The 113,840-nt window shown below is 49.4% G+C and carries 117 protein-coding genes and 1 tRNA gene (2 of these 118 cut by a window edge); 44 read left to right on the top strand and 74 right to left on the bottom strand.

The annotated features are described in order from the left end of the window. Positions 1-1,436 carry the 5' portion of an ATP-dependent zinc metalloprotease FtsH gene (gene ftsH / locus AC812_RS14165; protein WP_061917712.1) on the bottom strand. Its footprint begins 424 nt before the window's first position, so only the first 1,436 of its 1,860 coding nucleotides appear in the window; the start codon lies at positions 1,434-1,436; the stop codon falls past the left edge of the window. A gap of 199 nt (positions 1,437-1,635) precedes the next feature. Here ftsH and AC812_RS14160 point away from each other — a divergent pair, with 199 nt between their 5' ends. After that, positions 1,636-2,550, top strand: a complete 915-nt coding sequence (locus AC812_RS14160; protein ID WP_061917709.1) for a hypothetical protein — start codon at positions 1,636-1,638, stop codon at positions 2,548-2,550. On the opposite strand, the gene AC812_RS14155 is transcribed toward AC812_RS14160, so the two are convergent. The 11 genes from AC812_RS14155 to AC812_RS17270 form a co-directional block, all read right to left on the bottom strand. Next, on the bottom strand, positions 2,551-3,807 hold the full coding sequence (locus AC812_RS14155) for a DinB family protein (RefSeq protein ID WP_061917706.1): 1,257 nt from the start codon (positions 3,805-3,807) through the stop codon (positions 2,551-2,553). Between the two features lie 312 nt (positions 3,808-4,119). Beyond that, on the bottom strand, positions 4,120-4,680 hold the full coding sequence (gene efp / locus AC812_RS14150) for an elongation factor P (protein ID WP_061917703.1): 561 nt from the start codon (positions 4,678-4,680) through the stop codon (positions 4,120-4,122). Between the two features lie 124 nt (positions 4,681-4,804). Beyond that, positions 4,805-5,377, bottom strand: a complete 573-nt coding sequence (hpf, locus tag AC812_RS14145; RefSeq protein ID WP_061917700.1) for a ribosome hibernation-promoting factor, HPF/YfiA family — start codon at positions 5,375-5,377, stop codon at positions 4,805-4,807. A gap of 67 nt (positions 5,378-5,444) precedes the next feature. Continuing rightward, positions 5,445-6,182, bottom strand: coding sequence for a ComF family protein (locus tag AC812_RS14140; RefSeq protein ID WP_061917696.1), 738 nt, complete (start codon positions 6,180-6,182; stop codon positions 5,445-5,447). A 64-nt stretch (positions 6,183-6,246) separates the two neighbouring features. Further along, positions 6,247-7,197, bottom strand: a complete 951-nt coding sequence (locus AC812_RS14135; protein WP_061917691.1) for a type II secretion system F family protein — start codon at positions 7,195-7,197, stop codon at positions 6,247-6,249. A 21-nt stretch (positions 7,198-7,218) separates the two neighbouring features. Further along, positions 7,219-8,190 (bottom strand): type II secretion system F family protein, encoded by a 972-nt coding sequence (locus AC812_RS14130; protein ID WP_061917688.1) that lies wholly within the window; start codon positions 8,188-8,190, stop codon positions 7,219-7,221. A gap of 48 nt (positions 8,191-8,238) precedes the next feature. Further along, positions 8,239-9,642: a TadA family conjugal transfer-associated ATPase gene (locus AC812_RS14125; protein ID WP_061917685.1), complete on the bottom strand. Its 1,404-nt coding sequence runs from the start codon at positions 9,640-9,642 to the stop codon at positions 8,239-8,241. A gap of 24 nt (positions 9,643-9,666) precedes the next feature. After that, positions 9,667-10,905, bottom strand: a complete 1,239-nt coding sequence (locus tag AC812_RS14120; RefSeq protein WP_061917683.1) for a CpaE/TadZ family protein — start codon at positions 10,903-10,905, stop codon at positions 9,667-9,669. 42 nt (positions 10,906-10,947) lie between these two features. Further along, positions 10,948-12,042 (bottom strand): SAF domain-containing protein, encoded by a 1,095-nt coding sequence (locus tag AC812_RS14115; RefSeq protein WP_061917680.1) that lies wholly within the window; start codon positions 12,040-12,042, stop codon positions 10,948-10,950. 266 nt (positions 12,043-12,308) lie between these two features. Next, positions 12,309-12,455: a Flp family type IVb pilin gene (locus AC812_RS14110; protein WP_061917677.1), complete on the bottom strand. Its 147-nt coding sequence runs from the start codon at positions 12,453-12,455 to the stop codon at positions 12,309-12,311. 189 nt (positions 12,456-12,644) lie between these two features. Beyond that, positions 12,645-12,791 (bottom strand): Flp family type IVb pilin, encoded by a 147-nt coding sequence (locus AC812_RS17270; RefSeq protein WP_082149125.1) that lies wholly within the window; start codon positions 12,789-12,791, stop codon positions 12,645-12,647. Positions 12,792-13,051: 260 nt separating this feature from the next. Here AC812_RS17270 and AC812_RS14100 point away from each other — a divergent pair, with 260 nt between their 5' ends. The 4 genes from AC812_RS14100 (at position 13,052) to sucD (ending at position 16,812) form a co-directional block, all read left to right on the top strand. After that, positions 13,052-13,588, top strand: a complete 537-nt coding sequence (locus tag AC812_RS14100; protein WP_061917672.1) for a hypothetical protein — start codon at positions 13,052-13,054, stop codon at positions 13,586-13,588. Between the two features lie 36 nt (positions 13,589-13,624). After that, on the top strand, positions 13,625-14,674 hold the full coding sequence (locus tag AC812_RS14095; RefSeq protein WP_061917669.1) for an SPFH domain-containing protein: 1,050 nt from the start codon (positions 13,625-13,627) through the stop codon (positions 14,672-14,674). Positions 14,675-14,806: 132 nt separating this feature from the next. Then, positions 14,807-15,946 carry an ADP-forming succinate--CoA ligase subunit beta gene (gene sucC, locus AC812_RS14090; RefSeq protein ID WP_061917666.1) on the top strand — a complete coding sequence of 380 codons (1,140 nt, stop codon included), beginning with the start codon at positions 14,807-14,809 and terminating at the stop codon, positions 15,944-15,946. Continuing rightward, complete coding sequence (gene sucD / locus AC812_RS14085; RefSeq protein WP_061917663.1) at positions 15,946-16,812, top strand: succinate--CoA ligase subunit alpha; 867 nt, start codon at positions 15,946-15,948, stop codon at positions 16,810-16,812. Before sucC ends, sucD begins: the two co-directional genes overlap by 1 nt. Positions 16,813-16,888: 76 nt before the next feature. On the opposite strand, the gene acpP is transcribed toward sucD, so the two are convergent. Further along, positions 16,889-17,125 (bottom strand): acyl carrier protein, encoded by a 237-nt coding sequence (gene acpP, locus AC812_RS14080; RefSeq protein WP_061917660.1) that lies wholly within the window; start codon positions 17,123-17,125, stop codon positions 16,889-16,891. Positions 17,126-17,239: 114 nt separating this feature from the next. Between acpP and corA the strand changes: the two genes are divergently transcribed. Further along, positions 17,240-18,214: a magnesium/cobalt transporter CorA gene (corA, locus tag AC812_RS14075; RefSeq protein ID WP_061917656.1), complete on the top strand. Its 975-nt coding sequence runs from the start codon at positions 17,240-17,242 to the stop codon at positions 18,212-18,214. A gap of 71 nt (positions 18,215-18,285) precedes the next feature. Next, positions 18,286-19,038, top strand: a complete 753-nt coding sequence (locus AC812_RS14070) for a hypothetical protein (RefSeq protein ID WP_061917654.1) — start codon at positions 18,286-18,288, stop codon at positions 19,036-19,038. Here the strand turns inward: AC812_RS14070 and AC812_RS14065 are convergent. Beyond that, positions 19,035-20,249, bottom strand: a complete 1,215-nt coding sequence (locus AC812_RS14065) for a hypothetical protein (RefSeq protein ID WP_061917651.1) — start codon at positions 20,247-20,249, stop codon at positions 19,035-19,037. The two genes, AC812_RS14070 and AC812_RS14065, sit on opposite strands and share 4 nt — an antisense overlap. Before the next feature lie 78 nt (positions 20,250-20,327). Here AC812_RS14065 and AC812_RS14060 point away from each other — a divergent pair, with 78 nt between their 5' ends. Then, entirely contained in the window at positions 20,328-21,161 is an 834-nt protein-coding gene (locus AC812_RS14060) for a DegV family protein (RefSeq protein ID WP_061917648.1), read from the top strand. 59 nt (positions 21,162-21,220) lie between these two features. On the opposite strand, the gene AC812_RS14055 is transcribed toward AC812_RS14060, so the two are convergent. Continuing rightward, on the bottom strand, positions 21,221-22,399 hold the full coding sequence (locus AC812_RS14055; RefSeq protein WP_061917646.1) for an aminotransferase class I/II-fold pyridoxal phosphate-dependent enzyme: 1,179 nt from the start codon (positions 22,397-22,399) through the stop codon (positions 21,221-21,223). Between the two features lie 225 nt (positions 22,400-22,624). Here AC812_RS14055 and AC812_RS14050 point away from each other — a divergent pair, with 225 nt between their 5' ends. Further along, on the top strand, positions 22,625-23,524 hold the full coding sequence (locus AC812_RS14050) for an ROK family protein (protein WP_061917643.1): 900 nt from the start codon (positions 22,625-22,627) through the stop codon (positions 23,522-23,524). A gap of 17 nt (positions 23,525-23,541) precedes the next feature. Next, positions 23,542-24,549 (top strand): hypothetical protein, encoded by a 1,008-nt coding sequence (locus AC812_RS14045; protein ID WP_061917640.1) that lies wholly within the window; start codon positions 23,542-23,544, stop codon positions 24,547-24,549. On the opposite strand, the gene AC812_RS14040 is transcribed toward AC812_RS14045, so the two are convergent. The 6 genes from AC812_RS14040 to AC812_RS14015 form a co-directional block, all read right to left on the bottom strand. Beyond that, positions 24,541-27,321 (bottom strand): bifunctional transaldolase/phosoglucose isomerase, encoded by a 2,781-nt coding sequence (locus AC812_RS14040; protein WP_061917637.1) that lies wholly within the window; start codon positions 27,319-27,321, stop codon positions 24,541-24,543. The genes AC812_RS14045 and AC812_RS14040 overlap by 9 nt on opposite strands. A gap of 11 nt (positions 27,322-27,332) precedes the next feature. Beyond that, positions 27,333-27,779 carry a ribose 5-phosphate isomerase B gene (rpiB, locus tag AC812_RS14035; protein ID WP_061917634.1) on the bottom strand — a complete coding sequence of 149 codons (447 nt, stop codon included), beginning with the start codon at positions 27,777-27,779 and terminating at the stop codon, positions 27,333-27,335. A 12-nt stretch (positions 27,780-27,791) separates the two neighbouring features. Then, the gene (gene tkt / locus AC812_RS14030; protein ID WP_061917631.1) at positions 27,792-29,813 is read right to left on the bottom strand and encodes a transketolase; all 2,022 of its coding nucleotides are present in this window, start codon (positions 29,811-29,813) and stop codon (positions 27,792-27,794) included. A 172-nt stretch (positions 29,814-29,985) separates the two neighbouring features. Continuing rightward, positions 29,986-32,427 (bottom strand): heavy metal translocating P-type ATPase, encoded by a 2,442-nt coding sequence (locus AC812_RS14025; protein ID WP_061917628.1) that lies wholly within the window; start codon positions 32,425-32,427, stop codon positions 29,986-29,988. Position 32,428: 1 nt separating this feature from the next. Further along, a complete protein-coding gene (locus AC812_RS14020; protein WP_061917625.1) occupies positions 32,429-32,635 on the bottom strand; it encodes a heavy-metal-associated domain-containing protein in 207 nt (68 codons plus the stop codon). A gap of 25 nt (positions 32,636-32,660) precedes the next feature. Further along, on the bottom strand, positions 32,661-32,930 hold the full coding sequence (locus AC812_RS14015; RefSeq protein ID WP_272897785.1) for a metal-sensitive transcriptional regulator: 270 nt from the start codon (positions 32,928-32,930) through the stop codon (positions 32,661-32,663). Positions 32,931-33,078: 148 nt separating this feature from the next. On the opposite strand from AC812_RS14015, the gene AC812_RS14010 reads away from it, so the two are divergent. Genes AC812_RS14010 through folK form a run of 4 tightly spaced genes read left to right on the top strand, consistent with a single transcriptional unit; the run spans position 33,079 to position 35,950 of the window. Further along, complete coding sequence (locus AC812_RS14010; protein ID WP_169787316.1) at positions 33,079-33,606, top strand: peroxiredoxin family protein; 528 nt, start codon at positions 33,079-33,081, stop codon at positions 33,604-33,606. Between the two features lie 24 nt (positions 33,607-33,630). Beyond that, positions 33,631-34,377: a prolipoprotein diacylglyceryl transferase gene (locus tag AC812_RS14005; protein ID WP_061917620.1), complete on the top strand. Its 747-nt coding sequence runs from the start codon at positions 33,631-33,633 to the stop codon at positions 34,375-34,377. Next, entirely contained in the window at positions 34,374-35,096 is a 723-nt protein-coding gene (locus tag AC812_RS14000) for an SDR family oxidoreductase (RefSeq protein WP_061917617.1), read from the top strand. Before AC812_RS14005 ends, AC812_RS14000 begins: the two co-directional genes overlap by 4 nt. An 11-nt stretch (positions 35,097-35,107) precedes the next feature. Next, positions 35,108-35,950, top strand: coding sequence for a 2-amino-4-hydroxy-6-hydroxymethyldihydropteridine diphosphokinase (gene folK / locus AC812_RS17265; RefSeq protein WP_082149123.1), 843 nt, complete (start codon positions 35,108-35,110; stop codon positions 35,948-35,950). Here folK and folE read toward each other — a convergent pair. The 3 genes from folE to fni form a co-directional block, all read right to left on the bottom strand. Then, a complete protein-coding gene (folE, locus tag AC812_RS13990) occupies positions 35,947-36,594 on the bottom strand; it encodes a GTP cyclohydrolase I FolE (RefSeq protein WP_061917614.1) in 648 nt (215 codons plus the stop codon). The genes folK and folE overlap by 4 nt on opposite strands. Before the next feature lie 67 nt (positions 36,595-36,661). Beyond that, positions 36,662-37,690, bottom strand: a complete 1,029-nt coding sequence (locus tag AC812_RS13985) for a polyprenyl synthetase family protein (RefSeq protein WP_061917611.1) — start codon at positions 37,688-37,690, stop codon at positions 36,662-36,664. Then, positions 37,687-38,718 (bottom strand): type 2 isopentenyl-diphosphate Delta-isomerase, encoded by a 1,032-nt coding sequence (gene fni / locus AC812_RS13980; RefSeq protein ID WP_061917608.1) that lies wholly within the window; start codon positions 38,716-38,718, stop codon positions 37,687-37,689. Before fni ends, AC812_RS13985 begins: the two co-directional genes overlap by 4 nt. Positions 38,719-38,926: 208 nt before the next feature. Here fni and AC812_RS13975 point away from each other — a divergent pair, with 208 nt between their 5' ends. After that, positions 38,927-39,292 (top strand): SCP2 sterol-binding domain-containing protein, encoded by a 366-nt coding sequence (locus tag AC812_RS13975; RefSeq protein ID WP_061917605.1) that lies wholly within the window; start codon positions 38,927-38,929, stop codon positions 39,290-39,292. Here the strand turns inward: AC812_RS13975 and AC812_RS13970 are convergent. Both AC812_RS13970 and AC812_RS13965 read right to left on the bottom strand, forming a co-directional pair. Beyond that, positions 39,289-39,645 carry a metal-sulfur cluster assembly factor gene (locus AC812_RS13970; protein WP_061917602.1) on the bottom strand — a complete coding sequence of 119 codons (357 nt, stop codon included), beginning with the start codon at positions 39,643-39,645 and terminating at the stop codon, positions 39,289-39,291. The two genes, AC812_RS13975 and AC812_RS13970, sit on opposite strands and share 4 nt — an antisense overlap. Then, positions 39,638-40,279 (bottom strand): helix-turn-helix transcriptional regulator, encoded by a 642-nt coding sequence (locus tag AC812_RS13965; protein WP_061917599.1) that lies wholly within the window; start codon positions 40,277-40,279, stop codon positions 39,638-39,640. Before AC812_RS13965 ends, AC812_RS13970 begins: the two co-directional genes overlap by 8 nt. A gap of 228 nt (positions 40,280-40,507) precedes the next feature. Here AC812_RS13965 and sufC point away from each other — a divergent pair, with 228 nt between their 5' ends. From sufC to AC812_RS13930, 7 genes are all read left to right on the top strand, one after another. Beyond that, on the top strand, positions 40,508-41,287 hold the full coding sequence (sufC, locus tag AC812_RS13960; protein ID WP_061917596.1) for a Fe-S cluster assembly ATPase SufC: 780 nt from the start codon (positions 40,508-40,510) through the stop codon (positions 41,285-41,287). 41 nt (positions 41,288-41,328) lie between these two features. Next, positions 41,329-42,741, top strand: a complete 1,413-nt coding sequence (gene sufB, locus AC812_RS13955; protein WP_061917593.1) for a Fe-S cluster assembly protein SufB — start codon at positions 41,329-41,331, stop codon at positions 42,739-42,741. A gap of 51 nt (positions 42,742-42,792) precedes the next feature. Then, a complete protein-coding gene (sufD, locus tag AC812_RS13950) occupies positions 42,793-44,151 on the top strand; it encodes a Fe-S cluster assembly protein SufD (protein WP_061917590.1) in 1,359 nt (452 codons plus the stop codon). Between the two features lie 143 nt (positions 44,152-44,294). Next, positions 44,295-44,588, top strand: a complete 294-nt coding sequence (locus AC812_RS13945; protein WP_061917587.1) for a hypothetical protein — start codon at positions 44,295-44,297, stop codon at positions 44,586-44,588. 33 nt (positions 44,589-44,621) lie between these two features. Next, positions 44,622-45,866 carry a cysteine desulfurase gene (locus tag AC812_RS13940; RefSeq protein ID WP_061917584.1) on the top strand — a complete coding sequence of 415 codons (1,245 nt, stop codon included), beginning with the start codon at positions 44,622-44,624 and terminating at the stop codon, positions 45,864-45,866. Between the two features lie 13 nt (positions 45,867-45,879). After that, positions 45,880-46,278 carry an iron-sulfur cluster assembly scaffold protein gene (locus AC812_RS13935; protein WP_061917581.1) on the top strand — a complete coding sequence of 133 codons (399 nt, stop codon included), beginning with the start codon at positions 45,880-45,882 and terminating at the stop codon, positions 46,276-46,278. 6 nt (positions 46,279-46,284) lie between these two features. Then, positions 46,285-46,623 (top strand): Rieske (2Fe-2S) protein, encoded by a 339-nt coding sequence (locus AC812_RS13930; protein ID WP_061917578.1) that lies wholly within the window; start codon positions 46,285-46,287, stop codon positions 46,621-46,623. Positions 46,624-46,681: 58 nt separating this feature from the next. On the opposite strand, the gene AC812_RS13925 is transcribed toward AC812_RS13930, so the two are convergent. Both AC812_RS13925 and AC812_RS13920 read right to left on the bottom strand, forming a co-directional pair. Further along, positions 46,682-47,344, bottom strand: a complete 663-nt coding sequence (locus AC812_RS13925; protein ID WP_061917574.1) for a PIG-L deacetylase family protein — start codon at positions 47,342-47,344, stop codon at positions 46,682-46,684. Positions 47,345-47,347: 3 nt separating this feature from the next. Then, complete coding sequence (locus tag AC812_RS13920; protein WP_061917571.1) at positions 47,348-48,148, bottom strand: class I SAM-dependent methyltransferase; 801 nt, start codon at positions 48,146-48,148, stop codon at positions 47,348-47,350. A gap of 86 nt (positions 48,149-48,234) precedes the next feature. Here AC812_RS13920 and AC812_RS13915 point away from each other — a divergent pair, with 86 nt between their 5' ends. Next, positions 48,235-49,191 (top strand): hypothetical protein, encoded by a 957-nt coding sequence (locus tag AC812_RS13915; RefSeq protein WP_061917569.1) that lies wholly within the window; start codon positions 48,235-48,237, stop codon positions 49,189-49,191. 6 nt (positions 49,192-49,197) lie between these two features. Next, entirely contained in the window at positions 49,198-50,703 is a 1,506-nt protein-coding gene (locus tag AC812_RS13910) for a serine hydrolase (protein ID WP_061917566.1), read from the top strand. A 5-nt stretch (positions 50,704-50,708) separates the two neighbouring features. Here AC812_RS13910 and hypE read toward each other — a convergent pair whose 3' ends face one another. The 23 genes from hypE to AC812_RS13795 all read right to left on the bottom strand — a co-directional run bounded on the left by hypE (position 50,709) and on the right by AC812_RS13795 (position 73,650). Further along, positions 50,709-51,749 (bottom strand): hydrogenase expression/formation protein HypE, encoded by a 1,041-nt coding sequence (gene hypE / locus AC812_RS13905; protein WP_061917945.1) that lies wholly within the window; start codon positions 51,747-51,749, stop codon positions 50,709-50,711. 29 nt (positions 51,750-51,778) lie between these two features. Next, positions 51,779-52,891: a hydrogenase formation protein HypD gene (gene hypD / locus AC812_RS13900; RefSeq protein ID WP_082149121.1), complete on the bottom strand. Its 1,113-nt coding sequence runs from the start codon at positions 52,889-52,891 to the stop codon at positions 51,779-51,781. An 11-nt stretch (positions 52,892-52,902) separates the two neighbouring features. Beyond that, a complete protein-coding gene (locus AC812_RS13895) occupies positions 52,903-53,160 on the bottom strand; it encodes a HypC/HybG/HupF family hydrogenase formation chaperone (protein WP_061917563.1) in 258 nt (85 codons plus the stop codon). A gap of 1 nt (position 53,161) precedes the next feature. Continuing rightward, positions 53,162-55,474, bottom strand: a complete 2,313-nt coding sequence (hypF, locus tag AC812_RS13890) for a carbamoyltransferase HypF (RefSeq protein ID WP_061917560.1) — start codon at positions 55,472-55,474, stop codon at positions 53,162-53,164. After that, positions 55,471-56,142 (bottom strand): hydrogenase nickel incorporation protein HypB, encoded by a 672-nt coding sequence (gene hypB, locus AC812_RS13885; RefSeq protein ID WP_061917557.1) that lies wholly within the window; start codon positions 56,140-56,142, stop codon positions 55,471-55,473. Before hypB ends, hypF begins: the two co-directional genes overlap by 4 nt. Then, positions 56,139-56,498, bottom strand: coding sequence for a hydrogenase maturation nickel metallochaperone HypA (gene hypA / locus AC812_RS13880; RefSeq protein WP_061917554.1), 360 nt, complete (start codon positions 56,496-56,498; stop codon positions 56,139-56,141). Before hypA ends, hypB begins: the two co-directional genes overlap by 4 nt. Before the next feature lie 56 nt (positions 56,499-56,554). Further along, a complete protein-coding gene (locus AC812_RS13875) occupies positions 56,555-57,106 on the bottom strand; it encodes a cyclic nucleotide-binding domain-containing protein (protein WP_061917551.1) in 552 nt (183 codons plus the stop codon). Between the two features lie 58 nt (positions 57,107-57,164). After that, positions 57,165-57,710, bottom strand: coding sequence for a hydrogenase maturation protease (locus AC812_RS13870; protein ID WP_061917548.1), 546 nt, complete (start codon positions 57,708-57,710; stop codon positions 57,165-57,167). Position 57,711: 1 nt separating this feature from the next. Further along, the gene (locus AC812_RS13865; protein ID WP_061917545.1) at positions 57,712-59,136 is read right to left on the bottom strand and encodes a Ni/Fe hydrogenase subunit alpha; all 1,425 of its coding nucleotides are present in this window, start codon (positions 59,134-59,136) and stop codon (positions 57,712-57,714) included. Between the two features lie 15 nt (positions 59,137-59,151). Continuing rightward, positions 59,152-59,694: an NADH-quinone oxidoreductase subunit B family protein gene (locus tag AC812_RS13860; protein WP_061917542.1), complete on the bottom strand. Its 543-nt coding sequence runs from the start codon at positions 59,692-59,694 to the stop codon at positions 59,152-59,154. Between the two features lie 36 nt (positions 59,695-59,730). Further along, on the bottom strand, positions 59,731-61,689 hold the full coding sequence (locus tag AC812_RS13855; protein WP_061917539.1) for a molybdopterin-dependent oxidoreductase: 1,959 nt from the start codon (positions 61,687-61,689) through the stop codon (positions 59,731-59,733). A gap of 83 nt (positions 61,690-61,772) precedes the next feature. Beyond that, positions 61,773-64,538 carry a formate dehydrogenase subunit alpha gene (fdhF, locus tag AC812_RS13850; protein ID WP_061917536.1) on the bottom strand — a complete coding sequence of 922 codons (2,766 nt, stop codon included), beginning with the start codon at positions 64,536-64,538 and terminating at the stop codon, positions 61,773-61,775. Between the two features lie 30 nt (positions 64,539-64,568). Beyond that, complete coding sequence (gene focA / locus AC812_RS13845) at positions 64,569-65,447, bottom strand: formate transporter FocA (protein WP_061917534.1); 879 nt, start codon at positions 65,445-65,447, stop codon at positions 64,569-64,571. A 27-nt stretch (positions 65,448-65,474) separates the two neighbouring features. Next, positions 65,475-67,115: an NADH-quinone oxidoreductase subunit NuoF gene (gene nuoF, locus AC812_RS13840; protein WP_061917531.1), complete on the bottom strand. Its 1,641-nt coding sequence runs from the start codon at positions 67,113-67,115 to the stop codon at positions 65,475-65,477. Between the two features lie 12 nt (positions 67,116-67,127). Further along, on the bottom strand, positions 67,128-67,607 hold the full coding sequence (nuoE, locus tag AC812_RS13835; RefSeq protein ID WP_061917528.1) for an NADH-quinone oxidoreductase subunit NuoE: 480 nt from the start codon (positions 67,605-67,607) through the stop codon (positions 67,128-67,130). Positions 67,608-67,655: 48 nt separating this feature from the next. Then, entirely contained in the window at positions 67,656-69,437 is a 1,782-nt protein-coding gene (nuoF, locus tag AC812_RS13830; RefSeq protein WP_061917525.1) for an NADH-quinone oxidoreductase subunit NuoF, read from the bottom strand. Positions 69,438-69,483: 46 nt separating this feature from the next. Further along, positions 69,484-69,852 carry a (2Fe-2S) ferredoxin domain-containing protein gene (locus tag AC812_RS13825; RefSeq protein ID WP_061917522.1) on the bottom strand — a complete coding sequence of 123 codons (369 nt, stop codon included), beginning with the start codon at positions 69,850-69,852 and terminating at the stop codon, positions 69,484-69,486. Between the two features lie 42 nt (positions 69,853-69,894). Then, positions 69,895-70,449, bottom strand: coding sequence for an ATP-binding protein (locus AC812_RS13820; protein ID WP_061917519.1), 555 nt, complete (start codon positions 70,447-70,449; stop codon positions 69,895-69,897). Next, the gene (locus AC812_RS13815; RefSeq protein ID WP_061917517.1) at positions 70,446-70,961 is read right to left on the bottom strand and encodes an NADH-quinone oxidoreductase subunit NuoE family protein; all 516 of its coding nucleotides are present in this window, start codon (positions 70,959-70,961) and stop codon (positions 70,446-70,448) included. Before AC812_RS13815 ends, AC812_RS13820 begins: the two co-directional genes overlap by 4 nt. Positions 70,962-71,103: 142 nt before the next feature. After that, the gene (locus AC812_RS13810; RefSeq protein WP_061917514.1) at positions 71,104-71,865 is read right to left on the bottom strand and encodes a PHP domain-containing protein; all 762 of its coding nucleotides are present in this window, start codon (positions 71,863-71,865) and stop codon (positions 71,104-71,106) included. Between the two features lie 43 nt (positions 71,866-71,908). Then, the gene (locus AC812_RS13805) at positions 71,909-72,247 is read right to left on the bottom strand and encodes a DRTGG domain-containing protein (protein ID WP_061917511.1); all 339 of its coding nucleotides are present in this window, start codon (positions 72,245-72,247) and stop codon (positions 71,909-71,911) included. Next, positions 72,244-73,254, bottom strand: a complete 1,011-nt coding sequence (locus tag AC812_RS13800; protein ID WP_061917509.1) for a CBS domain-containing protein — start codon at positions 73,252-73,254, stop codon at positions 72,244-72,246. The genes AC812_RS13805 and AC812_RS13800 overlap by 4 nt, the downstream gene beginning before the upstream one ends. Positions 73,255-73,272: 18 nt before the next feature. Beyond that, complete coding sequence (locus AC812_RS13795; RefSeq protein ID WP_061917505.1) at positions 73,273-73,650, bottom strand: DRTGG domain-containing protein; 378 nt, start codon at positions 73,648-73,650, stop codon at positions 73,273-73,275. 217 nt (positions 73,651-73,867) lie between these two features. Between AC812_RS13795 and hisS the strand changes: the two genes are divergently transcribed. From hisS to AC812_RS13730, 12 genes are all read left to right on the top strand, one after another. Then, complete coding sequence (gene hisS, locus AC812_RS13790) at positions 73,868-75,139, top strand: histidine--tRNA ligase (protein WP_061917502.1); 1,272 nt, start codon at positions 73,868-73,870, stop codon at positions 75,137-75,139. A 36-nt stretch (positions 75,140-75,175) separates the two neighbouring features. Beyond that, a tRNA-His gene (locus AC812_RS13785) sits at positions 75,176-75,247 on the top strand. 51 nt (positions 75,248-75,298) lie between these two features. Next, a complete protein-coding gene (locus AC812_RS13780; RefSeq protein WP_061917500.1) occupies positions 75,299-75,556 on the top strand; it encodes a hypothetical protein in 258 nt (85 codons plus the stop codon). Positions 75,557-75,561: 5 nt separating this feature from the next. Beyond that, a complete protein-coding gene (locus tag AC812_RS13775; RefSeq protein ID WP_061917497.1) occupies positions 75,562-75,957 on the top strand; it encodes a MerR family transcriptional regulator in 396 nt (131 codons plus the stop codon). A gap of 337 nt (positions 75,958-76,294) precedes the next feature. Next, positions 76,295-76,555 (top strand): hypothetical protein, encoded by a 261-nt coding sequence (locus AC812_RS13765; protein WP_145962575.1) that lies wholly within the window; start codon positions 76,295-76,297, stop codon positions 76,553-76,555. Positions 76,556-76,557: 2 nt separating this feature from the next. Next, positions 76,558-76,773 carry a hypothetical protein gene (locus AC812_RS13760; RefSeq protein WP_061917486.1) on the top strand — a complete coding sequence of 72 codons (216 nt, stop codon included), beginning with the start codon at positions 76,558-76,560 and terminating at the stop codon, positions 76,771-76,773. Continuing rightward, positions 76,770-77,228 carry a hypothetical protein gene (locus tag AC812_RS13755; RefSeq protein ID WP_061917483.1) on the top strand — a complete coding sequence of 153 codons (459 nt, stop codon included), beginning with the start codon at positions 76,770-76,772 and terminating at the stop codon, positions 77,226-77,228. The genes AC812_RS13760 and AC812_RS13755 overlap by 4 nt, the downstream gene beginning before the upstream one ends. Then, positions 77,225-77,455, top strand: a complete 231-nt coding sequence (locus AC812_RS13750) for a hypothetical protein (RefSeq protein WP_061917480.1) — start codon at positions 77,225-77,227, stop codon at positions 77,453-77,455. Before AC812_RS13755 ends, AC812_RS13750 begins: the two co-directional genes overlap by 4 nt. An 8-nt stretch (positions 77,456-77,463) precedes the next feature. After that, complete coding sequence (locus tag AC812_RS13745) at positions 77,464-78,219, top strand: ParA family protein (protein WP_061917476.1); 756 nt, start codon at positions 77,464-77,466, stop codon at positions 78,217-78,219. Then, positions 78,216-78,578, top strand: coding sequence for a hypothetical protein (locus AC812_RS13740; protein ID WP_061917473.1), 363 nt, complete (start codon positions 78,216-78,218; stop codon positions 78,576-78,578). The genes AC812_RS13745 and AC812_RS13740 overlap by 4 nt, the downstream gene beginning before the upstream one ends. 154 nt (positions 78,579-78,732) lie before the next feature. Next, positions 78,733-79,641, top strand: coding sequence for a hypothetical protein (locus tag AC812_RS13735; protein ID WP_061917470.1), 909 nt, complete (start codon positions 78,733-78,735; stop codon positions 79,639-79,641). An 11-nt stretch (positions 79,642-79,652) separates the two neighbouring features. Beyond that, positions 79,653-79,994 carry a hypothetical protein gene (locus AC812_RS13730; RefSeq protein WP_062158942.1) on the top strand — a complete coding sequence of 114 codons (342 nt, stop codon included), beginning with the start codon at positions 79,653-79,655 and terminating at the stop codon, positions 79,992-79,994. A gap of 70 nt (positions 79,995-80,064) precedes the next feature. Here AC812_RS13730 and AC812_RS13725 read toward each other — a convergent pair whose 3' ends face one another. The 6 genes from AC812_RS13725 to AC812_RS13700 form a co-directional block, all read right to left on the bottom strand. Continuing rightward, on the bottom strand, positions 80,065-80,388 hold the full coding sequence (locus AC812_RS13725) for a hypothetical protein (protein ID WP_061917464.1): 324 nt from the start codon (positions 80,386-80,388) through the stop codon (positions 80,065-80,067). After that, positions 80,385-80,798, bottom strand: coding sequence for a hypothetical protein (locus AC812_RS13720; RefSeq protein ID WP_061917461.1), 414 nt, complete (start codon positions 80,796-80,798; stop codon positions 80,385-80,387). Before AC812_RS13720 ends, AC812_RS13725 begins: the two co-directional genes overlap by 4 nt. A 51-nt stretch (positions 80,799-80,849) precedes the next feature. Next, entirely contained in the window at positions 80,850-81,179 is a 330-nt protein-coding gene (locus tag AC812_RS13715) for a hypothetical protein (protein ID WP_061917457.1), read from the bottom strand. A gap of 53 nt (positions 81,180-81,232) precedes the next feature. Next, positions 81,233-81,427: a hypothetical protein gene (locus tag AC812_RS13710; RefSeq protein ID WP_062158940.1), complete on the bottom strand. Its 195-nt coding sequence runs from the start codon at positions 81,425-81,427 to the stop codon at positions 81,233-81,235. 206 nt (positions 81,428-81,633) lie between these two features. Continuing rightward, complete coding sequence (locus AC812_RS13705) at positions 81,634-82,218, bottom strand: hypothetical protein (RefSeq protein WP_061917451.1); 585 nt, start codon at positions 82,216-82,218, stop codon at positions 81,634-81,636. 12 nt (positions 82,219-82,230) lie between these two features. Next, positions 82,231-82,527 (bottom strand): hypothetical protein, encoded by a 297-nt coding sequence (locus tag AC812_RS13700; RefSeq protein ID WP_061917448.1) that lies wholly within the window; start codon positions 82,525-82,527, stop codon positions 82,231-82,233. Between the two features lie 512 nt (positions 82,528-83,039). Between AC812_RS13700 and AC812_RS13695 the strand changes: the two genes are divergently transcribed. Both AC812_RS13695 and AC812_RS18315 read left to right on the top strand, forming a co-directional pair. Beyond that, complete coding sequence (locus tag AC812_RS13695; protein ID WP_061917445.1) at positions 83,040-83,555, top strand: nucleotidyltransferase family protein; 516 nt, start codon at positions 83,040-83,042, stop codon at positions 83,553-83,555. A gap of 276 nt (positions 83,556-83,831) precedes the next feature. Continuing rightward, positions 83,832-83,960: a hypothetical protein gene (locus AC812_RS18315; RefSeq protein WP_272897784.1), complete on the top strand. Its 129-nt coding sequence runs from the start codon at positions 83,832-83,834 to the stop codon at positions 83,958-83,960. Positions 83,961-84,197: 237 nt separating this feature from the next. Here AC812_RS18315 and AC812_RS17705 read toward each other — a convergent pair whose 3' ends face one another. Beyond that, complete coding sequence (locus tag AC812_RS17705) at positions 84,198-84,533, bottom strand: hypothetical protein (RefSeq protein WP_145962574.1); 336 nt, start codon at positions 84,531-84,533, stop codon at positions 84,198-84,200. Between the two features lie 62 nt (positions 84,534-84,595). Here AC812_RS17705 and AC812_RS13680 point away from each other — a divergent pair, with 62 nt between their 5' ends. From AC812_RS13680 to AC812_RS13670, 3 genes are read left to right on the top strand one after another with little or no spacing between them, the layout of a single operon-like run. Beyond that, the gene (locus AC812_RS13680; RefSeq protein WP_061917437.1) at positions 84,596-86,050 is read left to right on the top strand and encodes a glycosyltransferase family 39 protein; all 1,455 of its coding nucleotides are present in this window, start codon (positions 84,596-84,598) and stop codon (positions 86,048-86,050) included. Next, positions 86,034-87,842, top strand: coding sequence for an FtsK/SpoIIIE domain-containing protein (locus AC812_RS13675; RefSeq protein ID WP_061917434.1), 1,809 nt, complete (start codon positions 86,034-86,036; stop codon positions 87,840-87,842). Before AC812_RS13680 ends, AC812_RS13675 begins: the two co-directional genes overlap by 17 nt. After that, positions 87,820-88,410, top strand: a complete 591-nt coding sequence (locus tag AC812_RS13670; protein WP_061917433.1) for a hypothetical protein — start codon at positions 87,820-87,822, stop codon at positions 88,408-88,410. The genes AC812_RS13675 and AC812_RS13670 overlap by 23 nt, the downstream gene beginning before the upstream one ends. 125 nt (positions 88,411-88,535) lie before the next feature. Here the strand turns inward: AC812_RS13670 and AC812_RS17700 are convergent, their stop codons facing one another. The 7 genes from AC812_RS17700 to AC812_RS13655 form a co-directional block, all read right to left on the bottom strand. Continuing rightward, a complete protein-coding gene (locus AC812_RS17700) occupies positions 88,536-89,072 on the bottom strand; it encodes a hypothetical protein (RefSeq protein ID WP_145962573.1) in 537 nt (178 codons plus the stop codon). A 55-nt stretch (positions 89,073-89,127) separates the two neighbouring features. Further along, positions 89,128-90,441 (bottom strand): hypothetical protein, encoded by a 1,314-nt coding sequence (locus AC812_RS13665; RefSeq protein ID WP_145962572.1) that lies wholly within the window; start codon positions 90,439-90,441, stop codon positions 89,128-89,130. Next, the gene (locus AC812_RS13660; RefSeq protein ID WP_145962571.1) at positions 90,354-93,218 is read right to left on the bottom strand and encodes a hypothetical protein; all 2,865 of its coding nucleotides are present in this window, start codon (positions 93,216-93,218) and stop codon (positions 90,354-90,356) included. The genes AC812_RS13665 and AC812_RS13660 overlap by 88 nt, the downstream gene beginning before the upstream one ends. A 91-nt stretch (positions 93,219-93,309) precedes the next feature. After that, entirely contained in the window at positions 93,310-93,468 is a 159-nt protein-coding gene (locus tag AC812_RS17695) for a hypothetical protein (RefSeq protein WP_157235482.1), read from the bottom strand. 227 nt (positions 93,469-93,695) lie between these two features. Next, positions 93,696-93,833 (bottom strand): hypothetical protein, encoded by a 138-nt coding sequence (locus AC812_RS17690; RefSeq protein WP_157235479.1) that lies wholly within the window; start codon positions 93,831-93,833, stop codon positions 93,696-93,698. A 28-nt stretch (positions 93,834-93,861) separates the two neighbouring features. Next, complete coding sequence (locus AC812_RS18025) at positions 93,862-94,539, bottom strand: hypothetical protein (protein WP_201797718.1); 678 nt, start codon at positions 94,537-94,539, stop codon at positions 93,862-93,864. Beyond that, positions 94,536-94,727, bottom strand: a complete 192-nt coding sequence (locus AC812_RS13655; RefSeq protein ID WP_061917424.1) for a hypothetical protein — start codon at positions 94,725-94,727, stop codon at positions 94,536-94,538. The genes AC812_RS18025 and AC812_RS13655 overlap by 4 nt, the downstream gene beginning before the upstream one ends. 265 nt (positions 94,728-94,992) lie before the next feature. Here AC812_RS13655 and AC812_RS13650 point away from each other — a divergent pair, with 265 nt between their 5' ends. Continuing rightward, the gene (locus tag AC812_RS13650; RefSeq protein ID WP_061917420.1) at positions 94,993-95,844 is read left to right on the top strand and encodes a tyrosine-type recombinase/integrase; all 852 of its coding nucleotides are present in this window, start codon (positions 94,993-94,995) and stop codon (positions 95,842-95,844) included. Between the two features lie 494 nt (positions 95,845-96,338). Here AC812_RS13650 and AC812_RS13640 read toward each other — a convergent pair whose 3' ends face one another. From AC812_RS13640 to AC812_RS13615, 6 genes are all read right to left on the bottom strand, one after another. Then, positions 96,339-97,355, bottom strand: coding sequence for an ABC transporter ATP-binding protein (locus AC812_RS13640; RefSeq protein WP_061917414.1), 1,017 nt, complete (start codon positions 97,353-97,355; stop codon positions 96,339-96,341). An 18-nt stretch (positions 97,356-97,373) separates the two neighbouring features. After that, the gene (locus tag AC812_RS13635) at positions 97,374-98,399 is read right to left on the bottom strand and encodes an ABC transporter ATP-binding protein (RefSeq protein WP_061917413.1); all 1,026 of its coding nucleotides are present in this window, start codon (positions 98,397-98,399) and stop codon (positions 97,374-97,376) included. Positions 98,400-98,418: 19 nt separating this feature from the next. Continuing rightward, complete coding sequence (locus AC812_RS13630) at positions 98,419-99,357, bottom strand: ABC transporter permease (protein ID WP_082149119.1); 939 nt, start codon at positions 99,355-99,357, stop codon at positions 98,419-98,421. Between the two features lie 20 nt (positions 99,358-99,377). Next, positions 99,378-100,457 (bottom strand): ABC transporter permease, encoded by a 1,080-nt coding sequence (locus tag AC812_RS13625; RefSeq protein ID WP_061917408.1) that lies wholly within the window; start codon positions 100,455-100,457, stop codon positions 99,378-99,380. A 144-nt stretch (positions 100,458-100,601) separates the two neighbouring features. Further along, entirely contained in the window at positions 100,602-102,332 is a 1,731-nt protein-coding gene (locus tag AC812_RS13620; RefSeq protein ID WP_061917405.1) for an ABC transporter substrate-binding protein, read from the bottom strand. A gap of 177 nt (positions 102,333-102,509) precedes the next feature. Continuing rightward, positions 102,510-104,147, bottom strand: coding sequence for an L-lactate permease (locus tag AC812_RS13615; RefSeq protein WP_061917402.1), 1,638 nt, complete (start codon positions 104,145-104,147; stop codon positions 102,510-102,512). 145 nt (positions 104,148-104,292) lie between these two features. Here AC812_RS13615 and AC812_RS13610 point away from each other — a divergent pair, with 145 nt between their 5' ends. Further along, complete coding sequence (locus AC812_RS13610) at positions 104,293-105,894, top strand: hybrid sensor histidine kinase/response regulator (RefSeq protein WP_061917398.1); 1,602 nt, start codon at positions 104,293-104,295, stop codon at positions 105,892-105,894. Between the two features lie 5 nt (positions 105,895-105,899). Continuing rightward, complete coding sequence (locus AC812_RS13605; protein ID WP_061917395.1) at positions 105,900-106,673, top strand: response regulator transcription factor; 774 nt, start codon at positions 105,900-105,902, stop codon at positions 106,671-106,673. 2 nt (positions 106,674-106,675) lie between these two features. Here AC812_RS13605 and AC812_RS13600 read toward each other — a convergent pair whose 3' ends face one another. The 3 genes in view from AC812_RS13600 to AC812_RS13590 are tightly spaced (at most 29 nt apart) and all read right to left on the bottom strand, a layout consistent with a single transcriptional unit that may run on beyond the window. Continuing rightward, complete coding sequence (locus AC812_RS13600) at positions 106,676-107,620, bottom strand: DMT family transporter (RefSeq protein WP_061917392.1); 945 nt, start codon at positions 107,618-107,620, stop codon at positions 106,676-106,678. A 29-nt stretch (positions 107,621-107,649) separates the two neighbouring features. Beyond that, positions 107,650-109,338: a pyridoxal-phosphate dependent enzyme gene (locus tag AC812_RS13595; RefSeq protein WP_061917389.1), complete on the bottom strand. Its 1,689-nt coding sequence runs from the start codon at positions 109,336-109,338 to the stop codon at positions 107,650-107,652. A 20-nt stretch (positions 109,339-109,358) separates the two neighbouring features. Next, on the bottom strand, positions 109,359-113,840 hold the 3' portion of the coding sequence (locus AC812_RS13590; protein ID WP_061917386.1) for a GAF domain-containing protein. 423 nt of this gene lie beyond the right edge of the window; the window shows 4,482 of its 4,905 coding nt (coding positions 424-4,905); its start codon lies beyond the right edge, outside the window; the stop codon is at positions 109,359-109,361.

Genomic DNA, 113,840 nt, shown 5'->3' with positions numbered 1-113,840 from the left:
CCGACCATTTGGGCGATCAACTTCTTGCGGGGGATGATGGTACGGTCCTCGGTGGGCAGAGCAATGGTGTAGCCGCCGGCCATCCCGCGAGCAATAATGGTGACTTTTTGGACAGGGTCATGATCCGGCAGAGCGTTCATCACTACGGCGTGGCCTGCTTCGTGATAGGCAATGATGCGTTTTTCCTCATCGCTGATCAGACGACTCTTGCGTTCCGGTCCTGCAATGACGCGTTCGATGGCTTCTTCAAATTCCGCCTGAGAGATGCTCTTTTTATTGCGACGGGCAGCGAGGATGGCGGCTTCGTTCACCAGATTTTCCAGATCTGCGCCCACAAAACCGGGGGTAGCGCGGGCGAGCACGCTGAGATCCACGTTCGGTTCGAGTGGCTTGCCCTTGACATGCACTTTGAGGATGGCTTCCCGTCCACGGACGTCCGGACGGTCCAGCACAACTCGCCGGTCGAAGCGGCCGGGACGCAGTAAGGCCGGGTCAAGAATATCGGGGCGGTTGGTCGCGGCCATGATGATGATGTTGGTATCGGTATCAAACCCATCCATTTCAACCAGCATCTGATTGAGGGTTTGCTCACGTTCATCATGGCTACCCCCCAACCCGGCTCCACGTTGACGCCCTACCGCGTCAATTTCATCCACGAATACGATACATGGGGAGTGACGCTTGGCCTGATCGAAGAGGTCGCGCACGCGGCTGGCACCAACGCCCACGAACATTTCCACAAACTCAGACCCGGAAATGGAAAAGAACGGCACCCCGGCTTCACCGGAGACAGCCTTCGCCAACAGGGTCTTACCCGTTCCAGGCGGACCAACCAGAAGCACGCCTTTCGGGATGCGCGCCCCCAACTGGATGAATTTTTGGGGCTCGCGGAGAAATTCGACAACCTCTTTCAATTCCTCTTTGGCTTCTTCCACGCCTGCAACATCGGCAAAGGTCACGGTTGGATGATCGCCGGTGAACATGCGCGCCCGGGATTTTCCGAAGGACATGGCAGCGTTATTACTGCCCTGAGCCTGGCGGAAAATGAAGAAGAAAGCACCGATCAGAATCAGAAACGGTAAGATGTAACCCAATGCGGTTAGTACGCCAACCCACGCGCTGGGTGGTTTGATGATGATTTTGATGCGTTCCGGGTGCAGTTGTTCCTGAGTTACCCCTAAGTTAAGCAATTGCTCAACCAAAGTTGCGGAAGGTTCCTTCGTGGAAAGTGCTTCGCTCAGGTCTTTGTAGGTAATCTTCAGACGGTTGTCGTCCTCTTCAATTTTTGTAACCCGCTGATTTTTGATGTCTTCAGCCAGCTGGTTAATGGAAACTTCGGAGGTGGTGCTCCGCTGGTTAAAGCTATACATCACCATGGCGATGATAGCCACAAACAGCAGCAGGTAGACAACATAGGATTGGTTGCGAGAGCTCACATAAACCTCCAGATTAAAGTGAAACCCATCAGGGCTAAATGCCTTTATTGTTGGTAAGAATTATACCAATCTATCCATGCCCCTGCCAGTCTATGAATAAGGATTGAGGCGGTTTTTATACAACTCTTATATTGACGGGATGATTATCCCTGTCTATACTGGAGGTAATGGCAAAAATTTTGGTCGTGGAGGTGAACAAATGACTGATCAACCGGATTCATCCGCACCGAAACCCTTTGACGAACGGATTGAAGAAAGTGATAAAGAGGAAATTGAATATTCTGAACCGTCTGACCGGCCGATGCGGGCTGTCTTTCCGGTTATCGAGGGGGATGAGGAAAAACAAATCCCGGCAACGGATGATTTTATTACCCCGGAGCGGATTCAGGCTCTCCATGAACGTGCCAGTCATGCGCTGGACAGAATAAAAGAGGAAATCAACAAAGTTGAATTGGCAGGTCAGCTATTTGACAAAATCGAACGATCGCGTCAATTGTTGTTTGAAGGAAAGGACAATTACGAAGAATCGGAGCGATTAATTGTAGATGTTGAACACCGTTTAGATTTTATTCGGCGTGTTAAGCAATCCTCCCGCACGGTGGGAATGCGTTTATTTATTTATGAGTTGATTATTTTTATCACATTAATTGCTATATTCGTTCTCATCAATACCGAACCGCAGGCTTCGCTGATCAATCAGGCAAGCCCGTTTGCATCGGTTAATCTGGTTCAGTTTATTAATACGTTGTTGTGGGGCGGTTTTGGGGGCGTAGTAGGCGCATTTTACGCGTTGTGGAAACACATTGCAGCCGAACAGGACTTTGATCCTCAATATGCGCTGTGGTACATTACCAACCCATTATTAGGAATCGCCCTGGGGGCATTTGTTTTCCTGGTCTTTCAGGCGGGTTTCTTCTCCCTCACAGCAGGAACAGAGGAAAACGTTAGCATTCGCTCTGCGCTGGTCATTTATGTATTTGCCTGGGTGAGCGGGTTTAAACAAAATGTGGTTTATGAAATTGTCCGTCGAATTCTGGATGTCTTTCGGGTTGAGTTGGGCGGAAAGAGCGGGGAATCGCAGACGATGGGGGTTGTAGAAGAAGAGCGTAAATGACTACTCCGCCATCACGGCCTGAATTGTTTGCCATGCCTGATTGATGTGGATACGGTCATGCGTTGCCACAAAACCGACCAATTCCTTCAGGGTTGTTGGGCCAAAAATGGCGTGGCGAGCCGGTTTGTGCCAGTCCTTTTCGTTCAGATTGAGCAACTTGCTGATGATTTCGCTGCGGGCTGAAATAAATCCCTCCAAAGCGTTTCTTCCATTTTCGAGGATGCAATTTCGCTGTTCAACCCAACCATCGGTCATAGCGGCTGGCAAGAAGGGCCGATTTTTCGTCAAAATGGTTTGGATGCGTTCCAGATTAACTTCACGGTCTACATCGCGTAAATGACATAAGATTTCAGTAAAACACCACTCTTCAGGTTCGGGTCGTTGATTCCAAAGATGATCTGGAAGGGTCGAAGAAAAGGTGTCCAGAGCAGCGGGTGTGGATTGCAGGGTTGCCAGGATGGCGGCTTTGCTCTCATAAGACGACACAGATTCCATTTGGGCAATTGTGTCCAACCAATCCAATACCTCATCCAATCGGCCAGTTTTACTGAGAGGATGGCGGTTATCAATTTTTGACGGCTGGTTGTCATTGCAAACGTAATACGTAGGCAAGCCCAATCTCTCTGCAGGGAGAATGTCATCTTCGATACTGTTGCCGACCATTACCGAAGGGGTATGAGGCCAGCGCAGAACGGCAAGGATTTCTGCGAAATAGGCGGGATTGGGTTTACAAAAGTGCGAGTTTTCGTAAGTCGTTACCAGCGCAAATGGATAACGGTCAACCGGCAAACCAGCCCATTCCAGGCGTTGTTCAATCGCAGTGCGGGGAAAGAGCGGATTGGTAGCGATGACGACCTGCCACCCTCGCTCAAAGGCACATTCAACCAGCTGGATGGCTGCTTCTCGGGGTCGAGTTAATTCTTTCAGTAGCGGAAACTTTGTCCGGTAGAAATCATCAATGCGTTCTTTGAGTTCTGGTTTGGATACACCCAGGGCGGGGTAGAACACCCGATCAAAGGTTTCTTCTAACGTACCGGCCGGCAATTGTTTATTGAGCATTGCATAAACGGCTTGTTGCATTGCTCGCTGAAAATGCTCGGGTGAGAATGACGCAGCCAATGCCTCAGCCAGCATTTCAAAATAGCGTTGAATGAACGGCTGAATATCGTTGTCCAACAGAGTGTCATCTAAATCAAAAAGAACAGTCAGGGTCATGAGGATTTTGGTTCGTTGAAAGGCGGTGGAAGTGGGTGGCACTGACCGCATCCTACATGCGGTTCAGAAACGACTTGATAGGTCTTATTGCAGTAAGCGCTGATGACGACTTTCCGGTTAATGCCCAAAAATCCACGTGTAACTCTGGCATCCAGCACCATAAATGGACAGGCATTGGCCCGTTGGATACTTGGAACCGGACAGGTTTTGCACAAATCGGCCGTCCAATGATGGGGAGGAGGAGCATTACCAATCAGGCGACACTCCTCCCTTTTTCGTCCTCGGTAGTAATCCCCATAAAAATAACTACACTCGAAACCCGCCGGGGTCTTCATTATAGAGCAGTATTTGATGTTACTGGACGCGGGTTACGTATGTGCCTGTACGGGTATCTACACGGATGATGTCACCTTCTTCCACAAAGTTGGGTACCTGCACCTGTATACCAGTTTCGACGGTGACGGTTTTGGTTACCCCGGTTGCGGTATCCCCGCGTACGGCAATTTCCGCGTAGGTGACTTTCAAATCCACTGTGGTAGGAAGTTCGACATCCAATGCTTCGCTACCGTAGAAGGTCAATTTAACCGGCATTTCTTCTTTGAGATAACCAGCCGAATCACCAAGGATTTCAGCTCGGATGGGGTACTGCTCAAAGGTTTCCGTGTCCATGAAGTAGTAAATTTCGCCGTCGTTATAAAGGTACTGAGCGTTGTGGTATTCAAGACGTGCTTCGGGAACACGGTCGCCAGAAGTGAAGGTTTTTTCCAGTGTAGCCCCGGTACGTAAATTACGGGCTTTGATTCGAATTGTGGCGTTACCACGCCCGGGTTTATGGTGGCTGTATTCAAGAACTTTATAGAGGTTTCCGTCCAGCTCGAAAGTTACTCCCTTGCGAAGATCGTTGACGTCAATCATATAATCTTTCCTTACCTTCAATATAGATTCAGAACGGCTAGATTATAGCGCACAGAAGCGGGAGTGGCAAGTAAAAAAAATCACACCCCCATCGGGGGGTGTGATAGGAAGTTAAGGTATGCGATTAACCCAATTTTGGTTCGATCAGACCATACGTACCATCACGGCGGGTATAAAGCACATTAATGGCGTTGGTGTTCGCATTGTAAAAGACGAAGAAGTCTTCATGTCCGAGCAGTTTCATTTGCTCGATGGCTTCCATTTCGTCCATGGGAACCAGCGAAAATGTTTTGCGGCGGGCAATGATGGGCATTTCCTCAATGTCGGTTGGGGTTTCTTCGGCAACCGGTTCGCGGGCGACCTCTGAAGCCGGGGTGCCGTCCCCGCGTCCCCGTTGTCGCTTTCCTTTGAAGCGGGAAATCTGGCGCTGCATTTTATCAACGGCTTCGTCAATCGCCGCAAAAAGGTCGTCTGCCCGCTCTTCTGAGCGTAAAATGAAACCCTTGCCCCGAATGGTAATTTGTGCAACCTGTCGGTCAGAGGCGCTTCTTGCCGATTTTACATAGGAAAGATCTACGCGGGTATCTTCAACATCATTGATCAATTTGTTTAATTTGGAAACTTTTTTAGTGACATAATCCCGAAGGCGATCAGTCAGTTCCAGATTACGTGTAAATACTTCAATTTGGGGTGTCATTCCTTCCTCCTGAGGGTAAGATTGGGGTAAGGCAAATTAGCGAACCGGGATTTTCTCTTAGTATACCTCAACTTGAATCGAGGTGAACAGTACGGGCGAGTGTGAGTGCGTATACTTTTTCGGCGCCGGCGGCTTTTAAGGCTTCGGCACAGGCTGAAAGGGTGGCGCTGGTGGTAGCAATATCATCAACCAGCAAGATGGCTTTGTGTTGAACGATTTTAGACCGGGCTGCAAAGGCGTTTTTGACGTTAATGCGTCTTTGTTCGGCATTCAATCCTACCTGACTGCGGGTTTCTCGGATGCGGATCAGGGCTTTATTGTTGAAAGGGGTTGAAACTGCCCAGGCAAGCAATTGAGCCAGCAAGGCGGATTGATTGTAACCTCTTTCTCGCAGCCGTTGGGGGCTGAGCGGGACGGGGCAAATCAAATCAATTGTCCAATTTTGTTGTTTATAGAGCGAGATGAGCAAGTGGCAAAGCGTGTCTGCCAGCGCCAAATCGTTCTCGTACTTTAACTCGTGAATGCTTTGTCTCAGGGCGCCTTCATAAACACCATAGGAACGCAGCAGATCAAATGATGGCTTCTGAGACTGACAGTCGGGACACAGATGACCGACAGCCGGCAGATCACAGAGCGGGCAGGCCTGTTGATGATCAATCGGGATGATTTGTTGTTGGCACGAAGTGCATAAGCGTTCACCTTTTTTACCGCAAGCAGCACAGGAAGGAGGGTACAGCCAGTCCATTGCAATCCAGAAGAAATTTTGGATTGCGAATAACGGAGAAGCTTTGGTTAAGGTGTGCATGGTTTACCAGGCCTGATTTTGAGCCTGTGAGTTAATAGGTTGTGGCGTTGAATTTTTATGGCGGTTATTGAAACATTCCGCCAAGGGCTGACTGGAACAAACGAAGCGCGGCTGGTGTTAGCAGAACGATCATTAATGAGGGGAAGATGAGAAGCGCCATCGGAATAAGCATTTTAAGCGGTGCTTTATGGGCTTCTTCTTCAGCCCGCTGGCGGCGTTTGACTCGCATCTGATCGGATTGAATGCGCAACACTTTTGCCAGACTAACGCCTAATTGCTCGGATTGAATAACAGCGGCAACAAAACTGGTCATTTCAGGAATGCCGATGCGTTCAGCCATATCCCGCAGGGCTTCACGGCGGACTTTACCCAACTGAATTTCCTGAATCGTGCGGGCAAAAGCGAAAGAAAGTTGAGATTCCCATTTTTCACTGACTTTGGACATGGCGGCGTCAAAGCCCAGACCCGCCTCAACACAAATGGTCAACAGGTCAAGCGCATCCGGCATCGCTTTGCGGATTTCTTTTTGACGGCGGGAGATTTTGCTGGAGAGCCATAATTGGGGGAACATGTAACCCAAACCGCCAAACAACCCTGCGAATAATAACACGCGGCCAAACGGCCATTTGGTCGCTCCAACCGTGAACACCAGAACGACAAGCCCGCCAAAAATGACCGCACAAACCGCTTGCAGGGCAAGGATCATGGTTGCATCAATGTTAGCAGGGCTGCCTGCCAGCTCCAGTTTGCGGTTGATGGAATTGATGGCGTTTTGAGGGGTGAATTTTATCGCCAGTTCACCCATTTTACGCGCCATGGGATAAATTACCCGTTGAGTAAATGGCTGGGAGAGTTCTAATTTTCGCAGGTCTACCTGTTCGCCGGTGCGGCTAAATTCTTCGAGACGGGCTTGAAGCGCGCGTTCGTTTGCCAATTCGGGGTTGCGAAGACCGATGACGGTTAAGATGATCGCTGCAAGAATTACCAAACCACCGACAACGAATAAAATCCACATTTCAGCCTCCTTTGTTTAAGCCTATACTTCAATGTCGGCGAGTTTAGTCATTGTGAAATAACCGGAGATGATGAGAATGGCAGCCACTCCCAAAGCAATGTAGCCGCAAGGGACGCTTTCCGGTTTGAAGAAGGTCATGATATAGTCGCGGTTAAGAAGGTAAAGCACACCAATCAGGATAAGCGGGAGGAGGGAGAGAAATTTTCCTGAATACATAACCTGGGTCGTGAGAACCCGAATTTCACCTTTGATTCTCACCCGTTCGCGGATGGTAAATGAGATTGTATCCAGAATTTCGGCCAAATTACCACCCACCTCACGCTGCACGTTGATAGCGGTGATGACCAGATCGAGATCATCGGAGGGAATGCGTTTGAGGAGGTTATCTAGAGCCTTTTCCATCGGAATACCCAGCTGCATTTCCTGCACTACGCGATGAAACTCATCTGAAATAGGTGGAGGTAATTCTTTGGAAACGGCTTCCATAGCCTGCATGGTGGAGTAACCGGCGCGCAGCCCGTTCACCATGAGATTGAGCATGTCCGAAAGTTGTTCATTGAAACGGATAAGCCTTTTATTTTGTTGACGTTTTACGTAAAAGCGAGGCAAAAATGCGCCGGCGATTGCGCCAAGGATTGCGGTGATGATACTGTATTGACCAATGACATAGCCCACTCCTGCCATTACGACGATGCTGATGACAATCAAAGCAATGAATTCACCGGGACGGAATTTGATGTCTGCCCGGCTGAGTTCTTGTGAGATTCGATCCCCCAGAGAAGAGCGTTCAACCCGCCTATTTAACCAGTCGGTCAGGGGGGTGGAACGTCCCTTTTCACTTAAAATTTCCTGCTGTTGGGTTTCAACATAGCGTCCCAGGCGTTCCTCGACCATGCTGCGTTCGCTGGTTATTGAAACGACGATGCCGAGGATTAGCAGCAGAAAGGCAAATCCACCTCCGATCAGTAAAACCATGGTTGGGCTGAATATCATAGGTTCACCTGCTTTCTGGCACTTATTGAGCCAAATGGCTTCGGTATCTTAGCGTCTGCGGGCTTCTCCCAACCCCCATAACGAGGGAGGAAGATGAATACCGGCTGCTTCGATTTTCTCGTAAAACCTTGGGCGCAGTCCGGTGGGGCGTAAGCGTCCAATGACTTTGCCGTTCTCATAACCGGCCTGTTCGAACTGGTAAATATCCGTCATGGTAATCACATCACCTTCCATGCCGGATACTTCACAGATGTTGACCACCTTACGGGTGCCGTCCCTCAAACGTTCTTGATGAACAACCACATCAATAGCCGATGAAACCTGTTCGCGAATGGCGCGAACCGGCAGGTCCATGCCGGCCATCATCACCATTGTTTCCAGACGGGAAAGTGTGTCGCGCGGACTGTTGGAGTGCAGTGTAGTCATTGAGCCATCATGGCCGGTATTCATCGCCTGGAGCATGTCCAGCGCAGCCTCATCGCGGATTTCGCCCACGATGATGCGATCGGGGCGCATACGCAATGAGTTAATCACCAGTTGGCGAATGGTGATTTCCCCGCGTCCTTCAATGTTGGGCGGGCGAGACTCGAGGGTGACAACATGCTCTTGACGAAGTTGAAGTTCTGCGGCGTTTTCGATTGTAATAATGCGTTCGTCAGCCGGGATAAAGCCGGAGAGAACGTTCAAGAGGGTGGTTTTCCCGGAGCCGGTACCTCCCGAAATGACGATGTTCAAACGTGCCTTAACGCATGCATCTAACAGCTGAATTGCTTCGGGGGTGATCGAGCCAAATTGGATCAATTGATCCACGGTGATGGGATTTCGGGCGAATTTACGAATGGTGAGCACTGGTCCAACCAGCGAGATGGGGGGAATCACTGCATTGACACGGGAGCCATCCGGCAAGCGGGCATCAACATAGGGAGAAGATTCGTCAATGCGTCTTCCTAAAGGTGCAACGATGCGTTCGATGATACGCATGACATGCTCGTTATTCTCGAAGGTGATGGGGGCTCGTTGAATTTTACCTCGCCGTTCAACATAAACGTTCTTTGCACCGTTGACCATGATTTCCGTGATGCTGTCGTCGTCCAACAATGGCTGGAGCGGGCCAAAACCGAGGATTTCTGCAGCGATTTGCTCGTACATTCTGGCCTTTTCGGGGCGAGAAAGGACAATGTTTTCCTCGGTCAGGATTTGCTCAAACAACTCCTGGATCGTTCGACGCACTTCGGCAGTGCGGGTTACATCCATATTGCTGTCCAGATTTGAGAGCAATTTATTCTGTACGCGCACCTTCAGGTCCTGGTAGGTATCCTGAGTGGTTGGCATGGATGGTGCGCCAACCCGCCGAGCCGGAATAGAGGAAGGAGGAGTGGTACCGCCGGGTACTTTCCCTGTCCCCCCTGGGGTTGGAGTTTGATCACCTTGAATTCTTTTTAATATGGACATGGCTAAATCTCCCCTGATTTACCTTTACTTTCTCCCTATCACTTCTCTTTCGGGAGTGGTTTCGTCTTGTTGAATCCGTTTGTAGATTTGATCAACCAGGTTGTGGAAATTACGGCTTACAAGCAAGTTCGGATTTTCGATAACAATCGGTGTTCCGCGATTTACCGAGTATGGAATGTTTCTTTCATCCAACACGATCGAGCAAATAATCGGATGGTGTAGCCTTTCGCTGATGGTTTCTGCGGTTAATTTTAAGCGATTGTCGAAACGATTGAGGACAAACAGGATACGGTCAATGATCTTTGATTCATTGGCGATGGAGAGGAAAACACTGCAACTTCGTAAAGCGGGGATATCCTGGGTTGTGACCAGTATGATGTAATCTGAAACCTCTAAAGCGGCCTGAACCGTCTCAGTCATGTAGGATGCAGTGTCCACGACGACAAAATTGTAAATTTGTTGAAGAAACTGCAAGGTGATCTTGAACTGGTCAGCGGTGATGGTTTCGGCAAGTTCAGGGCTTGGTGGACAGGCGAGAATCTGGATGCCAGATGTTTTGTGAGTCGTGACAACATCCTCGACAATCTCGGGGTCCAGTTCCTCGGCGCGCCTGGTGAGGTCGTATAAACTATTTCGCCCTTGCTCGTTGAGGAAGATAGCCACATCACCGAATTGAAGGTCGCCATCCACAATAAGCACTTTATTATCGGCTTTTTTGAGAGCGATTGCCACATTGGTGGCAATGGTGGTGCAGCCGACTCCTCCCTTAGGACTGTAGACTGTGATAATTTTTCCCTTTTGCAGTACTGGGGAGGAGCCGGCTTGAGCCGTATCCATGTTGTAAGCCGGTAAAACGGACGCAACTTTCTTGCGATCCTCGGCGGCCATTTGACCGGCTCTCAGGATGGCTGTAATCAAATCATCGGCATTGGGAGGTTTGCTCAGGAAGTCGGTCGCTCCGGCAATCATTGCCCGTCGCATGTAGTTCGGGTCATTTTGGACCGTAAGGATGACCACCCGCGTAAAGGGAACTTTTTTGCGAATCCTTTCAGTGGCAGTGATGCCATCCATGTCCGGCATATTGATATCCATGATAGCCACATCGGGCTTGGTTTCTAGTGCCAGACGGATGGATTCCTCACCATTGGCAGCAAATCCAACAATTTCGATCCGCTCATCAAACTTGAGCAGCTCCGCAATAACCTGGCGGGTGTGACTATTATCATCTACGATAATAACTCGAACTAATTCGTTATCAGGCATACATTCTCCTAACCAAACCGGTAATTCATGCGGGGTTCCGTCTTATTGAACCGGTACGGGGGTCGGGCCGAGTTCCGGCATCTTGAGTTTATCTACACGCGGTTCAATGGCGTAGGGCAGTTTGGCGGGAAGTGGGATATTCTTTTGATCCATGAGATACTGCTGTGTAACGGCATCTGTTACGATGGGTTTGGTGTCGGTGGGGTTGCGCAGAGCCAGGTTGAGGGTCACCTCACTCAAAAGCATATAATTCAATGCAACGGCATCCTGCGGGCTGACCACCAATGTGATGGGGAAAGGTTCGCCAAATCCCTGAACAGGTGCTGGTTGTGCTCCTTGTTGCTGTTGTTCCTGCGGGATGGGGGTGGGTTGAACCTGAGGTTGGGACTCCTGCCCGGTTCGGAGCACAACAGCGTCTTGGATCACGGTCTGACAGACCAATCGCGGCCGCTGTGGTTCAGAGGGCACGATGTAAAGAGGTAAATTGAGGGTGGGGTCTAATTGTGCTCTTCCTTCGGTTGCTCCGTCAGGCGCCGGGATAATTCCAGCCGAGGCTCGTTCGGGTCCGGCCTGTTCACCACCGGCTGCGCCCGGTCGCTCAACTACACCGACCTCATTGGGTAATTTTGACTGGAACTGGGTGTCCACATCCACCAGCAACATACAACCAATCACCATGACATGGTCCCCGGGTGCAAGGGAGTTATCTACGGAAGTTAACCGGGTTGCCGGGATTGGCATGGCAACAAAATCCTTTGGTACGTCAAAGGATGCCACCGATCCACCGGCAGGTTCGATCAAAACTGCTTTGGTGAGTGGAACGCTGGGCTGTAGATCATATCTGGCGCGACTGCCAATGACCGATTGAATGTCGCGGATGAAAGTGCCTTCGACATAAGAGTCAGCGGGATAGTCAATCATCATCACTTTGGCTTCGGTGATCTCTTCGCCACGGGCGATGAACTGGGTTGTGATAACGATTTGTACCATCTGTTTTGCTGGTTCTGCTGTGGGAAGGGGTTGTGCGCTCTGTTGTTGTTGCATCTGCAGCCACAGATAGACTGCACCGACTGCAAAGATCAAGATTAGAGCCACCAGGATGATGATTTGCCCACCTCTTTTACCTTTAGCGGCCATGGAAATTCCTCCTGAGTTGAGATATGAATTTTGAAATGTGCATAAGTGTTTGGGAATGGGTGTGAGGAGTTAAGAACCTGAAAAATGCCAATAAAACCACCAAAAAGCATTTGACTATATCACCATTATATAATATCAATCAAAATGTGCAAGGATTATGATGAGCAAAAATCCTAATACTTTTGAAAGTTCGGTTTGTTTTTAAATGATAAACCCTGCCAGAACAGGGTTTATCAAAAAGGGCTGAAATGAAAGACGACGAAGAATTAGATAGAATTCATGATGTTGGAGAAGATGTTGCCGATGGCCGGGCCGAGCAATGCCAAAATAACGATCACAACAACGGCTACCAGAACAAGAATTAACGCATACTCTACCAGACCCTGGGCTTTTTCTTTGGGAGCGAATAACATGACTGTTCACCTCCTTTCTGCTCGTAAATTATTAAGTACCAAATCTAAACTTTATTATAACCATGTCATGTGATAAATCAAGCATTCTTAATTACAAATACCTTACAATGAGATCTGCAATGATTTATCAAAAGGCAAAAGATAACCCCCACATATTGTGGGGGTTATCTTTTTTTCAAAAGCGAGTTGCTAGATAGCTCTCATGATGTTGGAGAAGATGTTGCCGATGGCCGGGCCGAGCAATGCCAAAATAACGATCACAACAACGGCTACCAGAACAAGAATTAACGCATACTCTACCAGACCCTGGGCTTTTTCCTTCGGTGCGAACAGCATTTATCTCACCTCCCTTCTGTTCAAGATTTACTATTTGAATGTAATTATTTTATACACCATTCCTGTAAAAATACAAGTGATTTTTTCCCTGATTTCCGAGATTTTCAAGAAATTGCAACCAGAGAAAAATAAATAACGTATACAATACCGAATTGTGATGAATTTTTGATTACATCCCTAAACGATTTGGTAAAACTGGTTGCAGCAGCAGGGTGGGATGGCTATAATGATAAAAGATCAATGACAAATTGGGAGGCAAAATGAGCGACTTATTTGAACGGGTTACGGGTGATCAGGACATCATCAAAAAGTTGTTGGCCAATGTGCCGGGTTTTAAGGGCTATCTTGAAAAAAGGAATCGCAAGATTTCCGATAAACTATTGCGAGAAGCGGTAGCCAACCGGTTCGAACAATTATGGCAGCGGATTTCGGGTTTACAGCTAGAGTTGATTTCATCCGGTGAAATTGGCCGAATTGACGATCTGGAAGCAGCGGCAATTAAACTGCGTCAGTTCGTTGATCGGATTCGCACGGCTTCCTACGGCTATTCTCCGTTTTTTGCAGCTGTAAAGATCAACAGCGAAGATCTCGCACGAGTGTATGAGTATGATAGTGCAATGTTTGATCTGGCCGATGAAGTTGCCCGGGCAATTGACCACGTTGAGGCTTCTTTAGGAACCGAAGGTCTGCCGGCTGCCATACGAAACCTTACCACCACAGCCCAGGCCTGTTTGGATGCCTTCAATAAGAGAGACGAAATCATGATAAATTTTCAGGCTGGCGGGACAGAATCGTAAATTCCAGTCACATGTTTTGAGAGGAGTGATCATACCATGGCAAGAATATTTGATGTTGTTGAATATCCGAGCGAGATGACCGATGAGCTGGTTCATCGCTTCCCTGAGCAAGGAATTGCCGATTTGCGGCTCGGTTCTCAGGTGATTGTGCGTGAGTCTCAAAATGCGGTGTTTATGCGAGACGGTCATGCCCTCGATGTGTTTGGTCCCGGCCGCCATACCATCACAACTGCGAATATACCGCTTTTGACTCGACTGATTGGGCTGGCCTTTAACGACCGCACTCCTTTTACCGCAGAGGTTTATTTTGTTTCGATGCGGGAATTCCCCGATCGAAAATGGGGCACCCCGCAACCCATTCTCGTCAGAAATCCGGGGATGGGATTGGGAGTTGCGTTGCTGCAGGGCTTTGGTACATATAGTTTTCAGGTAAAGGATGCCCAGCAGTTTGTAACCCAAATTGTAGGGGCGCAGGGTGCCTATCGCATGGCCGATATTGAAAACCGCCTGCGCACCATGCTGCTTTCCAAACTGCAAGACCTGTTGGGTGAAATTGGGGCAACAAAATCTGTTGCTGAAATGATTGGACTGATTGAAGAAATTGGGGCAGGCGTGCGCGCCAAAGCACAAGATGACTTTGCCGCATTGGGTCTTCTGCTGAAATCCTTCTACATTGGAAGCCTCAAACCATCTGAAAAATCTGCAGAAGAACTGCGCGCGATGGGCATGCTCGATATGGCAACCTATACCCAATTGCAGGCGGCAGATGCATTGCGCGACGCGGCCCAAAATCCCAGCGGCGGGGCGGGTTTGACTGCGGGGATTGGTGCCGGTGTAGGCTTGGGAAATGTCATCTCCCAATCTTTACAAGGCATGGCCAGTGGCGGGCAAGGCGGACAAGCCACCTCGGCGGCTGGGGCAGCAGCAATTCCCTCGGTTATGACGCCGGGTGAGGCGGCTCAGATTCTCAAAGTCTCAGAAGAAGATGTGGTGGCAGCAATTCAGTCCGGGGAATTGAAAGCCAAAAAGATTGGAAACGCTTATCGAATCAGCAAAGAAGCTCTGGAAGAGTTCTTGAAAGGTTGAGATTTTTGAAAAAGACCCGGCTTGATGAAATGTCGGGTCTTTTTGTATTTAAAACCTTATTTATCTGAATTGACCTCGTGGTATAATCCCCACATCGGTCAAGGCCGGGTATCTTTGGTTTGGGGAGAGTCTATGAATCTACATGAATATCAGGCAAAACAAATCTTTTCGCAGTATGGGATACCCATCCCGCGCGGAAGGGTGGCTGCCAATCCTGCCGAGGCAAAACAAATCGCCGAAGAATTGGGCGGAAAAGTTGTCGTAAAATCGCAGGTTCTGGTGGGCGGCAGAGGGAAGGCTGGCGGCATTCGTCTGGCAAAATCGAGCCAGGAAGCTGAAGAACTGGCAACTTTGATTTTAGGAATGGAAATTAAAGGTTTGCCTGTTCGAAAGGTGCTGGTGGATGAAGCCGTGAGTATCGAAAAAGAGATCTACCTGGGGATAACCAACGATCGTTCTTCTAGAAAGCCGGTTTTGATGGCTTCTGCTGAGGGCGGGGTGGATATTGAGGAAGTAGCCGCCCGAACTCCCGAAAAAATCATCAAAATCCTGATTGATCCGCTTTTGGGACTGAGAGAATATCAATCCCGGGATGTTGCGGTCTCGATTGACCTGCCCAAACCATTTTGGCGTTCGTTTATCTCCCTGGCTGAATCTTTATGGCGAGTCTATCGCGAAACCGATGCAACCCTGGTTGAAATTAATCCATTGGTGATCACCAAAGATCAACGATTACTGGCATTGGATGGAAAGATGAGCATAGACGATAACGCTCTCTTCCGTCACACGGATTTGGCTGAAAAGCGGGATCTGGATATTGAAGCACCTGCTGAAATTGAAGCCAGAAAATACGGTTTATCGTACATTAAGCTCGATGGAGAAATTGGCTGTATGGTCAACGGTGCTGGTTTGGCAATGGCGACAATGGACATCATCAAATTATACGGCGGGTCACCGGCGAATTTTCTGGACATTGGCGGAGGAGCCGGCGCAGATAAGGTGGCAGCCGCGCTGAGGATTATTCTTTCCGATGCAAATGTCAAAGCAGTATTGATCAATATTTTTGGTGGAATTACCCGCTGTGACGAGGTTGCACGTGGAATCCTTGCCGCGATCGGGGAAGTTAAGCCGAGTGTACCCATGGTGGTAAGACTGGTTGGAACCAATGCCGAAGAAGGTCGTCGTCTGCTTGCGGATGCTCAGATGATCACAGCTGAAACGCTGGTCGAAGCCGCTCAGAAGTCGGTTCAGGTTGCCCAGGGAGGTGCATGATGAGTATCCTGATTAACAAGCATTCGCGGGTGGTGGTGCAAGGAATAACCGGGCATGAAGGTTCATTTCACGCTCAGCAGATGATCGCTTATGGAACCAATGTTGTGGCTGGGGTGACCCCCGGCAAAGGCGGCGAATGGGTGCTGGATGGAAAGGTACCAGTTTTTGATTCGGTAAAAGTGGCCGTAGAAGCTACTGGAGCGAATGTTTCGGTGATTTTTGTGCCGGCTCGGTTTGCAGCAGATGCGATCTTTGAAGCGGCTGATTCGGGAGTCCCGCTCATCTTCTGTATTACTGAGGGTATTCCCGTACAGGACATGATGGTAGTGCGTGCTTATCTGGATCAGAAAGGTGTTCGGTTGGTTGGCCCGAATTGCCCGGGAGCATTAACTCCCGGTGAGGCAAAAGTGGGGATCATACCAGGCAACATTGCAATACCCGGAGATATTGGCGTGGTGTCTCGTTCCGGAACTTTGACTTATGAAGTGTTGTACGCCTTGAAACTCCACGGGATGGGCGCCAGTACCTGCGTTGGCATTGGTGGCGACCCGGTAAACGGCACCCCCTTTATAGATGCGTTAAGTTTATTCGAAGCAGATCCCTACACCGAACGAGTGATTTTGATTGGAGAAATCGGTGGGTCGGATGAAGAGAAAGCCGCTGAATATATTTCAAGGCATATGACCAAACCAGTGGTTGCCTTTATTGCCGGTCAAACCGCTCCCCCCGGCAAACGAATGGGACACGCAGGCGCTATTATCGAAGGCGGAAGCGGGACGGCCGCGGATAAAATACAGGCTTTGAACAATGCCGGTGTTCGAGTTGCGCGCCACCCGGAGGAAATACCGTCCCTTCTGCGAAGTTGAAAAAATGGATTTTGGGTTATAAATGAGGTAGCGTGGAAAAGATAATCATTCGACCATTTCCACGCTACTTCTTCTTTTACTTTTTATGAGATTGAATGTAATTTACTGCATCCTGCACGGATTTGATTTGGCGGGCGTCTTCATCGCTGATTGCCAGATCGAATTTTTCGCTCAACCCATCAATCAAGAAAAACTGATCCATCGAGTCCGCTTTTAAGTCTTCAATAAAACGTGTTTCTGGAGTGATTTCCGCCCCATCTACTTTCAGGACTTCCACAATGACTGCTTTGACTTCTTCGTAAAGATCACTCATACCAAACCTCCAAATAGTTTATACCTGCTGTGAAATTATTGTAACTTTCCTATCTATTCTGTCAAGCCTGTATTAGCAAAAAACATTTTCACCAATGAAAAGCGAGATTTTTGTATGATCAGAATCGTCTATTTCCCCAAAATTGGTGTCCCCCAATTCAATCTGCCGTTTACTTCTTTGAGAAGTGCCCTCGCCGATCCGGAAGGGTTGGTTTGGGTTGATATGGTGGAATCCGATGCGGATGAGATAAACCGTGTTCTGGTCAATCAGTTTCACTTTCACCCGCTGGCGGTGGAAGACTGCCAATCGGATGGATACCAGACACCCAAACTTGATGATTACGGAGATTATCTGTTTTTGATTATTCAATCGGTGATCGGCGAAGGTTCGTTCGAAGATGAACCGACCCGAGAATTGAATATATTCCTTGGAAAAAATTATCTGGTTTCCAGTTCCTTGAAAAAAATCACGGCTGTCGAAATTTTCAGGAAACGGCTCGAAAAAGATGAACGGCTTTATCAAAATGGTTCCGATTTTCTCTGTCATGCGCTATTGGATCGGGTGGTAGATGACTTCATTCCGCATCTGGATCAACTTGAGGAAGAAATAGACTACCTCGAAGAGGCGGTGCTTTCAAACCCTGACCCGAAAACCCTTGAGCGGATTTTACGATTGAAACGCTACACTATGACCCTGAGGCGGGTGATCGCTCCACAGCGGGAGGTAATCAATCGTCTGTGCCGGGATGACTTTCCGATGATTGATCCCTACAGCCGAATGTATTTCCGGGACATCTACGATCATCTTGTGAGAATTTATGATCTCTTAGACGGAATCCGGGATATGACCACCAGTGCTTTAGAGGTCTACCTCAACGCAACCTCCCTGCGCCTGAACGAAGTCATGAAGGCATTGACTATCGTTTCTACTATCTTTTTGCCGCTTTCCTTCGTGGCAGGAGTGTATGGGATGAATTTCCATTACATGCCTGAACTGGAATGGAGATGGGGTTATCCAATGGTTTGGCTGATTTTTATTTTGATTGTGGCAGGTATGTTGACTTTTTTCCGGAAGAGACGCTGGTTTTAAGTTGACAAATTAGAATAAATGTTCTATAATGAACTTGCACAAAATTGTTCCTTTGTGCAGGAGTAAATGAGATGACCGCAAGACCCTATTATGAGCCAAACCATTGGCAAAAGGTGCTTCATTATCTTCAGAGTCAACGCAAGGCAATTTATGGAGCAATTCTGGTGGTGGCTTTAATTGGATTTGAAGTATTCAATTACAGCACTACAGAACTTGCTCTGGGGGATTTATTGGGAGAGCTGCGTTTTGCCGGTTTCCGATGGGCAACAATTCTGGCCGTCGCTTTTTGTGGAATTGATTTTGCAGGGATAGCACGGTTGTTCCTACCCGAATCGCATGATTCAAGGGAAACATGGTACTTGATGGGGGCGTGGTTGATTGCGGCAACAATGAATGCCGTCCTGACCTGGTGGAGCATCTCACTGGTTTTGGTCAACCGGACCCTTCAAAGCAGCTCATTCATCTCACAAGATATTTTAATTGAGGTGATCCCTGTTTTTATTGCCGTACTGGTGTGGATTACCCGAATTCTTCTGATTGGCACATTTTCATTCGATGCTACATGGCCAGAAGAGAGAACCACAGAGCGTGTGCCAGAAAGGAATATGGCTCAAGTGGAAAGAAGCGTTCCAAATTCCTCAATCCCTGGTGCTCAGCCATTACGCCTGACCCGCAAGGAAGCGATCTACGCTCAAAGCCGCAAGTCAAAGGAAATTCGCCCCGAACCAGAATATGTTAGCGAGAACAGCGATGAAGCGTATATTCCAGTGCCGGAATTGCGCCGAAACGCCGTAATCCCCGTAGATCAGCGGACTTTGCGCTAGTTGTTGATCATTTTCAAGACGGATCTCAAGGCATCACTGGCGCTGGAAAACACCGTAGCACCTGATTCTTCCAATGCTTTTTTCTTGTGCGGGTGAGTGGTGATCCCCCAAAGATAACAGGTTACTACCCAGCCGGCATTCTCAAGGATCTGTGATGCACGCAACACCGAGCGGATTCCGTTTGGTGAATCCTCAAAAATGTGTATGTGGAGCGGTTCATTTGGAAGATACCTGGCGAGATGAGCGGTTGATTTTACCTGTTCCTGGAAAGGAATGCCTTGATACAGGCTCATGCAAAATTCCACAGCTTCAGGAAGATCGTTAAACGCCAGTGCTATGGCGGTTAAGGCATGAAATTCTGAGGGTTTTAAGACCTGATCAATTGCAAGATGATATTGCTGGCATGCCCACAAGAGAGTTCCGTAACCAGCCAGTGCAATACCGTCCAATCCTGTCATCCGAAGAGCAATTTCGGCTTCGGGAGAGAAGCCGGCGCGGTAATGATTCCCATTGACTGAAACCCCCTGTAATCGGTTGGGACGCAAAGTCATTGCCGCGGCCTGAATTCGACGGTTTTGGAGATGATTTCTTAATTCAATTTGAAGTTCTGCTGGCAGATTGGGTTGATCGTATTTTTCCAGAGTAGACTCAACGGCAACGGCTGGTAATCCCGGATAAATTTGCTTAAAGGTGGTTTCGCCCAGTACGTGATTTTGAAACAAGCGGCTGAAGGGATTTTTGGAAAAATCACGCGTGTTTGAAAGTATTTCACCCGCAAAGGGTTGAGCAGCAAGATTGGGATAAGGATGATGGGAAAGATTTTCCCGAAAACGGTTATAAATCGAGTCGGCAAGAGGTAACCCCGCTGTACCCCATTTCAACCATTGTGGGATATGTGCGGTATAAGCGGGGCGGTCATGCAGCGGGCTGCAATCGCGGAACCACTCAATAGCATGTTGTAAAGAAGGCAGGTGAATGTTTTGGGTGGAAAGTGCAGTTTCGAAAATCGTGGCATATGTCAGAGGGATCATATCCCATTCGCTGGTAATGCCGTTTGCTTCAAAAATGCCGATTTCCTCTTCGGTTAGATTGAAATGATCCGGCAAGCCGAGTTGTTCGAGAAAAAACGCAATGGTTCGATGAAGAGCGGTGCGATAGCCGCCGGGTTTAACCAGCACTCCGTCAATATCCAGTAAAAAAATGTTTGCCATAGCCAAACCTCTGAAGGCTCATTATAATAGGTAAGGTCTTTTTTTTGTAAAATCATCCATTCGATACAAGGTGAAAAAATGATTGACTTGACGACGGATTCATGCTCAGATTTATCCCGTGAGATTATTCAAAGTCGGAATATCCGCGTCCTTCCGCTACAAGTATTTATTAATAATCAGAATTTGAAAGATGGGGAGGTAACCCCTCAACAGTTATTTAAGTTTGTAGAAGAAAGTGGCAACCTTCCCAAAACGGCTGCGCCTTCGATTGCCGAATTTGCCGAGTTTTTCAGGACTCCCGGTGAAACAATTTATATTGGTATTTCATCTAAACTTTCTGCCACAGTCCCTAACAGTATTCTTGCTTTGGAGTTATTGGATGGCAACAAGAAAGTTTATATTGTTGATTCGCTGAATCTCTCCACGGGAATTGGTCTGCTGGTGTTGAAGGCAGCCGATTTACGCGATGCTGGCTGGGGTGCAGCAGAAATAAGTGAAGAAATCCAGCGCTGGGTACCCAAAGTACGCACTTCATTTATCATTGATACAATGGAGTATCTTTACAAAGGTGGTCGGTGTACGGCCTTACAGGCAATTGTTGGTTCGGTTTTGAAAATACGGCCGATTATCGAAGTTCGCAGCGATGGGACACTGGGTGTCAAGGAGAAAATACGTGGGGGGCGGATGAAGGGATTGAACTCCATGCTGGAGGATTTCAAATCCCATTTACCCCATGTGGATCCAACCCGTGTTTTCGTCACGCATACAGGATGTGATGAGGATGCTGCGTATCTGGTGGAAGAAATTCGAAAGACTGGAGCCGTGCAAGAAGTTCTGGTTACGATAGCGGGCGCAACCATTTCGAGCCATTGTGGCCCGAACACCATCGGCATTTTATTTATGCTTAAGTAAAACAGGCGCAGGCAAATGGTTTTGCACTGCGCCTGAGATGGTTGGATTTTCCAAAAAAATTAAATCAAGCCGACCATCTTACCCACTTTTTCGAATATCCCAATGACCCGGTCGAGTTGCTCATCGGTGTGAGTTGCCATGTAACTGGTGCGCAACAACTGATGACCGGGGGCAACCGCGGGACTGATGACGGGGTTGACGAAAACCCCATTTTCAAAGAGTAATTTCCAGGTGAGGAAGGTTTTTTCATCATCCCCAATTATGATGGGGACAATGGGGGTAACCGAATGACCAATGTTAAAGCCCAGATCGGTGTAGGCTTTGCGCATTCTTGCTCCAATTTCATTAACCCGTGCAATTCTTTCGGGTTCCTCGCGCATGATTTTTAGGGCTGTGAGAGCGGCGACCGCATTGGATGCGGGAATACTGGCGCTGAAAATCAACGAGCGGGCATGATGCTTGATGTAATGGATGACATCTTCATCTCCAGCCACAAAACCGCCCAGGGAGGCAAAGGACTTACTGAAGGTGGACATAATCAGATCCACATCTTCGGTGACCCCGAAATGAGCTGCCGTACCGCGTCCGCCACCGAGGACACCCATTGCATGAGCATCATCTACCATCAAACGTGCTCCATACTTTTTGGCAACCGGAATTAGATCAGGAAGAGGTGCAAGATCACCTTCCATACTGAAAAGCCCATCCACAACAATCAATTTTCCGGCAGCCTCTGGCAGTGATTGAAGCACACGTTCGAGGTGTTCCATGTCATTGTGACGGAAGCGTTCAATTTTGCCATAACCAAGCCGAGCGCCATCCACGATGCTGGCATGGTCATCTTTATCAAGAATGACGTAATCTCCCCGTCCGACCAGAGCACTAACCGCTCCAAGATTGGCCTGCATGCCGGTGGAGAATACCAGCGCAGATTCTTTTCCAACCCACTCGGCAAGTTCATGTTCCAGCTGTTCGTGGAGTGCCAGGGTACCGTTTAGGAACCGCGATCCAGTGCAGCTGGTGCCGTAGCGCTCCAAAGCAGCACAGGCCGCTTCTTTAACCCGTGGGTCGGTTGTCAGGCCAAGATAATTGTTTGAACCACACATAATCAGGCGATGACCGTTGTAGACAACCTCTGTTCCTTCGTTTTCATCAAGAGGGATAAAGTATGGATAAAAACCCTGAGCAATTGCCTCTTTGGCTGCGGTAAATTGTCGGCATTTTTCAAATATATCCATGATAACAAACCTCTTCTCTTTGTTGAATGATTGCAAATCTTATGAAAAATATATTCGTCCAAATCAACCGGATTTTCTGGCTAAATCCGAAACCAAAAGTTGTCTGGAAAATCCTGTCTGGATTATACCCTGTTCGCCGATTTTCGAGATAAAAATTGAGGGGAGGTTTGTGATATTATTAACATGTCCAGAGATTATAAAAATCACAAAAAAAGGAGGTCAGTCATGGAACTCTACGGTGGTGTTGAAGCCGGTGGAACCAAGTTTGTTTGTGCAATCGGAACATCGCCAGAGGATATCCGCGCTGAGGTGCGCTTTCCGACGACTGAACCCAGGGAAACTCTGGCGAAGACGGTTGAGTTTTTCCGCCAGTACATGGTTAAAAATAATGCCCGGTTGACGGCGATTGGAGTTGGCTCGTTTGGCCCATTGGATCTTAACCCGTCCTCTCCAAATTTCGGAAAAATAACTACAACCCCCAAATCTGGTTGGGCTTTTACCCCGCTTGTTCAAACGTTGCAGGATGGAACCGGAGTACCGGTCTTTCTGGATACGGATGTCAACGCCGCTGCTTTGGGTGAAGGGACATGGGGGGCGGCCAAAGGATTGAAGGATTATATGTATATCACCATCGGCACCGGCATTGGAGGCGGGTTAATCATCAATGGAATGCCGCATCACGGATTGGTTCACCCTGAAATGGGGCATATTCGCTTAATCCATGATCAAAAAGCAGACCCATTTGTTGGAATCTGCCCTTTTCACGGGGATTGTTTTGAAGGGCTTGCCAGTGGGCCGGCTTTACAAGCCCGGCTGGGTAAACCGGCCGAGAGCGTTCCCGCCTATCATCCGATCTGGGAGCTGGAAGCCGAGTATATTGCGCTGGCGTTGAATGACTTTATTTGTGTCGTTTCACCACAACGCATCATTCTGGGAGGAGGGGTGATGCAGCAAACCCATCTGTTTCCCATGATTCGCGTTAAAGTCCAGCAATTTCTCAATCGGTATATCTTTGCTTCGCAGATTCTGGAACGGATTGACGAGTACATCGTCCCCCCTGCATTGGGGAACCGGGCTGGAGTCATGGGCGCAATAGCCCTCGCCAAATTGCGGGTAGAAGGTTGATTGTTTGGAGAAAAGGCATGCCGCCGCGCTTAATCTTTTTTTGTGAATTGGATACTCCCCAATTAAGGGAATTGTTTCAAACCAATGAGGTTTTAGACGCTCTGCAAAAGTTGGGGGCGGGGGTTGCGCTGGCCATTCGGGATTTTTCGGATGAGAGGGCGCAGGTTGTCTGTCGGATGAATGAGGCTGGCATACCTGTCACCGCCTGGCTATTATTGCCTGAAGAGCAAGGTTACTGGTTCAATCTGGATAACGCTCCATTGGCGGTTCAGCGCTATGCTGACTTTAAGGCATGGAGTGAAAAAAAGGGATTGAAGTGGCAGAGAATTGGGCTGGACATTGAACCGGATTTTCGATTGATTACTGCGCTTAAGGAAGGTGTGTTCCCGTTTTTCAAGGTTTTATTTCTCACTCTCAAGCGCCGCAAAAAACTATTCTCCACCGCCCGGAAGATGTATGAACAGCTGATTGAGCAAATTCATGCAGATGGTTATGAGGTAGAAGCCTACCAATTACCGCCTGTTTTGGAAGAGCGCCGAACCCGCTCGTCGGTTTTACAACGTTGGCTGGGGATTCTTGATCTGGCGGTTGATCGTGAGATCTTGATGTTGTATTCCAGTTTTAGCCGGCCGTGGGGAGATGCCATGTTGTTGAGTTACGGCAAAGATGCACAATATGTTGCTATTGGCAGCACGGGCGGCGGGGTTGATTTAGAAGGAGTGGCGGATACCCGTCCGCTGGACTGGCAGGAATTCAGCCGGGATTTGTTAATCGCCGGACTGTTAAAGCCGGAGGTTGCGGTATTCAGTCTTGAGGGTTGTGTTCACCAGGGTTTTCTGGAGCGCCTGGAGAAATTTGACTGGCAGCAATCCATTCAGGTTGAGCGGAAGAAATACGTCATTGTACAGCAGGTGAGACAACTGCTGGCAGCCAAATTATGGTTGCTGGAACGCCCTTGGCTGCCAGCAGTTATTTTCCTTTTGCTGATTCTGCTTCAAGTCAGGCGGCGAAGGAACTTAGATTAAGTCTTCGACTGATGCCTTGGTCAGGTGGATGCGAATGACACGGCGTTGGCGGGCAAGTAGTGCTTCCAGATCGCCGAGGGCTTGTGCGCGTTCAAGGATGCCAAAGGAGATTCCCCGGCCTGGGATTTCCACGTCCTGATCCACTTCCCGGGTGATTTGCAGGAACAGGGCGCGATCAGGGCCGCCTTTGTGCAGCTGCCCGGTGGAGTGCAGGAAGCGCGGGCCAAATCCCAGGGTTGTTGCGCAGCCGGTTTTTTCCAAAATGACATGACGAAGTTTTTGGAGCACCTCCAAAGTTTGAGAATTTCGGGGGAGATAAGCGTTGATTGCTACGTAATCCTCTTTGCGCGCTTCTCGGAGGAAGAGCTGGACAACTTCTCGCAAGGTGGAAGCGCCAGTCAGCCCTTCCAATTGAATTCCATAAACTCTCCCCTGCTCATTTTCCCACCGAGGTTGACCTTCGTCCAAAACCGCGGTGCGCCGATACTCCTCAATCTTTCGGGTGGTGCGGTCTTTGTTATCCTGCACATCTGGCTGGTCAAATCCGTTGATGCCTAAAATTGCACTGGCTACAGCCGTCGCCATTTCCCAACGGTAAAACTCCGCCCCCAAATCATAAGCATCTTTCAAATCAAAAACCAGTACAGGATGACCTGCCTGACGCAGAGCATTCGCCCGTTCGTCCCACAACCCGTTGGAGCGGAAATAAACAAACAGACGATCTTCCCCATAATGTTCAGCCGCCACGGGGGGTTCAAGATCAACCGGAATAATGCCTTTCCCTTCCTTGCCGGTTGACTCGGCAATCAACTGCTCCAACCAGGAGCCGAATGACTCGAAAGGCGGTTCGGCGAGAATGGTCAACTTGTCGCGGCCATCAAGCACGGCTTCTCCCAGGATTGTACCCAAGACCAAACCCGGATTGCGGGCCGCCGGCAAAGCCGGCAAGGATTGCGCCATCATCCGCTCGGCACGCTGGAGAAGGGTGTCGAGATTGATGCCCAACAGAGCAGCCGGGAATAATCCAAAAGGGGTCAAGGCTGAGTACCGTCCGCCGACTTGCGGGTCACCGGCTAAGATGGCGCGAAAACCTTTTTCGCGTGCCAGTTTCTCCAACACTGTGCCCGGATCGGTGATTGCCACGAAGTGAGCCGCTGCCTTACCGCCCAGGGTGGTTTGAGCTTGCTGCCAGAAGTAGTCGAAAAAGGCGTTGACTTCACTGGTGGTTCCGGATTTGCTGGAAACGATAAAGAGGGTTTGCTCCAAGGGGGCGCGGCTGGCGGCTTCCAGAACTTGCTGAGGATCGGTGGAATCCAGGATGGCTAAATCCAGCGCATTTTGATCACCGATCCGACCGACGCCGAAGGTAAGACGCAAGACTTCGGGAGCGAGAGATGAACCGCCCATACCGAGCAAAAGCGCGTGAGTCAGACCGTCCTTGCTGCAGGATTCAGCCAACTGTTGATAATCCCGGTGGAGTACACGGCTGTTTTGAGGGGAATGCAGCCAGCCCAGCCGCTGGCGAATTTCAGCCTGCCCATTTGGATCCTCCGTCCACAAAGATGGGTCCATATCGAAAATGCGCCGGACGACTTGTTCCTGTTCCTGCCGTTTGACCGACTCGGGCAGGGAATTGCGCAGGGGGCCAAGTTCCTCAACAGCGGCCTGACGGCGTTGCTCGATGGCCTGTTGCAGGGCTGTAAATGCATCCGCAAAAGCTTTGACTCCCTCAACTTCCAGCTCGTAGGTAACCTGATCCATCGAGATGCCTAATTCTTCCAGCTGCCGGATCACTTTCTTTTCTGCTTCTACATCCGGTCCCAATTTGACCTGCGCTTCACCGTGGTCAAGAAAAGCTTCCAGTGTTTGAGGCGGAACGGTATTGACCGTATCGGGACCGATCAACTCTTCCACGTAAATGACATCCCGATAAGCAGGATTTTTGGTGCTGGTGGATGCCCAGAGTGGGCGTTGGGTGCGGGCGCCTTTTTCCCGCAGAACGACAAAGCGTTCTTCGGCGAATTTTTTAAGGTAGAGGGCATAGGCTAAACGGGCATTGGCAATGGCTGCCTTGCCAAGCAGAGATTGGGCAAGGCCGGCGTTGCTTTCCTCGTTCTGGATAATTTCATTGAGGCGTTGGTCAACCTTTGTATCCACGCGAGAAACGAAAAAGGAAGCCACCGAAGCAATTCGATCAACCGGCAAACCCTGGGCAAGACGGTCTTCCAGACCGGAAAGGTAAGCATCAATGACTTCGGCGTAGCGGACGAGAGAAAAGATCAGCGTAACATTGACATTGATCCCGGCGGCAATGGTCTTGCGAATGGCAGGGATGCCAGCAGCAGTAGCGGGGATTTTGATCATCAAATTAGGGCGGTTGACCAGCGACCACAACCGTTGAGACTCGGTGATTGTACCGTTCGTATCGTTGGCCAACAACGGGTTGACTTCCAAACTCACGTAGCCGTCGGAGGCGTTGGATTCTTCGTATAGCGGTCGGAACAAATCAGCAGCGGCCTGAATGTCTTCGATTGCCAGTTGGTAAAAAATCTGCTCGGCGTTCCAACCCGACCAGGCCATTGGTTTGAGTGCGGCGTCGTAATCATTTGAGCGGGCGATGGCATTGTGAAATATGGTCGGATTCGAAGTAACCCCGCGAATTAAGCCTTGCTCGATCAATTGAGCTAATTTGCCGTTTTCCAGTAAGGAACGTTGAATGTTATCGTACCATAAGGATTGGCCGAGCTGATGAAGCCGATGGATACGATTCATGTGCACACCTCTCAATTTTCTTTTTCGATGGTCTGAATTTTTCCAAAGCGGCGGGCATGGCGTTCTTCACCGCTGAATGAAGCCGATAAAAAGGCACGGACAATTTCTTTGGCCAGTTCCGCACCGATGATCCGGGATCCGAGACAAAGCACATTCATGTTGTCGTGTTCAACCCCTTGGTGGGCGGAATAGGTATCATGGCATAAACCAGCGTAGATGCCCTTGAACTTATTGGCAGCAATGCTGGCACCCACACCCGATCCGCAAATGACAATTGCTCGCTGGGCTTCACCGCCGATTACTGCCTGGCAAGCCTTGCGAGTGAAGTCGGGGTAATCAACCGCCTCGGTGGAGTTGGTACCGAGATCGAGTACCTCGTGCCCGGCAGCCCGCACCGCAGCGATGATTTCGTCCTTTAATAAAAAACCGGCATGATCACAAGAAATGGCCACACGCATGGACTGTTTCTCCTATGGATTGCTGACGCCAAGCAAGTTGCGGGCTTCTTTGAGGATATTGGTGGAAGTCAATCCAAACTCTTCGTAAATTCTTTTGTAAGGAGCAGATGCACCGAAACGCTCAATACTGAGGATGCGTCCCTGATCGCCGACGTAGCGATGCCAGCCCTGTGCCACGCCGGCTTCAACTGCCAGACGGCGCTTGATGGACGGGGGTAAAACCTCATCCCGATAGGACTGGTCTTGCTGTTCAAACAATTCCCAGGATGGGAATGAAACCAGACGGACATTGTAACCTTCGGCAGCCAGATTGTAACCGGCTTCCACAATTAAAGCGACCTCGGAGCCAGAAGCCATCAAAATAATTTGGGGTTTGGCTCCGCCGAGGTCTGCCAGCACATAAGCCCCCCGGTGTAATCCATCGGCAGGGGCAAAGGTGGTGCGGTCAAAAACAGGTACAGCCTGACGAGTCAGGGCAAAAGCGGTTGGCTGGTGACGGTTTCGGATGGCGGCGATCCAGGCTTCGCGAACTTCGTTGGCGTCTGCCGGACGGATAACCACCAGATTGGGAATGGCACGCAGGGCAGCCAGGTGCTCAACCGGTTGATGAGTGGGGCCGTCTTCTCCCAAACCAATGCTATCATGCGTGTAGACCCAAATGGAAGGGATATGGGACAGTGCGGAGATGCGCACCGCCGGCCGCATGTAATCCGAAAAGACCAGAAATGTTCCGCAGTAGGGGATTACTCCACCGTGCAGGGTCATGCCATTGACCACTGCACCCATGCCATGTTCACGAACCCCAAAATGAATGTTCCGGCCGAGACGATTATCCGCCTGAAAGGAAGGGCTGCCGTTGATCCAGGTATTGTTGGAGGGTGTCAGGTCGGCTGAACCACCAATCAATTCGGGCAGGCGTTCGGCTAAGGCATTAATCACTTTACCAGAAGCAGCCCGGGTGGCCAGGCCTTTCGGATCGGCAGAAAATTCGGGCAGGTTTTGATCCCAACCATCGGGGAGTTCTCCGGCCAGCCGGCGCTTTAATTCCGTTGCCAGTGTGGGGTAAGCCTGCTGGTAGGACTTGAAGAGGCGCTGCCACTTACGTTCAGCGCGTTGACCGTTTTTGAGCGCTAATCGAAAGAATTGAAGCACATCCTCAGGAATATAAAAATCCGGTTCAAGCGGCCAGCCCAGTTTTTGTTTAGCACCACGCAATTCGTCTTCGCCGGGGGGTTCACCATGGGCTTTGGCGGTATCCTGACGGGTGGGTAATCCATAACCGATGTGCGTACGGCAAATGATCAGCGAGGGACGAGGATCTTTGCGGGCTTTACGAATGGCTGCCTCAACTTCACGGATAGATAGACCATCCACATTGCGGATGACTTGCCAGCCATAGGCTTCAAATCGCCTGGCACGGTCTTCGGTGAAAGCCAGGTCGGTAGAGCCATCAATCGAGATACGATTGTCATCATACAGGTAAATCAATTTACCCAGCCGCAGATGGCCGGCCAGGGAGGCGGCTTCTGAGGCGACGCCTTCCATCAGGTCACCATCGGTGACAATGGCATAGACATAATGGTTGATGATCTCGAAGCCGGGACGATTGAATTCGGCTGCCAGATGGGCTTCGGCGATTGCCATGCCAACACCGTTGGCAAAGCCCTGACCTAAAGGCCCGGTAGTGGTTTCCACACCGGGGGTGAGGCCGTATTCTGGATGACCGGGGGTTCGGCTGCCCCACTGGCGGAAATTTCTTAATTCTTCCAGAGGGAGATCATAACCGGTCAGATGTAACAGGGAGTAGAGCAGCATGGAACCGTGACCGCCGGAGAGGATAAACCGGTCGCGATCCGGCCAGGCCGGGTTAGCCGGATGGTGTTTGAGGAAACGCGTCCAGATGACATACGCCAAAACGGCTGCTCCCATCGGTAAACCGGGGTGACCTGAATTGGCTTTCTGAACCGCATCCGCTGAAAGGAACCGAACAGTGTTGATGGCTTTTTCTTCGAAATCTGGAGTGAGTTTGCTCATGAGAATTTCCTTCCGTACGAGAAAAATTGAAGATTGTAAAATAATGCCTCGCTTGAAATTCTACCATTTTATTGTTTGGATGTTTCAGGATTGATTGCAGATACAAAAAAATGCACAGATTCGACTTACAGCCAGAATACTGTGCATTCAGGATTTACCGGGGAAAGTTTGTTTAATCGAGGCTCACTTTCCTCAACCGTAAACTGTTGCTGACCACAAAGACGCTGCTGAACGCCATTGCCGCAGCAGCCAACATGGGGTTCAGGAATCCCGCCGCTGCTGCCGGGATAAGGATGGTGTTGTAAAAGAAAGCCCAAAACAAATTTTGTTTAATCGTACTTAATGTCCGCCGTGCAAGGCGGATGGCACGAACCGCTGCACGTAGATCCCCGCTGATGAGGGTGATCGGCGCGGCAGCCATGGCAATATCGGTGCCTGTTCCGATTGCGATGCCAACATCGGCCTGGGCCAGCGCGGGGGCGTCATTTACACCGTCGCCAATCATGGCAACCACTTCACCCTCACTTTGCAGTTCTTTCACTTTTTGGGTTTTTCCATCTGGTAAAACTTCGGCACGAACGTCATCCACTCCCACCTGAGCAGCGATTGCTTCGGCGGTTCGGCGGTTATCTCCGGTTAGCAGGGTGACTTTCAAGCCAAGCCGATGAAATTCATCAATGGCTTCTTTTGATCCTTCCTTGACTTGATCGGCGATTCCGATGACACCTTGGAGGACTCCATCCACATTGACCAGAATGACGGTTTTTGCCGAATCTTCCAGCTGGGTAATCAGGGGTTGTACACCATTCAGAGAGATATTCTGGAAGACTTCCCAGCGGGGGCTGCCCACCCAGACCTGATGGCCTTCGACTTCGGCTTGAATTCCGTGACCGGTAACCGCCTGAAAGGATTGTGGTGAGGTTAATTTTAGATCGTGGTTACCAGCCTCGGCAATAATTGCTTGTGCGAGCGGGTGTTCACTGACCTGCTCGGCGCTGGCGGCAAGTCTTAGCCATTCCCAATCTGCCGGGCGATTGTCGGTTGGGGAATGAGCGAGTGAAATCAAATCGGTAACTCCCGGCTGACCGCGAGTGACGGTTCCGGTTTTATCCAAAACGACACGGGTGACCCGTGCGGCTCTCTCAAGGGCTTCGCTGTTTCGAATCAGAACACCGGCTTCAGCGCCGCGTCCTGTGGCGACCATGACGGCAGTCGGTGTTGCCAGGCCCAAAGCACACGGGCAGGCAATTACCAAAACTGCCACCATATTGACCATGGCACGGGTGAAAAGGCTGGTCTGAGTAGTTTCGGGTAGTGGAATGAGAAAATACCACACCAGGAAGGTGATCACGGCGATACCAATCACGGTTGGAACGAAGACGGCTGCAACCCGGTCAACCAGTTTTTGAATGGGAGCTTTGCTGCCCTGCGCTTCTTCTACCAGACGGATAATCTGGGCGAGTACAGTCTGTTTGCCAACCCGGCTGGCTTCAAAACGGATGAATCCGTTCAGGTTGAGGGTGGCTCCAATCACAGGATCACCGGGTCGTTTCTCCACCGGCATGGATTCGCCGGTCAGCATGGCTTCATCTACGCTGGTATGGCCTTCGATGATGACCCCGTCCACGGGAATTTTTTCACCGGGGCGCACCAACACAATATCGCCAATCGTTACTTCATCCACCGGGATTTCCATTTCCTGGTTATTGCGAGAAACCCGGGCGGTTCGTGCCTGCAGACCCATCAATTTTTTGATGGCTTCACTGGTGCGGCCTTTGGCACGCGCTTCTAGAAACTTACCCAATCGCACGAGAGTGATGATCACCGCCGCTGTTTCAAAGTAAACATGATCATTCACCAATCCCAGCAGAACGGCGATCGAATAAAAATAAGCAGTGGATGTACCCATGGCGATCAGGACATCCATGTTGGCCGAGCCGTTTCGAAGAGCGTGGTATGCGTTTCGATAATACTGACCGCCAACATAGAACTGAACCGGTGTGGCTAGAGCAAACAGCACCCAATTAAGCCAGTCCGAATGCCGCCATGCCATCGGCAGCACGCCAAAATCGCGTCCCATGGAAAGCAGAAAGAGGGGCAGCGTGAAAATGATGCCGGTAATCAACAGTATGCGTTGATGTCGAATCTCGGCGGCACGGGCTTCACCTTCCGCATCGTGGAGCGAGGCATCCTCCTCCAGTGCGGTAAACCCCGTGGATTGAATAACTTTTCGGATTTCGGTTTGGTTTAGCAGGGTGGGAATGTACTCCACCTGCACGCTTTCGGCAGGATAATTGACCTGAACTTTCAGGACTCCCTCCAGGCGGGTGAGGGCTTTTTCCAGACGCCGGGCATCGTTGTCATCGCTCATTCCTTGCACGACAAAACTGGCCCGGCCTGCCGCCACGCCATAGCCGGCGCGTTGAACGCGGTTGATCAGGTCATTCAATCCGACCAGTTGCGGGTCAAATTCGACCACAGCCCGCTCGGACGACAGGTTAACCGCAACCGATTGAACGCCGGTCTGTTTTTTAAGATTACGCTCGATGGTTGCGACACAATTAGCGCAGGTCATGCCGGTAACCGGCAGGACGACTTGCCTGGTTTCGCTCATGTTATTTCTGCACGGGGTAATTGATTTCCGCGAGCAAAGTTTCGATCTTTTCCGGGCTGGCGGGAGGGACAAACGTTACGACGACCTGTTTTGAGTTCAGATCAGCCTGAACCGATTGCACGCCCTCTAATTCACCGACTTCCATTTCGATGGTGTGAACGCAGTGATGGCAATGCATGCTCGGAACTGAGTAAGTGATGGTATTCATGAGATTCCTCCATGTAGATTTGGGTTTAGACTTTGGACATGGCTTCGTACACATCCACAATTTCGCGCAGGACGCGCTCTCTTTCCTGAGGGTCTTCCCCGCGGACAGCGGTAATCAGGCAGGTGTTGAGGTGGTTTTCCAGCAGGATTGAACTGACTTTGTTCAAAGCTGATTGGACTGCCTGAATCTGACGGATAATGTCAATGCAATAGGCATCTTCTTCGACCATCCGCTGAATACCACGTAAGTGGCCTTCGGCGGTTTTCAGGCGATTGAGTACGTTTTCATGTTTCATCAGCCACATCCTCCATGCCCACCCCGGTAGGGGTGGGGTTTAATGTAATATAATCCATTTGTGTCCTATTTGTCAAGTTAAATCCTGTTCTTCGTTCTAAACCATTCTTGACAGCAAAGGTACTCCCTCTTACCATTACAGTATGCTGATGAAGATGCATGAGAGTAAGTGGTTTTTTCCGCTTTTGCTGGTATCCTCGTTGCTGATCATTCTCTTGACCGGCTTTTTTTCACCAGCCGAATCCAATTCGGGGCAGGCACTGCCGCGGGTTGGTTTTTCAGCTCCAAATTTCTCTCTGCCAGATAGTGAAAACCAAATTGTGACGCTGCAAGATTTTCGAGGCTCAGTCATCATTCTCAATTTTTGGGCATCGTGGTGTCCTCCCTGCCGGGCAGAGATGCCCGCTTTTCAGCGGGTATTCGATTCCCATAAGGAGGACGGTCTGGTGGTAATTGGAGTGAATACCACCTATCAAGATGACGTGCAAGAAGCCCGGCAATTCGCCATTGAGCGTGGGGTGCAGTTTCCGGTGCTCTACGATTTGGATAATTCTGCTTCGCGCGATTATCTGATACAGGCATTGCCAACAACTTTTTTCATTGACCACCGTGGGGTGATACGCAAGGTGATTTATGGGGGGCCGCTTACTGAGGTTTTTTTTGAAAGCCGAGGCTGAGAGATTATTGGAGGAGGCGCGCTGATGTTGCCGGTGTTGAATGTCGGGCCGTTGGCTATTCAATTGCCGGGTTTGATTCTTCTGGCAGGAATTTGGATTGGATTAAATCGCATTGAAGCGGCTGGCCGTCAGCGGAGCATGAATGTGGAGCGTCTCAGTTGGTTGGTTTTCTATGCTTTGCTTGCCGGAATTTTTGGGGCGAGACTCGGTTATGTTGCTCAAAACCTGGCTGCGTTCATTCCCCGTCCGCTTGATGTATTTTCAATCTCCGCCCAAATGCTGGATGCTCCCACCGGCATGGCTGCCATGCTACTGACCGGCTTCATTTATGGGCAGCGTAAACGCCTCGATTTTTGGCAAGTCATGGATGCACTCACACCCGGCCTGGCGGTCATTCTGATGGCCCTGGCTTTGATGAATCTGTCATCCGGCAATGGCTTTGGGGTTGCGGCTCGTCTGCCGTGGAGCATATATTTATTCGACGAATGGCGTCACCCAACCCAGATTTACGACTTTATTTTCGCCTTTGCCATCTGGCGGGTGATCGAATCCAATCCACGTGATGCGATCCTGCCAGATGGATTTCGCTTCTTGACCTTTGTGGTATTATCCGCTGCGGCGCGTATTACGGTGGATGCTTTTCGGTCTGAGAACGTCCTGAGCGGTTTTGGGGGTGTGCGGGTTACTCAGATGATCGCCTTACTAATCTTACTTGGGTCTCTGGTAGTGATGCGCAGAAGAAGATCATCCTACAAGGAGGTTGAGCAATGAACCTGAAAGGTAAAACAGCGCTGGTGACGGGTGGTGCGCACCGGGTCGGAAAAATTCTTACTCTGGCGCTGGCAGAAGCGGGCGTGAATGTCATCGTGCATTATGGCGCTTCTCAGACCGCTGCCCGGCAAACCCTTGCGGAAATTCAGCAGAAGGGCATCAAAGGCTGGTTGATTCAGGCTAATCTGGCTGATTTGGGACAATTGGAAAATTTTGTTGAACAGGCTTGGAGGTTCAGTCCCTTTCAAATTCTGGTCAATAATGCTGCCATCTTTGAAGCCCTCTCCTGGAATCAAGTTGGATTAGAAGATTGGCAAAGGCATCTGGATATTAATTTGACCGCTCCATTTTTGCTCAGTCAGGCATTTGCTCGAAAGTTGAGCGGTCAGGAGGGCCGCATCATCAACATCCTTGACTGGCGAGCTTTACGGCCGGTAGACGATCACCTGCCATATACAATCAGCAAAGCAGCCCTTGCAGCCCTGACCCGATCGCTGGCGGTTGCGTTTGCGCCTTCCATCACGGTGAACGGGATTGCCTTGGGGGCTATTTTACCCCCTTCGGATGGCGGAGATGCCGATCTGGCCATTCAAGATGTGCCGGCCGGGCGTTGGGCACAGGCCGAAGAAGTCAGCCGGGCTTTGATTTATTTATTGAGCGGCGCAACCTATACTACCGGAGAAATTCTCCACGTGGACGGCGGTAGACATCTTATTTAGGGAGGACGAGGATGGATCAGACTTTTATCAAAGACTTGTTGGTCCGCGGGATTATTGGGATCAGCGAACGAGAACGTTCTCAGAAGCAGGACATCTTGATCAATATGGTTTTGTTTGGAGACATATCCAAAGCCGGGCAAAGTGATGCCATTGAAGATTGCATTAATTACCGTACGGTTGCAAAAAAAACGATAGCCTACGTGGAGCGGGCTGCGCGCTATACAGTGGAGGCTTTAGCGAGCGATCTGGCACGATTATGTCTGGAAGAGCCGGGTGTGGAGGGCGTGCGGATTCGGGTGGAAAAACCCGGTGCGGTGCGGTTTGCTCAATCGGTTGGGGTTGAGATTGAACGTTTCCATCCGACTGGTCAACAGCGCCGTCATCAAGCCTATATCAGTTTAGGGTCAAATATAGCCCCACGCCAAAACCTGATACAGGCCGTTCAATTACTACGGCAGGCGGTCTCTGTGAACGCCATGTCTTCTGTATGGGAGAGCGAAGCGGTTGGCTCGGCGGGGCCGCGCTTTATGAATGCGACTGCCTGGATTTCAACCGATTTGGACGCGGTATCCCTCAAAGAGCAGGTGCTGCGCTCGATTGAAGAAAAACTGGGAAGGGTGCGCAGCGAGGATAAATATGCGCCTCGGACGATTGATCTGGATATTCTGGTATTTGACGAAAAGGTTCTGGATGACGGGTTGTGGAAACAGGATTTTCTGGCAATTCCAACGGCTGAATTACGCCCGGACTTGCTGGAAGAGCAAACCGGGCGTAATCTCGGCGAAATTGCCCAAAGTCTGAAAAGCCACTCCTCGGCGGTGGTTGTGCCGGATCTGGATTTGAATAATGTTTAAAAGTGTAGCGGTTCAGAACTGCGGGAGATGTTATCGAGAAATTCCATTCGCGTAGCCATGTTGTTGCGGAAGGCACCTAACATGCTCGATGTGGTCATCCGAGAATCATGTTTTTTGACGCCGCGAATCATCGAACACATATGAATGGCTTCAATAACCACGGCCACGCCACGCGGATGTAGAACTTCCTGTAAGAAATCGGCAATCTGGCGGGTCATCCTTTCCTGAACCTGTAAACGACGGGCAAACATATCCACAATTCGCGGAATTTTAGAAAGACCGATGACCCGGCCGCGCGGGATATAGGCAACGTGAGCGCGTCCCAGGAAGGGCAGCATGTGATGCTCGCAGAGAGAATAAAACTCGATATCGCGGACGATGACCATTTCATCGTAGTCCACTTCAAAAAGAGCATCGTTGACCAGGGCTACCGGGTCAGTACGATAACCTGCCAAAAGTTCCTCGTACATCCGTGCAACCCGCTCTGGGGTTCGTTTCAATCCGTCCCGTTCAGGGTTTTCCCCAACGGCTTTGAGAATACTTTCCACATTTTGGCGGATCGTTTCGTAATCAATGCCGCCATCGTTGAAGAGTTCTGCAGCTTGATAAATGTCTTCGCCGGGGATGATGAGTTGCTTTTCCATGTTATTCCTTCCTTCCTCTCAGTTAAAAAATCACAGGGTTACGTATTCCCTGAAGTAGGTTTTTCGTTTAAGAACTGCGTTTGAGCAGCGTCAGCGCCAGTTCATGAAGTGCCTCACCAGCATCATTGGTGAGGTTTGCGTTTTCGAGTGATTGCAATGCCTGACGGGTGTAGACTTCGGCCTGTTCTTCCGTATGACGTTGAGCGCCTTCTTCAATCAACAAACCGGCTAAGTACTCGATTTCATCGGGTTGAATGGGGCCGGACAGCCAGCGTTCAGCAAATTCACCCCTTTTCTGAAGGGCAAAGACGATGGGAAGGGATTTTTTACCCGCCAGTAAGTCGCTTTCGGTGGATTTACCTGTTTGAGCAGCGTTGCCCCAAATGCCCAGCCAGTCATCTTGAATCTGAAAGGCAATGCCTAATGACCTGCCAAATTCGCTCAGATTGTGCTGCTGCTGATCGGGTGCACCCCCAATCAAAGCACCAAGTCGGGTGCAGGCGCTGATCAGTGCTGCGGTTTTGCCCTCGATCATTTTCCAGTAATCGTCCAGGCCGATATAACGTTCATTTTCGTAAGAAATATCCAGATGTTGACCGCCAGTCAATTGAACACAGGTATTATTCATGATGTGCAAAGACTGAAGAACAATTTTCTCTGGACAGGTCTCTTGTAGCAGATAAATGGCTTGAAAAGCCAGACTGAAGAGAGCATCACCGGCGTTGATCGCCAGAGCATCTCCCCATTTTTTCCAAACGGTTTCTCGGCCACGCCTTAACGGACTGCGATCCTCAATGTCATCGTGGATCAAGGAAAAGTTATGTAGCAATTCGACGGCAGCAGCAGCCGGAAGAGCAACCTCCCAGCGGTGATCATTGCAGGCAGCACAGGTCAGCAGAACCAAGAGCGGACGAATGCGTTTTCCCTGCACCTCACTGCGATTGGAAGCCGCATCCCAACCAAGATGATAGGAGAGCATCTCCTTCAATCCTTGATAATGGTGGATCAGGGGATGCGAAAGGACAACCCGCTGCATGGTCTGGTCAATGGCAGGTTGCATTTGCCGGTTGAATTGCTGAAGGCTGGTCAAGATCATACCTCTTGGAGGGGAGTCAAGCGTAGAGCGGTCAGATTTTTAGCCCCGCAGGCAAACATTGCAATCCGCAGGGTGTTAACCACTTCATCTATTGTGGCTGCAACTTCCTCGGCAGACACGACCGCAGCTTTTAAAAATGGCCCGGCCATGCCGCCGAGTGTGGCGCCGAGGGCAAGACATTTGGCAACATCCAGACCGTTGCGCAAGCCGCCCGAAGCAAATACGGGAATTCCTGGCAAGGCCTGATGCACCTGACGAACAGCCTCGGCGGTGGGGATGCCCCAGTGGCGAAAAGCAGCGGCGATGCGAGCCAACGAAGGATCATTCATGCGGTACATTTCAACTTGTGACCATGATGTACCGCCCGCACCGGCCACATCAATGGCTGCAACGCCGGCAGAAACCAGCCGGCGAGCGGTTTCTGCGGAAATACCCCAACCGACTTCTTTGGCAATGACGGGTACGGGCAGGGCTTTACATACGGCTTCGATCTTGTTTAGCAAACCGGAAAAATTGGTGTCTCCCTCCGGTTGGAGTGCTTCCTGGAGGGGATTCAGGTGAAGGAAAAGTGCATCCGCCTGAGCCATCTCAACAGCGCGCAGGCAGTGATCAACTCCGTAACCATAATTTAATTGAACCGCGCCAAGATTGGCGAACAAGAGGATATCCGGTGCGACAGAGCGAACCTGAAAAGTAACCTGCTGTTCGGGATGTTCCAGAGCAGCGCGCTGAGAACCCAGCCCCAGAGCAATCCCTTTTTCCTGAGCTGCTTCAGCCAGCCGCAAGTTGATTTGACCAGCGTGAGCGGTGCCTCCGGTCATGGAAGAAATCAGAAGTGGAGCGCGAAGCGGTTTCCCGAACAGGGTCAGGCTGGTATCCACCTCGGCTAAATTGAAATCGGGTAGGGCTTCGTTGAGGAAATAATAACGTTCCAGCCCGGTTGTACGGCTTGAGGCAACATCCTCCTCCAGATTAATCCGGATGTGGTCGGCCTTGCGATGGGTGAGGGGTGAAGGATTACTATCCATTTAAGTCATAATCAGGCGTTTAAAGTAATTTGAGTATACCAAATATCCCAATTCTGTCATCAGGCGGGTTTACAAAGATTGTACATACTTTGGATGAACAGCCAATAATCTCAGTCTGGGGATCAATCAGAAAAAAGCAAATCTGGTCTGAATGGGCGTCTCATCAATCAATAATGATACAATCGTTCAAAAATGGAGAATGTAAAGAATGACAACCGTTTCAATTCAAAAATTAATGGACTTATTACCAAAGTATTTTATACCCGAACAGGCTCAAGGAATTAGCGCGCGAATCGGATTCGATCTTTCAGGTGAGGGGGGTGGTTATTGGACGGTGGTAATTGAAAGTCAAACCTGCCGGGTGTATACCGAAAAAATCGAACCTCTCGATCTTGTCCTCTCGGGCGAGGCAGCTGTGGTTTTGGATATTTTCAGCGGCCGATTGGACGCCATGCGAGCCTATCTGTTGGGCAAAATTAAAATGACCGGCAATATGAGCCTGGCAATGCAGTTGACCGGTCTATTCAAGCCCGACAAAGAGGAATTGAGGGCACTGGGAGGTCGGCGGGATTAGTACAATCCCCAACCTAAATCCACGCCCTCTTCCATCATTGAAAAATCCCAAACTTCCATGCCCAATTCAATCGAGACGGGCATTTCGAGTCCTTCTTCGGCTTTAACGCGGGTCATGTCAATCAGTGCAGGGCCATAAGGACAAAAGGGGGTGGTCAGAATCATCTTAATTCGGGCTTGATCTTCCAGCACCTGAAAATTGCGAATCAGACCCAATTGAATGACACTCAGCCCAATTTCAGGATCCATTACTTGATTGAGAGCATCCCGCAATTTTTGACACAATTCGGGATGGGTTGCTTCCGCGTCCCATACCGGACGGTTGGTTCCGGGGGTTCCAAATTCTTCATTCATGGTTTTGAGTTCCAGCCTTTTCCAGAGGGATGATATAGGTACAATGATGATCGCCGCTGAGCACACACTGAATTTTATGGGCCGGGAGAGAGAGGACGGTGGAAATCAGGGTCTGGTCCACCGTACACACTTCCGGGTGGGCCTGGGTCACATGGAAATAAGGACATGTGATTTCGTGGATATGGTAAGAATCGCCGATTTGTTCCCACTCGATGATAAAACCCTCGTCACTGAGGAGCTTTTTCAGAAAATCCAGTTTTTCTTCCAGGGTCATATTCTGGGTAGCGCGCAGATGATCTTCAGCCAGGTCGCGCGCCATTTCTGCAAAAATCGTTTCCACCGCCGAAGCCGGCAAAGTTTCTTTCAGCCTGCCCAGCAAGCGGTTGGCAAGCCGGAAATAACGGGTGGGAAATTTTTCCAAACCACGCTCGGTCAGAAAATACACCAAACGAGGCCGGCCAACGCCATGGCGTTCCTCTTCCGAAGCAACCAATCCATCCGCAAGCATACTGTTTAAGTGGTGGCGAACGGAGATGGCATTAATCCCTACCGCTTCTGCCAGCTCGTTGATTGTGGAGCGTGGATTGTTCAGCAGGGTATGCAAAATTTTATCTCGAGTACTTTTAACTTCCATTCTTTACCTGTAGGTTGCCATAAAAACAACAGACCTTCTTTGTTTGGAAGTATAACAAGGGCGGATAAAATTGTCAATATATAAGAAATTTATGATAAATATTGACCCTAATCCGGCTTTGTGCTATAATCCGTCTGGTGTTTGGATTATACAAGATTTTTATAATGATATTGAAATAAATTCAACGATCATTATACTTAAACAAAAATTTGAAGGAGCAACCCTGAAATGAGCGACGAACTAATCATTCGTAACCTGAGAGTGAGCATCGAAGGTAAAGAAATTTTGAAAGGTGTCAATCTGACCCTGCCGAAGGGCGAGGTGCATGCAATCATGGGGCCAAACGGCACCGGAAAATCAACGCTGGCTTATACATTGATGGGGCATCCGGCCTATGAGGTGACAGACGGGGAAGTCATTTTTAAGGGACAGAACATCTTGGAATTGGAGCCGGATGAACGTTCAAGGCTGGGTATTTTCCTCGCATTTCAATATCCGGTTGCTATTCCCGGGGTAACGGTTGCGAATTTTCTGCGTACTGCCGTCAACGCTCGCCGGCGGGCTCAGAACCCGGAAGACAAGGGTATCCCGATTCCGGAATTCCGCAAGTTACTTAAAGCTAAAATGGAACTGTTGAAAGTTGACCCGTCCTTTGCCGGGCGCTATTTGAATGACGGCTTTTCGGGTGGCGAAAAGAAGCGAGCAGAAATTTTACAGATGGCTGTGTTGCAACCCGAAATTGCCATTCTGGACGAAACTGACTCCGGCCTGGATATTGACGCACTGCGAATTGTGGCGGAAGGCGTAAATGCTCTGCGCGGTGAAAATTTGGGCGTTCTGGTGATTACCCATTATCAACGTATCTTGAATTACATCCGCCCGGATGTGGTGCATGTAATGATGGATGGTCGAATCGTTGAGACTGGTGATGCTGATCTTGCTTTGCACCTTGAAGAACATGGTTATGACTGGGTGCGTGAAAAAGTGGATAACGGCACCCCAGCCTGATTGAGAATTAGGTCTTTTTTACTGGCAAACAGGAGGCTGAAATGAGTGTGGATCCGCAAACGGACTTTTTGGAGCAATTAGGGGAATATCGCTACGGGTTTCAAGACCCGGATGTATCCGTTTTCAAAACGCGCAAGGGACTGGATGAAGAGGTTGTCCGTCAAATTTCGGCAATGAAGGGCGAGCCGGAGTGGATGCTCCAGTTCCGTCTCAAAGCGCTCAATCATTTTTTGCAACGCCCGATCCCGACTTGGGGCGCAGATCTTTCCAATCTGAATCTGGATGAGATTGTTTATTATGTAAAACCAGCAGAAATGGCCGGGCGTTCATGGGATGAGGTTCCCCAGACGATCAAGCAAACTTTTGATCGGCTGGGTATTCCTGAGGCTGAGCAAAAGTTCCTCGCCGGGGTTGGTGCTCAGTATGAATCGGAAATGGTCTATCATAGCATTCAGGAACACCTCGAAAAACAAGGGGTGATCTTCCTGAGCATTGAAGATGGGCTTCGTCAACATCCCGATTTGTTTAAGCAATATTTTGGTACGGTCATCCCGATTGAGGATAACAAGTTTGCTGCCCTCAACAGTGCAGTTTGGTCAGGCGGGTCGTTTGTTTATGTGCCCAAGGGGGTTAAGGTGGATTTACCCCTCCAGGCTTATTTCCGTCTGAATATTGCCAATATCGGTCAGTTTGAACGAACCCTGATCATCGCTGACGAAGGTGCTCAGGTGCATTATGTGGAAGGCTGTACAGCGCCGCAGTATACGACCGATTCTTTCCACAGTGGTGTGATCGAAATCATTGTCAAAAAAGGTGCGCGCGTGCGCTACACCACCATTCAAAACTGGTCAACCAATGTCTATAATCTGGTCACTCAACGGGCAATTGTGGAAGAAGAAGGCACCATGGAGTGGGTGGACTGCAACCTCGGCTCGAAGGTGACGATGAAGTACCCATCCTGCTACTTGATGGGGCCTGGGGCGCATGGTGAAATCCTGTCCATGGCATTTGCCGGGCCAGGTCAGTGGCAGGATGCCGGCGGTAAGGTGATTCACTTTGCGCCGCATACGAGCAGTAAAATCACCTCCAAATCCATCAGCAAAGGCGGCGGACGGGCTTCTTACCGCGGCTTGTTGAAGGTTTACAAAGGGGCAGAAGATGTCCGTTCCAATGTTGTGTGTGACGCATTGCTGCTGGATCCACAATCTCGCTCGGATACTTACCCCTACATCGAAATTGACGAGCAGGATGTAACCATTGGTCACGAAGCATCCGTATCCAAAGTCGGAGAAGAGCAGTTATTCTACCTGATGAGCCGCGGATTGAGTGAAGAAGAAGCTACCACCATGGTCGTTTCGGGTTTCATTGAACCACTGGTCAAAGAACTGCCCATGGAATATGCTGTGGAAATGAACCGGTTGATCCAGTTGCAGATGGAAGGTTCGATTGGGTGATGCGGGTAATGTTGACATGTAATATCAACGAAAAGAGGATTGAATAGACCTATGACCAAAGAAACACCGAAAATCGTTACCCGTGCCCGGCGGCGAGATGAAGCCGCCGTTAAAGAGTTTGCATTCCGCCAGGAGATGGTTCGCTCGGCAGGTATGAGCGAATTCATCCGTAATTACCGCCTGCAGGCATGGCAAACCTATCAATCGCTACCCATGCCAACGGTCAAAGAAGAGGCGTGGCGACGGACTGACCTGCGCGGTCTGGAAGCCGATCTTTTCCGCCTGCCGCAAAATGAAGCTTACCTGGATTTAGCACCCTTGCCGGAAGAATTAATGCGACCCATTGCGGATGGGGAGCATGGCGGGCAAATCATCTTAATGCCCGGCGGTTCGCAAGTTAACCTTTCTACCGAGCTGGCTCAAAAAGGGGTGGTCTTTACCGATTTGCGGACAGCCGAAGAAAAGTATCCGCAAATTCTGGAAAAAGTGTTGAACAAAGTGGTCAAACCCACCGAAGGTAAGTTTGCAGCCCTTGCGGCCGCTTTGGCGGATACTGGTGTACTGCTTTACATCCCCCGTAATGTGGAAATTGATCAGCCCCTTCACAGCCTTTTATGGGGGCCGGGTGTTCATTTAGCACACATTTCCCATATTATCGTATGGCTGGAAGAAGGAGCGCGGGCCACTTATGTGCATGAGTATGCTTCGCCGACCGAAGCCGGTCAAACCCTGCATGTTGGTCTGGTGGAAGTGCATGTCGGTGCAGGTGCCAATCTGCGTTTTGTCGAATTGCAATCCTGGGGTGAAAATGTGTGGAATTTCACCCACGAGCGTTCACAAGTGGATGCTGATGGCAATCTGGACTGGATCTTTGGCGCAATGGGCGGCCAGTTAACCAAGAATTTTGCCGATTTGGACCTGATTGGACGCGGTGCCAGCGGGCGCATGTCCGGTTTTTATTTCACAGATGGACAGCAGCATCTGGATTACGATTCTCAACAAAATCATCTGGCACCGAATACCACCAGTGATTTACTCTTCAAAGGGGCGTTGATTGACCGCAGTCGGGTGGTCTGGCAAGGCATGATTTATGTGGCTCCGGGTGCGATGAAGACGGATGGTTATCAGGCAAACCGGAATCTGGTGCTCAGCCGGGATGCACGGGCCGATTCGATTCCGGGTCTGGAAATTCTGGCGGATGATGTACGCTGCACTCATGGGGCAACCGTTGGAAAAATTGATCCCGATCAGGTGTTCTACCTGAGGGCGAGAGGAATTCCCAAAGTAGAGGCCGAGCGTTTGATTGTGGAAGGTTTCTTTGACCCAATCATGCAGCGTATTCCCTTTGAAGGAGTACGAGAGCGCTTCCAGGAGGCAATCACTCGAAAGATGGAAGTCTACCACGGCTGAGTTTTCTAAAATCATTCGAAAAACGGTTACCCTTTCCGGTTAATCACCGGAAAGGGTACACCTGTCTGAATGGGTGTCCAACAGGCCCAAGGCTTTGTGATAAAATTAACCGATTGAAAAAAAATCTTAAGATGGAGCAAGGTATGGCTGGAGTTCCTTTTATTAACCCACCGGAACCGGAAACAACCTTCGAGGTAGGGGATACGGTTGAGGTCTATTGTGACCATGAAAAAGGGGGGCAACGCGTACGCGGTTGGTTAAAAGGGATTGTGGTTCAGGTTGACCCAAAAATGGTCGCTGTACAATTCCGTACCAACGTTTTCTTAACCGATGGCTGGATGGTGCCCGACCATATCCTCTGGTACCCTCAAAATTCACCTCACATCCGCTTCCCCGCCAAAAAAGGCTCGCGAGCGGAGATGGCAAATCAGGATTAACGGAAAAACTTATTGGGCTGAATGAGGATTTGAATGAACACCACAATAACTGAGCGGTTGGATGTGATCCAAATACGGGAGGATTTTCCAATCCTCAAACGCGAAGTTGCACCAGGCGTTCCGCTTGTCTATTTGGACTCGACGGCTACCTCACAAAAGCCGCTGGCGGTTATCCGGGCGATGAGCGAATACTACGAGAGAAGTAATGCCAATATCCACCGCGGGGTGCATACCCTTGCGGAAGAAGCCACCGCTCAGTATGAAGCGGCTCGCGAAAAAATTGCCGGATTTATCGGCGCGCGCAAAAGCCGAGAGATCATCTTTGTTCGAAATACCACCGAGGCAATCAATCTGGTGACGTTCAGTTGGGGGCGTAAGTTCCTGCAACGCGGTGACCGGGTCTTGCTGACCGAGATGGAGCATCACTCAAACCTGGTCCCGTGGCAAATTCTGGCGCAGGAAAAAGAATTATTGCTGGATTTTGTTCCGGTAACACAAGCAGGATTGCTGGACCTGCAGGAGTTTGAGCGGCTGTTGAGTCATAAACCAAAAATTGTCGCAATGACCCAGATGTCCAATGTGCTGGGCACGATTAACCCGATCAAAGAAATGACCCGACTGGCTCATCAAGCCGGGGCTGTGGTAGTGGTGGACGGTGCGCAATCGGTGCCGCACCTTCCAGTCAACGTGCAGGATTTAGATGTGGATTTTCTGGCATTTTCAGCACATAAGATGCTCGGACCGACCGGCATTGGTGTACTTTTTGGTAAAGAGGAATTGTTGGAATCCATGCCACCATTTTTAGGGGGCGGGGATATGATCAAAAAAGTTCATTTGCGTAGATTCAGCCCCAATGATTTGCCCCATAAATTCGAAGCCGGCACACCAGCCATTGCAGAAGCGATTGGCTTTGGTGCAGCCATAGATTACCTGAACCGGATTGGCATGGAACGTGTGGCGGCTCATGAGCATGATCTGATTTCCTATGCACTGGAAGCCTTGAATGAAATTGAAGGCTTGACCCTATACGGCCCGTCTGCTGATCAGAAAGGGGCAGTCGCATCATTTACGATGCGCGGGGTGCATCCCCACGATGTATCACAAATTTTAGATAGTCAGGGAATTGCGGTTCGGGCCGGTCATCATTGCGCCATGCCGCTTCACGAAAAATTTGGATTACCAGCGACGACACGGGCAAGTTTTTACCTTTACAATACCCGCCAGGAAGTGGATCAACTGGTGCGCGGACTTGCGAAAGTAAAGAAGATTTTTGGCTGAAAGGCAAACCCTAATGGATGATCTTTATCGCGAAATTATTATTGAGCGGTTTAAAGAGCCTCTCTTTCGGGGTGTACTTGAACCGCATGATATTTCTTTTGAAGATGAAAATCCCTTATGTGGTGATCATATTCGCATTGATTTGCGTGTAGATGAAAACTCACGGGTTGTTGAGGCTGCCTTCAGCGGTCATGGTTGCGCCATTTCTCAGGCTTCGGCTGATTTGCTTTTGGAAAGCATCATCGGTAAAACTCTGGACGAAGTCAAACAATTAAATAAACAGGATGTTCTGGATTTACTGGGGATTGAACTTGGGCCTGTCCGTCTGAAATGTGCCTTGCTTCCGCTTAAAGTGGTCAAAGCCGGGGTATATGGACTGGGGGAAGCCAGTGATAGTCTTGTTGAGGAGTGAGAGCGTATGTCCGAGCCGATTGATTTGACGGATTATTCTTTCTACACCGTTGCAAAAGTGGAAGATTTGCCGCCGGGGGAACGTCTTTTTGTCGAAATTGGGGATGTTTCCATTGTGGTATTCAATATTGCCGGAAAGTACTTTGCCATTGGGGATGTTTGCACCCATGATGACGGTCCTTTGGGTGATGGTGAATTAGACGGACATCAGATTATCTGTCCGCGTCACGGGGCGCGCTTTGATGTGCGGAATGGCAAGGTGCTTTCCCTGCCGGCAGTGGTGGATATTCCCACCTATCCCGTTCGGGTGACCGAAAATGACATTGAGGTTGGTGTGCCGGACTAATCCGGATAAGAAAAGGAAGCCCCGCTGTAGCAAAGCGGGGCTTCTTCTTTAGATGTGATTATGTGCCATTATTGATTGGGCTGGCGAAAGTCCCCACAACCCGGAGGATATCGAATCCTTCGGCGTAGGGCCGTTCGCAGATGGCACCATTGCGAATGAGAGTCGAACGGGTGATGTCGGGGTCAAAGTAGTAGCGATTTTGATAGGTTTTATACTGTTGGAGGGCTTCAATTTTCTTTGTGACCGCCGATTCGCTCACTTCCACCAGAAAACTCGGGAAAAAACCGTAGCTGCTGCGGATGACATCAAAACCCAAGACTGTCGTTCCTCGAAACGCCCGCAGGGCTTCTTCTGTAAGGGTAGCATGGTCCTGGTGGATGTCCGCTTTGGTGTGAACGAAAATCAAATCCGGTTTGAAGGAACGGTTGATCTGGATCAGGTATTCCAAAATTTCCTGACGGTAATGGGGAAAACGGCGGGTTTCAAACTGCCCGAGGATGGCTTTTTCCGCCGGTACGCCCAAAACAGCCATCGAGTGATAATGTTCCTCAACCAGATTTTTCAGTTCAGGATTTTTCTGGTTATCTGAAAGGGTAACACAGAGGATATCGGTTTTATCCACAATCTGCGCCAGCAAAGCCCCGCAGCCAATTTCGATGTCATCCGGGTGAGCGCCGAGGAACAAAACTCGTCGCCCGTAGAAAATCAAATCCTGTCCCATAGGTTACTTGGTTGCCAGAATACCGCCGACCACTTTGGTCATGACCAATTTTCCGTCTTTTTCCAATCGGCGGGTGGCGGTTTCTTCAATTTGGGTCATGATGCGGTTGAAGTCTTCCTTATCCTGGAAGAAGGATTTCCACAAACGGCGGTCTTCAGAGAGTGAGGCGCGGGTGTACTCAATGAACGGTTCAACCGTTTCAAAGGTCAAAGGATTTTCAAAGATGTGCAATTCGGTTTTTGAAAAGGTATTCTTGATGGTTGAGTAAATCTCACTAGCGTAGCGAGAGCTGCCGGGCATGGGTGGAATGGGTTGTTGAGTGGCTTCCCGGATAATATCGTAAAACAATTGTTTGTTTTCCGGCATTGGCCCGGAAGTGAAGAGTACCCCACCGGGCTTCAAAACGCGGTGCATTTCCCGAATGGTGAAAGGGATATCCTCTGCGTAATAAATTGCAAAACAGCATGAAAGCAGGTCGTAGGTGTTTTCGGGAAGATCGAACGGCTTGTTGAAATCGAGTTCTTTGAATTGAATGTTGGCATTGCGGCGTTGGTTTTCGGCTTTTGCCTCATCCAACAATTCCTGATTAACATCCACACCCAGAATGTCGGCTTCTCCATTCAGATGATCATAATATGAGAAGCACTGTTTGCCTGCGCCGCAGCCGACATCCAGAATTTTTTGACCCTTTTGGAGAGGCAAAATTTCGAGCATCCATTGATCAATATTGCGGCTGCCAAATTTTGAGTGAATATCAATCCTTTTGAGTAAATCTTTGGTGGTTTCCTGATAATCGTATTTCATGCTCAAGGCTCCTGTTTTAATATGACATAAGTATAAAGGAGTTAAATGGATTGTCAAGAAAACATACAAATCAGTATAATTAGACCATGGAAAAAATCCGCCCGATGCAGTCTGTTCTCGGCTTTTGGGCAAAAAGCTTGAATTGTCCGGTTTGTGATCATTTAGGGTTGGAGGTTATTCGTGAAGCGGGCGTACCCGATTTACTTCACTGTACGATTTGCGGCACGGAATTTGAAGTTTCTGAAAGCGGGGATTCAATTCGACTGATTCAGTACCCGCAAGGGTTAGGGGTTGATTTGTATGGGATTTGGATGCCCTTTGGAACATTGCGTGAAAAAATCAAAGCGAAGATTGAGAATGAGGGCTTGAACTTGCCGGCGATGATTGCAGTCACCGGGTCGGGCAAGCCCGTCAGTCGAACCAATCTGATGAAGGATGATTGGGGTGGTCATGAAGCCTCAACGGAACCGCCTGAGCGGGCGGTTAAGCAGGCCAGAAAACTACTTGAATTGGGAAATTCACGAGGAGAAATACGTCAAATTCTGGAAAAAGACCCACGCCTGAATCCCATTCAGATTGATCGAATCATGGAAATCATTGAGGAACCAGTCCGCACGAAATCCCTTGAAAGGATTTTGACATTGATTGCCTTGATAATGGGGCTGGTTGTGGTTGTATTGCTGATCTATCCCACCGGTGTATTTGATCGTGTCCTGCTGGCGGTAAATGGCCTGATCAGTGGGGAAAAGGTAGAGTTGATTCCACCTCCTCCAACGGTTACGCAATATGCACGGCAGGGGCGTTCTTATGGCTGTCCACCCACTCAACAGGGAGCCGCAGCCTTGTTCGGGGGAAAAGCCGATCACTGGCACTTTGATGGAAAGAATTGGATTTACACCGATATCAAAGGGGTTCGGGTGTTTGTTCCAGAAGGACTATCCGCGCGCTATTCTTACGTGACCCCAATTCTTGAAATCAAGACCGTGGAAGGGCCAGCATTGATTGATCCAATTATGGCTGTTTCGATTGATTGTTATCGTTAAAACAGAGTGAAACATCTTCGCTGGATCCCATTTCTTCGGGTGGTTTCCCTTCTTTTCATCCTTGCTGCTGGCGGGTTGGTCTTGCTTGCCGAACAGCAACTCCGCCAAATTCAAGACATCTTACCGGCAAACAGCCAGTGGGGAGTGGTAAATGTTGGCGGGTTAACGGTAGAACAAGCCCGCCAACGCGTTCTGGCGATTTATCTCAGCCCAATTGAATTGAACTACCAAAACGAGAGGATTCAGGCATCGGCCGAGAGGCTGGGTTTTCGGGTAGATTTGCCCGACAATTTGGAAAACTTCCAATCAAACAGTTCCGCATTTTCTTTTTGGGCATACCTCTGGAACAAGCCGCAGCAGCCCAAGGTTTTACCGATTGAATTTTCGCTGGATGAAACTCAACTCAGGGCATACCTGCAAGACGAGATTGCCAGCCGATACGACATATCTTCCATTCCACCTCTCCCTCTTCCGGGCAGCAGTCGTTTTTCGACGGGTGTCTCAGGCAGACATTTAGACGTGGAGGCATCGGTGGCTCGTTTTCAGGGTGTGTTACGCGATCCGTTCAATCGAAAGATTGAACTGGTTGTCAAGCATGAGCCCGCCAGTCAAGTGGGATCTAACCTCCTCAAGGCAGTGCTCATCAACGAGTTGAAGGAAGCCAATTTCAATGGAATTGCCGAAATATTTGCTTACCACTTGACCGAACAACAAGTTGTGCATTTTGCCGTTGCTGATGGTCAGGAAGTATCGGCGGAGATTGCCTTTTCAGCCGCCTCCACCATCAAGATTCCCATTTTACTGACCGCTTTGATGCAAATTGAGCCCCCGTTCCCAGATGAATTCATCCGGATGGCGGAAAGAATGATGGTTTACTCGGAAAATCCACCAGCGGATCAAATGATGGAAACTTACCTTGGTTCGACACTGGCTCCGCTGAAAGTGACCGAATTTTTACAAAACGCCGGTTTTCGTAATACCTTTCTGGCGGGTTATTTCTACCTTGGAGCTCCGCTCTTGCGGCGATTTGAAACCCCTGCCAATCAACGTGTGGATATCAACCTGAATCCGGATGTGTACAATCAAACCACGGCCGGAGATATGGGACAGATGCTGCGGGCGATTTACTCCTGTGCCGAATCAAATCAAGGGGTACTGGTGGAAATCTCCAACGGTCAACTTACATCCGAGAAATGTGCGTTTTTGTTAGAGATGATGAAGCGCAATCGAATTGGTGTGTTGGGGCAAGCCGGTTTACCGGAGGGTATCCCTTTTGCGCATAAACACGGTTGGAGCGAAGAGAGTGATGGTCTCTTGCACACCATCAGTGATGCTGGCATTGTCTTTGGCCCACAGACGGATTATGTGCTGGTCATTTTCCTGTATGACCCGCAGCAATTGTTATTTGAACCCGCCAATATGCTGATGGCGCGCCTGAGCCAGAGAATTTTTAACGCCTGGAACCCGGATTTTCAGGTTGAATGGAACTTTGGCAAGTTCCAATATCGCTAAATCTTTTAGCAAATACGAGGCAGGATTTCACCAGCCAGCATGTCAAGGATGCGGGTAGCCCCAATCCTGGTTTTGAGTAGAACTCGCCCGGCATCGTTACGGGTAACTTCCCCAATGCGAGCTGCGGATTTTCCATAGGGGTGGCGGTGCATCGCCTCTAGGGCAGCCTCGGCTTCATCGGGAGGAACGATGGCGATAATCTTACCCTCATTGGCAATGTAGAGAGGGTCAAATCCCAGCATCTCGCAGGCGGCCTGAACGGCAGGATTGATCGGAATGGTGTTTTCGTAGAGCAGCATTCCAACCTGACTCTGTGCTGCAATTTCATTGAGGGTGGTTGCCAGACCACCGCGGGTGGGATCGCGCAAAACGTGGGTATGCGGCGCAGCTGCTAAAAGATCCTGAATCAGACCGTTTAGCGGGGCGACATCCGACTGAATTTCGGCGGAAAATCCCAATTCACCCCGTTCTGCCAGGACGGCAATACCGTGATCGCCCATGCTGCCGGATACGAGGATCACATCACCGGGCTGAGCCTGACTGCCATTGATGGTTCTGCCTTCGGGTAAAAAGCCAAAGCCGGTTGTGGTGATGAAGAGCCCGTCTGCTTTGCCTTTTTCCACCACTTTGGTATCCCCCGCAACAATTTGGATGCTGGCTTCCTGGGCTGCAATGCGCATGGATTCTAAAATCCGTACGAGCGTTTGAACCGGTAAGCCCTCTTCTAGAATAAAACCGGCGGTCAGATACAGAGGTTGCGCGCCGGAGACTGCAATGTCGTTAACCGTACCACATACCGCCAATCTGCCGATGTCGCCGCCGGGAAAGAAAAGCGGGCTGACGATATGACAATCGGTAGAAACGACCACTTCGCCGTTCGGTCTCGTCAGGCGGGCGAAATCATCTCCGCTCAGGAGAGGAGGGCTGCTTAGGTAGGGTAAAAATATATTTTTGATTAAATCGTGGGTCAGGCGTCCACCGCTGCCATGTCCTAAAATGATCTGGTCATCATGCTTCAGCGGAAGGGGACAAACCGGCCCTTCCATGGAGGGAAAGGAAGCCTCTGACATGGTCGTTATCCTTTCATGGATGCCGAACTACGGGCAAAGCGGTAATAGGCAGAACATGCCCCTTCAGCGGAAACCATCGGTGCTCCCAGCGGGTTTTGCGGGGTGCATGGATCGGCAAATGCGGGGCAGTCGAAAGGTTTCTTAAGACCTTGTAAGATCTGCCCGGCAATGCACAGAGGTGATTCGCTGGTTTGAATGTTTCCTACATCAAAACGAAGCTCGGCGTCAAATTCAGAAAATTCAGGCCGTAAACCCCATCCACTGAGCGGGATGCGGCCGATCCCGCGCCAGTTGCGATCAACCGGCTGAAACACTTTTTGGATGATGGCCTGAGCAGCCAGATTGCCTTCGGGTTTGACTACGCGGGCGTAGGCGTTTTCGACCCTCACCTCGTTCTGTTCCAGCATTTTTACAACCGAATAAATGCCCCGAACCAGATCCAGGGGCTCGAAGCCGGTAACAGCCATCGGCACACGGTACTGATCTGCAATCGGTAGATAGTCCTGATATCCCATGACTGTGCAAACATGCCCGGCAAGAAGAAAGCCCTGTACGCGGTTGTGTGGGGAGGACAAGATGGCGTGCATTGCAGGGGGTACCAACACCTGAGAGACAAGCACGGAGTAGTTCTTCAAGCCGAGAGCTTTGGCTTGTAACACACTCATTGCATTAGGTGGAGCGGTTGTCTCAAACCCAATGGCAAAGAAGACCACCTGCCGCTCCGGATTTTGTTGGGCAATTTTTACGGCGTCCAATGGTGAATAAACGACCCGCACATCAGCCCCGCCGGCACGCAGCGAAAAGAGATCCTGATTGGAGCCCGGTACGCGCAGCATATCCCCAAAGGAGCAGAAAATCACTGCCGGGCGGGCAGCGATTGCCAAAGCCTTGTCAATCAATTCCAGCGGAGTCACACAAACGGGACAGCCGGGGCCGTGAACCAGTTCAATTTCCGGGGGGAGAAGTTGATCCAGCCCGGATTGCATAATTGCGTGGGTCTGGCCGCCGCAAATTTCCATCAGAACCCAGCTGCGGGTCAATCGGCGGCGGATTTTTTCAATTTCGGCCTTGACCTGGCGTTCATCCCGCAGAGTCTGGTTGAGTAAACTTAAGTCCATTGGATTCGTTCCTATGTCGGAGAGGATGGATTCAATTCTTCATCGAGCACGCCGGCATCGCGGAGTAGTTGGAGGGTTTCGAGGGCTTCCTGCTCATCTAAAAGATTGAGCGCGAACCCGGCGTGGATGATGGCGTAATCACCGACTTTGGCTTCGGGCAGCGTTTCCACACAGGCTTCCCGAAGCACACCGCCAAAATCAATTTTTGCCATTCGTAAGCCAGCCTGTTGATATAATTCGACAATTTTACCGGGAATTCCAAGACACATTTTACGATCCTTCCTGAACGAAAGAAGAGGAATGAAGTTGATCTGCAGCAACTAAGGCCTGCCCAAGCGCAATTCCACCATCATTGGCAGGAACACGCTGATGGGTGAGGACTTCAAAGGATGATTTTTCCAGAAGAGGTATGGTTTTCTTCAGAAGTAACGAGTTTTGCCACACTCCGCCGGACAATGCGACTATGTTAACGCCACTGATCTCACGGATGGATTGGACGGCATCGAGGATGATCTGGGCAACCGTGTTATGAAACCGACCGGCAATCACCGCCAGTGAGAGACCATTTCTCCAGTCTGCCAGAATGGCTTCCCAAAGCATGGACGGGTCAATTTCATCCTTGTTGATTGAAAATGGATAAATTCCTGTCTCGTGCTCATCCGCCAGATTTTCCAGTTCAATGGCGGCCTGTCCTTCGTAGGTAATTCGATCACGGATGCCCAACAAGCCAGCCACAGCATCAAACAGTCGTCCCATGCTGGAGGTCAGGGGGGTGTTTATCCGGTGTTCTAACTGGGTACGCAGGATGGTTCTTTCCTCCTCGCAGAGCGCTTCGACAGGCGGCAGGTCTGCTTCCCAATCCAAACCGGCTGACCAGAGGTGTGCCAGGGCAATTCGGCTGACCCTGCGAGTGGCCGCGTCGCCTCCCGGCAGAGGAACGTATTTAAGGTGCATCCATCGCTGAAAGCCGGCGCGGTTGCCCAGTAAAAACTCACCGCCCCAAATTGCGCCGTCGCTTCCGTAACCGGTACCATCCAGAATCACGCCAATCGCTTGCTGCTCGGCGGGGAATTGGTTATCTCCCAGACAGGAGACTAAGTGAGCATGATGATGTTGAACTTGAACAAGGGGAAGGTTTTGGTCTCTGGCGCGTTGAATGGCGTAGCGCGTTGCCAGATAGTCCGGGTGCAGGTCACTGGCAATTGCCTGAGGCTTGATTTGGAACACACGCTCGTAATGTGAAATGCCTTCTTCAAAAGATTGGAATGTTTCGTAATTTTCCATATCTCCGATGTAGTGACTGAGGAAGGCATATTGACCGCGGGTAAGGCAAAAGGCGTTCTTTAACTCAGCACCAACTGCCAGTACTGGAGGTAAATCCTGATTAATCATCAACCCATCGGGTGCAAAGCCGCGAGAACGGCGAATAAAATACAATTTTGAACGATGGGATTGAACCACCGAATCATCCACCCGCATGTGAATTTCCCGGTTGTGGAACAGAAAGGCATCCGCCAGTGAAGCCAGTTGACGGCGGGCCTGATCATCGCGGTACGCAATCGGCTCATCGCTGAGGTTACCGCTCGTCATCACTAAAACGGGCGGGTAACCTTCTTCCGGCTCGGTCAATAAAAGGTGCAGGGGAGTATAGGCCAGCATGAAACCCAACCGCCGTTGGCGAGGGGCGACATTAGCGGCTAAACCTTCAGGTTGACGGGGTTGAAGGAGAACAATCGGTGCAAAACGGGACTCAAGCCATTCCTTTTCCTGTGGGCTGATCAGACAGTACTCTTCAATTGTTTTTGTATCGAAAGCCATCAGGGCAAAAGGCTTATCGCTACGCTGTTTGCGTTCGCGCAGCGTTTGAACGGCTTGTGGATTGGTGGCATCGCAGGCAAGATGAAATCCTCCCAGTCCTTTGATGGCAAGGATTTTCCCTTGCTTAATCCACTCCCGGGCAGTTTGAATGGCAGCTTCTTTACAAGCCGTTGGCCGACCCTCAACTTCAAACCAAACCTGCGGGCCGCACTCGGGGCAGGCAATCGGCTGGGCGTGAAAACGGCGGTCTTGCGGGTTTTGGTATTCTTCCCGGCAGGTATCACACATTTCAAAGCCGGCCATGGTGGTATTCGGCCGGTCATAAGGCAAACTCTGAATGATTGTGAAGCGCGGACCGCAATTGGTGCAGTTGATAAATGGATATCGAAACCGGCGGTTTGCCGGATCAAATAATTCGCGGCGGCAGTCGGCGCATATGGCAGTATCCGGTGAGATGGGCTGGAATTGAGTGGGATCGCTTTGGCTGGAAAGAATTCGAAAATCATCCGGATTTTCAGGCAATGTGTTGATGACTTGCAACGAATCAACGCGGGCGAGCGGCGGCAGCCGGTTTTGTAGTTCGAACAAGAATTGATCCACATGGTTGGAGGTGCCTTCGAGATGAATTTCCACATTGCCGGAAGTATTGCGCACCCAGCCTTTCAGGTGGTATTTTTGGGCAAGGCTGTAAATAAACGGGCGGAAACCAACCCCCTGGACAATTCCACGAACCAAAACTCGAACGGCTACGGCTTCCACATTCATTTTTTACGGTGTTGTTGAACTACCTCATCCAGCCAGTTAATCCATTCAGACATTCCCTCGCCGGTTTTTGCCGAAACCGGAAAAGTGCGTAGGCCGGGGTTGAGTATTTCTACTCCCTGTTGGAAATAGGCCATGTTGAAATCAATGTAAGGGATCAGGTCCATTTTATTGATGATCAAGACATCAATTCCACGGTACATATTCGGGTATTTGTATGGTTTGTCGTCCCCTTCGGGCGTGCTTGCAACCAGTAGATTGAGATGTGAGCCTAATTTGAAAGCAGCCGGACAGATCAGATTCCCAACATTTTCGATTAGGACGATATCAACACCATCCAATGGCAGGGATTGTAAACCCGCATGAAGCATCACGGCGTCCAAATGGCAATCTCCGCCAGTGTTAATTTGAACAACCGGTAAACCCAAAGCAGATATCTTATCGGCATCAATCGTCACGGGGGCGGTATCCCCTTCGATGACTGCCATACGGTATCTGGGAGACAGTCCTTCCAATGTTTTGAGGATGAAGGTGGTTTTACCGGCGCCGGGTGAAGCCATAACATTGATCGCAAAAGTTCGATGATGGTCAAACAATGCCCGGTTTTGCTGGGCAACCTGATCGTTTGCATCTAAAATTTTTTCGACAACCGGAACACGGGTTGGAGTCATACAGTTGCTCCTTCTTTTTCGACAATGATTGATTCGACATAAAACTCCTCGCCGCCAATGACATTTATGTGATAGCCACCGCATTGGGGGCAGGGAGAGAGAGAATCCTGAACTTCGAATTCCAATTGACAATCAACGCATCTCAAGCGGGCTGGAACACGTTTGAAATGCAGGTTTGCATTCTGACAAAGTGTATTTTCAGCGATGATGTTCCAGTAAAATTGCACCGAATCATCCACGATACTGGACAATCTTCCAATCACCAGATAAATATCGGTTACCCGGTCAGCATTGACCTGACCGGCGTGGCGAAGAGCGATCTCCAACACGGATTCGGTTACGGCTAGCTCGTGCATGATGTTTTATTCTACCATTAAGAGAATTCGGAGTAAAAACCCCTGAATATATTGTCTTACCTGGTTTTAACGTCCGTTTCGCTGGATGATTGAAGGATCAAGTCCATCAATTGCAGTTTAATCGTGAGGAGGTTACTGGCAACCACATTGGCAACTCGCCGCATAATGACATATCCAAGGCGAGGGTCTTCTTCGCAAAGCCGATTTAATTCATCTCCATTCAGGACAAGCAGGGTTGAATCCTTCAGGGCAATTGTGGAGGCTGTGCGTTGTCGCACAACCGGGGTCAATTTGGACCAGCCGATGATGTCCAATGGTTCAGCGGTGGTGATGCGCACAATTCCACGGGAAGGCACAGCCATATCCACGCCAATTTGGCCGGAGAGGATGATGTAGATATTATCCACTCGATCACCTTCACAAAAGATGGCTGTGCCTTCTTTGTAATGTACAATGGAGGAAATCCCAGCCAGCGCTTCAATTTGCTGGGGTTTAAGATCCAGGAACCAGGGAATTGTCCGCAGAGTTTCAATCAGGCTGGATGTTTGCATGGGGTACAAATCGGTCTTGTAGTTATCTACTTTTGTAACACCGAATACCATATTCATTAAAGTGACCTGCGTCATCATTCAGGTGGGTAACATGTCACCAAATTTGACCTGACGTTCAACCAAGCCAGTCCATTACCTGTTTAACTGCGGGTTCAAGCAGTTGGCTGGCAGCCGGAGAGAGGGATTGACTGAAATTGAATTCATAGCCCCGCACCGACAATAAGGCACCCTGTGGTACTTTTTGGTACAAAGCGGCACATAATGCCAGACAGGTCGCCGGGGTCAAATGATGGGTGAACGGTGATGGCTCAAAGCGGGCATTCAGGGGGGTAAAGCAAATTTCCTGCGGGATGGTACCGGTGTGAGCATCCAGAAAGAGTACTCGTTCCACCTGACTCAGCCATTCGGAATGTTCAGGGATCAGATGAAGTGCAAAACCGATTGTAATGGTAGGAGAAACTTCATACTGGTATTGTTCAGGTACGGCTGGTAATTGAGCATCCAGGTTTTCGGCTACTCTTCTGAGGATATGCCAGGCAATTCCATCGTCCTGCCGGTCGAGGTTACCGTATCCCAGTAAGAGGATTCTTTGAGCAGCAGGTTCCGGCTGCGAAGTTTGTGCTGGAACCTGCTGCGGAGGGTACGCTGAATCGGTTTGCATACTACCTTGAGATGGTCTTCACGAGGTTACCTTGATGATCCAGCATCTCCACCATGATGGGCATCTGTCCGACGGCGTGAGTGGAGCAGGAAAGGCAAGGATCATAGGCTCGCACGGCGGCTTCTACGCGGTTAAGCAGGCCTTCGCGGATTTGTTGACCGTTGATGTAGGTCTTGGCAACGCTATCCACGGCATGGCTCATTGCCCAGTTATTGTTGCCCGTGGCTACAATCATGTTGACCCGCTCGAGCTGGCCGTTGGGTTTTGCCCAATAATGATGCCACAAGGTCCCACGCGGCGCTTCGATGACACCAACCCCTTCGCCTTTGAAGTTCTGGCGGGTGTTGAGGATGTCGGTGCTGAGGATATCCGGGTCTTCACATAAGAGCCGGACATTCTCGGCGGCATAGAGGGCTTCGATCAGCCGGGCGTAGTGGTAATACAGGGTGTTTTCAACCGGTTTTCCGTTGTTGAGGGTTTTGAACTCGCGCAATTCGGCATCTGCCAGCGGGGTGGCTATTCGATCACTGGCGTTCAGTCGGCCTAATGGCCCTACACGGTAAACGCCGGCCGGGTAGCCCATCTTCTTGTAGTAGGGGAATTTCAAGTAAGACCACGATTCGACGTGTTCGGCGATGTAATCCAGATACTTACGGCCGTCAAATAACTCCAATTGTTTTCCACTCGCATCAATCAGGCGGACTTCTCCATCGTACAATTCGAGGGTGTTACCGGGTTTGACCAGGCCAAGATAGCCGGTTGGGAAAACGGCGAATTTATCAATGTCTTCGCGGTTTTTCTCAGCCCAGCCCTTGAAGATTTGAATCCCCATTTGGATGGTGGAGATGACTTCATCCAGTCCGGCCAAAATGGTATCTCTTTCGGCAGTCTTCAAGGCTTTGTTGACGCCGCCGGGGACGGCAAAAACGGGATGAATCCGCCGCCCGCCAAGGATGTGGATGATCTCCTGGCCGTATTTACGTAAATTGACGGCTTTCAAAGCCAGTTCGGGATTGGTCTGAATCAAACCCACCACATTGCGTATAGCCGGGTCAGCATCAAAGCCAAGGAGCAAATCCGGACCGGCAAGTTCGAAGAAGTGCATCCCGTGACTTTGAATGATCTGCCCCATGTGCATCAATTCCCGCAACAATTGAGCCGGGCGCGGAGGGGGAGAGCCATAAACTTCATCCCCCGCCTTTGCAGCTGCCAAATGGTGCGAAACCGGGCAAATTCCACAAATGCGAGGGGTGATGGTGGGCATTTCAAAGACCATGCGCCCTTCGCAGAACTTTTCGAAGCCGCGAAATTCGTTGATGTGCAGGTAAGCCCGTTCCACATTTCCATCCGGGTTTAGATGGATGGTTACTTTGGCGTGGCCTTCAATACGGGTCACTGGTTCAATTGTGATTTTCTGAGTAGTCATTGTGAACACCTCCTCTTAGTGCCAGTGCAGTTTGTCGTCTTTCAAAACCGGCTTGCGGCCCTGTGCCAGTTCTGAAAGCACATAGAAAATGGTATCTGCATCTGGCGGGCAACCCGGCACAAAAATGTCCACCGGTACGACCTCATGGACGGCTCGCACGCGGGTCGGACGAGCCAGTTCAGGATCATCGGGAATTTTTCCCTCTGCATCGGTACTTTCCGTTTCGACGTAGGCGCGACGCAGGGTCTCTTCAATGGTGAAGAAGTTGCGCATCGCCGGAACACCACCAAAAACGGCACAATCACCCAATGCAACCAGAATCTTGCAGCGTTTGCGCATCATTTTAGCGACTTCTTCGTTGCTGGTGTTGTTAATGCCACCTTCCAGAATGCCTACGTCAACGCCGGTCTCATCGGGGTGTTTCAGGTCGGTAATTGGTGTGGAACGCAAGTCTACCAGCTCAGCAATCTTAACAATACGTTCATCCATATCCAATAAGGACATGTGACAGCCAGCACAACCTGCCATCCAATCAGAAGCTACTTTCGGTTTGCTCATTAGTGATCCTCCTTCCAAAATCCTTTCCAATAAATCTCAGATGGCGATGCTGACTGGAGAGGGCCGCATCGAAATCACGTTTTTCCAGTCACTCTCTACGGATGTACCCAGTTTATCTGCAAGCGCAGATAGAACCGCTTCATTTGTCCAAACGGTCTCAGCCGGTTGAAGGACTTTTGCAGCGGTTTGTAAGCGTCCATCGAGGTTGATGAAATGCCCGTCCTGTTCCAGCCAGTTGACTACCGGAAAGACAACATCGGCCATTGCGGTTAGGCGAGAGTGGTAACTGGCCTGTACGATGATGCTGGAGCACTTTTCGAGCTGCTGAATCAGTCTTTCTTTGGGTTCTTCATCGCCGATGGCAATGAAAGCCACCTGCTGGCCGTTTAATTTGAGAGTTTTATCCAGATCCAGTTGAGCAGCCCCCAGAGCATTGGCTCCGCCTTTGATGCTGATCATTGCGGCCCCAGTTGTCTGGCTCAGGGTGATCAGCAAGTCCATCACATCATCGTTTATGGCAGCTGGATCGTAGATGATGATCGGTTTCTCGCTGTTGGTCAACTGGAAGGCTGCTTCCAGGAGCAGATCCGAAGCCACACCGCAAGTACTGCTGGCTTTTTGCACTTCTTCATCCGGTTGACCGCTAAACGGGACTTGATTCTGTCCGAGTTTGGCTACTGCGGCGATCAACCCCTTCAGGAGTGCAGGTTGGGTTTTCTTTTGAGGGATCAAGGCACAATGCGCCAGATCACCGAGGTGATTTTGATCTTCATCCACCACAATCAACTTAATCCCTTCGGGGAAGCGTCTGCGGATGAAGAATCCCAAAACCTCATGCTCATTGACGAGATCGGCCCCCATGACCAGGAATGCTCCGGCTTCGTGGACCTGATCAATCTTGCCTTCAAATGGCTTCCCCAGTTTTTCAGCCCATTTGGAGAGGATTGCGGTGCGGCTTCCTTCATCAGTAGATGTGACCACCGCGCTGCGCAAATGTTCGGCGAATAACTGGCGGAAGATGACCAGGCTTTCAAGCGGCAGGCGGGTAGAAGCAACCGCAGCGATACCATTGCCGGAAGCAGTCTTAATCTTCTCCGCTGCGGCTTCCAGTGCTTCTTCCCAGGTAACGGGCTGCAGGCTGCCGTTTTTACGGAGCAGGGGTGTCTTCAATCGTTCGCGGTCATCAAAAGCCGGATAGAAGCGACCGACTTTGCAGGTGACCCCTTGATTGACCGGGGCGTCCCAATTGCCGTCAATCCGAATTAATTGTTGATCACGGGTGAGGATATCCACACCGCAACCAACCGAACAACCCAAACACAGCGTCTGCTGATGATCTACGGTGGTGTTTTGGCCGCGGTAGGCGCTGCGACGGTCAATCAACGCGCCCGTAGGGCAGACCTGGACGCACATTCCACAAGAGACACAGGAACTTTCTCCTAACGGGACATTCAGATCCGCAATCACAAAGGTCTTTGCACCACGTTCTTCAACGCCCAGCGTGTTTGCACCGACCAGTTCCGCACAGGCCCGGATGCAACGCCGGCACAGGATGCAGCGATTGTGTTCCAGGATGAAGTAGGGGTGGGAAGCATCCACCGGATAAGGCTGCCAGTTGGGCTGCAATGGCCAGTGAGTCATTCCCTCGCCGTAGGCGGCATTTTGTAATTCACAATCGCTGCCGCTGACCTGGCAGTAGGGGCAAAAGTGGTTGCGCTCACTGAATATCAAGGTGAGGACAAACTTTCTGGCTTTCCGAATCTGCTCTGAGGTGGTGCGAACGACCATGTTGTTGGTTGCCGGTATGGTGCAGGAAGCCTGCAAGGTGCGGAAACCCTCTATTTCAACCATGCACAACCGGCATCCACCGTAAGGTTTCAGGTGGGGGTGATCGCATAAGGTTGGAATGTGAATTCCGGCTTTTCGGGCGGCATTGAGCACTGTGGTGCCTTCCGGAACTTGAATCTGTTGACCGTCAATGGTTAGCGTAATCATTCCAGACACTCTCCTTCTCAATGATTTATGAATGGTTCTTTGCTTGTAAATACCGCTACCGTTAAACCACACATTCTCATAGCTTATTCATCCGCTAATTCTACCTTTACAGCTGTGATCTTGAATTCCGGGATTTTTGCAATTGGATCGAGCGCGGCGATGGTCAACTCGTTGGCATTGGATTCCGGGAAGTGAAAATTGGCGTAAACCATACCTTCAGGAACACGATTGGTTACCCAGGCTTCTGAAACAATGCTGCCACGCCGTGAGGTGATTTTGACCATTCGATTGCCGTTAATACCAATCCGCAAGGCATCTTCGGGGTTCAATTCGATGAGTGGTTTGGGATAAACCTCCATCAGCCCTTTGGCGCGACGGGTCATTTCGCCGCCGTGCCAGTGATACAGAACACGCCCGGTGTTCATCAGCATTGGGAATTCGGCATCCGGCTTTTCGGCAGGCGGCACATCAGTGGTGGGTGAAAAGAGGCCTTTACCACGGGTAAATTGACCAATATGCAAAATTGGCGTGCCGGGGTGATCGTATCCCTTGACTGGCCAGTGAAGATTTTCACCACGATCCAGACGTTCATAGCTGACGCCGGCGTAGGATGGTGTGATGCTGGCAACTTCATCCATGATCTCGGCAGGTGAGCCGTAATTCCACCCGGATTGTGGGGCTTCAGCGGGTTTACGGTTGCTGACGGCGATCATCCGCCGCGCCAGGTCGCTGATGATCTCCCAATCGGGGCGGGATTGACCAACCGGCTCAACGGCTTTACGGACGCGCTGAATCCGCCGTTCGGTATTCGTAAAAGTGCCTTCTTTTTCAGCGAAGGTTACACCGGGCAGCAGCACATCGGCGTATGCCGAAGTTTCGGAAGGGAAGATTTCCTGCAAAACCAGGAATTCCAGTTCTTCCAAACAATGGCGGACGTGATTGACGTCCGGATCGGTCATGACCGGATTTTCGCCGAGGATGTAAAGCGCTCGGATTTTACCTTCTCCATCTGCAGGGATCATTTCGGTAACGGTCATGCCGGGTTTGGGAGAAAGAGATACGCCCCAAGCGGTTTCAAACTTTCCGCGGGCAGCATCGGAGGCGACCGGTTGATAGCCCGGATACACATTTGGCAGCCCGCCCATATCGCAGGCGCCCTGTACATTATTCTGACCGCGCAGTGGGTTCACGCCGCCGCCCGGCACACCCATGTTACCCAACAGCATCTGCAAATTGGCCAGGGTTAGGACATTCTGAACGCCGACAATGTGCTGAGTGATGCCCATTGCCCAGAAAACGGCCATGGGTTTGCAGGTTCCCATGATCTCGGCAGCCTGATACAACTGCTCGAGAGGGACGCCGGTAATTTCAGAAACTTTTTCCGGCGGGTAATTTTGCAGGTTGGCTTTGAATTCGTCAAATCCTTCGGTGCGCTCGGCAATGAATTGTTCATCCGCCCAGCCTTTTTGGAGGATAATGTTCATCAAGCCGTTGAGCAGGGCGATGTCGGTACCGGGTCTTTGTTGCAGGTGAAGGGTGGCAAAGTCCACCAGATCAATCCGGCGGGGGTCAGCCACAATCAATTTGACGCCGCGTTTCAGTACCGCCTGCCGAATCATTGTACCGAAGACCGGGTGCTGTTCGGTGGTATTCGAGCCGGTGACGAAAATCGCCTGAGCATTTTCAACAATATCCTGCATAGTGTTGGACATGGCCCCAGAACCGTAGGAAATCGCCAAACCGGCTACGGTACTGGCGTGGCAGAGACGGGCGCAATGGTCAATATTGTTGGTGCCCAGTACCTGCCGCGCAAACTTATTCATCAAGTAGTTTTCTTCATTGGTGCATTTGGCCGAACTCAACACCCCAATGCTGTCAGCGCCGCTTTCAGTGCGGATTTGATTGAGCTTACCGGCCACAATGTTCAGGGCGGTATCCCAATCCACCTTGACCCATTCACCGCGGTTCTTCTTGTCTTTGCGAGGTTCGCCTTTCAGCAGGTACTCTCGCACCATGGGCTGGGTCAAGCGGTCTGGATGATGAACATAATCATAGCCATAGCGGCCCTTGACGCACAATCGCATACCGTTGACCGGCGCATCCGGCGTCGAGGTCACACGGATAATTTTGCCATCCTTAACATTCAAGTCAAACTGACAGCCAACCCCGCAGTAAGAACAGGTGGTGCGTACAACCTTATCCGGCGCGCCGAGTCCAACCGACATCTTGTTATCCAGCGCGCCCGTGGGGCAGTAAGCCACACATGCGCCGCACGATTCACAACGCGCTTCCAGCATGGGTTCGTCCAGGCCGGCTACGATGCGGGCCTCATAACCACGTTCGGAAAGCCCCCAGACAAAGCGTCCCTGAACCTCCGCGCAGGCGCGGACGCAACGGCCGCACAGAATACATTTATTTAAATCAACCCAAACGAATGGATTGGGATCGCTGTTGACCTCATAGCGGGGTTTTTCAGCCATGAAGGCTTTCATGTCCAAACCGTAGGCGGTTGCCCAGTATTCCAATTCGTTCGGGTGTTCGTCTTTTTGGGCGTAACCGGAATCGTAGTAGGTGGAGAGGAGCAGTTCCAGAATGGTGCGGCGAGATTTTCGCAGGCTTTCCGTTTCGGTTTGCACTTCCATGCCGTTTTCTACCGGCAGGGTACAAGAGGTCATCGGCACTCGTCCGCCCTTGAGTTCAACAATGCACAGACGGCAGCCCCCATAGGGAGACAGGTCTTTATGATAGCAAAGGGTTGGGATGGTAATCCCCGCTTTTTCGGCAGCCTCTAAAACGGTTGTTCCCTTTGGAACATCCAATTCTATGCCATTAATTTTGATTTGAACCATAATCTCCAGTCCTTCCAAGGCTTAAGTGGCTTACTTACTCCATTTTTTCAGAAAAATGAACCAGTAGACCAGTCCAACCAGTACTGCCCCGCCAATGATGTTACCGATGGTGACCGGCAAGAGATTGTTGACGAAAAAACCCTGCCAGGTTAGATTGGTAAATTTTTCGATGGTTACGCCGGCATCCACCAGGGCTTTCGATTCCCAAAAAGAAGCCGGGGCGAATTGCTTGATGAACAATCCCAACGGGATAAAGTACATATTGGCAATCGAGTGTTCAAAACCACATGCCACAAAGCCGCTGATGGGCGGAATGATGGCAAGGATTTTATCCGTGGTGGAACGCGCCGAGTAACACAGCCAAACTGCCATACAGACCATCGCATTGCACATAATACCGAGGGCAATGGCCTGCACAAATTCAAGGTTGACCTTGCTATTGGCGATATTCAGCGCAGCCAAGCCAATCGAACCGTTTCCAAAAGTGTATTGGCGGGTGAAAAACATGAGTACGGCCGTGGCAACCGAACCAACAAAATTACCGAAATAGACGATCACCCAGTTGCGTATAAGCCCTTTTAGGGTGACTTTGCCATTGGTGAAAGCCATGATGATCAGGTTGTTGCCGGTGAACAGCTCCGCACCACCGACAATGACCAGAATAAGGCCAAGCGTAAACACCAGACCGGTCAACAAACGGGCAACCCCATAGGGCAAGGCTGCTGAACCAGCGCTGACCGTGGTGGCAAAAATTGCACCTAATCCGATAAATGCGCCGGCCAGGATGGATAAAGCAAACAGGGGCCAGAAAGCCAGATTGGCTTTTTTCACGCCAATGGCTTCTGCTTTCTGGGCCATTTCGGCAGGCATAAGAGCGTCAATGGAAATTACGTTGTTTTCTACGGCCATGATATCAAATCTCCAAACAAGTAAGATTCAGGGTTGGGGGATCATCTCCTCCATTTTGCAAACTCCGGCGGGGCAAATCTTCAGGCGGATATGAGCCTCCACTTCGGCGCGGAAGTAATTCAAAATATCGCGCAAGGGGGTGCCGGCGGTTTGCCCTAAACCGCAGTTGGATAACATGTACAGATTTTCGGAAAGTTCTGCCAATTTGTCGAGGTCGCTCAGGGAAGCCTGACCTTTCGAGATTTTATCCAGCATTTCCCAGGCTCTTTGAGTACCGATTCGGCAGGGGTTGCATTTTCCGCAGGATTCAACCCGGAAGAAATTCAACAGCACTTTTGCCAGATCTACCACGCAGGTATCTTCGTTGCAGATCAACAAAGCACCCGAACCCAGCGAAACACCGGCTTTGGCGTAGGAGTCGAAGTCCATTGGGGTGTCCTGCAGCGATGCGGGAATGATCGAGCCGCTTGAGCCACCGGTCTGCGCCAGTTTGAAGTTGGAGCCATTTTTCATGCCCTTGGCGTAAATGGCGATGACTTCTCTGAGGGTGATGCCCATGGGAACTTCGATTAAACCGGTGACGTTCACATTTCCCAGGATGGTATACACTTTGGTGCCGGGGCTGCTGGGTGTGCCGAAACTGCGATACCAATCTGCACCGTTGTTGATGATGGGGGGAATGTTAGCCAGCGTTTCGACGTTATTAATCACGGTGGGTTTACCCCACAAACCAAAGGTTGTCGGATAGGGCGGACGTGAGCGGGGTTGTCCGCGTTTACCTTCAATGGATTCGATCAGTGCGGTTTCTTCACCGCAGATGTATGCTCCAGCCCCCGCGTGGATGTGAATTTCAAAATTGAAATCGGTGCCGAAGATATTCTTTCCCAGAAAGCCCATCTCATGGGCATCCTTGATGGCTTTTTTGAGGCGTTCCTGAGCCAGCAGGTATTCGCCGCGTACGTAAATGTAGCCTTCATCTGCGCCAACCGCATAACCGGCAATGGCCATCGCCTCGATCATGCTGTGGGGGTCTCCTTCCAAAATCAGGCGATCTTTGAATGTGCCGGGTTCGGACTCATCGGCATTGCAGATGATGTACTTTTTGTCGGATTTCTCGCGGGCGACGAACCCCCATTTGGTGCCGGTTGGAAAGCCAGCACCTCCCCGCCCGCGCAGACCGGATTTTTTAACCTCCTCAATGACCTCTTCCGGAGTCATGCTGGTGAGGACTTTCCCAAGCGCTATGTAACCATCGTTGAGGATGTAGTCCTCGATACTGGTCGGGTCAATGATGCCGGCCCGCCGGAGGACAATCCTCTGTTCGGCGGGTAAGGTGCCTTTGCGGGCATGCAACCACGCAATTCTGCCGCTCAATTCGCGAACCGAGGCAACCAGTTCTTCGGCAATCCGCCCTTTGTAAAGGTGTTCCTCAACCAGATAAGGGACTTTATCCGGTGTAACCGGCCCATAGATGACCGCTTCCGGATAAACGATGACCAGCGGAAGGGCATCATGGCGGCCTACATCACCAATCATGGTTAAAGAGATTTCATCCTCCAGGCCGAAGGCTTTGATTTGGTCCTGTAATGCCTGAAAGACTTCCTGCGCTCCGAGCTGCATGCTGATAGGATCACTGGAGACCAGTACCATTGAACGAGTCATTTTCATCGGGCACCTCCTTCACTCATACCGCGCTAAAATTTCCGGGACCTTTCGGGCATCCACATTACCGTAGATGTCTTCGTCAATCACAATCACCGGTCCGACCGAGCAAACTCCCAGACAGCTGGTGGTGATCAGCGTCCATTTTCCGTCCGGAGAGGTTTCATTGGGCTCCAGACCCAGTTCTTCTTTCAGGGCTTCGAATACCTCTCGTCCGCCGACCACATGGCAAGGTGCACTTTCGCAGAATTGGATAACGTGTCGCCCGCGCGGTTTGGTGGAGAGCATGTGGTAGAAACTGGCTACCCCAAATAAACTGCTCTTGGGTTCTTTCAAGCGGCGGCTGATTTCTTCCATCGCCTCGGTTGGGATGTAGCCCAATTGGCGGTTTACCTCGTTCAGGATGGGAATCAATTCCTCTTGCTTTGCACCGAACTTTTCGATGGCAGCATTGACCGCTTCGAGTATCTTTTCGCTGCTTTTGGTTTCAACGCTCATACTTTTCCTCCTTTGGTCTGATTCGGACGATCAGTGTGACGGACTGGGTTATTCGATGACCACTGCGTTGAAGTTACAAACTTGCATACAAATACCGCAGCGGATGCAGGTATCCGGGTCAATAACATGCGTCTGGCGGCGCTCACCGCTGATGGCGTTAACCGGGCAGTTGCGGGCGCAAACCGTACAACCCGTGCAAGCATCGGGCAGAATTTCATAGCGGATCAAAGCGCGGCAGACTTTGGCCGGGCAGCGTTTTTCGTAAATGTGGGCTTCGTACTCGTCACGGAAATAGCGCAGAGTGCTGACTACCGGGTTGGGTGCCCCTTGACCCAATCCACACAGGCTGTTGGTACGAATTTCCTGACAAAGATTTTCGAGTAATTCGATGTCACCATCCTGCCCTTTGCCGTCGCAAATTCGGGTGAGGATTTCCAGAATGCGGCGTGTACCAACCCGGCAGGGAGTACATTTTCCGCAGCTTTCATCTTGGGTAAAATCCATAAAGTAGCGGGCGACATCTACCATGCAGGTATCTTCATCCAAAACGATCATACCGCCGGAGCCCATAATGGTGCCAGCCTGAGCAAGTGATTCGTAATCGAGCGGAAGATCGAGATACTCGGCCGGGACACAGCCACCCATCGGCCCGCCAATCTGGACGGCTTTGAAGGCTTTTCCATCTTTGATGCCGCCGCCAACATCATAAATGATCTCGCGAAGGGTGATTCCCAAAGGCACTTCGATCAGGCCAGTGTGATTCAGATCACCGGCCAGTGCAAAGGTTTTGGTGCCTTTGCTTTTTTCGGTGCCGTAACTGGCGTACCATTCCGCGCCCTTAAGAATGATTTGCGGAATGTTGGCGTAGGTTTCAACGTTGTTGACGTTGGTCGGTTTGTTCCACAAGCCCTGTACAGCCGGGAAAGGTGGACGCGGACGAGGTTCACCGCGACGGCCTTCAATGGAGGCGATCAAGGCGGTTTCCTCACCGCACACAAACGCACCGGCGCCCATGCGTACTTCAAGGTCAAAATCGAAACCGCTGCCCAGGATATCTTTTCCTAACAAACCCAAATTGCGGGCTTGCTGGATGGCAATGTTCAGGGTGGATACCGCAACCGGATACTCGGCACGGCAGTAGATATACCCTTGATGAGCGCCGATTGCGTAGGCAGCAATGATCATTCCCTCAATTACCGAATGAGGGTCACCTTCGAGTACACGGCGGTTCATGAAAGCGCCAGGGTCACCTTCGTCGGCGTTGCACACCACATATTTGATATCCCCCGGTGCCTGACGGGTAAATTGCCACTTTTTACCGGTCGGAAAACCGGCCCCACCGCGGCCGCGCAGACCGGATTTGAGGACGGTATCAATGACTTCTTCGGGGGTCATTTCGGTGAGGACTTTGGCAAGCGCCTGATAACCGTCTTCGGCAATGTAGTCCTCGATATTCTCCGGGTCGATTTTTCCGCAATTGCGCAGAACAATGCGGACTTCTTTTTGGGTTGGGGCGCCAAGCTCTTCATCTACAACTTTGGTGGTGGGCATCTGGAATTTATTGACAACCCGCCCTTTTAGAAAGTGTTCTTCCACCAGATAGGGCACATCATCGGGTGTGACTCCAACATAATGGACACCCTCAGGATACACCATCATCTCCGGGCCTAAACTGCATCCACCAATGCGGGATGTTTCCAGCACCTGCACTTCATCAATCAGGCCGGTAGCGACCAGTTCATCCTGCAAGGCATCCACCAACTCATGGGCGCCTTTCTGAAGACATTCCGGGTCTACACAGACTAAAACATGTGAGCGATAGTATTTCATAGCTGTCAACCTTTAGCCTTACAAAAATGGTTTACCGATAAGAGGCTTAAACCTGAATTACGTATTCTTTAAGCACATTACCGTTCTTGACGTGTTCTTTCATGATCTGACGGGCTACATCCGGCGAGACCTTGCCGTAGGTCACTTTGGGCTGGTCGCCAACAACAACCTGGACAATGGGTTCTTTCTCGCACAGGCCGATGCAACCGGTCTGGGTGACAATCACACCTTCAAGATTCTCATTCTGGATGGTTTCGAGGATGGCTTTCATGGCGTCGCGTGCACCGGCGGCAATCCCGCAAGTACCCATTCCTACGATCACCTGAACCTGGCCTGAGGCAGTTTTTACTTTGCGTTTTTCCAGAGCTTCCTCACGGATTCTTTTCAAATCGTCTAAACTTTTGATGGTCGGCATGGTAAATCTCCTCTCTACGGATTGATGAAGGAATTCATCCGCTTAATAAACTGAAATGGATTGAAGTGATCGAACATTACTTTCCAGCAATTCGCGCAAGTAAGAAAGTACCAGTGGATCGGAAAGGGGGACGTCCTGCAATTCTTGTTTAATCTGCTGATCGTCCAGTTCGAAGGTCTCCTGATCCACACTGTAACGGAAAACCCAGTGAATTTGTGGGTTTCCAACCAGCAAAGTGAGAAAAGTTCCGGCAATATCACCCAACGGCATCCGGTCAATGTGGCTGCGTTGAAATTCCACCTCAACCAATGTCCCTTCACCAACTTTGGAATGTATTTTCAGCCAGCCATTGCATGCTTCGGCGGCGGCTTTCAGGAGAGGAATGCCCAGCCCAACCTTGCGGGTAGTGCGGGTGGTCACGAAAGGATCGGTTACTTTTTTGACCATTTCCTCATCCATGCCTTTACCATCATCCTGAACACTGAGGTACAACCGGTCGGCGGTGGTATCCTCCCGGATGGTGATGGTGATATTTTTCGCGCCGGCTGCGATGCTATTTTCGGCGATATCCAGCAGGTGAAGGGAAAGTTCTCTCACTGCTTGCTATCCTGAATGGAACGTAAAACCTGAGGGAATTTATTAGGGCGGAGACGCCCAACGATTTTGTCATCCACAACGACAACCGGAGCCTGACTGCAAGCACCAACGCAGCGGCATACTTCGAGGGTGATTTCACCATCGGGTGTGGTTTGTCCCGGTTCGACCCCCAGCAAGGATTTGGCTTTGTCAATCAACTGAGGCATACCACCAACATAACAGGCTGTACCCATGCAGAACTTGATGGTGTGCTTACCGCGGGGGGTGGTGGTGAAGAAAGAATAAAAAGAAACGACCCCATGAACCGAACTGACCGGTACATGCAGTTTGTCGGCAACATATTGCTGCATGGCTTCGGAAATAAAACCAATCCGGCTTTGAAGCTCGTTGAGCACGACCATCGTTGCACCGGGGAGGTTCTTGTTTTTTTCCAGAATCTCATCAATCAGTTTTTTTTGTTCGGGGTTAGCCAGTGGATCATTGGCTGGTATGGAGGGTTTGGTGTTTAACATAGGTTACTCCGGTAACAAATTGGACGAAATTGGTAGAATTAATTGTGGATAATCAATCCAAAGTGTACTCGCTTGCTTATGGTTAAGTAATTACCAAATGTCATCATTCCTTGTGAAAGTTGTAACAAACGAAATTTGCTGGTTATTCCCCGGCGAGGATTGTGCTGGAAAGGATACGGTGTGAACGTCCCTGTTCGCCGCGCAGTGCCAGTCGAATTTCTTGAAGAGTGGGGGATTGTAAAGTGAACTGGTTCAGCCCTGAAATTTCATCCAGGCGATGAGCATCTCCGCTCTGGATCAACGAGTAGCTATGCAAGGCCGGATATATTTTAACCGCTTCTGCCGGTTTCAGGTGACGAGAAATTTCCATAACTTCCAATGGAATATCGTCAGGGGGCATTCCCAGGATGGGGAACAAGCCGTTTGCGGTGCGGTTGACATGGGCGGGGATGAACAATCCACCCAACCGGGTTACCTGATGAAATGCATCTGCCAGACTCAAATTGACCGAAGTGAGGAGCAACCGTTCCTCCCGTTTGAGAAAATCGCCATTGGCGTCTACAATCAATTGATCGCCGAAATAATCCGGGCGATTGGGGATTGCCGGCAGGTGACGGTCAACAATTGCTTGCCAGGCAAGAGCCTGTTCGAGAGTGTCAAACAGACATAACGAGTGAACTTCTTCACGGGTTTGAACTTCCATACCGGGCAGCACAGTTAAATCCGTTCCCTCGGCAGCCTGCTGTACCGCAGAAATATTAGCGGTTGCGTTATGATCGGTGATGGCGATCAGGGAAATGCCCTTTTCGAGGCATTCCATGACAATCAACGGGGGCAGCATTTCAATCTCCGCACATGGGGAAAGAACCGTATGAATGTGCAATTCTGCCCGATAAGTTTTCAAAGAGAACCTCCCTGAATGGGAGCCTGCTTACCTGGAGGATAAGTTAGCGGATGCCCAGTTCCCACAACCTGCCCACCACCCGATAGGTGTCTTGTTGACTGGATAAAAGGGTCACCCCTTCGTCATTAGCCTTTTGGATGGTTGCTTCATCGGGTTGTGCCCCTTCGGTGATGATGATGGCGCTCAATTCCAGCAAAGCCGCCACGGCTACGATATTACTATGGGCCTGCAAGGTCACCCACAACCCTCCCCGTGATGCGCCAGTCATTACGCAAGATAACAGGTCGGCTGCGTAACCAGTGGTTGGCTGAATTTCATGAAATGGCTTTTGCTCGGTCAGCAGTTTCAGATCAAGCGACTGGATGATTTGTTCCAGATTCATCGTTTTTCCTCCAAAGATTTGGCAGCATGCCCTTCCCCGACGGTGTCTTCTTTTTTGAGGAAGATTTTCATCCTCAATCTGGTTCCCTTACCCCATACGGATTCAAGTTTCATGATATCCACGCAGCGGGAAATGTTGACCAGCCCCATACCTGCTCCAAAACCCAATTCCCGGACTTTCTCACTGGCGGTTGAGTAACCTGGTTTCATGGCTAATTCCACATCTTTTATTCCCGGTCCGCTGTCGTAAACATCAATAGAGATCTGGTGAGGTTCAATTTCGACCCGAATCACACCTCCCTCCGTGGTGTGGATGATAAGATTCATCTCTGCTTCGTAGGTGGCAATTCCACAACGGCGGGCGATCTGCGGACTGGCACCCATACGACTGAGCGCCCGTTTGATTTTGGATGAGGCTTCTCCGCCATGGGTGAAATCGCCAGCCTTGATGTTGTAACGCAGGATCAGGCTGGTTCGTTCGGATTCGATATCTTCGAAAAGGTGAGAGGCACGATAGCGGCGAACTTCTTCGGTCTGGTAATCCTGTTGGAGGGCTTTGAGCAATCCGCGTGTGATGTCTCCCTTGGTCAAAATGCCAATCAATAGGCCTTCTTTGTTGACCACCGGCAGCCGGCCTACTTTGGTGCTGACAAACATTTTCAAGGCTTCTACCACCGGATCATCACCCTTAACGGTGAAGGGATTGCGGGTCATGTACTTTTGGATTTCTGCCTCGAGGTCAGACTTGATCAGACAGCGAATCAAGTCTTCTATGCTGATAATGCCAATTAACTGCCCCTCTTCAACAATTGGAGCGCCGGAAATACGTGCTACTCGGAATTGTTCCAGCACTTCCTGCATTTTCATGCTGGCGGTCATAGTGATTGGATTGGGGGTCATCACCTCTTGAACTTTGATTTCATACGCCAGTTCTTCAACGCGGGTGATGTTTTCTGCTTCCTGATCACTGATGAGGCTGGATTTACGAAGAGGGGTCTGTTCGGTCATTGTCAATTCTTAAGAAACTTAACCGGCAAAACAATCCTGATCGCTGACCGGTTTTTCAAGGCAGCTCAAACCGGCTTGATAGAGGATACCGCAGGCTTCAAACATGCCAAAGGGGGTACTGATGAGCGGAATACGCTCGTTTTCCGCAAGTTGCACGGTTTCTGCCGGCGGGGTTTTCCCGCGCACAAGGACAATTGCGAGAACGTCCGCCATCATCGCCGTGCGTACAACTTGGGGGTTACACAAACCGGTGAGTAAGATGGCCTGAGGTTGAATGGAAGCCAGCACATCGCTCATCAGGTCGGCTCCGCCCGCGCCTTTGACTTCGATTTCCAAATTAATTTTGGAATTGAGAACTTTGCCGTTCAGTTTTTGGACGATTTCATTCAGTTTCATAGCATGGCCTGTTGGGGAGAAGGTTCTAACGGGGTTTTCCCGAAAGGTTGTGCGATAATCTAGTCAACATTAACATAATTTGAGCAATTTGATAAGTGTTAAATTTCCTATCCTTAAATCCCATTTGTCACGCGAAAAAGCCGTTAAACTTCGGACAAAAAGGACAGGACATGTTAAAATGATAGACCATAATACACGGCAGAGGATGTGAAAAGGTATGGAAAAAATTATTCCTTCTGTTAAAGGAACCCGCGATTTTTATCCTGAAGAAATGGCCATCCGTTCATGGCTATATCAAACCCTTCGGGAGGTCTCTGAGTCTTTTGGATATCAGGAATATGACGGGCCTTTTCTGGAAAAAATTGATCTTTATGCTGCCAAATCGGGCGAGGAACTGGTCAAAGAACAGGCATTCGTGTTTCCGGACAGGGGAGGGGATTTAATTACCCTGCGTCCCGAGTTAACCCCTTCACTGGCGCGCATGGTGGCTCAGCGCCAGCGGCAGTTGACCTTCCCCTTGCGATGGTGGTCGTTTGGGCCGTTTTGGCGTTACGAACGTCCTCAAAAAGGTCGGACGCGGGAGTTCTTCCAGTGGAATATTGATTTGATTGGGGCGAATTCACCCGAATCGGATGCCGAACTGGTAGCGATTTGCGTGGCGTTTTTCAAAAAAACTGGATTGAAGCCGGATCAGGTGGGGGTTTTTGTCAATGACCGGCGGTTGATGGATGCCGAGTTGGAAAAATTGGGAATCACGAACACCGAAGTGAAAAAACAGGTGTTCCGTTTGATTGACCGGCGGGACAAAATGCGCCCGGAGGATTGGGCGGCTTATGCCATAGAGGTTGGATTGAGTGTTGATCAGTTTGAGGGGTTGAAAACGATTCTCGATAACCGTGAATTATGGAAAAATTCTTCTGACATGCAGCGCTTTTTTGATGCCTTGCAGGCGATGGGTGCAGATGAATATGTTCACTACAACCCTCAGGTGATCCGTGGATTGGAATACTACACCGGTACGGTCTTCGAGGCTTATGATCTGGCACGGGATGGGCGTGCCATTCTTGGCGGGGGGCATTACGATAATCTGGTTGCGGACGTGGGAGGTGAGCCGCTGCCGGGGGTGGGCTTTGCCATGGGGGATGTGATGATCAGTCTGGTTCTCCAAAAATATGGCTGCTTGCCTCCTCTGGGAACAGCCCCCGCTGATGTGTTGGTGACGGTCTTCGATGAGACTTTACTGATTGAATCGCAGAGAGCGGCCCACCAGTTTCGGGAAATGGGATTGAGGACGATTGGTTACACGGAGGTGGTGCGGCTGCCGCGACAATTGAAGTTTGCTGACCGTATGAATATCCGTTTTGTGGTCATCATCGGCCCGGATGAAGCAGCGGCAGGTCAGGTTACGGTCAAAGATTTAGCCAGGGGCGAACAATTTACTGCTACCGTTCTCGAAGCCGGCGAGTTGATCAAGAAAATGCTTGCATAAAGCCGAGAGGGTGTGATAGAATTCGGATGCTTTACGGTGGCTGTAGCTCAATGGCAGAGCACCTGACTGTGGATCAGGTGGTTGTGGGTTCGACCCCCATCAGCCACCCCTATGAAAACAAAGTCACCCGTCCGCAATATAGACCGTCTGGCAGGCTTGATGATCAACCTGGTGTCATCGGTGTTATTTACAACCTGCTTGGTCACGGCTTGGTTTGCGGCAAATAATAGCAGGGTGCATATAAAAACAGATGCTTTAACTGTGGTAACAACTGAGGCAGTTAAATATGCCTTAGGAATGGTTGAATATATATTGTCCTATCCGGGCGTGTATTTGCTGGCCTGTCTGGTGATGGTATTTATCCTGACGGTCAGCGGTGTTGGTCTTTCTTTCATTGTGTGGCTTAGAGAGGAGTAAATAACATGGATACTTATCTCCCTATCAGCAAAGCAGCCACCATCACAAAACTAGATAAAAAATCGTTGCAAGCCTTAATTGCTAGTGGTACGATAAGAGCAATAAAGGCAGAAAATCAAATCTTTGTAAATAAAAATGACTTGTCTATGATCCCAAAAGAAAACAGACCCGATTATGAAAAATATGCCCATCTTTCCGGGATTGGTATTCTTATTTCAGAAGCGAGCAGAAAATACGGGGTTTCAACCCAAACAATCTCACGTTGGGCTAAAAAAGGGTATGTGAAAGTTTTATCCAAATCAGTACGCCGAACTTATCTGGATGAAGCCGATATTGCTTATCTGGCAAATTATTATTTGAGCAATCCAGGGCGTGGGAAAAAGACTATTCGCAGGTTGTAAACCTTTCAATTTTGTAAGCCGTCATTAGATGACGGCTTTTATTTTGTTTTCATTTCCGCATGTCTATTGACAAACATGCGGAAACCGAGTATTATTGGATTGTCCTATATATTTCCCCGCTTGGAGGTGCAATTGAATACTTTACCTCGTGGATACGTCTGGCGGTGCATAAAAGACCCAACGGGTATGTTCTTTGGGCGATATTTCCGCTGGACGGACATAATGCCGTTTCCGAAGTCAGACCTTGAATACTGGACTGAGGGAACGGCATTTTGCAATATTGAAACCGGCACGGTGTTAGTCGTGTGCGGGAAAAGATTAGTCAACAAGGAGGTATATGACAAACACGAAACCAGAACCATGCAAGCAATCCGCTCTATTTAGTCGTGCGCTGCACCAGGCAGCCGTAATGTTTGGCATGGAATCTGAGGAATTTGGGCGGGTATTTGAACGGGCCCGGAAACACTATCAGACCTGCCAGCAGTGCAAAGAATACACCGAATGGGTGTGGGAAAACTGCAATTCACCTCACCCGGAACTGGACGAAAAAGAACCCCAAGCCGATTCCGGCAAACCGGCTTGGGGGCAAGGAGTGTAGCCATGCAACCGTATTATTACATCCATGCAACTCGTATTATAGCAGCCATTCAGGAATTACTCAACGACATTCCAGAAATCAAAAAGGCTGATCCTGAACTGCTGGTTTATGACGTCCTCGCTTACATTGGCTTCAACGATGCCATGATCAAAGAGGCCGTTGGGGAACGCATTTACAACAAGGTTAATCAACCAGTCGCTTTCGAGGTGGCACAATGACTACTGTAATTCACTACTTTGGCCCTGAGACTGAGACAAATGACGAAAAAATCTCAGAGCGTGCATTACAAGCCATCGAAAACTCTGACGTTGAAATCAAACTTCACGATTTCAATAAGTTTGATGTTCTTGTCAAGTTTGAGGATGATGATCCAATTGCATACACCTTTCAAATAAACCATGGTCAAATATCGCAAGAGTTAGTATACATTTGCCCGAATTGCGGTGATGTGATTGCTGCTTTTTATGCAGAGACGGTTACTCACAATACGATCCTTGAATTGATCAATAAAATTCTTGACCATAACCGCCGTCACTGCTTAGCAACGATGGAACTTTCCGCAATCCGTCACCACTTACTCTCATCGCTGAATGTTATTGAAAGCAATGATGCCTATGTCATAGCAGCCTCGATTTACTACCTTGCAGAGGTCATCAGGAGGGTTAGGCGATGACTTTCTGGCGTTTGTACATGATTTACACGCAAGCGGATCTGCGCTCAGCACTGGAACGCTACGAATTGTCAACCGGCGTGAAGCCGAAATATGCCCGCATAAGCGCAAAAGCCCCTGCTGAACTGATTGAGATGATGCGTGCCACGGGCCTACAAGTTGAGGTGTCAAAGTCTTTGCTGAGCCGTGATATTTGGCTGACACATGAAATTGAGCAACCCGTTTTGTGAGGCGCAAAATGGCAATCATCGCAATCGCAAATCAAAAGGGTGGCGTTGGTAAAACCACAACAGCCGTGACTATTGCAGACGGACTTGCCCGCTTGGGCAAGTCCGTTATGTTGGTTGACCTTGACCCGCAGGGTAACGTTGCCGATTCGCTTGGTGTTGACCCCGGCGGAGACCTGAACCGTGCTATATCCAACAACATGACATTGCAAGACGTAGCAATCAACGTGCATGATGGGTTGGATATTGTCCGTTCCGATAAAACAACCGTTGTCCTGAAATCAAAACTAGCCGGTATGGACTTTCGGGAGTACGTCCTGGTGAACGCAATGGATGACGACAATCACGATTATGTGATTTTCGACTGTGCGCCGTCCATTGACGTGCTGCACACGGCTGCGCTTGTGGCTGCGGATTACCTCATTGTCCCCACACGCCTTGACCAGTTTTCGGTTAAGGGCGTTGTTGAGGTCTTGCGAACTTTGAGCAGTATCCGCAGGTTTTCAAATTCCGGTTGTGAGGTTGGCGGGATTATTCCGACCTTCTATGACCGGCAAACGGTAGAAACGCAAGAGCAATTAGAGAACCTTGTATCCACCTTTGGTGAACTGGTATATCCGGTTGTACCGGTAGATACAAACTGCCGTAAGGCTCACAGAGCAGGCAAGACACTCTTTGAGTTTGCACCAAAGTGCCGGGCGTTGGTTGGCTATCCCGAATTGCCTTGCGGCTACATGGCAGTCATTAACAGGATATTGAAACTATGAAGCGCAAGGATAACGGTCTTATAGACCTGACCGCCATTGACCCTGTGGTAGAGGCCACTCTATCACAGGGACGAAGGCGCATTGCTGAACGCTCACTGCCCAAAGATGAGCGCAAAAAGACAATTCGTGAGCGTGAAAAAGCGGCAAAGCGAAACCGTGTCATGCTGGACATTGACCCCGCAATCATGCGCGACCTATCTAAACTGGCCGAACACTACGAGATTAGCCAGTCACAATTAACCAGCCTGGCACTAGTTTTGTTTTTGAATGCAATTGAAAAAGGGGAATTGGACATACTCCCCTATCTGAAACCAATCAACAACCCTCGATATTCGTATGTCGTGAATTGGAATAAATGATTTGCTGGGGGTGTCCCCTGACGGTGTCCCCGTGTTTTTGCGGGGGTGTCCCCTGTGGGTGTCCCCCAAAAATACGGGGGTGTCCCCTGACGGTGTCCCCAAAGCCAAACAGACGGGCTACAAGGTGGGTGATCTAGCGAGGTGATATTCTGATATGGATAAACCAAAAAACACCAAAAATAACGGCAAAAACGAGGCTTTCACGGCCATTGTTAATCAGGTTGAGGGGCATATTTCGGCGTATGTCCCGGAGTTTTGCCAGGCATTTGGTATCAAGGCCGGAATCATGCTTAGCCAATTATTGTATTGGCAAGTCCGTTATCCAGATTCAGATTTTTACGTCTCTGTTGGTGATATGTACGCCCAAACCGGGTTAAATGCAGAAGAGCAAAGAACTGCTAGACGCTCACTCATAAACTCAGGTTTGATCACCGCAAGAATAACTAGCGTTCCGCCTGTATGGCATTACAGGGTGAACATAATGGCCGTGATCGAAAAATGCCAATTATCGAGAAAGTCAATTATCGAGAAAGTCAATTATCGAGAAAGTCTATTATTGGAAAAGTCCATTAACAATTATCGAGAAAGTCCATCGTTAATTATCGAGAAACTCGACAATCAATTATCGAGAAACTCCATTAACTTAAATATGAATCATAAAATTACTACAAAAGATTACAACATAAAATTACATAAACCTCCTCCTCCTAGCGAAAACGAAATTTTTGACGATGATCAATCCCCCATCGAGGAGGAGGAGGTTTCTCAGGGGGTTTGGCTGTCAGAGTCTTTGTTGGATGATCTCAGAGACTTTGGCGTATTTGAGAACAACATCACGGAGGTTGAGGAAGCGGTTAAGGTTGGCTGGTCAGAAGAGGCTATCCGTGAGTTGATGGCAAAAGTCGAAGATGATCACCTGGCCGGGCGGATCCAATCGAAGCCTGGAACGTTGTTACACCGGTTGCGTAACCTGAAACCGCCAAAGCCGAAAATAAACAAATTCAAGATATGCCCTTATTGTGGTCAATATCCATGTGAATGTGACGCACAATGGGCAAAATGAAAGGAGACAAAATGGCAGACAATATAACGATAAACTTACACAATTCTGCATTGGAACTAGCCGATAAAGCATACATTGCTAGAAAAAATGGTGACCTCGAAATGGCAAAATTTTATGCTCTATGTGCAATGTCTTATGAAGTCATGGCAGCCAAAAGATTATTGCCAAATGCCGACAATGAACCAACCCGGAGTGTGATCTACCGATCTGCCGCTACATTGGCTATTTGGGGTGGTGATTACATATCGGCGTTGCATTATGCGCGGGAAGGAAAATCATCTTATACACCTGCTGATATACGTCACGAATTAGACGAGATTGAAAAATCATGCAAAGCGCAATTACAGAAGTGACGATGAATTGGCGGAATATCAGCGGTTTGAAGAATATGTCAAAAATCCCCGCCGGTGAGGCGGGGATTTTTTATTCAAAACTTTTCAGGTCTGCCGCCGCTTCCATCGCAGCGGCTAGCCCGCGCAGCGTTTCCGCTGCCGCAAGAGCGTTGTCATCTCGCTCAATGCGGGCGGCCAGGCCGCGCAGGTAGGCGGCATCGCGGCGCATGTCCTCCGGCCAGTCGTAGACGTGGCAGAGGACAAGCACCTCGCCAGCAGCAATGGCTTCCAGCATTTGCTGGATACTGCCGTCACCGGCGCGATGGCCGCGGGACAATGTAAACCCCAAACGCCGTGCGGTTTCGCGCACGGCACTCAGGTTATTGAGATGAACGGACAGGTTAGGCGTTTTCATAGTTCTATTAGCACATTATTTCGCATTCGGTGGGTTATCTTATTTCCACGCTTATCCGTTATCGCGATAATGTAACCGTCCGGTAAGACAACAACGGTATCATTTTCGACTTGCTCTATTTCATTTGCACTTTCGGCGTATTGTATGCGTTCTGGTCGGATGTAAATATATTGATACCAAGCAGGGTCGTTCGCATCAATAATGTCGGCGAGATAAAAACCGGCTTGCACAAGAATTTCCTTTGCACTTTCTAACTCGCCCATTGACATAAGGCCAGAAATGAGAGTTACTTTCTTGACTTCTTGGGTTTCAATGTCTACTTGTGTTAACTCTTCCATAATTGGCGACTGGTCTATTTTTAACCTCCCAGTCAACAAACAATCTAATCGAGAATCGTAAAACGCTATCATTTCATCCTCCTGTGCCGGTTTGACCACCCACCGGCAAGGTTTTTTGAAAAACTACTGGCAAATCTCGCATTTATGGCCACGCGCGCGGTGAACAGAATGTCCGCGTGGGTAATCGCTGTACTCGGCTTCGCGGACATACTCAATCTTGGCTTCGCCTTCGCCGTCCCAAGTTACCCGCCAAACCCGGCCTGGAGCCTCATATCCGTCCGGGCCCCAGTAACTACGGCTAGTAACAACTTCCAAAACCTCACCGGCGCGAATGTGGGTAAAGTGATGTTCTACGCGGTCATAATGTTCTTTGCCGAGTTCAATCAGGCGGCCATACTCATCGGCTCGCCCGCCGTCATAAGGGCGGGTGTCAGAATAAATTCTTTCAGTCATTTCAGTCTCCTTTTCTGCCGGGTCTGACCGCCTACCCGGCGAGGGATAATTGATTATTTTACAATGATATGTAGAGGCTCGCTCCCGACGCGGGATCCCCAGATTTGCACTTCTGCATCTGGGATATGCAGATAGACGTAATCAAGAAGTTCGCTCATGTGCTGGGTAAGTTCTCCGTTGTGCCATGCCTCAATGTCAGCATCTGTTATTTCGTTATCGAGGTATTCTTTCAATTCTTCGGCGTTCATCTCATCGCTCCTTTCGTTATCTTGCTTATAGTATAGCATACTATATAGCAATTGTCAATACTATATAGCAATCTGTTGTAAACTCTAATGTAATGTTCTAAAATTGTTCTATTTGAAGATGCATTAAAAAATTGGTGGAATATCAGCGGTTTGAAGAATATGTCAAAAATCCCCGCCTCACTGGCGGGGATTTTTTGTTCAAGTTTTTAGTTTTTTGATTTTCTAACACGTTTTGAGCGTTTGTCAAGGTAAGAGTTGATTGCTCTGTAAGTCATTGCCCAGTCCCGCCCGATTTTTTGAGCCTCAATACCACCAGTTTTACATAATTTGCGTATTCCTCGCTCGGTTATATTGATGCCGATTTCGCGGCAATAAATCATTGCCTGCTTGATATTGATGATTGCGTCTTCTGGTGAAGCATTTGCCGTTGGATGCGCAAATTTCATCATCGCCTGGTCTGACACTATCCATCCAAGATCATCCACAATTTCTAATGTCCGTACGTCATCATCGGCAATCTGACTATAACCAGTGTAGTCGTACCAGACGCCACGATAACGGCCGTCTTTGCGATTGAATGGAGTGTCAGTTAATAAACTCCCATACATATTTTCCGCGATGATAACATCTCTGATGATTGCTGGAACGTCTAACGGGTGAGCAAATAGGACGTCTTCTTTGGAGGGATCATAAGTGGCGATTCCGTATCGCCCCTTATTGTCACGGACAATATACCGGCGCCGCAGAACAGCGCCTGCTAATTCCAATTTTGGCAACTCGTTTGGGTTCATTTTCTCATCTCCTTATCGGGCGGTGCAATCACCGTAGCAATAGGTATGGCATTTTGGGCAAAGATCGTAATCGTTACGCGTGTGCGTGTTGATGTTGGCGGGTGTTGCGGCGATGGTGTTATCGGGCATGACACCGTATGGCTTGTTTAAGAACCGCTCAAGTTGCTTTGGATCAACCACCCATCCGCGGCGGTCAGCATCCCATTTTCCGTTCAGGTATTCTTTGATCCAGCTTTTCACCGGATATGTGTCTCCGGTGATCAGGTTGCCATTAATTTGTACTTTGTGATTTTTTATTGTTGCATTCATTTGTGTCTCCTATCGTGATCTTGATTATATTGTACCGCATACGGTACTATTTGTCAATACTATATAGCAATCTGTTGTAAACTCTAATGTAATGTTCTAAAATTGTTCTAAATAATTATTGGTAAGCCCTATGATAACGAGAAATAATGTTCTAAAATAATAAATATCGTGGAGGTGATTATGCGGTTAACGACTGTACAGTATCTCTTGTTATCACGTATCTACTCGACTGGTGGGGTGCGCTCACTGCGGAGATTGTGTACTGATCTCAACGTGGATTACAGTAATGCACATGAGCAAATCAAGCGATTGTCTGCGTGTGGATTGATCAGCGTCCAGCGTGCTAATCGCGAGTTAGTCATATATCCGAAACTAAAACCAATGCAGCGCATGGCACGCAAGCCGCGGCGTGCGCCCACCCCGGCGATACAGGCTAAAATCCGCTGGCAAATGCGTAACCGTTCTGCCAAAACCGCGGAACGCTGAATACAGAACGCAAAGAGGCTAGTAGCATGAAAACAAAAATCCCGCTCGAATTAGCCGAGAGGACTGCCAGTAAGTACTTAGAAATGCTTGCACCGTTCTGCAAACGCATTGAGATTGCTGGGAGTATCAGGCGGAGAAAGTCAGAAGTAGGGGATATAGAGATTGTGGCAATACCATTGATGGTCAGAGACCTTTTCGGAAACCCAAACGGTTATTTTAATCTCTCTTTACCAGCCCCAGCGATTAAGAACGGAGAACGTTACAAGCAGTATATATTACCAGAAGGGATTAATTTGGACTTGTTCATCGTTTTACCACCTGCCGAATGGGGCGTAATCTTTGCGCTCCGCACTGGGGGTGCAGAGTTTTCAAAAAAACTAGTTACTCCGAAGCGGTACGGCGGTTTTCTACCGTCTGCTTATGTTGTGAGAGATGGAGCGATTCATCATGTCGAGAACGGGGAGACGCTTCATACCCCAGAAGAAAACGACTTTTTTAATCTTTGTGGTATAGGCTGGATAAAGCCAGAAGAGAGAAATTAGAACCTTAACTAAACGTAAACACTGGCGGGCGGCGTGGTGGGAACACGCGGGAGAGTTGCTAACTGCGGGCTTCCTGCTGGTGGGACCGCAGACCAGACCAGCACACTGGGTTCAAATCCCAGCCCGCCATCATATACGCCAAATGGCGTTAGTTGTCATAACGGGTTAGGCGTTGCCGATAAACTCAACTAAACTCAACCCTGCGGAATACGTGAGGTGACGGCAAGCCGGATAGCGTAACCGGCAAAGTTTTAGAAAGGACATGAAAAAACGAAAATGATGGATGAAATTGATGAGCAAATAAAGCAACTCGAAAAAGAGTTAATTGCGGCAATGCGAAAAGTTACTGAATTGGAAGAAAAAATTGCCGAACTTGAAGAACGAAGAGAAAATGACAGAGGTTAATATGACGCCACGATTTGAGACCTTGATCAACCAGTATGCAATGCGTGATCACACGTTGCTAGTGCTGTTTATGATCACGCTCTCTCTTGTCGTTGCATGGATTATCGCAGATAGAGGTTTTATCAAATCTCGTTTCCGTGCTTTCCTGCGCGCTCTTGTGCCAGGCTCTATATTGGTGTTGTTGCTGTTGACGTTAATCTATTCCGTGAGGGGGTAATTATGGGACGGCGCAAACGGTCAACGGGTCTTGGTATTTTGGGTAATGTCTTTGAGGTTAGTGATAGACGCCACCGCCAGCGTGGCCTTGTGCGCCTTGCACCAGGCGTTGGCCGGGTGCGCAGAAAGCGCAAAAAAGAGCCGCAGATGACGGATTATTTCAACCTGGCAAACCGCCTTGGCCTTGGGAGTGGGCGCAGGCGTAGAAAAAGCGGTGGTTTGGCGAATCGTGCGGCGCAAGCATGGACAGATCGCCTCACCCCAACCGAAAAAGCGGAAATCCGCAGAGAGATTGACGAGGCGGTTGAGGACGATCCCGAAACGCAGGCCGTAAAAGCAGATTACAAACTCCGTCAATCATCCTCGTGGTGGTACAGGATTGTTTATCTCATTACCAAAAGGTTTAGAAAACCAGTTCTATGATTTATTTACTTTTCCTGATAGCCACAATCATTCGCTTTTACCGCCTCGATGCCGCGCCGTACTGGTATGACGAGGCATTTACCGGCCTGCTTATGCGCCTCGACTTGCCAGCCCTGCTAGATGCAATCGCGGGGGATACTCATCCCCCACTCTATTACCTGCTTGTGTGGCTGGTAACAAGAGTTATTGGTGTTGGTGCGTGGCAGATACGGGCTATATCAGCGGTATTTTCTGTGGGATGTGTTGTAATTGTCTGGTTCTTATCCGCTGATTATCTCAAATCCAAACAAGCGCGCCTGCTGGCCACCGCATTGACGGCTCTTATGCCCGCTCAGTTGTGGTTTGCTCAGGAAGCACGCATGTATAGCCTGCTCAGTTTTGAGTTTCTTTTGACACTCTATTTTGTCAATCGGCGCAAGTTTTTACCGGTTGCCATTGGCGTAACCGCATTGCTATTTACTCACAATTACGGATTGTTTTATGCGTTTGTGTTATTTTTGATTGCTGCTAAGCGTGAGTTACCCCATCCGCTTATCGTATCTACCGATAGATATTATGGTTTCGAGAAATGGCAGCCGGAAGATCGGGCTAGACCAAAGGATTTGTTGTTATCGTTTGTTATTCCCGTATTTTTGTATGCCGTTATCTGGTTGCCGGTTTTGTTTTCTCAGATGCGGGAGATACACGGTAACTACTGGATCATGCCGGTAACTCCCGGTGCGGTTTTATACGTTGTGCAAATGCTGTTTTTATCTCACGCAACCCCTGAACCGTTGCAAGCATTATTTATCATGCTTGCGTATGGCTTATTTACTTGGTCAATAGTCGAGGGATTGTTTGAAAAACAATTAGAGTTGCTTGCAATCATCCTTGCGCCATTTGTGCTTGCGGTTTGTGTAAGCCTGCTCTGGCAACCAGTATTACTCCATCGTGCTTTTCTGCCAATTGCCCCGGTTGTTTATATCCTGCTTTCTGGCGTGATCACCAAAAGCAAGTTGAAATTTATGTTTTCGTCAATACTGATTACGCCGATATTGGTTATCGGCCTGGCGGCGGTTTATATCATGCCACCAGTGATGAAAGCGGAATATGTGGACCGGATACAGTCAATCCTTAATCAGGGTTATGAGCCTGGCGATGTCGTACTTGCTACCAATGACGGTCCAGCCGTCACTCTTAAATGGGCAATGCCGGAATTGCAGATTTACGTAATGCCAAACTGCGGCAATGATCCCGGCGCGCTGTCCAATAAAACAAGGCAGGCTCTTGGATTTCAACAGACAATACCGGCCGCCAAACGTGTATGGTTTATTTATGCCTTGGGCCCGCTATCTACGCAGTGTGAACATGACCTTGCGGACAAGATTAAATCTTTGTCCAGCGAGTTAATCACGGTTGAGGACAATCCGCTTAAGACATTGGGGATATATCTTTATGAACAGTCTTGGTAAGATCATACGGCGAATTGAACCAGATAAACCAATCAAAGATCGCGTATACCGTGTAACGCCGAAAACAAACGGTAAATTGCTTTCACAATCCGGCGAGATTACACCGGATACAAATGTTACAGTAACTACTGAACCATCTGAAACAATCGTAATCAATCCGGAATCAGAAAAAGCAGGCGAACCTGATGAGGCAAAGAACCCCTATCAAAAAACAATCTTTGCTCATCCGCCTAAGAACCCGTGGCGCAGGCTGATCTTATGGGATATACCGAAACTGCTTAAACGTGAAAAGAAACTCACGCCTGAGGAAATACAATACCTCGAAGAAGTCAAGCGCAGGGAACTGCTAGAAAATACACTCCGGGAAGAAGCAGAACTGTATAAAGCCCGGATTATCAACACGCTTGACCGGCTGGAAAAGTGTTACCGATATAAAAAATCTGAGCGTGATTTTATGTTTTCAGGAAAACAATCCGTCCGGTTTGATTATGTTGTTATGCAGCCGGATGCTCACTACTTTCGTGTTGACATTATGCACCTCCCCCGTGGGGTGGCAATACGTGATTTGTTTGACGAACTGGTATTGACGGATTTATCCATTGCCTGTGGGCGCAGGGTGAGCGGGGAGTACTCAGAAAAAACCGGGGCATGGTTTATCGTTGAGCGTGCAACAGGTGTATTTGGTATTCCTGACCATGTGCGCTATCAGGATATGTTCAATGCCTTTCCCGCAAGTGCCGATGGTCTTTCAATACCCCTTGGCGTTACTGTCAACAGTAAGCCCGTTTATCGTTCGTTGGGTACGATGTATTCGATGTTGATTGGGGGAACAATCGGGAGTGGTAAATCAAATATACTGAACGTCATACTTTGCACACTGATACGCAGAAATAGCCCGGAAAGATTGAAATTATTACTTGTTGACTTGAAAGGTGGGCTTGAATTTAGTTTTTATGAGGGAATACCTCACCTGCTCAGTGTGCCTAACGTGGTTGAGGGCGGTATTGCATATTACCGTAATCAAGTGCCTGAAATGCTGAAATGGTTGCTGGATGAAGGGGAGCGCAGAATTAGCATTATGAAAAATGCTGGTTATAAGGACATTGCACGCTATAACCAGCACCACCGTAAAAATCACATGCCCCACCTGGTCTTGTTTATTGACGAGTGGGGAGATGTAAAACTAGACCCTAAAATTGGGAGGGAAAGTGAAGAAATACTTACTAACATTGCTCAGCGTTTCCGTGCTGTTGGCATTCACGTTGTGCTTTGCACCCAGATGCCGAAAAGCGAAGTTGTTTCAACCCGTGTCAAAGCGGTATTACCTGCTAAACTCGCCTTCTCAACCCCCACCATCGAAGCCAGTAAAGCAATCATTGACAACGGTCACGCTAAGGGCCTGAACCCCCCTGGTAGGTGCATACTACAATGGGTTGAAGAAATACCTATCCAAACGCCTTATATCAACGAAAAAATAATCCATGATGTCGTTCAGGGAGCGATCTCCGGGCAGTATACGGAGATCAATCAAGGGCATGATGTTACACCCCTTGAAATCCAGCAATGGGCTTTGGAAAACGATAACGGCTATCTTGCAATCAAAAAACTTTATGAGCAATTCGGCCCACGTGGACTAACAAGGTCAGAATTAATGTCGTGGCTACAAGAGTGGGAAGAACAGACATTCGTTATTGGATCGAGCCTATACAAAGTCGAGCCATCTGCTGGTACACGAGCGCGCCGCCTGGTGGCCATCAACGAGGATGAGGATGAGGATAACAATCACAATTAGCCTGCTTATAACCATCCTGCTTACTGGCTGCGCCACTAGCGTATATGCGTATCAGGCGGATCTGCCCACTCCAAGAGTGCGCCAATTGGCCACTCCAACGTTGGAGGCAACCGCCACCCAAACGCCATCAGACAGGTGGTACACCATACCAACCGCTGTTGTGGGGGCAGGTGATAAATCGTTTGGCTGGCAGGGTCAAATAGGCTGTTACGACTGTACCCCGTTCAATCAGCGCATAAAACTAACCCATTACAATCCCCAAAAAGGGGATATAAATTGCTGGCTTTGGTCAGACGAGTTTAACTGGTGCATGTCTGAGACTTTCTCAGGTATCCCGTGGGAATCTGTATGGGGATTTGGGGCAGCCTGCCCGCCAGAATGGCCAATCGGCACATGGGTAGAAATCCCCTCTATCGGTTCATTTGTTTGTTTCGATAGAGGGGATATGGTTGTTTGCGACTTTGAGCAGGGGATTTGTCAGGTGGATTTGCTAGGGCCGGGCGGCGCAGAATGGGACGGAAAAGAGTTTGAGGCCGTCCTGTGGGTCCCGCTTAAACCCCGTAAATAAATCCAGATAAAAACATTGTGCGACGCAGTTTAAGCGATTAAAAACCCCCCGAATCCCCTAATTTCGGGGGGTTTTTGCGGCCATAGTGTCGCACAATATGTATTGTACGACTATATTGTACGACACTAATTTTCAGGTGTTTGTGTCATTTCCAGCGTTAGAGTTGGTGTTTCGGTTGGTGCTATGGTTGTTTCTAACGTTGGAGTAGGCGTTTCGGTTGGTGTTGGCGTGAATGTTGGTGTTGCGGTTACCACCACAATCTGAGTGTGGATGACTGTAACAACAATTGGCATAGGCACTACAACCGTACTGTAAACGGGACGATCTACATAAATGGGGCGATCTACCGCCACAATGCGGGTTACTTCCTGTACCCAAGGGGTTTGTGTAGCCATTGGAGTACTGGTTTGCGTGGCCGTGGCCGTAATCCGTTGGTAGGTTGCGGTTATGCTTGCATATCTGGTTAGCGTTGCTGTTGGAGTAGGTGTGTGGGTTGCGGTTGTGGTCATTGTAGGTGTCTGACTATCGGCGGCAGATGCGCGCTTATTGCCAGTTACGGCAAATATAACACCTCCGCAAAGCAACGATAATGCAATCATACCGCCAAACAATAACAATAGTGGATTAACCGGTTTTCTCTTGCGATCTTCCGGTATTTCCATGGGATTTATGCCTGGTTCTGCCATTACAAAATGAGTGCGTCTAAACATAATCACCTCACACAAACGGGATGGCTTTCTTTATGCTCATATAGAGTTTGTAAATTACTCGTGCTGGTTCTAGGATAAACATTGCTATCATAAAAAATGCAAAAAACGATAAATCGAATGAAGTTGATAGCATGATGAAAAACACACGTAAAACAACGCTACTAGCGTTGATATAAACATCCTGATAATTTGTTTCTGACCGTTCAGGGAAGCGTTCCAGTATTCCATCCCTGATCACATTGATCATGGCTGATACTATGCCATCCCAAAATGAGTTACCCTGTTTGATTTGCTCCGCTGGGTCACCGGCTGAATTATCACCACCAGTCAAACCGGGGTTGTAGAGATAATCACCGGCTCTCACCCAAGTATTACCATTTACAAAACCACCCTCAAAAGGTCGTAGTGTCCAACCGGCGAATTGTACTGATGTAACACCTGGAACGCCAAAATGCAAATGATAATGATTAGGTTGCTGGTTAGCCCATCCGCAAGTGTCCGTAAAACTGCCAACCACCATCGAGGCAAATTTGACGCCACGGCTCAGGTTATAACCAACCGTGAGGTTGGCGTTGTCCTGTAAATGGGCATAAAGAAAATTGCCAGCACGCACGGCCACGCTGTGATCATCACGGCAAACGTAAGTGATTTCGCTATCGGCACTGGCATAAACCTCATTGGGCGCAGCTCCTGAGCCAATGTCCGTACCGCTCACCAGGTCAATCGCTTTCCATCCGGTTAAAGAAAATCCTGCGTCATGTATCCCACGAGAGCCAATCACAACCTTTGTTCCAGGCTTGAATGGTAAAACCGGCAAGGTTGAATTAGAGTAATCGCCATCGTCTCCCCCTACCGTGCCATCATTGAGCGTGCCAGGCTTATATTGCTCATAATCATTCATAAATGCACTGGTAAGGCTTGCATATTCTGGTGAACCTTCTAATCCGCTGAATGTGCCATCTGTGGCTATCGTAAATAACTTGATGGCACAATCCAGATTCCAGTTTTGAGGATCGCACCCCTTTATGGCTGCAACCGATACCACATACACAGAGCCGTGGGTGGTTATATCCGTAACAGCGTAATACTCTGCCCCATCAACCGGATTGGCAAGCAGAACACTAGTTACAATGTCCTCGATAAATAGAGGCACTGTAACAGTGTGCCGAGCATAGGGAATACCATCCGCTACTACCCTATGCACCGGCATTGATAGCAGGATAAGCAATGCAATTAGTTTCCAAATTGCTTTATCCATGCGTTGTAGATATACATAAAAAAGACGCCAGCCAGAACCAGGTTGAAAATAGTATTTATCCATTTATTTACTCCCAGTCCATTCAGGACATTTAGAGCAAAACACATTGGCGCAGATAATTTAGCCCCAACGGCTTTGGTCATTTCGCTTTGGCAGAATGTTGAAAATGGCGTCATTGGCTTCACAATATCTATTCGGCCATTGTTGAATGGGCTGCTGCTTGGCAATTGTGCCAGTATTTCCCAAGGTTGCACACCACCACCTAAAACTTCTGCCCCATCGCCACCCTGAGCGTCTGCCCATCTGTACTGGTTAAATTCCTCCTGAATTTTCTGAGGTAATGAGGTGAATTGCAGAAGTGTACCAAACGGCTCACGGTTATTAAATTCAACAAGGACAGACATAAGCGATTCAGCATGATATGGGCAAAAACTAATCCATTTGCTGAACGCACACCGATTGTATTCAATCCATTCTGGCACATCGAGAATTGAATCTGGACGCAAGCATATCGAATTACACCCGTTCACGGTGTAATCCGCTGGATCGGGGGGTGGTTCGTTAATGTCAGATACACGATATATGGCTATCACCATCTGACCAGTATTCGTGGCAAAAGTACCCTCCGGGTCATGTACCCTAACCCTGTAATATTTTCCTGCCTCAACCGAAAAATAAGCACGGTAATGTAATCCATCTGATAACGGCACAACACACTCTAATGGGTCAGATACCCCCTGGCTGTTTATTGGCACATACGTACCCAATAGGCCGCCGCTGGTAATTTCAACATCATAAGATGGCGTGGCCTCGTTCAGCCAAGGGCCTTCCATGGTTTCAAGCATGTATTTACCAGGTGCTAATTTCAATTCAATGCCATTTTCGAGATTGGCATACAAAATTGGCAAACTGACCACAATGCGATTTGTGTTATACGCCGATTCGCAAGAACCCGGCGGCGGATTTGAGGCTGACACCTCAACCCCATACAATTTATAGTTTACGCTCCCCGAATTATCCTCGTATTGCAAAACATCCTCATGGGCGCGAAGCAAGTATTGAGAATATTGAGCGCGGAAATAAATCCTTTTATAGCCGTCATTTTCTTCTGCACAAGCGACACCCGGAAAGTCGGCCAACGGATAAAAGGTTTGCCAGCCGGAATCACCGCCGGATATATCCGCTTCTTTGCTCTCTACACCGGCATTTGACCACGGCGGAGGCACAATCTCAATGGCATACCAGTTGTTAGGGGTGAGGTTGTATTGGATGCGATCTCCCCCGCTGAGATTGGCCGGTATACTGCCGGTTTTCAACACATTGCCGAGTGTGAATGATTGAGAACATGCACCATCGGCCTTGTAAGATGTGGCTGTGTAAACAGAAAACTTTACATAGCCCTTATTTCCAAGATATTCCAGCGGGTCATTGCCATCGGATGCCCGTATTCGATAATTGCGCCCTGCAACGTATTTGAAATAGTACTTATAACCGCCAACCCCTTTCTCTGCCTCACATTCGCCGTTCATATCACGAATGTTCACCCATGTTTGACCGCCATCAATGGATATATCCACACCGTGTTGAGGTTTACCTTCTTCGTCAAACCATGGCTCGGAGGATATATCAATCACGTAGGTGGTGTTTGGAATTGGCGATGAATAGGCAAATACAGGTAATCCATCTGAATACCATGCAGGGACACGTATTGTATTCACAAACTCCCCAATATCAAAATTAGCCTCGCAGGCCGCTGGTGGTGGATTGTATACTGCCTCATTAACCTTGTAGTGCATGAGGCCGAGGTTATCAAAATAATCGCCATATTCGTTGTAGGCCCTGATACCATGCAGATAATCCGAGATCTGCTCATCGGCATAGAAAAATAAGCGACCTTTGCCATAATCGCCTAACGGCTGCCAACAACCATTAGGGTATTGGGATAATTCGTACCATTCAACCGCCCCTGCAAGCGACCAGAACGGCGACATTTCGGCCTTGTATGACGGATACCATTGCGTTTCACCTGTTCCATCCATCCAATAAGGGTCTGTTACCTCTACGGCATACCATTTACCACCTTCTATGCCAGGCATTGCCTTGCCATTTTCACCTTCCCAAAGGATAGGCGGTAATGTCTCATCGTTATACGGCTTTACGGTATCAGTGGCTACTTGCTGGCCAATCTCAAAATAATCCCAACAATTCAATTCCGTTTTAGGCAATGGCTCATTTGTACCGTAACATAATAGCGAAACATTCAATAATTTTACATACCATCCTGCATTCTGCTTCCATGCAAATACACTTTGTATTCTGGAAATTCCCTCATTATTGAGATTCTTAGTGACTATATTCCATGCTTCAATACTACCCTTTAATTGCCTGAGTTGTTCGCAATAAGTTAAATTCGTTCCATCTCCCCTACCGCCACACGCATTTACCTGGATAGTCACATTGTTAGTATTGCTTGGAGTATACCATTCATAAACAACTGGCCAATCAGTATATCCAGTACCTGATTTATTTATACTGAAAATAATATTCCCACCAGCGGGGTCACTAACTGAATTTGAGTGATAAAGAGCGGTAAATGATGCGGCGCGCATTTCATCTAGACCGCACGTCATTGCTTTTGGAAGTGGATAATCGTTTGTATTTTGTGTAAATGTCAGGTCAAAATCTTGTTCAATCAAGTAGTAATGAGGCGTTGCGTTTGGGTCTGTTGGTGTTGTGGTTGGCGTTGGTGTTTGAGCGTAAACATCATTGGCCGCTGATGCAATTAGCATTAGGGCTAGAAACATCGCTATAAAACCAGCAAGTACAAGTAACCTTTTCATACAAACCTCCTGAATGGCCTCATGGGGGCTACCCACCTGAGGCAGCCCCCATGAGGTGGGGTGGTGTGTTTTGAACGCAGACAGATTCGGCTTAACCGCGAATAATCGAGGAAAAAGCCTTCACGATCACGCCCAGAATACCGATGCCCAGGGTGATACCCAGAGGGACCAGGTACACGGGAAACAGACCGTTGACGATCTGGGATGCGTTCGAGAACACGCCCGAAAAGTCAAGGCTGAACGACAGCATGGGGACTCACCTCCTTTCTGTTTAGTTTGGTCTGAATACAAAAGGCTTAAACGTTTGGATTTGTAGAGTGGATCACCCCCTTTCATAACTTGGACATCTTTCGTAGTAATCCTAACCAGATAACGAATGACGCGGCCATGAATCCCATGGCGAGGAATAGCGCAATCATCCATTGAATGATTGGCCCGAATACATACGCCATCGCTATCTGGAAATAGGCAAACTCTTCATTCATCATCTATCCAGAAAAACCATTTCAATTGACGAACCAGTAGGTGGCTAACGGTGATCGCCGTCAATACCAGGCAAAATCCGTAAAACGCATTTTGAAGAATGTCCATTGTCAATGGTTCTAGTGCAGCCATTTTTTAGTTACTCCACCTATGCCGAATATCAATAGTACGAGTGCCGCGAGCAAAAAAAACTGGCGGCTGCCACGTCTCCCGATCCCACAATGCCGTAAACTACAAAGGTCGTATCTGTGGCAATAGCAATCTCAAACACGGGCGTGAATGTTGGTATTGGAATGGTGGCTTTTGGTGTTGGTGTTAGAGTGATCGTTGGAGTTGCCGTACTGGTTTCCGTTGGTGTAACTGTAAGAGTTGCCGTATTAGTGAATGTCGCCGTAGGTGTAATAGTTGCGGTTTTAGTTGGCGTTGCTGTTGGGGTTCTAGTTTTAGTTGGCGTATTTGTAACGCAATTCATGTAAAGCGTTCCTATCGTAGTGTATATACCAGTCGGTGTGTTTTTACTGTTGACATCCTGAACCCGAATATATATAGTTGTGCCGTTGCGATATTTAGAAGGAATCGTTAGCTCAAAATATTTGTCTGACGACCTGGACACTGTATAAGCAATTGCCGTTAATGTAGAAGGCGTTGTTGTTTCATTTAGCATGGCATAAACAACTACACCACCAATTGAATAATCCGGGTCCCATGCAAACCCAGTAATAACGCCAGTACAATCACTAATGGTTTCAATGTATCCTGTTGGTACAGCGGCATGAACAACGTTGTTGGGAGTAACCAATAGCAACAACAATAGAGTTGTTATTGAAAATTTCCTCATTGCAACCACTCCTTGACCACAATCAACAGCGCCACGATGATGACAATAACGAGCAAAAGCATAATGGCGGATATAACCGCCATCTGCCCATAGGTAATTGATCGTTCCATGTGAAATTGGACGGTATCAGCCAATTGAATATCCGTCATCCACATGGGAGTTGGCAGCGGGGTTGGGGTTGGGTCCATTATTCTTTCCCGACAAGGTGATCAATCAGTTGTGATATGCCAAATGTAATGATCACAGCCGATATGCAATAAAACAAAACTCCCACGATCAGGATGACAAACTCGCGTGATATAGGCATATAAAACAGAGTTGTCATAATTTGATTATGGATTTGTTGCTTCTATAATAGTTATAGGATTTGTAACCGCTAATTATCGGATTTGTAACAATATCGGTTGTTTTTCGGTATGTAACTTGCACAATGCGCACCTCGGAGGTTGCGCCATGTCAGACATTACCGATTTTCTAAACTCCAAGGCATATTCTCAATGTACTATTGAGTCGTATAGGCGACTACTTGGTCTTGCCGAACGCGAAATTGGCGATTTGTTGAGACTAACGCCAGAGCAACTACGATACTGGCTATACAAACACAACGATTGGGGAGATAACCATCGCTGGGTTGCGTACTGTGCCATACGGTCTTATTTGCGCTGGCGATGTGGTGATAGTCATCCTGCATTGAATTTGAAAATCAAGCGCAGGGATACAGCACCGCAACGTTTTTTGGGCGATGACAGTGTTGTCAAAATACTTGAATCATTCAACACAGCCACGCCGAAGGGAAAACGAGATTTGGCGATATTCTGCGTACTGCTGGATACAGGCCTGCGCTGTTCAGAAGTTTGCAATCTAGAAATTAAATATCTCGACCTTGATGCCTGCCATCTATCCGTGATCATTAAGGGCGGCAAGTGGGGTAATGCAACATTTTCGGACTATACGAGACAGGTTCTTATCGCCTGGCTTGCTGAACGCAAACGGATCGTATCTAAATCATTTCGTTATGTCTTCTGTTCTGTTGGTGGCAACACACCAGGCAACAAACTTACCAGGGATGGGCTAAAAGTCATTGTTCGAGGCTGGGCCAAAAATGCTGGATTGTCTAAATTATCTCCCCACGATTTGAGGCGCACGTTTGCTATTATGACAACACGCAACGGCGCACCATCACGGATCGTACAAATAGCAGGACGCTGGTCATCAATCGAAATGGTAGAACGTTACACCCGCGGACTGACGATAGATGACATAAAACCATATTTGCCAATACCGCGACTCGTAGGATTAGATTGATCGTATATCAGGTGGTTGTGGGTTCGACCCCCATCAGCCACCCCTTTTTTTAAGAAATCATTTTTCAGGTGGTAGTCCCCGGAAGGGGATGAGATGGGTTGGCCCCCATCAGCCACCCCTTTTTTAAGAAATCATTTTTCAGGTGGTAGTCCCCGGAAGGGGATGAGATGGGTTGGCCCCCATCAGCCACCCCTTTTTTAAGAAATCATTTTTCAGGTGGTAGTCCCCGGAAGGGGATGAGATGGGTTGGCCCCCATCAGCCACCCCTTTTTTTAAGAAATCATTTTTCAGGTGGTAGTCCCCGGAAGGGGATGAGATGGGTTCGACCCCCATCAGCCACCCCTTTTTTTTAAGAAATCATTTTTCAGGTGGTAGTCCCCGGAAGGGGATGAGATGGGTTCGACCCCCATCAGCCCCCCTTTTTACAACATTGCCTTTCACGGGGTGTCCACGGGGGGATGATTGGGGGTTAGACGTCGGTTGACCAATCCAATTCAGGCGGGCTGAATGAACTCCTCCGCATAATGACAGGCCACAAAGTGATCGGGCTGGATTTCTCGTAGGGGCGGTTCTTCCTGGGAACAATTCGGACGCGCAAAGGGACAGCGGGGGTGAAAGCGGCAGCCTCTGGGAGGGTTCAACGGGCTGGGAACATCGCCGGGAAGGATCATCCGTTTGCGGCGAACACGCGGGTCTGGGATGGGAATTGCCGACATCAAGGCCTGGGTATACGGATGAGTGGGTAAGCGGAAAAGCGCTTCACGATCGGCCAGTTCGACAATTTTTCCCAAATACATGACCGCAACCCGATCAGAAATATGCTCTACCACTGCCAGATTATGGGCTACGAATAAGTAGGTCAGACCAAATTCGCGTTGTAAATTGCGTAAAATATTGAGTACCTGTGCCTGAATGGAAACATCCAGAGCGGAAACAGGTTCATCCAGCACAATAAATTTGGGTTGAAGGATAAGGGCGCGCGCAATCCCAATGCGCTGCCGCTGACCGCCAGAAAATTCATGCGGATAACGCATGGCATGATAGTCTTCCAACCCGACCTTTTTCAAAACCGCAAGAACCCGCTCGAAACGTTCCTGTTCTGTGCCAATATTGTGGATTTTCAAACCTTCTACAATCGATTCACCGATTGGCAGGCGAGGGTCCAGTGAAGAGTAGGGATCCTGAAAGACAATTTGAATGTTTCGGCGCATTTCTTTGAGTGCGCTTCCTTTCAACTTGAGCAGATCAATCCCATCAAAATAGACATGGCCGCTGGTAGCCTTGATCAGCCCAAGCATGGTATGCCCAACGGTGGTCTTTCCGCAACCCGATTCACCTACCAGACCGAGTGTTTCACCCTTGCGAATGGTGAAACTGACTCCATCCACAGCCTTCACATGTGCCACCACGCGCTTCAGGATACCGCCATAAACCGGGTAATACTTGACCAAATTCTTGACGACGACCAGATCTTCAGACGAGGCTGGAGACTTTTTAACCTGTGTGTTCATCCATTTCCCTTTCTAACCCTATCGTTTGAGCGGTGCGTTGTGGCCATTCCCGTCCTGATACAACCAGCAGCGGACGAAATGGTCTGCTTTTTCCACAGATTGTAAATCCGGCTCAATTTGATTGCAGATCTCCAGTCCATATGCTTCGCGGGCGGTGCAACGTGGAGCAAAGCGGCAGCCGGGTGGTAAATCCACAAGATTGGGGACATTTCCGGGAATGGTGGCTAGCTCTTCTTTGATCTGTCCGAGGACGGGGACAGATTCGATCAAACCCTGTGTGTAAGGGTTACGGGGTGTGCTGAATAAGGTATTCACATCGGCTTGTTCGACAATTCTTCCTGCATACATCACCGCTACGCGGTCGGCCATCTCTGCAATCACCCCCAGGTCGTGGGTGATCAAAATCACGGCTGTACCGGTGCGGTTGCGGAGTTCCCGCATCAAGTCCAGGATTTGGGCTTGAATGGTGACATCCAGGGCAGTGGTGGGTTCATCAGCAATCAACAATTGCGGATTTAGCGCTAACGCCATGGCAATCATCACCCGCTGAGCCTGCCCGCCGGACATTTCATGGGGATAGGCATTGATTTTTCGGTGCGCATCGGGAATTCCCACCATTTGCAACAATTCCAGCGTGCGTCGTTGAAGCTCTTGTTTGCTTAACGTGCTGTGGATTTTCAAAATCTCGCTGATTTGCTCACCGATGGTAAACACGGGGTTGAGGCTGGTTTGTGGCTGCTGAAAGATCATGGAGATGTTCTTACCGCGCACCTGTGCCATTTCCTTCTCGGGCATTTCCAGCAGATTTTTACCATCGAAGATAATTTTTCCATCCATGATTTTACCGGGTGGCTCAATCAGACCCATGATGGAAAGGGAGGTGACACTCTTTCCGCAGCCAGATTCGCCCACCAAACCTAATACCTCGCCGGGATAGACTTCAAAGTCCACCCCATCAACGGCTTTTACAACCCCGTCATCCGTGAAATAATAAGTTTTCAGATTTTGGACTTGCAGGAGTGGCGGTGTATTTTGATAAGTCATGATCAGTTCTTCCTGCCTGTTATTTTTGGTGGGTTAAGCGTGGGTCAATGGCATCCCGAAGTCCATCACCCAAGAGGTTGAATGCCAGCACGGTGATCATGATTGCAGCACCGGGAAAGAAAACCAGATGAGGAGCCGTAAACACCTGATTGCGCTCCGTGCCGAGCATGGTACCCCATTCGGGGGTAGGGGGCTGAGCGCCCAATCCGAGGAAGGAAAGAGCCGCTGCATCCAGAATGGCGGTGCCGATTCCCAATGTACCCTGTACAATCAGTGGTGGAATGGCATTGGGTAGAATACGGCGAAGCAGGATGTGAAAATGGCTTCCACCTAACGCAAGCGAGGCTGCAACATAAGCTTGTTCCTTAACAGATAACACACTGGCGCGTACCACCCGCGCATAGACTGGGATCGCCACGATGGCAATGGCTAAGAGTGCATTTTCTAAGCCGGGACCAAGTACTGAAACAATGGTGATCGCCAGCAGCAGGGAAGGAAATGCCATTAACACATCCATCAAGCGCATGATGATGTTATCCCACCAGCCTCCAAAGTAGCCAGAAATGGCTCCCAGGAGCGTGCCGACCAGAATTGCAAACGAAACCGTAGTAAAGCCCACATAGAGCGAGTATCGCGAACCGTAAAGTACCCGGCTGAATTGATCACGAACATTACCGTCAATTCCCATGATGTGTTGGGGGCGATCTTTGGGGCAGCCAAACAGGTGAATGCAGGGTGCTTCGCGTTTACTGACGTTTTCAATACCGATCAAGGGTTGAATGGGGTCATATGGGGCAATGACTTCGGCAAAAATTGCGATAAAAATCAAAAAACCGAGGAGAGCCATGCCAAAAATGGCCGAACGCTGACGGAAGATGCGCCGCAAAGTCAGCCGCCATAAACTATTGGAGCGGTAATCTTTTTGTTTAATCTGATTTGCTTTCAAATCGGTTACCATTTTTCTACCTAAACATCAAGTTATTCGAGACGAATGCGGGGATCAATCAGCACGTAGGACAAATCCACGATCAAATTGGCAATGACATAACCGGCTGCGATGACCACCGTAAATGCCTGAATGATGGGAAAATCCCGGGCGGTGATGGCTTCAAAGAGAATCCGACCGACCCCTGCCAAGCCAAAGATGGTTTCGGTCAGAACCGCCCCGGCAAACAGCGTGCCTACCTGAATGCCTATGATAGTTACAATTGGCAAGAGGGCATTGCGAAAAGCATGTTTGAAAATCACCGTTCCTCGCAAAAGACCTTTGGCACGGGCGGCGCGGATGTAATCCTGCTTGAGCACTTCCAGCATGGAGGAACGAGTCATACGGGCGATGATTGCCAATGGAATGGTGCTCAGGGCGACCGAAGGAAGGATCAAATGCTGGATGGCATCTTTCAATACCACCCAGTCTCTGGTAAGCAGAGAATTGAGAATGTAGAGATTACTGATAAACTCAACCAGATGATAGCGGAAGGATTCTTTTGGAAATTCCCATCCCAAAACCTGATAGAAGGGAACACTGACAAGGCCGGCTGATAATCTGCCGGTGGGTGGTAACCAGAAAGGTGTGTCCTTTAACAGCAATGCAAAAACATAGGCCAGAATCAATCCCAGCCAGTAAACCGGCATGGAAACGCCAATGTTGGCTCCAACCATGGTGATGACATCAATGATCGAATTGCGTTTAACAGCAGAGAGGATACCTGCCGGTATTCCCACCAGCACGGCAATCATCAGCGAAGTCAGCCCTAATTCAATGGTGGTTGGCAGCCGCTCGATGAGGATAATGGTGACCGGACGACTAAAGCGGATAGACATGCCGAAATCACCTTTGAGTACATTTCCCATGTAAATTCCCAACTGGACCGGGATCGGCTTATCCAAGCCATATTGGGCACGAAAACGATCACAGACTTCGGCGGTGGCTTTTTCTCCCAGCATGGCTTTACATGGATCGCCTGGGATCATGCGGGAAAGCGTAAAAGTAACCACCAGAATCCCGAACATGACCGGAATTGCCAGTAACAAGCGGCGAATTGTGTAAGCGATCATTGGATTCCCTTACATATGATAGAGAATAAGAAATCTTGTGGAAAACAAGATTCGCGCGGGACAGGCGATGCTCATTTCAGGAGAACCGTCTACCCCGCGCGTGGGTTAACTCATCTCACATGATTATGCCATAGGAGGCAAAGATTACTCTTCTGCCGGGGCATTCATCAATCCCCACAGGTAACTGAAGTACTCGAAAGCACCAGTGTTACCAATGTGGAGCGGGTGTTTGTAATCCCAGGCAACTACCCATGACATGACCACATCGTTGGCATCGAAAGCTGAACCGTCATGGAACTTCACATTCGGGCGCAATTTGCAAGTGTACTCCGTGAGGTCATTATTGGGAGTGCATTCTGTTGCCAATGCCGGTTTCACCTGCGTACCACCGACTTCGTAGGCGAGCAGCGATTCGAGGACCTGTTCGCAGGCGCGCAGGCTTTCGCCATCGGTTTCATCGCCGCAGTACAGGGAAATGGGTTCGGCGTTCTGCATCCAGACGAAGGTTGAGCGACCGCCCGGATCCATAACGGCGAAGTACTCGTTGCCCAGCGGGCTGGCGTGTCCGCCAACCACGTCGGCACGATAGGCTACGCCAGAACCGCCGTGAGCAATCGGCACCATCGGCACCAGTTCTTTGATCTTGTTGTTGGCCTGCTCATAGATGGGAGTTGCTTCCTCAGGATCCGCAATGCGGGCACCCTGTTCGAGCAGTTCATAGATTTCGGGGAATGGCTTCCCAAATTGAGGATTGGCGCGGCCGAAGTGGAAGTCGAGGAAGTTGGTAATGTGCGGGTAGTCAGCGCCCCAACCCAGCAGATAAAAGCCGTTCAAACGGCCGCTGGTTGATTCATCAATGAATGCACCGCTTTCCATCACAACAATTTCAGCATCAATGTTGAGGTTTTGTTTCAACTGAGCCTGAATGTCAGTTGCAACCAGACCGGGTTCGGGCAGGTAACCGCGGAACACATCCCGGTAGTAGATTTTGGTCTGGAAGCCATTGGGGAAGCCGGCCTTAGCAAGCAATTCGCGAGCCTTTTCCGGATTAAATTCGTACCAGTCTTCACCAACGCAGCCGTTTGGAATGGAGCAGGGGGTGAAGTGTGAGGCAACCGATGAACCGGCCGGGTAGAAGTTATCCACGATGCGCTGGCGGTCAATCCCCATGGCAATTGCCTGACGGACTTCCAGTTTATCGAAAGGCTCAAAGGTGTTGGTCATGCCCAGATAGAAGATATTGAGGGCTTCGCGTTCAATCAATTGCAGGTTGGGGTCACTCCGGATGACCTCGAAGTCGTCTGGGCTGGGGTTGTCAATTCCGTCAACCGTACCGGATTGCAGTTCCAACAGGCGGGCGGCGCCTTCGGATGCCCAGCGGAAAACCAGGGTTTGGGTTTTGGCTTTCTCGCCCCAGTAATCATCAAAACGTTTGAAGATGATGCTGTCACCGCGTTTCCACGAATCCAGTACATACGGGCCAGTGCCGATGGGTTTTTCCAGAATTTGCTTATTGGCCATGGCCGCTTCAATCCATTCTTTGGGCTGAATGGCGAAGGCCGAAAATGCTGCTTTGGATTCAAAGGCTGGGTCTGGCACACACAGGGTGAAGCGAACAGTAAGTTCGTCCAGAGCGGCGATTTCCTTGATGATGCCGTTGTAATTATCGCAGGTCTCTACCCCGTAGACCATTGGTTCAAAACCTGCCTGCGGGGGTGTGGTTGGCTGTTCAGCCGGGGGTTGTTCTGGCGGGGTGGTTGGTTGCTGAGCAGGTGGCTGCTGGGGGGTCGGCGTGGCAGCCGGCTGACAGGCAGCCAGAACCAGGCTGGCAACCATCAAAACCGCCAAAACCAAAAAAAATTTGTTGGCTTTCATCACTACTCCTCCTTGGTTTTTTTGAAAAATGAAACAGGTGCAACAACAAACAGGTGCAGAAATTTGTCTGCGGTAATCACCTCCTTTGGCAAAAACTACGGGAAAAAAGAATCGGGACTGACGTATTATTATGCGTTAATTCTATTAAAAACCCAACCTTTTGGAGGAAAATTTTGGCTAGAATAATTGAATCAAAAGGAAACCAACCACACCCGCCCAAAGAATGTAATACAGCATCGGAAGAAGGGTGAAACGAATGATGCTGCCTTCCTTTCCGCTTAATCCAACCACCGAAGCGGCTGCTACCACATTCAAAACACAAATCATGTTTCCGGCATTGGCTCCCAAGGCTTGCAGAGCCAGGATGATAAACGGAGAAAGATTGACCTGGCTGGCTACACTGACTTGAAATAATGAAAACATCATGTTGCTGAAGGTGGCACTTCCGGCCAGAAACGACCCAAGGCTGCCAATCAGAGGAGCAATTAGCGGCCAGTAAGACCCAACAAGGTCCGAAGCCTGACGGGCCAGTTCAATCGGCATACTTTCCAGGCCGGCCGAATTGATACCCGAATTAATAAAAATTCGCACCATCGGCAGAGCACCGCCGAGGGCAATGGCACTGCCGATTAACCGTTGTAGAGATTGCGAAACGACCTGCCGGCGATTTTGACTTTGAATGTGAAAAAACCAGAATGAAAAGAGGGCAACGATGACAAAAATTGTCCCGGGCAGGTAAAGAGGCTCCAGCGAAGTGCTGATCCCCGTACCGAGAAGATTATCAAAGCGGATGGATATGCCTTGTAAAAAGGTTTTTAAGGGTAAAAAAGGCAGACGTGTAAGCACCAGCAAAATGGTGAGTATAATGTAAGGTAGCCAGGCTTGTTGGAGGGACATAGGATGTGTAAGGGCTTGCTCTTCTTCTTTCACGTCTTCAAAATACCAGACGTTTTTGGGAATGGGGAATCCTTTGCGGGCAGCCGGTATCACAATCAGCATAGCAACCAGCGCGCCGATCAAAGTTGGAAATTCCGGTCCTAAAAACAGGGCAACCAGATAAGCAGGCAACAGAAAACTGATTCCTGCAAAGAGGGCGAATTTCCACATCGCCAGACCTTCTCGCCATGACTTGTTCCTGCCGAAGAAACGAGTGAGCAAGAGCACCTGCAACAGGGGAATAAAAGTACCCACGAACAAGTCAATTTGGACGGCTTGGGCGGCTACTGCATGAATGACTTCAGGCAGAGACAACCCGCTGGCTGCTTCAGCGACCAAACTTGCCATTTCTCCACCCTGTTGCAATCCGCGCGTCATGCCGATTTGAAAAGTAGTCCCCAAAGCGCCAAAAGTTACCGGACTGCTGTTGGCTGTCAGGGCAAGCACAACTGCTGCAAGCGGCGGAAAACCAAGCGCCACCATCAAAGGAGCAGTAATCGCAGCTGGAGTGCCGAAGCCGGCAGCGCCCTCGATGAAAGCCCCGAACAACCAGGCTACAATGATGGCCTGAACGCGCCGGTCGGGGGAAATACTGAAAAACATGGCTCGAATCCGTTCCATTGCGCCGGCCACCGTTAATGTGTTGAGGAGCAAGATGGCCCCGAACAAAATCCACAATATTGAGAGAGAAATGATTAACCCTTCTAAAACCGAAGCAGAGATTTGTAATAACGGCACTTTCCAGACCAGGAGTGCCAAAATGGCTGTAATTAACAGGCTCAACGGCATAGCCTTGCTGGCTGGCAAGCGCAACAGAACTAATAAAAGAAAAATTGCCAAAATGGGAGTGAGAGCGGTCAGCGTGGTGAGTATCGTCATGATTTCATCCGTTCCAGTTTCAAAGTAAAGCGGATGCGCTATTTTACCAGCAGTTTGGGGTTTCTCGATAAAATTGTAAATTCATTCCCGTGCGGGAAACGGTATAATAAAAGGCAACCAGACAAAACATGAGGGCGGAATCACGATGAACAAAACCAAAATTCTGGTCGTGGACGATGATCCTGCAATTCTTCGTTTGTGTCAGCGGATTTTGGAACGATATGGCTTTGAGGTAGATACATCCACATCCGCACGCGATGCGCTTCGAATGGCGGAAGAGTCCCTTTATGAATTACTGATTACCGATATTCGCATGCCGATCATGGATGGATTTGAGCTGGCCTCTCGTTTTCGGCAAATCCATTCGGATGCAGGGGTGATCCTCATCACCGGTTTTGGCAGTGTAGAGACCTCTATTCAAGCCCTACGAAAAGGTGTAGATGGCTTGCTGGTTAAACCGTTTGAATCTTCAAAGGAATTGATCGAGACAGTCAATCATGTTCTCGAAAACCGCCGCTATCAGATGGATGCCGCCCGCCTGAAAGTATTACGTCCTTTATTCGATATTATGGAAAATATTTACAGCCGGGTGGATCTGGAATCACTCAAGAAGTATTTACAGGAACTTTCGGGTGATTTGCTAAAGGCTGCTGAAGCGGGTGTTTATAAATTCGAGTATTCCACAATGGAGTGGAAACTGGTTTATGGCTGTGATTTAAGTTTGCTTGTAGAACCTCATCGGTTAGATTGGGATCGGATGTGGAGCGCTTCGGGTGATGAACGTTTGAGAATTATCCAAACCGATCAACTGGATGATGTCATCTTGAAGAATTATTTGCTCCAAAATGATTTAGACATCTTGCTGGTGCCGGTATTTCGCGAGAAGGCGAAGTTTGTGCTGTACTTTTTACGCGCCAGAGAATCGGAAAAGTTAAGCGAAGCCGATATTGAAATGGCAGCCATATTTTCACGGCAAGTAGTCATTGCCATGGAGAATGCTTTGCTTTACAAGGATTTAGAGAAAATGTTTGAGCAAGCCAAAGAATCCCAGCGTGCGATTCTGATGGCAGAAAAAATGAGTGCATTGGGCAGGTTAATGGGAAGCCTGGCGCATGAGATGAATAATCCTCTTCAGTCTGTGAGAAATTGCCTGCATCTTTCCCTGCGGGGCGATATATCCGAAACTCAAAGACAGGAGTACCTCAGCCTTGCCGTATTGGAGATTGAGAGACTCTCCAGTCTGGCACAAAATACCCTGTCTTTTTATCGTACCAGTGATTTTGAAAGGAAACGGGTTGATTTATTAGCGGTGATCGAACTGGTCAAGGAACTGATCAAACCTCAATTGCATGCAAATGGAATCGAGTTATTTCAAAATTTTCCTTCCTCGCCGGTTGAGGTGGAGATGATTCAGGATCATATTCAACAAGTCATCCTGAATGTGCTGCTTAACTCAATGGAGGCCTTGAAAAATCAGCCATCGCCGCGTAAAATCTGGCTGGATTTGAACGACCAGAACCCGGATCGGGTGATCCTGAGCGTGGAAGATAATGGCATTGGCATTCCGGCTGATTTGCAAGAGAAGGTCTTTGAGCCATTTTTCTCGACCCGACAGGGGGGTACCGGTTTAGGGCTTTCGGTAAGTTATGATCTGATCGTGGATGTTCACAAAGGGGATATTCGTTTTGTAGCGCCCGTTCATGAAAACGGGGCAAGGCTTCAGATAACCCTGCCACGGCAAGGATGATGGACATGCCCAGAATTTTGATTGTGGATGACGAAGACGCTGCCCGGGTGACCCTGTTAAGGATTTTGCAATTAGAGGGCTTTGATGCTGATGGGGTTGAAAATGGCAGTGCAGCACTACAAGCGCTGGCGCGGCTCAATTACGACTTGATGCTGCTGGATTTGAGAATGCCTGACATCTCCGGCATTCAAGTGCTGGAAGAAACTGCCATGAAATACCCCCGTTTGAAAGTCATTATTCTGACGGCACACGGCAGTTTTGAAACGGCAGTACATGCACTACGAATGAAGGTAGCCGATTATTTACTCAAGCCGGTTTCACCGGAGGTCATTTTGAATAGCATTCGTAAGGCTTTGATGGATGATGAATCCGGCCAATTGAGGGGAGTAGTTCTGGAGCAGCGGGTTAGATACGAGACAAATGACGCTCCGAAGGGAGAGAATACGCTGTTGCGTCTTTCCAATGGAGTTCAAATTGACCTGATGCGACGCGTCATCTCATGGAATGAAAAAAACATTCATCTTACACCCAATGAAGGAAAGTTAATGGGAGTTTTGCTGGCAAATCATGCCCTGGTTATGCGTCATCAAGAACTCGTGCGGATCGTCTATGGTTATCGCCTTGGGGCAGAAGAAGCAGCCAAGATCCTGCGGCCGGTTTTTTCGCGCCTGAATCGCAAACTGGCTGTAATACCGGGGGGTGACCAATGGATTCGCAGTGTTCGCGGTTCAGGTTATGTGTTGGAAATCGAAGAACGCGAAAGCGGAGTGATTGGTTGAGTTTATTTCTGCCAGGGAAGATGGGTGGTTGGCATACGCGGCGGATTTAACCATGCCAGCCAGCCGGTCTGATGCCGTTTTTCAGCAGGTTGTTTTTCGAAACCAACCAGAAACAGGCTGGCTGCGATGAATAATGCTCCCAGCCATTGAGGAGCGTTCAAGGTTTCCCCAAGCCACAATCGAGCAAGCACAACCGTTACAATCAGTTCTCCCAATCCTAAAAGAGCGGTTTGTAAACCGCCCAATTTTTTGACACCCATAAACAGGGTTAGACGGGCGAGAAAGGTGATCGCTCCCATCCCAATCAGGGGCAGCCAGGAAGGATTGCCCGCAGGCAATTGACGGTCAAAGAGCAGGTAACCAGTCAAGACGGTAATTGCCATGCCAAGCAAAGTGTAAAAAGTAACGGTGGGAGGCGGGGCTTCGTAAAGAATCCGTTGATTGATAATCAGATGCAGAGCATAAAAAGCGGCTGAAATCAGCATGAAAAGCGCGCCAAGCCAATCCATTGAACCAGAGCCGCTATTCAGCAATAAATAAGCCCCAGGCAGGGCGAGACTCAAGCGAAACATGGTCAATGGGGAAATGGTCTGGCGATCAAGCAAAAGCCAGAAGGCAACAAAGAGCGGATAAAATGAGTAGAGTAAATGACCGATGCTGGCTTCCAGATGCGCAAGCGCAACGTAATAAAAAATTGAACCGATTCCGTTAATAAAGCCTGCCAGGAAGCAGCCAATCAAACCAACCGGATAAATGTAGAGATACGGCCGCTGAAACAGCATGAAGACCGCCAGCAGGCTGACTGCCAGAGTGGTACGCACAGCAACTACCGCCAAGGGAGAAAAACCGGCAAGCAAGGCTTGCTTTCCGAAAACAGGCAGTAAGCCCAGCAAAATGGCTGAGGATAAAGCGGCATTAATCCCCTGTGAGCGGTGTTTTCTTTCCATGATGATGGACGCCCCTCAACAGCAAGGGGTTATTTTAGAAATGCCCGTACCTCATCCAACAAATCCTCACTCATAAAATCCCCTTTCTGCATCAGTGTTTGAATGTGACCGCGTAAACGTTCTTTTTCACCGGGACTCAGTTCCTTGGCGGTGATTACGATAATGGGTATTTCGGCGGTGTCCGGACTGGCCTTCAGAGCTTCCATCACTGCAAAGCCGTCCATCTCCGGCATCATCAAATCAAGGATGACCAGATTAGGACGCCGGAAGCGAATAAGCTCAATCGCTTCCACGCCGTTGGCGGCTTCAAAGAGTTCGTAATCTCCCTGAGATTGTAAAATTCTTCGAATCAGGCGGCGGACATCCGGGTTGTCGTCCACAATGGCAATGCGCGGGAAACGATCAATGGCCACTTTGCTGAGCGCAGCCAGCAATCCTTCCTCGGTACTTTCCTCCATTTGCTCCGACGGCAGGATCACATCTTTTGACCACCCTTCGCCGAGGATGTTGCGTTCAATCGGCATGGTGTGACCGCTGACATTGATCACCACGCTTTCGTCAGGTGCAATTTGTCCGGCGCGTACCAGTTTGATCAATCCGGCAACGGCTACACCAGCGGCAGGTTCGATGGAAAGCCCCTCCATCTTCGCCAAAAAGTGCATGGCACGAAAGGCTTCCTGATCACTGACCATTTCAAACGTCCCGCCGGTTTGCAGGATTTGCTTTCGCAAAAGGGTGTAGGTGCGGCCGGGATCACCGGTTGCCAGGGTTGCAATCAAGGTATGGGGAGATCGAACCGGGGTCGCATCCTCCAGCCCCTGTCGCCAGGCATGGACCATTGGAGCGCATCCTTCGACCTGAATCACCGCAATTTTGGGAATGCGCTCAATGATACCCATCCGATACAGTTCTTCGAAACCCTTGTAGACGCCCAGCGGTCCCATGCCGCCGCTCACAGATTGAATGTACCAGTCGGGAGTTTTCCAAGGGAGGGTGGATAATCCCTCTAACGATTGAAGCGAATTACCTCTTTGGGCGGTAAATTGCTCGGCAATCTCGAAAGCAATCGTTTTCATTGATTCGACGCTGGTAATACTTTTGGCACCAGCATCCAGGTACAAGCCTCGCTGACGGGCAAATTCAGCCGCAACCTCCTTTGCCTGATCATAAGAACCGGTGACTTTGATGACTTGTGTGCCGTACAAAGCTACTTCGCGCATTTTTGCGGCAGGCACAAGGCTTGTGAGAAATGCCCACAACTTAATCCCGGCACGGGCTGCATAAGCCGAATAAGCGATGGCTACATTGCCGGTGGAGGCAATGACGGCTTCTGCAATACCTGCTTCTTTCAGGGCTGTGATGGTGACGGCAGCCTGGCGGTCTTTAAATGAGGCGGTAGGGCCTTGCCGCTCATCCTTGAGGTACAAGTTGGGATGACTGAGGATCATTCCTAAATTCAATGCCCGCAGCAGGGGAGTGCCGCCCTCATTCAGGCACAAATCCGGGTTAGGGTTACGTACAGGTAGTAATTCCCGGTAACGCCAGATATTGTAAGGGCGGCGGGCAATCAGGTTCGGAAGGGCTTTTCCGATTGCTTCATACTCATAAACTGCCTTTCGCCAGACACTTCCACAGTTTGGACAGCCAGATTGAAGCGGTGAAAAGGAGGTTTGGTGACCACAATCCAGACATTCAATGGCGAACGATAAATTTGTCAACGGAAAGACCTCAATTGGAATTAGACTTGAATACGAAGTAAAGCCTGCTCAATGTGATTAAGCAAGTCTTTTTCCCTCAAATAACTTTTATTAAGCATATTCTGGCTGAAACTGGCCAGCTGAAGATGCTGTTCGGGAGTCAGATCGGCGCCGGTGAGGATGATGATCGGTATGTTACGGTATTCGGGAGCGGTTCGAATTTTCTCCAATAACTGAAAACCATCCAATCCCGGCATGAAGAGATCCAAAATGACCGCATCTGGTTTGATATTGTGAATCATCTGCAAGGCTTTTTCACCATCGAATGCGGCGAAGATCTCAAAATTCTTTTGCTCCGCAAGTGTTTTCTGAATCAGACGCTGATCTTCCAGCGAATCATCCACAACCAGAATGCGATGAATTCGGTTTTGGCGGTTCAGGCGGTAAACCGCATTGACCAGATCTTCCTGAAGGAAAGGTTTAACCAGATAATCGGCTGCGCCCAGACTAAATCCTTTTTCTTCCTCTTCCAGAATGCTGCAAATAATGACCGGAATATCTTTAGTTTGGGGATCATTCTTCAAGGCGTGAATGACCTGCCAACCATCTACCTCAGGCATCATAATATCCAGGGTGATTGCAAAAGGTTTGAGAGATTTGGCTTTTTCAACGGCAAGTTTTGGCTGAGTGAGCGGAACGACTTTGTAACCACTGGTTTGTAAAAAGCGTTCGTATAGTTTTATGACTTGCGGGTCATCGTCAATGGCCAGAATCACTTTTTCGGTTTTGGATAAAATCTCATCCGATTTAAGTTCGCTGGTCTGTTTGGCTGGCTGCTGAACCGGCAGGGTGAAGTAGAAGGCGCTGCCTTTACCCACTTCACTCCATAACAAGCCAATCCGACCGCCATGTAGTTCAATAAAGGAGCGGGAAATGGACAGACCCAGGCCGGTTCCACCAGTTTTGCGGGTGGGAGAATCATCCACTTGAGAGAACGGCAGGAATAATTTTTCCCGTCCTTTCTCGTCAATTCCCTGGCCTGTGTCGGTAACAATGACCATGACCTCAGGTTTGTTATCAGGGCTGAGAGATTTCCTGGCTTCCACGGTGATGGAGCCGGCATCGGTGAATTTTGCCGCATTGGAGATAAAGTTGAGCAAAACCTGACGGATGCGGGTGTTATCGGCAATTACAACCGGTAAATCAGGTTCCACTTGATGATTGAGTTTGATGGGCTTGTCTTTTACCAACCCCACAGCCGTGGACATGACAGAATTGACCAAATCAGCAATGTTCACTTCCTCGAATTGCAGCTCCATTTTTCCGGCTTCGATTTTGGAAAGATCAAGGACATCATTGATCAGGCCGAGCAAGTGCTGACCGGAGTTGTAGATCGAGGTGAGATCCTGTCTCTGGAGGTCGTTGATCGGGCCATCAATCCCTTTGAGGATGACCCGCGAAAAGCCAATAATCGAATTGAGGGGTGTTCGCAATTCATGGCTCATATTGGCGAGGAATTGAGACTTCAAGCGGTCAACTTCGCGCATTTCCTGATAGGCTTTTTGAGCCAGCTCGTAGGCGCGGGCATTTTCAATGGCCACTGCAATCTGATCAGCCAGAATCTGGAACACTCCCAGATCGTCTTCCTGAAAGGCATTCGGACGTTCGGATTGAATATCCAAGGCGCCGATGATACGGTCAGCAATACGCAGGGGAATGCCCAACTCCGAGCGTGTTTCGGGCAGGTGCGGATTGGGAAGGTAGATAGGGCTTTCAGCAACATTATTGACCAGCACCGGACTGCCAGTATCGGTTACTTTGCCAATAATCGAGCGGGAGCCGACCGCAATCTTTTGATTGCTTCGCATGACTTCCTGGGCGCCCATTCCGCTGGCTTGCTGAATAATGGCGTGGGTGCCTTCGTCGTTGACCAAAAAGATGGCAGTGTGGTAAAAACCGAATCGCTCGCGAAGGAGATTGACGATCCGGTTGAGCAATTCATCTTGAGAAAGGACGCTCGTGGTATCGCGGGCAATTTCGGCAGCAGCTTGAAGTTCAAGGGCGCGGCGCTGGGCTTCTTTGAGAAGGCGTTGTCTTTCTAACGCTACTGCCACACCACTGCTCGCCACATTCAGCACACGTACCTCTTCCATGTCGTAACTGGCGGGTTGACTGGAAGTGGCTGCCAGAATACCAACAATTTTTCCGGCGCTGAACAATGGCACAAAAATACCCGAAGCAACCCCCATCTGTTTCAGGGTTTGTTTAGAAAGGGAATCCAACCGGCTATTTTCAAGATTATCCAATACAATCGGTTCTTCCCGCAATTCCTTGAGAATCGGTAAATGATTGATGGATTGGCGAATATTAGCCAGTTCCGTGTTACCGCTGACCGAGGTGCTGGCAACGACCTCAAATTCCAGCGGCACACCGTTTGGGTCGTTGAACATCTGGATGATGGACACCCGTTCTGCGTTGGCTGGCAGAATTTCGGTCATTACCAGATCAACCAAGTCGTTGGCATCACCTGCTTGCGCAATGCCGCTGCTGATCCGGTAATAAAGTTCGGTTTCGGCAAGGGCTGCCTGAGTTTGTTCGAACAGGCGCATGTTCTCGATGGCGGTAGCCATCTGATCCACGAGTGGCGGGAAGGTGCGCATCTCACGTATCGTAAAGTAATGCAACCCTTCTGAAAGAAAGAGTAAAGCACCTAATTGTTTGCGAGCAGCCCAAAGGGGTAAAACCGCAATCGAGCGTACATTTAACTCTTCCAGTGCCGAACGGGCGGCGGGCAAAATTCCTAAATCATAGATATCGTTATAAAAAGCGGGGGTTTCAATTGAAACCAGCGGATTGTAGGTGGCGTAATCCAATTCGGTACCAATCAACGGGGGATGGGCACCTCTTCCTGAGTGCCACGTTGCAGCAATTCGCAGGAGTGGGGTACTTAATGGATCGGATTGTTCAAACAGAACCAATACAATGCGATTCACCTTTTCATCGGTGATCCCGCCGGCAATGGCGCGCACCATCTCGTGGTAATCACCCGCCAAAGCCAGATTATGGCTGATTTTATACAGCGTTTCGGTCTCATCCAGCGAGGATCGCAATTGTTCCAGCAGGTCTTGGCGGACGAACGTGTTCGCCAGTGCATCTGCCGCCACCTGTAACACGCCGATTTCATCATTTTTCCAGGCTCGGGCAGTCCTTTGTTCGAATGCGATAAAACTGGGAATATCGCGATTACCCGGTACAGCCAGTAAAAGGATGGAGTGAATACCGCGCTGACGGAGGAACTCGCGTTCACGCCCTTCGAAATCTTCAGGCTGACCGGAAAACCAGCCTTTCTCTTTCAACGCTGAGGCCCAGTTAGGGAACAAAGCGGCAGAAAGCGGCTGCCGTACGACCAGATCAGAACCGGGGCGGATTTGAGGGGCAATCCAATGGTCGGTAACGATCCAGTGCAAGCCCTGTTCGTCTTCCCGTGCACTGGCAAAGTAGATGTAATCGCATTGGGCTGCTTCGCCAAGGAAGCCCAACATGGCGGGAATACCGCGAACGCCGCTTTCAGTCAATGTGGCAACTGCCTGAGCCACGTTAGCCTGATAGCGTTCACGTTTTTCGATGGCTTGCAGGGCGGTGGTAACTTCCTGGAAGAGATTGGCGTTTGCCAGAGCAATGGCTACCTGAGAGGCAATTGTGGAAAGCAAGTCTGCTTGAATATCTGAAAAACCAGCACCCTGCTCAAACTCTTGAAGGTAAATGACACCCATAACCTTTTCGGCGGTGACCATTGGGACGGCAAGAAGAGCAGCAGGAATGGGTTGATCGGGGATAATTTTTCTGGCAGATAAGGCGTTTGCCACATCCCGATTGATGCGTAAAACCTCCCGGCTGTGAACGACATAACTGATCAGGTCATCTCCAAGTGGCCTGGGGGGTAAGGGTTGAGAGTTTGAATCAACGGTATGCACGGGAAAAGTCAGGGTTTGCTGATCGGAATCCAGCATCGCAATGGTCAAATTGCGGCAGTTCAACAGTTGCACAAGCGCTTGCTGTAAGGTGGCAATGATCTGATCTTTATCGGTCAGACGCGAGATTTGCTGACCAATCTCATTCAGAGCAGCGAGATCTTTGTTGCGGCGTAAAATCTCTTGTTCGGCGCGAACTCTCTCGTTGAGTTCCTGTTGAACAGCAGCATACAATTCTGCATTTTCGATTGCAAGGCCAAGTTGATTGGCAACTTCCTGTACCAGTAGTAATTCTTCTTCGCTCCAACGGCGTTGTACGCCATCGGCCATGATTTCAAGAATGCCGATTTCTTGTTGCCTCTTTTTCAAAGGAACGGTGATGATGGCCGGGTTTTCAAGAATAGATTTTGAACGAGGTCTGACCGAAGGAGGGGCGGCTTTTTGGGCTTTTGGCTGAATCGGAGCCCTGACTGGCGTTTTTCTTGCGCTTGGGGTTGTTTGCTGGCTGGCAAATTGGGTTTTCGGAATGTCCTCATTCTCTGATTGAGGTTT

Origin of the sequence: Bellilinea caldifistulae (assembly GCF_001306055.1) — a bacterium.
GTDB lineage: Bacteria > Chloroflexota > Anaerolineae > Anaerolineales > Anaerolineaceae > Bellilinea > Bellilinea caldifistulae.
This window is presented reverse-complemented; position numbering and strand designations above follow the sequence as displayed.

What these genes read in the sequence shown, in the direction of transcription:
- AC812_RS14135 (WP_061917691.1), bottom strand. Translation starts at nt 7,197, where the DNA reads ATGTGGATTTTATTCGTTGTCGGTGGTTTGGTAATTCTTGCAGCGATC.
- AC812_RS13815 (WP_061917517.1), bottom strand. Translation starts at nt 70,961, where the DNA reads ATGTTAAACACCAAACCCTCCATACCAGCCAATGATCCACTGGCTAAC.
- AC812_RS13650 (WP_061917420.1), top strand. Translation starts at nt 94,993, where the DNA reads ATGTCAGACATTACCGATTTTCTAAACTCCAAGGCATATTCTCAATGT.
- AC812_RS13705 (WP_061917451.1), bottom strand. Translation starts at nt 82,218, where the DNA reads ATGAACCCAAACGAGTTGCCAAAATTGGAATTAGCAGGCGCTGTTCTG.
- AC812_RS13965 (WP_061917599.1), bottom strand. Translation starts at nt 40,279, where the DNA reads ATGGAAGTTAAAAGTACTCGAGATAAAATTTTGCATACCCTGCTGAAC.
- nuoE (WP_061917528.1), bottom strand. Translation starts at nt 67,607, where the DNA reads ATGAGCGTTGAAACCAAAAGCAGCGAAAAGATACTCGAAGCGGTCAAT.
- AC812_RS13730 (WP_062158942.1), top strand. Translation starts at nt 79,653, where the DNA reads ATGGCAGACAATATAACGATAAACTTACACAATTCTGCATTGGAACTA.
- AC812_RS14140 (WP_061917696.1), bottom strand. Translation starts at nt 6,182, where the DNA reads ATGCACACCTTAACCAAAGCTTCTCCGTTATTCGCAATCCAAAATTTC.
- AC812_RS13985 (WP_061917611.1), bottom strand. Translation starts at nt 37,690, where the DNA reads ATGATCTTGACCAGCCTTCAGCAATTCAACCGGCAAATGCAACCTGCC.
- sucD (WP_061917663.1), top strand. Translation starts at nt 15,946, where the DNA reads ATGAGTATCCTGATTAACAAGCATTCGCGGGTGGTGGTGCAAGGAATA.
- AC812_RS13635 (WP_061917413.1), bottom strand. Translation starts at nt 98,399, where the DNA reads ATGACTTATCAAAATACACCGCCACTCCTGCAAGTCCAAAATCTGAAA.
- AC812_RS13975 (WP_061917605.1), top strand. Translation starts at nt 38,927, where the DNA reads ATGACAACCGTTTCAATTCAAAAATTAATGGACTTATTACCAAAGTAT.
- sucC (WP_061917666.1), top strand. Translation starts at nt 14,807, where the DNA reads ATGAATCTACATGAATATCAGGCAAAACAAATCTTTTCGCAGTATGGG.
- AC812_RS13795 (WP_061917505.1), bottom strand. Translation starts at nt 73,650, where the DNA reads ATGAAACTGAATGAAATCGTCCAAAAACTGAACGGCAAAGTTCTCAAT.
- AC812_RS14025 (WP_061917628.1), bottom strand. Translation starts at nt 32,427, where the DNA reads ATGAGCGAAACCAGGCAAGTCGTCCTGCCGGTTACCGGCATGACCTGC.
- AC812_RS18025 (WP_201797718.1), bottom strand. Translation starts at nt 94,539, where the DNA reads ATGAGGAAATTTTCAATAACAACTCTATTGTTGTTGCTATTGGTTACT.
- fdhF (WP_061917536.1), bottom strand. Translation starts at nt 64,538, where the DNA reads ATGGTTCAAATCAAAATTAATGGCATAGAATTGGATGTTCCAAAGGGA.
- AC812_RS13765 (WP_145962575.1), top strand. Translation starts at nt 76,295, where the DNA reads ATGACAAACACGAAACCAGAACCATGCAAGCAATCCGCTCTATTTAGT.
- AC812_RS13610 (WP_061917398.1), top strand. Translation starts at nt 104,293, where the DNA reads ATGAACAAAACCAAAATTCTGGTCGTGGACGATGATCCTGCAATTCTT.
- AC812_RS13675 (WP_061917434.1), top strand. Translation starts at nt 86,034, where the DNA reads ATGAACAGTCTTGGTAAGATCATACGGCGAATTGAACCAGATAAACCA.
- rpiB (WP_061917634.1), bottom strand. Translation starts at nt 27,779, where the DNA reads ATGCGTGTGGCCATTTCTTGTGATCATGCCGGTTTTTTATTAAAGGAC.
- AC812_RS14095 (WP_061917669.1), top strand. Translation starts at nt 13,625, where the DNA reads ATGGCAAGAATATTTGATGTTGTTGAATATCCGAGCGAGATGACCGAT.
- AC812_RS13925 (WP_061917574.1), bottom strand. Translation starts at nt 47,344, where the DNA reads ATGGGACAGGATTTGATTTTCTACGGGCGACGAGTTTTGTTCCTCGGC.
- AC812_RS13895 (WP_061917563.1), bottom strand. Translation starts at nt 53,160, where the DNA reads ATGTGTCTTGGAATTCCCGGTAAAATTGTCGAATTATATCAACAGGCT.
- sufD (WP_061917590.1), top strand. Translation starts at nt 42,793, where the DNA reads ATGACCAAAGAAACACCGAAAATCGTTACCCGTGCCCGGCGGCGAGAT.
- AC812_RS14050 (WP_061917643.1), top strand. Translation starts at nt 22,625, where the DNA reads ATGGAACTCTACGGTGGTGTTGAAGCCGGTGGAACCAAGTTTGTTTGT.
- hisS (WP_061917502.1), top strand. Translation starts at nt 73,868, where the DNA reads ATGGAAAAAATTATTCCTTCTGTTAAAGGAACCCGCGATTTTTATCCT.
- AC812_RS13625 (WP_061917408.1), bottom strand. Translation starts at nt 100,457, where the DNA reads ATGATCGCTTACACAATTCGCCGCTTGTTACTGGCAATTCCGGTCATG.
- AC812_RS14055 (WP_061917646.1), bottom strand. Translation starts at nt 22,399, where the DNA reads ATGGATATATTTGAAAAATGCCGACAATTTACCGCAGCCAAAGAGGCA.
- hpf (WP_061917700.1), bottom strand. Translation starts at nt 5,377, where the DNA reads ATGACACCCCAAATTGAAGTATTTACACGTAATCTGGAACTGACTGAT.
- AC812_RS13605 (WP_061917395.1), top strand. Translation starts at nt 105,900, where the DNA reads ATGCCCAGAATTTTGATTGTGGATGACGAAGACGCTGCCCGGGTGACC.
- AC812_RS14160 (WP_061917709.1), top strand. Translation starts at nt 1,636, where the DNA reads ATGACTGATCAACCGGATTCATCCGCACCGAAACCCTTTGACGAACGG.
- hypB (WP_061917557.1), bottom strand. Translation starts at nt 56,142, where the DNA reads ATGACTCCAACCCGTGTTCCGGTTGTCGAAAAAATTTTAGATGCAAAC.
- AC812_RS13930 (WP_061917578.1), top strand. Translation starts at nt 46,285, where the DNA reads ATGTCCGAGCCGATTGATTTGACGGATTATTCTTTCTACACCGTTGCA.
- AC812_RS13700 (WP_061917448.1), bottom strand. Translation starts at nt 82,527, where the DNA reads ATGAATGCAACAATAAAAAATCACAAAGTACAAATTAATGGCAACCTG.
- AC812_RS13680 (WP_061917437.1), top strand. Translation starts at nt 84,596, where the DNA reads ATGATTTATTTACTTTTCCTGATAGCCACAATCATTCGCTTTTACCGC.
- focA (WP_061917534.1), bottom strand. Translation starts at nt 65,447, where the DNA reads ATGGCCGTAGAAAACAACGTAATTTCCATTGACGCTCTTATGCCTGCC.
- AC812_RS14020 (WP_061917625.1), bottom strand. Translation starts at nt 32,635, where the DNA reads ATGAATACCATCACTTACTCAGTTCCGAGCATGCATTGCCATCACTGC.
- AC812_RS13780 (WP_061917500.1), top strand. Translation starts at nt 75,299, where the DNA reads ATGATCAACCTGGTGTCATCGGTGTTATTTACAACCTGCTTGGTCACG.
- AC812_RS13935 (WP_061917581.1), top strand. Translation starts at nt 45,880, where the DNA reads ATGGATGATCTTTATCGCGAAATTATTATTGAGCGGTTTAAAGAGCCT.
- AC812_RS13750 (WP_061917480.1), top strand. Translation starts at nt 77,225, where the DNA reads ATGACTTTCTGGCGTTTGTACATGATTTACACGCAAGCGGATCTGCGC.
- AC812_RS13715 (WP_061917457.1), bottom strand. Translation starts at nt 81,179, where the DNA reads ATGACTGAAAGAATTTATTCTGACACCCGCCCTTATGACGGCGGGCGA.
- nuoF (WP_061917531.1), bottom strand. Translation starts at nt 67,115, where the DNA reads ATGAAAATGACTCGTTCAATGGTACTGGTCTCCAGTGATCCTATCAGC.
- AC812_RS14065 (WP_061917651.1), bottom strand. Translation starts at nt 20,249, where the DNA reads ATGGCAAACATTTTTTTACTGGATATTGACGGAGTGCTGGTTAAACCC.
- AC812_RS13725 (WP_061917464.1), bottom strand. Translation starts at nt 80,388, where the DNA reads ATGAAAACGCCTAACCTGTCCGTTCATCTCAATAACCTGAGTGCCGTG.
- AC812_RS13665 (WP_145962572.1), bottom strand. Translation starts at nt 90,441, where the DNA reads ATGGATAAATACTATTTTCAACCTGGTTCTGGCTGGCGTCTTTTTTAT.
- AC812_RS13740 (WP_061917473.1), top strand. Translation starts at nt 78,216, where the DNA reads ATGAAGCGCAAGGATAACGGTCTTATAGACCTGACCGCCATTGACCCT.
- AC812_RS13945 (WP_061917587.1), top strand. Translation starts at nt 44,295, where the DNA reads ATGGCTGGAGTTCCTTTTATTAACCCACCGGAACCGGAAACAACCTTC.
- AC812_RS13655 (WP_061917424.1), bottom strand. Translation starts at nt 94,727, where the DNA reads ATGGACCCAACCCCAACCCCGCTGCCAACTCCCATGTGGATGACGGAT.
- AC812_RS17690 (WP_157235479.1), bottom strand. Translation starts at nt 93,833, where the DNA reads ATGGCTGCACTAGAACCATTGACAATGGACATTCTTCAAAATGCGTTT.
- AC812_RS14120 (WP_061917683.1), bottom strand. Translation starts at nt 10,905, where the DNA reads ATGCCTGATAACGAATTAGTTCGAGTTATTATCGTAGATGATAATAGT.
- tkt (WP_061917631.1), bottom strand. Translation starts at nt 29,813, where the DNA reads ATGAGCAAACTCACTCCAGATTTCGAAGAAAAAGCCATCAACACTGTT.
- folE (WP_061917614.1), bottom strand. Translation starts at nt 36,594, where the DNA reads ATGGAAAAGCAACTCATCATCCCCGGCGAAGACATTTATCAAGCTGCA.
- AC812_RS13940 (WP_061917584.1), top strand. Translation starts at nt 44,622, where the DNA reads ATGAACACCACAATAACTGAGCGGTTGGATGTGATCCAAATACGGGAG.
- AC812_RS13615 (WP_061917402.1), bottom strand. Translation starts at nt 104,147, where the DNA reads ATGACGATACTCACCACGCTGACCGCTCTCACTCCCATTTTGGCAATT.
- AC812_RS13745 (WP_061917476.1), top strand. Translation starts at nt 77,464, where the DNA reads ATGGCAATCATCGCAATCGCAAATCAAAAGGGTGGCGTTGGTAAAACC.
- AC812_RS13870 (WP_061917548.1), bottom strand. Translation starts at nt 57,710, where the DNA reads ATGCAAACCGATTCAGCGTACCCTCCGCAGCAGGTTCCAGCACAAACT.
- AC812_RS13865 (WP_061917545.1), bottom strand. Translation starts at nt 59,136, where the DNA reads ATGACTACTCAGAAAATCACAATTGAACCAGTGACCCGTATTGAAGGC.
- hypD (WP_082149121.1), bottom strand. Translation starts at nt 52,891, where the DNA reads ATGGACTTAAGTTTACTCAACCAGACTCTGCGGGATGAACGCCAGGTC.
- AC812_RS13710 (WP_062158940.1), bottom strand. Translation starts at nt 81,427, where the DNA reads ATGAACGCCGAAGAATTGAAAGAATACCTCGATAACGAAATAACAGAT.
- AC812_RS13755 (WP_061917483.1), top strand. Translation starts at nt 76,770, where the DNA reads ATGACTACTGTAATTCACTACTTTGGCCCTGAGACTGAGACAAATGAC.
- hypF (WP_061917560.1), bottom strand. Translation starts at nt 55,474, where the DNA reads ATGAATGTGGAAGCCGTAGCCGTTCGAGTTTTGGTTCGTGGAATTGTC.
- AC812_RS14045 (WP_061917640.1), top strand. Translation starts at nt 23,542, where the DNA reads ATGCCGCCGCGCTTAATCTTTTTTTGTGAATTGGATACTCCCCAATTA.
- AC812_RS14000 (WP_061917617.1), top strand. Translation starts at nt 34,374, where the DNA reads ATGAACCTGAAAGGTAAAACAGCGCTGGTGACGGGTGGTGCGCACCGG.
- AC812_RS14015 (WP_272897785.1), bottom strand. Translation starts at nt 32,930, where the DNA reads ATGAAACATGAAAACGTACTCAATCGCCTGAAAACCGCCGAAGGCCAC.
- AC812_RS13695 (WP_061917445.1), top strand. Translation starts at nt 83,040, where the DNA reads ATGAAAACAAAAATCCCGCTCGAATTAGCCGAGAGGACTGCCAGTAAG.
- AC812_RS17270 (WP_082149125.1), bottom strand. Translation starts at nt 12,791, where the DNA reads ATGCTGTTCGCACCGAAGGAAAAAGCCCAGGGTCTGGTAGAGTATGCG.
- corA (WP_061917656.1), top strand. Translation starts at nt 17,240, where the DNA reads ATGATCAGAATCGTCTATTTCCCCAAAATTGGTGTCCCCCAATTCAAT.
- AC812_RS13875 (WP_061917551.1), bottom strand. Translation starts at nt 57,106, where the DNA reads ATGAATATGGTATTCGGTGTTACAAAAGTAGATAACTACAAGACCGAT.
- AC812_RS13600 (WP_061917392.1), bottom strand. Translation starts at nt 107,620, where the DNA reads ATGGAAAGAAAACACCGCTCACAGGGGATTAATGCCGCTTTATCCTCA.
- AC812_RS13760 (WP_061917486.1), top strand. Translation starts at nt 76,558, where the DNA reads ATGCAACCGTATTATTACATCCATGCAACTCGTATTATAGCAGCCATT.
- sufC (WP_061917596.1), top strand. Translation starts at nt 40,508, where the DNA reads ATGAGCGACGAACTAATCATTCGTAACCTGAGAGTGAGCATCGAAGGT.
- AC812_RS14115 (WP_061917680.1), bottom strand. Translation starts at nt 12,042, where the DNA reads ATGGCCGCTAAAGGTAAAAGAGGTGGGCAAATCATCATCCTGGTGGCT.
- efp (WP_061917703.1), bottom strand. Translation starts at nt 4,680, where the DNA reads ATGATTGACGTCAACGATCTTCGCAAGGGAGTAACTTTCGAGCTGGAC.
- AC812_RS14070 (WP_061917654.1), top strand. Translation starts at nt 18,286, where the DNA reads ATGACCGCAAGACCCTATTATGAGCCAAACCATTGGCAAAAGGTGCTT.
- sufB (WP_061917593.1), top strand. Translation starts at nt 41,329, where the DNA reads ATGAGTGTGGATCCGCAAACGGACTTTTTGGAGCAATTAGGGGAATAT.
- AC812_RS13775 (WP_061917497.1), top strand. Translation starts at nt 75,562, where the DNA reads ATGGATACTTATCTCCCTATCAGCAAAGCAGCCACCATCACAAAACTA.
- AC812_RS18315 (WP_272897784.1), top strand. Translation starts at nt 83,832, where the DNA reads ATGATGGATGAAATTGATGAGCAAATAAAGCAACTCGAAAAAGAGTTA.
- AC812_RS14060 (WP_061917648.1), top strand. Translation starts at nt 20,328, where the DNA reads ATGATTGACTTGACGACGGATTCATGCTCAGATTTATCCCGTGAGATT.
- AC812_RS13630 (WP_082149119.1), bottom strand. Translation starts at nt 99,357, where the DNA reads ATGGTAACCGATTTGAAAGCAAATCAGATTAAACAAAAAGATTACCGC.
- AC812_RS17695 (WP_157235482.1), bottom strand. Translation starts at nt 93,468, where the DNA reads ATGCTGTCGTTCAGCCTTGACTTTTCGGGCGTGTTCTCGAACGCATCC.
- AC812_RS13915 (WP_061917569.1), top strand. Translation starts at nt 48,235, where the DNA reads ATGGAAAAAATCCGCCCGATGCAGTCTGTTCTCGGCTTTTGGGCAAAA.
- nuoF (WP_061917525.1), bottom strand. Translation starts at nt 69,437, where the DNA reads ATGAAATACTATCGCTCACATGTTTTAGTCTGTGTAGACCCGGAATGT.
- AC812_RS14130 (WP_061917688.1), bottom strand. Translation starts at nt 8,190, where the DNA reads ATGATATTCAGCCCAACCATGGTTTTACTGATCGGAGGTGGATTTGCC.
- AC812_RS13970 (WP_061917602.1), bottom strand. Translation starts at nt 39,645, where the DNA reads ATGAATGAAGAATTTGGAACCCCCGGAACCAACCGTCCGGTATGGGAC.
- AC812_RS13660 (WP_145962571.1), bottom strand. Translation starts at nt 93,218, where the DNA reads ATGAAAAGGTTACTTGTACTTGCTGGTTTTATAGCGATGTTTCTAGCC.
- AC812_RS17700 (WP_145962573.1), bottom strand. Translation starts at nt 89,072, where the DNA reads ATGGAAATACCGGAAGATCGCAAGAGAAAACCGGTTAATCCACTATTG.
- AC812_RS14005 (WP_061917620.1), top strand. Translation starts at nt 33,631, where the DNA reads ATGTTGCCGGTGTTGAATGTCGGGCCGTTGGCTATTCAATTGCCGGGT.
- folK (WP_082149123.1), top strand. Translation starts at nt 35,108, where the DNA reads ATGGATCAGACTTTTATCAAAGACTTGTTGGTCCGCGGGATTATTGGG.
- AC812_RS13670 (WP_061917433.1), top strand. Translation starts at nt 87,820, where the DNA reads ATGAGGATAACAATCACAATTAGCCTGCTTATAACCATCCTGCTTACT.
- AC812_RS13825 (WP_061917522.1), bottom strand. Translation starts at nt 69,852, where the DNA reads ATGCCGACCATCAAAAGTTTAGACGATTTGAAAAGAATCCGTGAGGAA.
- hypA (WP_061917554.1), bottom strand. Translation starts at nt 56,498, where the DNA reads ATGCACGAGCTAGCCGTAACCGAATCCGTGTTGGAGATCGCTCTTCGC.
- AC812_RS14100 (WP_061917672.1), top strand. Translation starts at nt 13,052, where the DNA reads ATGAGCGACTTATTTGAACGGGTTACGGGTGATCAGGACATCATCAAA.
- AC812_RS13805 (WP_061917511.1), bottom strand. Translation starts at nt 72,247, where the DNA reads ATGAATCTGGAACAAATCATCCAGTCGCTTGATCTGAAACTGCTGACC.
- AC812_RS13720 (WP_061917461.1), bottom strand. Translation starts at nt 80,798, where the DNA reads ATGATAGCGTTTTACGATTCTCGATTAGATTGTTTGTTGACTGGGAGG.
- AC812_RS13640 (WP_061917414.1), bottom strand. Translation starts at nt 97,355, where the DNA reads ATGAACACACAGGTTAAAAAGTCTCCAGCCTCGTCTGAAGATCTGGTC.
- AC812_RS14125 (WP_061917685.1), bottom strand. Translation starts at nt 9,642, where the DNA reads ATGTCCATATTAAAAAGAATTCAAGGTGATCAAACTCCAACCCCAGGG.
- hypE (WP_061917945.1), bottom strand. Translation starts at nt 51,749, where the DNA reads ATGGAAGGGCCGGTTTGTCCCCTTCCGCTGAAGCATGATGACCAGATC.
- AC812_RS14040 (WP_061917637.1), bottom strand. Translation starts at nt 27,321, where the DNA reads ATGAATCGTATCCATCGGCTTCATCAGCTCGGCCAATCCTTATGGTAC.
- AC812_RS14010 (WP_169787316.1), top strand. Translation starts at nt 33,079, where the DNA reads ATGAAGATGCATGAGAGTAAGTGGTTTTTTCCGCTTTTGCTGGTATCC.
- AC812_RS14110 (WP_061917677.1), bottom strand. Translation starts at nt 12,455, where the DNA reads ATGTTATTCGCTCCCAAAGAAAAAGCCCAGGGTCTGGTAGAGTATGCG.
- AC812_RS13620 (WP_061917405.1), bottom strand. Translation starts at nt 102,332, where the DNA reads ATGAAAGCCAACAAATTTTTTTTGGTTTTGGCGGTTTTGATGGTTGCC.
- AC812_RS13855 (WP_061917539.1), bottom strand. Translation starts at nt 61,689, where the DNA reads ATGATTACGCTAACCATTGACGGTCAACAGATTCAAGTTCCGGAAGGC.
- AC812_RS13920 (WP_061917571.1), bottom strand. Translation starts at nt 48,148, where the DNA reads ATGAAATACGATTATCAGGAAACCACCAAAGATTTACTCAAAAGGATT.
- AC812_RS13800 (WP_061917509.1), bottom strand. Translation starts at nt 73,254, where the DNA reads ATGACCGAACAGACCCCTCTTCGTAAATCCAGCCTCATCAGTGATCAG.
- AC812_RS13860 (WP_061917542.1), bottom strand. Translation starts at nt 59,694, where the DNA reads ATGAGCAAACCGAAAGTAGCTTCTGATTGGATGGCAGGTTGTGCTGGC.
- AC812_RS13735 (WP_061917470.1), top strand. Translation starts at nt 78,733, where the DNA reads ATGGATAAACCAAAAAACACCAAAAATAACGGCAAAAACGAGGCTTTC.
- fni (WP_061917608.1), bottom strand. Translation starts at nt 38,718, where the DNA reads ATGGATAGTAATCCTTCACCCCTCACCCATCGCAAGGCCGACCACATC.
- acpP (WP_061917660.1), bottom strand. Translation starts at nt 17,125, where the DNA reads ATGAGTGATCTTTACGAAGAAGTCAAAGCAGTCATTGTGGAAGTCCTG.